The sequence below is a fragment of the Desulfothermus okinawensis JCM 13304 genome, from assembly GCF_054654515.1.
On the sequence record NZ_BAAIEW010000009.1, the window covers coordinates 1 to 87,859 of the forward strand.

The window sequence follows — 87,859 nt, forward strand, 5'->3', positions numbered from 1 at the left end:
GTCTACTCCTTATGGTTTGCGTTTTCCTTCAATTCCACTTATCCTTGCAGCGGTTATAAGAAAACCTTATCTAGATGGATGTTTAAACCTTAAAAAAGGAGTTCAATTTTTTAACACTATAACAGCTGATCTAATAGAAGATATTGTAAAAAATCCTGAATCATACCAACCTGTATATAAAGAATTAACTGCTAGTCGTAAGTCAGTTTTGCAAGGTATTGCAGATGTCTTTGGCGTGAATGAGTTAGATGTTAATAATTTAAAGGATACCATTGTTCGTTGGTGGCAGTCGCTACCAATACATTGCTCTATACATACAAATAAACATATTTCGCCTGAGGCACTCTCATTAAGAAAAGATGTCTTTGAGGCTTTAGTTAAACTTGAAAACGATCCTAATGAAATTTTGCTTGAAAAGCTCACAGAAAAATTAGGAATAAGTCTTGTAACAAAAAATGAAGAAATTAGAAAAAATGTATATGAAAAATTGAGTAATATAAAAAAAGAATATGAAGAGTGCTTAAACAAATTAAGTACAGAAATAAAAAATGTCTTACAACAAGTATTTCACGATATAAAAGCATGGTATAAAAAACTTCCTGAAGAAAATAGAATTTATAGATCATATCAGCCTCAGCAAGTTAATAAATTTTTAAATGTAATAAATGATTATGTTAATGGTAATATGTGCACTAATGATTTAATTAAAGAACTTCCTAAAGCAGTTTGTCTCCCTTTAGAAAATTGGAATGATGAAGAAATTGTTTCATTTCAAACTAAGATCAAAGATTATAAAGAAATAGTAGAAAAATATAATCCTTCAAGTTCTAAACCATATCCTTCTCAGGGTTTTTCTACATCAACCTCTTTTATGCCGTCTTTGCCTCCAGAAGAAGGGGAAATACTATTTCAAACAGGTAATGGTGAAGTAAAAAAAATACGATTTAAATTGCGCTCATTAGAAGAAATCAAAAAAGATCCAGTAAAAAAGAGTTATGTGCAGTGGGTTGAACAAAGTTTAAATAATCTTTTTGAGGCTAATTCTTATTTTAATGAAGATGAATTATATTCTGTAATTTATCAAATTTTATCGGGAAAAATTTAAGTATTATGTCTAAACTAACAATTATTATAGATGAACACAGAATTTACAAGGAAAAAGATTTATTTATTCGAAATTATTTTGATTTTTTAGACAAGTGGGAAGAAATTGTTCAGATGATATTTAAAAAGGAAAAGAAGATTATTGTCTCTCATCCAATTGTAAGTGGATATTTTAGAAACTTGAAATATGTTTTAGGAGATAGAATAGAAATTATAGAAAATAACCCCAGAGAGCAATTAGCTATATCTTTAGGGTTAGGTTCTAATGAACTTGATTTTTTGTCCAATAATGAAATTTTGGAAAATAAACTTTTGGAAAAGGCACCTCAAAGATCATTAAATAAACACGAAGATCCATATGTGTGGCTGTTAGAACAAATTACAGAAAATTATTTTTCAAAGACTAATATTTTAAATTACTTATTAAATTGTATTGCCTTTAATACTGAAAAAAAATCTTTAGTTGAAAAAATAGTATTAAAATTGATTCAGAAAAAAGCATTAGATAAATATTTTATCATTAAGTGGCTAAAAAAAGGAAATATGTGTTTGAGAGCCCAGATACTATTGTCTTATGTAGCATTAAAAAAAATACTTACAAAAGAAGAAATAGAAGTTTGTTTATTTCAAGATATAACTCAAAATTTCTATGAAATAGAGGAACTACCAGAAGAGGAACTAGAAAATATTTATCCTCTTTCCTCACTTGATAAAATCTTAGACAAGCGCATATTACTTCAAAAGCGTATTGAAGAAAAATTACAGAAGCTGCTCGAGCAAGAAGGATTAGACAAATTTTTGGAGGTGGTATCTGGCAAAATAGAAATAGAAAAAAAGATTTTAAAAAATTGGATTAAATCTAAACAAGTTAATTTCACTATCCAAGATTTAACTGTATTTCAAGAACAAACCATTCGTAATAAATTTGGTCATAATCTTTTTAAATCCCTTTTAGGCATGATCCCACCACTAAGACCTAAAGATTTAAACATAGATTTTTCAATAAAAGAGGTTTTAGATTGGTTAGAGAATGAATACTTTCCTTTTTTTAGATACTCCAGACAAATTGGTAAGTATGATCTTACAGAAATTTATGTCCGTCAATTTGAAGAGTGGTATTTGACACATTATGAAAAAATAATACAATCTGATTTTTCATCACTAATTTCCTTTCATATATTAAAAGAGCAAATAGAAAAATCAGAAAAAACGCTATTTTTGATTATAGATGGTTTGGGATATTGTTTCCTACAAGACTATCTGTCTAATTTAAAATTAGATTTCCTAAGATGTTGTTTTTGTTTTATTCCAAGCATTACAGCTACTAATAAACCTTCTTTATTAAGTGGAAGACTTCCTAACGAAATAAATGGTGATTATGTTAAATTAGCTCAGCAGTTAAACGCAATTGTTAGTAATGATACTCGCGAGACTATTAGTGCCTTTGCTCAAAAAAGATTTAATGTTGGTATATATTTTGTAAATAGCTTCGATGATATTTTACATAAACCTTATACATATGCTGTACTTATGAGAGAACTTAAAACTAAGTTAACACAGATTTTTGAAGAGATATCCAAACTAAATAATATGGGTATTATTATAACTGCTGATCATGGATTTACTGTTTTACCTAACAAAAAAGAAAATTTATTAAAATTAGAAAATATAGATGGAGAAATATCTCATAATAGGGTAGTTAAGTTAAATAGGGATGTAGAAGTAGATAATCATCTATGGATAAAAACAGGCAAATATTTACAAGATAATTATTGTGTCGCAAGAGGCTATAGATATATTGAAAATTTTCCAAAAGGGGCAACACATGGAGGAATTACACCAGAAGAAGTAGCTGTTCCTGTTATTTTAATAACTCCGTCTTTAGAAGAATTTGTTCCTCTGGATATTAAGATTTTCGGAGACATTTGGAAGCAGAAAATAAATTCTGTAGATGTGATAATAGAAAATCCTAATAAGGAAAGTATTATTGTAGAAGATTTATATATAGAGCATCTAAAGTTTTCTATTCCTCGTGTTTTAGATAAAAATTCAAACATTATTTCTGCTAAGTTCGATGCACGTGAGATAAAAACTTCAACTAAAAAGGTAAAAATCTATTATAAAGTTATATATAGAGGAGATGTATATGAACAAGAGTGTATCTTAGACATAAAACTAAAGGCATTAATGCAAACTGGCTGGGAGGATATATTTGATGAATGAGTTGGATAAAAAGATTTTAGAAAATTTCAAAGAAGTAGCTATTAAAAAGTCTTTGACCAGAAGAGTTGGTTTATCAGATAGATCCTTACCTTCATTTATTATAGACTGGCTTGTTGCACGTTATGTAAAGGAGGATGGAGCTTTAGATGTAAGAAAAATAAATAACTTTATACAAAAACATCTTCCAGACCGTACAAGAAAGCAAGTTATATATGATAAATTAATGAAGGGAGAAGAAATTAAGATTATTGATGCATATAAGGTAGAGATAGATTTAAAAAGGGGAGAGTATAAATTGATCATTCCTTGTTTAGATATTAATGATGGTTGTATTGCTCAAGGGATTTTAGAAAGTAACCCAAAACTTTTAATGGGGAATGTATGGGGAGTAGGAATCTTGCAATATACCTTAGAAGAGGGGCAAAAGGGAAAAGTGTGGATGATAGATTTTCGACCTATGGAAGCAATAAAAATAGACTTAAATTATTTTATCGAGGCGAGAAAAAAATTTGGTTTACAAGAATGGATGGATCTTTTCATTAGTGCAATGGGATATAATCCTAATTTCTATAAAGAAAAACAAAAAATATGGTTAATTACTAGGTTAATTCCTTTTGTTCATCCAAGAATTAATTTGATAGAATTAGCACCAAAAGGAACAGGAAAGTCATCAGTTTATTCTAGACTTTCTCGTTACTGTTGGCTTATTAGTGGAGGAATTGTTACAAGAGCCCAGTTATTTTACAATATGGCTGAAAAGAAAACAGGGATTATAGCTTTTTACGATACTATCGTGCTGGATGAAATCCAGACAATTAAGTTTCAACCACCTGAAGAAGTAGTGGGTGCATTAAAAGGCTATTTAGAAAGTGGTGAATTTAGAGTAATGGGATATCAAGGAAGGGCTGAGGCAGGACTGGTCCTATTAGCCAATATTCCTTTAGATGCAGAAGGAAAACCGAAAAATGTAAATCTTTTTGAGACATTGCCAAATTTTTTTCAGGAAACAGCTTTTTTAGATAGATTTCATGGTCTTTTACCTGGTTGGGAATTACCTAAAATTGAAAAAGGCATGCTAGAATATGATGGCTATGCATTAAGAACAGATTATTTAGGAGAAATTTTACACCAATTGAGGAATAGAAATGAATATTTAGAATTTGTGAAACAGTACGTAAGTTTCCCTTCTCAAACATATATAAGGGATGTTAGAGCAATAGAAAGCATTACAGCATCACTAGTTAAACTTTTATTTCCACATTTAGAAGTGTCAGCAGCGCTTTTTGAAGAATTTTGCTTAAAACCTGCCTTTTTATTAAGAAAGTATATAAAACAGCAAGTTAATTTGGTAGACTCGGAATATTCCCAAGAAGTAAAAAAATATTCCATAACAGGATTATCTTAAAAACTTATACCGTTTTTAATCTTAACATTTAATATGTCCCAAAAATCATACTGCTCCCAATTGAGTTAGACATGTTAAGAATGTAGAATTAGAATCAAAGAAAGGATTATGAAAGTTGTAACTTTAAATTTTAGAAATTATGTTGGTGTACTGTTTCAGACAAATCAACACTAAAAAGGTTTTAGTTTAGAGCTTGCAAACACTATCATAATTTTACATAAATTCCAATTTAGTCTGAAGCAGAACAATAGGAGGCTTATTTAACATTAAGTGGCTCAATTTTCATGCGAAAACTGGGTCAATTTACAATGAAAATTTTCAAATTCTTATTATGGTGAATATATAAAACAAGGCAAAAATTATCCTATTCATAAGGATTGGACTTCTGAGGAAGATCTAACTCAAACTTCTATCTCTATGAAATGAGACAAGTTCTATCCTGCCATATTGTGATAACTAAACTTCACATACCCCAAAAAATCTCTCTAAAATTCCTTGCCAAAACTAAACTTTACTTGAGAAAAAGAGGAGGGGACATTTTGATGGTACACTGGATGGTGCAATTATGGTGCACTGAAAAATAAAAAGAGCAATGATTTTACATGGATAGAAACTTGATTTTGGTGCAATTATGGTGCAATTTTATAAAAAAAGGAGTGAAAAAGTAACGAATTGAGGGGTTGTCTCTTTAAAAGGAGATTTCTAACTTAAAGGAATGATTAACTTTTTCATGCCCCCGGCAGGATTCGAACCTGCGGCGCCAGGATTAGGAATCCCTTCTATCTGTTTTCTACGATTTTCCTTGAAATTCTTTAACCCTTGATATATAAAGGATTTTGACGGGTTCAGAGTAAACAATTTTTCTCTGATTTTCCTTCATTTTTTGAATTTTGGTGACAAATAGGTGACAACTCGAGACCCACGGATTTTAAAAAGGAGGAATCCGGATGTCTAAACTTAAAAGCCTACAAAAATATCCAGGTGTCCAAGTTTATGAGAGTAAAGAGAGAAAATTTAATGGAAGACCTGATGTGTGTTATTACATTAGGTATAAGAACAGCCTGGGGAAGACTATTAGAGAAAAGATTGGATGGGCAAGCGAGGGTATCACTGCAGGATATGCGTCTCAGGTTAGGAGTGATAGGGTTAGGGCAATAAGGCTTGGAGATGAAGTTATACCTATCCAAAAAAGAAAAAAACAAAATGTTAGCTTTGATGAATTTATGGTTGAGAAGTATTTACCCTATTGCAAAGAAAATAAAGCACCTGTAAGTTTTAGTCGGGAAAACCAACTTTATCATGGTTGGATTAAGCCACTGATAGGGGATAAGCCCTTAAAAGAGATTTCTGCATGGGACATGGAACGATTAAAAAAGACCATGAAAGACGAAGGCAAGGCACCAAGAACCATTGAATATGCCCTTGCTGTTGTAAGACAGGCGTTTAATAAGGCTAGAGAGTGGGGTATATATGATGGTGATAACCCTGTGGCCAAAGTAAAAAAGCCCAAAGCAGACAATAAACGCATACGTTTTTTAACCCCTTCCGAAGCAAAAAGCTTACTTAAAGCATGTAAGCTAAGAAGCCCACAGTTATATGAGATATGTCTTTTGTCTCTTTATACAGGCATGAGAGCAGGAGAGATATTTAATCTCAGATGGTCAGACATAGACTTAGAAAACGGAATAATTCACATAAAAGACCCAAAGAATAGGACAAATAGAGTTGCTTATATGACCACTGAGATAAAAGAGTTATTTAAAACAAAATCCAAAGGAGAACCAAGTGAGCTTGTTTTTAAAGACAGAAAGGGTAACAAGATAAAGAAGATATCAAGAGCCTTTAGCAGAGCAGTAAATGAGCTTGGCTTAAATAATGGTGTTACAGACCCAAGGGACAAGGTTGTATTTCACACCCTTAGGCATACATTCGGGTCTTGGCTTGCCCAACAGGGAGTGCCTATATACACCATAAAAGAATTAATGGGACATAAGACATTGGCAATGACTGAGAGGTATAGTCACCTTATGCCTGATAATAAAAGGAATGCTGTTAACACATTGGCAGATGTATTAACTACAAAAGGTGGGGATAACGAGGGCAACGTTATTTCCTTAACTCCTCATAGATAAGCCGTGTTAGCCCTTCCCAGTGCTTTGGCTCCCATATCTCTGCCTCTCTACCTTTCTGTTTTAGCCTCTCGTTTTTCTCGTCTTTCTTTTTGCGAAGCTCCCTACTGAACTCTTCAAGGGAGATGTCGGGATGTTTTCTTATTATTGGCTTTGCCAGATTTTTTAACCTGTAAAACCGGGTCCTGCATTTATCATTATTGCAAATATCCAAACGCTGATTTTTTTGTCTGTAATTATATTCCTCACCACACATAAGACACACCTTCTTTTTAAACAATTCATCCAGTGCTTTCTTAATTTTTGAGAGGGGTTTTTTAGGCACAAACAACCAATAATATTCAAGTTTCCTCTTAATGCTGAGCCTATCCCAATATTTGGGTTTCCCTTTTAATAGTGGAAGCTTGATATATCCCTTCTTTTCTAACTTGGTGAACACTTCAAGTTGTTTTTCAGGTTTTAAAGGGGATAATGTTTTTTCTATATAGTTATGCGCCACCCATAGGTTAAGATGTCCGCTTGTGATTGCCTCTAACACACAAACTAAAAGAGGCATGTCTTTTGAAACTAGAGATTTGTAGTCTTTCCAACTAAACCTAATGTCTTTTTTATGTATTGTTTCATTGTTATGAACTTCAAAAACAGAAAAAACAAAATCTTTGGCAACCTTCTTTAGCTTGGGAACAATACTGCTGGCTAGCTTTTGATAGTGGTTAGAATCTCCTCTTATTGTCCTGTCTAAATATATTTCCATGCTTAAAGTAATGCTAACCAGTGCTTGTCCTTCCTCATATTCTTTTAAACCTACACTCACTCCATCCACCATACTGTCTAACATGTAAAGATTTCCAATAAGCTCACACTCCTTATCTTGATTCCTTATTTTAATTTTCTCCAGTAATTTGGATAAATCTTGGTTTTTAAGAAAAAATTTTTTCATCGTAACCCCCTGTATTTATTTATCTGACATAAACTTGAACAAGTTTTTTATGTGTCAGTATTGAGTTTATAGCAAACCCAAGGTAATGTGTCAATATTAAAGGGAAAGGGGGGATTAGTATGAATAGAAACAGGGAAGATGTAGGCATATATTTAACAGAAAAACAGGTTTCTCAACTGTTTGGTTTGAGTGTGAGTTGGTTGCAAAACCAGAGGTGGATGAAGCGGGGAATTCCTTATCTCAAGGTGGGACGCAAGGTCTTGTATAAAAAATCGGACGTGGAAGCCTGGCTTGAAAAGCATCGGGTCAAAGTGACTGAGCAATAAAAAAAGCGGAGCTCCGAACTCCGCCTAATAATATAAATTCCCTTTGAGGTGTTATTATGCATATAACACAAATTAAGCCTGCTTGTCAACTTGCCAAATCTATAGTTCAACAGGCGTATAAATGTCTCACACAAAAATTGTCTATTATTCCAGTAGATTGCAAAACAAAGAAGCCATTGATCCCTTGGAAAACATACCAACTCAGACTCCCAAGAAAAGATGAAATAATTAGTTGGCAACGGGAAAAAAAGTGGCAAGGTATAGCCCTGGTGTGTGGGCAGGTATCTGGAAACATTGAAGTTTTAGATTTTGATTGCAAGGGCGTAAAGTTTAGAGATTGGTGTGAAATTGTAGAAGCTGAAGAGCCTGGGCTCGTTAAAAAGCTAGTTGTCCAAAAGACCCAAAGTGATGGTTTTCATGTAATTTACAGATGTTCACAGACTGAGGGCAATCGCAAGTTATGTTATCTTCGTATTCCTGTGCCAGATAAAAAACCAGGAGAAACATGTAAATATTTAGGAAAAGATTATCCTGTTAAAATAGAAGGGAATAGACCTATCATTACGCCCTGCGCAATAGAGACCAGGGGGCAGGGCGGGTATATTCTAATCGCCCCTACTCCTGGTTATCAATTAATCCAGAATAGTTTTAGCAATATCCCCGAAATCACCCCAGAAGAACGCCGAATGCTCATCCAATCTGCCCTGGTCATTACAGAATATGTGGAGATTAAGGACTCTTCAGAAGCAAAGCGGTTTATCAGTAATCCAGACCTTCCAGGCTCCGTATTCAACTCACAAGGCACTGAAGTCGTTAGAGAATTGCTCAGAGAACACGGATGGGTGCCTGTCCGAACTGTTGGTGACAGGGAGTTATGGAGAAGACCCGGCAAAAATTCTGGCCATTCCGCTTCGCTATTACAAGGCACCATATTTTATAATTTTTCCAGTAATGCCAGCCCCTTTGAAGCTGGAAGAGCTTACTCGCTCTTTGCTGTATATGCCATTTTAAAGCACAATGGAAACTTTAAATCTGCCGCAAAAGACTTGGCAGAGCAGGGGTTTGGAGAGCTACCAGAGAACAAAAAGCGCAATAAGAAAGATACAAAGGCCCAACTATTAAGAAAAATTTTAGATTCATGTGAATTGTTCAAAGATGACTACGGTCTCACTCATACAAAAGTCAATATTAATAATCATATTGAGATCTTTCCTGTGAAAAGCGAACAATTCAAACAATGGCTTATGGGCACTTTTTATAAGATGACCAGGGAGGGAGTGTCCCGATCTTCTTTAGACGATGCCATCTCGTTGGCTGAGGGCAGAGCAATGGCAGAAGGCAAAACTAGAAAGGTTTTTCTCAGACTCGGTTACCACGAAGATAAAATTTACCTTGATTTATGCAACCAAAAGCGTGAAATAATTGAAATTTCTAAGCAAGGATGGAGAATTATTAGTGATTCGCCTATTTTGTTTAGACGATCCGTTGGCATGGCACCACTACCATATCCTGAAAAGGGTGGGGATCTTGATTTGCTTCGACCTTTTATTAACGTTCAAAATGAAGCTGATTGGCACTTAATCAAAGCCTGGCTTATCACTGCCTTCATGCCTGATATTCCACAAGGTATTCTTTACTTGTGTGGTGGAGAAGGTGCTTCCAAATCAACTACAGGTAATCTTTTAAGAAACTTAATTGATCCTAACTTGATCAGTAGCGTTGGGCTTCCCAGGAATAGATTTAACGACAAGGATCTTTTTATCTCTGCTTATAACAATTGGGTTATTTTTTTCGATAATATAAGTTATATTGACGATTATACCTCCGACATTTTGTGCCGATTTGCGACAGGTGCAGGCGTGCGTTTTCGCAAACTGTATACAGACCTCGATGAGATAGTTTTCACCATAAAAAGGCCACAGATTATGACAGGGATATCAAATGCCATTGCAAAGAACGACCTGTTGAGTCGAACGTTTATTGTTACCCTAAATCCCATCCCGGATACCCAACGAAAAACAGAGGAGGAGATTTATAACGAGTATGAAAAAATCAGGCCTAAGGTCTTGGGTGCTTTGCTTGATCATGTAGTGACATATCTTAACCATAAAGGGAAAATTAGGTTAAAAAAACGACCTCGGCTTGCAGATGTTTGTGAGCGAGCCATCACTGCGTTTGCTGATACCCCCAATGAGGCTAAAAAGATTTTACATGCTTTCTTTTTGAGTAAAGAGAAGAATATTAACGAAGTTATAGAAGGTGATATTTTTACCAAAATCTTAATGGATATATTGGAAGAAAAAAGACAAACCACGACAGAATGGCGCACCACACAGACCGAATTAAAAAATTTAATGAAAAATAGACTTAAAGAGTGTTATCCTGACGAAGCAGAAAGAATAATGAAGGATAAATATTTATGGCCTTGCCATGTCCGCTCTGTATCAACCAAACTCGATCGCACTCAATCGTTGCTTACATCGCTTGGCATTATGTTTAGAAAGGAAATGCCATCACATAAGGGGGTAATCAATTACATCTTTTCTTTTGAAAATTTTTTAAGTGCGGATAATTTGCCAAAAAATACGGATAGTTTAAATTTTTTATCCGTAGCACAACTTATTGATTTTATTGACTCTACGGATAATTCGGATAATTCGGATAAAAATTATTCTTTTTTTGAAAAAGAAAAAGAGGAGAAAAAGGAGATAGAAAAAAAAGAGAAAGCAAAAGATATAAAAAAATCATCCGTTTTATCCGCTTTTATCCGTGCAGACGAGAATAGGCAAAAAAAACAAGAGGTTATTGTTGCGGATAAAATTACGGATAATTTGCGGAGAAAAAGTAATTTTTCCCCATTGGCAGAGGAATTAGATAAAGAGATTGTTTTAAATGGTAAGCTCAGCTTAGACGAGGCAAAGCAACTTTGGCCTCACATTTCCGAGTGGCAACCTGTGCCAAATGTTTGCCCTAAGTGTGGAGGTCATGAGTTTTGGGTCGGGAACGCTGGATTTTGGCAGTGTTTGAAGTGTGAGCCACCAGCAGTACAAAAGGCTGTGCGTGGCCGTTTTAATGGAAAGCTGGAGCTTTGCACGATAAGTGGTGCAAAGTATGAACTAAACCCGGAATCTTTTAGTTTTGTGTTGCCTAAAAAAGAGACTTTAAGTCAAAAGAAGGAGCATGAATAAGGTTAGGCGATGCCCAAACCCTCAAGCCCTTGCCTGGGTGGAGGAGCACCTTGACGAGCTGTTAAGACTAGGCTGGACCGAGTGTGAGCTCTTTGACCATGGCAGGTTCAAATACCCTTATGGAGATTGGGGCTTAGTATTTAATAGCTGGCCTTGTGAACCTGAGCTCAGGGACGACGGAACGATTGTTTTTAAGATACCTGACTTGAGAAAGGGATATGTCGAACAAAAGATTTATCCCAAGATTTATTTTAGTAAGGCCAGCTAGTTAATTATATATTAAAATTTTAAATATAAACCATCACAAATTTGAATAGGAGAACCACCATGACCAAATACGAACAGGAAACAGTTATCAACTTCAATGAGCTGGACGGAGAGGCAGAGGTTTACACCTCGTCTCCCAGGGTGGCTAAGGTGCTTTTAAGCAGAGGTCTTAAACCTTACAAGACCGAATCTGTAAAAGGCAAAGATGTTGGCTGGTTCTTTAGGCTACCCAGGCACTCAGTTATTTTGAAACCGTCCAATAGAATAATTCGTGTTGGTGGGTATCCAAACTAGGCCTTTTAGGTCTCCAAATTAGGCCGTTTTAGGTCTCCGACACCCACAAGAGGGCGATGCCCAGAGGTATAAAAACAAAAATATGATGTTTTATATAGGGAAAGTTTTTTTAATGGCCTTAAAACGCAATTTTAAGCACAGGAGGAGCAAGCATGAAAATTCAAAAAGAACCAAAAATGTTAAAGGGTGAACAGTGTGAATTATTTAATGACCTACGTAAACAGCATATACTATCATTTATGGATGGTTTGATTTCACACCTGAAAGATATTGAACAACTTGATTGGAGAATTGCAGGAATAATTGAGGAACTACTTCCCTACTTGGACGAAAAAGATGCCCAGATGTTAGAGGGTTTTATATATACTGTCCTTGGCGTAAAGCCCAAAGCTCTGAGCTATGTCTGCTCATTAGCAAAAAAATTTCGTGATGAGCTACATAAACTTTTTGATTCTCAAGCAACCACTAAGGAGGATAAACCCAAAACTTTTTCTCCTGAAGAGATTGAAGAGATTTTTAATACGTAGCCCATATACGTATTATGTAAACTTTAACCCAAAATGCAGTTGCACTTAAAGGAGGGAAGCAAAGATGGCAACCAAGAAATATTATAGACGCCCATCCAATGAAACTATTATTGAAGCCTTAGAGAAAAACTGTGGTATCATAGCCCAGACAGCCAGGGCGTTGAAGGTTAGTAGGAATACTTTGGCATCTTGGATTAAAGAAGACCCTGAGTTGCAAGAAGCCCTGGAAAAAGCCAAAGAGCAAATGATAGACATTGCCGAATGTGCACTATTGAAAAACATCAAGGAAGGTAAAGAAACTTCTATTATCTTCTTTTTGAAGACCAGAGGGAAGAAGCGTGGTTATAGTGAAAAGATGGACCATAACTTAGAGGGCGATATTCAGATTAAAATAAAAAGAGACTAGTTCAAAAATTTTTACTGCAAAGTTCAAAAATTTGAACCACAGCTAACAGGATTGGGCTTTATAAAAAAGAAAAATCTTTAAGCACACACTTGGCAAGCTTACACTTGACAAGCCTACACTTGACACCTAAAACCTCCACCCTATTTTCGCAAAAGGTGACAAATAGGTGACAAATCTGAAAATCTAAAAGAAAAAGGCCACTCCGAGACTTTCTCTAAGTGGCCTTAATTATTTTGTTTTTTTTATGCCCCCGGCAGGATTCGAACCTGCGGCGCCAGGATTAGGAATCCTGTGCTCTATCCTACTGAGCTACGGGGGCATTCTCTGTAGAGACTTTGTGATTATTTTTTTTTTACGTAAGTGTCAAGCAAATTTTTCCAATTCACCAAAAGACGTTTTAATCTATCTTTTTTAACACAAATCCACATCTATTAGGGATATATAGGGATAGGTAATGGGATAGATGTGGTCCACTTTCATCTACTAAGGTAAAATGGATCTCGCCAATTTTAAGTCTTTCAAAACCTCCATATTTTTTTTCATCAGTGCAAAAAACAAGCTTATATTTCCCAGGGGGTGAATATATCCTGTAGTGTGTGAAAGAGTTTGTAGGGTGAAAGCTAAAGACAAATACATAATTACCCCTTTCAAATGCAAGGACCTTGTTCTCATTGTTATCATGGAGGTGTTTTGGAGGAATATCTGGTGAGAGTATATTTATTTGTTTAATAAACTTTATCATATCAATATCAAATGTTAGCAAATATTCATACCTCAGCAATGGATTTTCAGCAAGGGACCATTGTCTTCTGGCATATTTGTAAGACCAGTTATTGCCTTCCCTTGGAAAGTCTATCCATTCAGGGTGTCCAAATTCATTACCCATAAAATTTAAATAACCAGCACACGCAGTGGAGATGGTTATGAATCTGATCAATTTATGTAGTGCGATTCCCCTGTCTACCTTGAGATTTTCATCCCCTTTTCTCATAAAATAGTACATATCAGCGCCAATTAGCCTGAAAATTATGGTCTGATCACCAACCAGTGCCTGGTCATGAGACTCTGCATAACTTATTGTCTTTTCCTCTGGTCTGTGATTGGTGAGCTCATACCAGAGATGTCCCATGGGCCAATCTTCATCTCTCATATCCTTTAAGAGTTTTATCCAGTAGTCAGCAATGCCCATTGCAAAGCGATAGTCAAAACCAATTCCGCCTTTTTCTACTGGATAACATAGCCCTGGCATTCCGGATACGTCTTCTGCTATGGTGATTGCATGTTTTTTTATGGAGTGAACCAATTTGTTTGCAAGGGCCAAGTATGTGAGGGCATCTGTATCAACAGATTCATTAAAATAGTCATCATAGGAAACAAAATCATACCCAATGCCGTGGTGTGTATACAACATACTGGTTATACCATCAAATCTGAAACCATCAATATGGAATTCCTCCATCCAGTATCTTAAATTTGACAACAAAAATCTCAATACTTCTTTTTTGGAATAGTCAAAAAGCCTGGATCCCCAGAGGGGATGATACCCCCTTTTTCCTTTATGGAAATAGAGATCATATGATCCATCAAACCTTGATAACCCTTCAACTTCATTTGGGGCTGCGTGGGAATGGACTATATCTATTAACACATAAAGTCCCAAACTGTGGGCTGTGTCTATTAATTCCTTTAAATCATCAGGGGATCCGAACCTGGATGAAGGTGCAAAGTAACTTGAAACCTGATAGCCGAAGGAGCCATAATATGGATGCTCTAAAATTGCCATAAGCTGGATGGCATTGTAGCCCAATTTCTTTATCCATGGTAGTATGTTTTCAGTAAATTCCTTGTAAGTACCAATTCTTTCTTCTTCCTGGGCCATGCCCACATGTGCTTCATATATTAGCAGGGGTGCTGGATACTTTACATTTTTGTCGTATTTCCACTGAAATTTTTTTTCAGGACACCAAACTTTGGCTGAGAAGATTTTGGTGTTTTCATCCTGGACAACATAAGTTGCATGGGATGGGATCCGCTCTCCCTCTCCTCCTTCCCATCTAATTAGTAGCTTATATAAATCACCGTGAGAAATCATATTTTCTGGAAGACGTATTTCCCATATTCCTCCCTCTATTTTTTCCAGTCTGAATTTTCTACTTATCTGCCAGTTGGTCATGTCCCCAATGAGGTAGACCTCTTTTGCATTTGGAGCAAATTCCCTGAAAATCCATTCATGTTTAATTTTGTGGAGTCCAAAGTATTTGTGAGAAGATGCAAAATCAATGAGATTTTTATTTTTGCATAGGGATTTTTTTACTGCATTTATTTTTTTTATCCGATGTTCAAGGTGTTTTTCATATGGTTGAAGAAAAGGATCTATTTCCACAAGTTCTATTCTCCCCATCTATCTCTCCAGCTCCCCAGGATGTTATAGTTATAATGGACGGTCTAGCATTTTTTCATATAGTTCTACATATTTTTTTGCGCATTCCTTATGGTTAAATTTATCTTTGGCCTCTTTCATAATCCTCATTATATTTCTGGTCTTTATCTGTTTCGGGAGATTGTAAAATTCCATTGCCCTATCTATTGCCCAGAATAGTCCATTTGAATCAAAGTACTTAAATAAAAATCCATTTCCTGTGTTGTTTAGTGGATCTAAGTGAGTAATTGTATCGTGTATTCCTCCGGTATCGTGACAAACTGGTATGGATCCATATTGGGGAGCTATCATCTGGGGTAGTCCACAGGGCTCATAAGAAGAGGGCATAAGTATAAAGTCAGAAGCAGCAAATGCCTGTCTTGATAAGGACTCATCAAAATGACATACACATACTCTGTTAAAGATTTCATGAAACTTCACAATATCTTCAAAAACTCCAAAAAAGTCACCATCAGCAACAAAGACAATCTGCAGGTGTTTATCCCAGTACTTTGATATCACCTCGTATAATATGTCAGCTAAAAGTTGACATCCCTTTTGAACAGGATCAAGCCTGGATGGCCAGAAAAATAGGGGTGCCTTATTATCTATAAGTAATCCCAATTTTTTCTGCAACTTAAGCTTATTTTCTCTTTTTCCCGACACAACATTTCTTGGAGTATAATTTTTAAAGATTGCCTTGTCTATTTTTGGATCAAAAGATGCGTCTGGGGCGTTTAATATTCCAACAGCACACCCAGCATGGTATTTGTTTGTTAATTCCCCCCGAATGTGCCACGGGATAAAATCGTGGTATCCATTGACAATTTCTTTTAAAAAGGTGGGGCTTACAGTATTTACAAAATGAGATGCAAAGATACCTGATGCAAGAAAATCAACATCTACTCTGTTCCGAATTTCTTCATAAGAAGATGGATATTCCTTGAAATATAGACAATCCCAAAATTCCACAGCATCAATACCATTGTCTTCAATCTCAGCCAATGTAGCAGTGGCTGTGTGAATATTGTGTATTGTAAATAAAGACGGCACATTTCTCTTTCTAAGATATCCAGGGATAAGTCCTGTCATCCAGTCGTTTAGGTGTACCAGATCTGGTCTGACCATAGGGATTACATGGTTTATTGCCTCCCTTTGAAAGGCAAGGGAGACCTTTAGATTTTCTGATCTATAAAATGAATATATGCTGTTTCTGTGATAAAATGCCCTATCCTGGGCAAGATGCACCCTTTGATCACAGAGATTTTCCATATAGATCTTGAGTTGTTCGTTGTATAGTGTGGACAAAGAACCCACCTGGTTTTGAAAGATTTTTCTATAATCAGGTATGAGAACGTGTACATCTACACCCATGTCAAATAGTTCTTTAATCAGCATTGCCGATACATCTGCAAGTCCACCAGCCTTTGCAGACAAATAAGAAGATAGCACTCCAGAGTTTTCAGGCAGGTATGTGACCTCTGGTGTTATTATTAAAATTTTTGGTCTATATTTCTTCATGGTTAAAGACCTTTATACTTTAAGTGTTGAACCTTGAACCACGATTTTTTATGGTCCCCAGGTTATAAAGTGTGGGGTAAATTTTAAATAATCGTCTCCACTTGGAACTACCCTTACATTAAAGCCATATCTCCCAGAAGATTTACACTTAACCCTACATTTGTATATGTAGTTTCCTCCTTCATTTTCCTGAAAAACTTCCATCCTCTCAACCCCCACCATTTCCACCTGTTCTGTGCCCTTTATCTTTCCTAGATATACCTCTACCTCTACTTCTGAAGGTTTAATCTCTCCCAGATATACTTCAGCTATAATTTCGAATTCATCTCCAACTCTAAAGTGGGAAGGTCCAAGTTTCATTGGCTGATTCACCCGGATCTCACTCCATAAATTCTTCAATCTATCCCTCTGCCTTGAAAATTCCCTTGCTTTTTCACAGTTATTTTTAGTTAGTTCAAAAAAGTTTTTAGCTGCCTTTGAATAAAACCTATCTACATATTCCTTTACCATCCTGTGGGCTGAGAAATTTATAATTCCTATTTTCATGGATTCCTTCATCATATAGACCCATTCAAAGGGAATGGAACCCCTCCTGTTTTCATAAAAAACCGGTATAATTTCTTCTTCCAGGGTGTTGTAAATGTCATGTGCCTCTACTTCGTCTTGATAATTTGGATCCCTGTATTCCTTTCCTTCTCCAATTTCCCACCCCCTATCTTCTCTGTAACCTTCGCACCACCATCCGTCCAATACACTGAAATTTAATACTCCATTAACAGCAGCCTTCATGCCAGATGTCCCACATGCTTCATAAGGCCTTCTGGGGTTGTTTAGCCATATATCCACACCCTGGACCAGATGTCTTGCTATGTTTATGTCGTAATTTTCTAAAAAGATAAACCTGTGCCTTACTTCTGGATCCCTTGCAAAGGAGATTAGTTGCTGTATAATCCTTTTCCCCTCTTCGTCCTTTGGATGTGCTTTACCAGCAAATACAAATTGCACAGGGTATTTTTTGGAGGTTATTATCTTTTTGAGCCTTTCAGGATCCTTTAAGATCAAATTTGCCCTTTTGTATGCAGTAAATCTCCTTGCAAAACCTATTGTTAAGACATTTGGGTCTAAAACTGTCTCCATTTCATCTAAAACAGATTTAGGTGAATTTCTTCTCTCATACTGTTGTCTCATCTTATACCGACAAAACCTTATTAATCTGGCCCTGCTCAGTTCCCTTGCCCTCCAGAGTTCCTCCTCGTAGATGTTATCAATTCCACTGATTATGTCTTGCTCAGATTTTTTATACCACTGGGGAGATATGTATCTCTCAAGTAATAGGTGATTTTCAATTGAAATCCACGAAGTCACATGCACTCCATTGGTAACATACCCTATTGGTACTTCCTCAACAGGCCTGTCAGGCCACACATGGTGCCACATCTTTCTGGCAACATGGCCATGGAGTTCACTGACTCCATTACAGAATTGGGAAAATCTAAGTCCAAATGTAAACATGCAGAATTTATTGCCAGGATCATACCTCCATCCCCTCTGTCCCCAGGATATTATCTCTTCAACTGGCACATTAAAGATACTGGTGTATGGTTCTAAATATGGCCTTACCATATCAACAGGAAAGGTATCATAGCCTGCTGCCACAGGTGTATGAGTAGTAAACACATTGGCCCTTGGTAAAAGTTCCATTGCATCTTTTAGGTTTAAGTTAAACTTTCGCATTATTTGGGCTAAGCGCTCAATACACACAAATGAACAATGACCCTCGTTTAAATGGCAAACAGTGGGGAATTTATCCAGTATATCTAGAAGCTTCATTCCTCCAATGCCCAACAATATCTCCTGGGCGAGCCTTACATGTGGTTCTCCTGCATACAACCTGGATGTTATGTCCCTGATTTCAGGAGAATTGTCCTTTAAGTTTGTGTCCAGTAGATACAATTCAACCCGCCCTACATCCAGCTTCCACACCCTTGCCCTGATATTTCCCATTGGAGATGGGATATCAATGTATACTTTGTTTCCTTTCTGGTCTCTTACCCTCTGGATTGGCAGATAAAAAATATCTGTTTCTGGATATTCTTCCAGCTGCCAGCCATCGTGGTTTAGAAATTGTTTAAAATAACCGTATCTATAAAAAAGTCCTATTCCAACTAAAGGTATACAGTAATCAGATGCGGCCTTTAGGTGATCACCTGCAAGAATGCCAAGCCCACCTGAAAATATTGGAATGCTCTCATGTATACCATATTCCATTGAAAAGTATGCAACAGTGGAGTCCTTGGGCATTCCAATGTCTTCTGAAAATCTTTCTGAATATACCTCTTCTTCAAATTGTTCTTTTACCTCTTTTAGCTGCATTAGAAAATTCTCATTGTGAGCGAACCTATTTAATGCATCCTGGCTTAAATAGTCACTGAACATACGTAATGGATTTTGCTCGGCTTTTTTCCATTTTTCAGGATCAATCCTTCTTACAACTTCAATTGCTTCAAGCCTCCATGACCACCATAGGTTTTGTATTAATGTTTCAACGAATTTTAAATTTTTTGGGACTGATGGATATACATGGTAAGATTTAAAATTTTTCATGGCTTGACCCCATATTTTGTTTTATTTTTAAAATTTTATTAATAACCCTATAAAGTTCGCTTTCACCCCAGGCCTGTGCAAGACATCCCCTTTGCACATGGGGAATGTCTCCATCTAATATCTCTGGTATGTGTCCCACACATCCAGAGTTGAGATAAATAGATGAGGATCCCAGTATAGCTAAATAGGTGTCTATAAGACCTTCTCCAAAAGTGATCAACATGGCTTCCATATACGATGGAAAGATCCATGTCCAGGCAGTTCCATTGTGGTATGCAGGTTTTCTCGTGGTGTCTTCATCTCCAATATATCTCCCCTGGTATGGATGATTGGGATCTCTTATAGCATGTTTTGGAATTGAAAACAAAGGAAATTTAAAATAGTTATCTGCAAGGGACCTTATCCCGCCAGGGACAAGTAAACAAGAGGTTGCATCTAATATAGACCTCTGGATTTCTCTATCTTTAATCAATCCCAGGGTTATGCACAGTAATTGATTTGGCCTCAAATGATCATCAGGCTGTGCATTTTTGGCTTCCATGAACCCTGATGTATGGAGACAATCTGATAAATATCCAAGGGATCTGTCAAAGTATAAGTCGATTATATATTTCGCTACTTTTTCCTTAAGACCCTTCCATCCTTCATATGCAGGACAAAAAATTCCATTTTTGTCGATTTTTTCAAGTAGAGTGAGACACTTATACCACAGTGCCTGGATTTCTACTGGATACCCCTCTCTAGGAGTACAGGCAGGATGGTTTGTATCCATCCAGGTAAAATGTGGAGGGCTGAAAACAAGACCAGTTTGGATGTCTACTCTTATTCCATTGGGTGTGCCACTTACATAGTTTTTTCCAATGGATAGTAATATTTCCTTAAGGGTACGATTTTTGGTCTGTTTTTTTAAAACCTCAGAACCCAATTTTTCCACTAAATCACTTAGAACCACTCCAAACCATAGGGGAGCATCTGAAGTATCCCTATTTAACGGGGTATTCCCCTTAATCAAATTTGGCAGTGTGCCATTTTCTTCGTACTCCCCAAAATATTTTAATATGGAGATGGCCATATCTTCTCTATCATCTTCCACATATGCCCTGGAAAATATAAGAGAATCCCTCCCCCAATCTAAAAACCATGGAAAACCAGCAACAACTGTTTGTACATAGTGGTCTTCAGCAACTTTATTTTTAACTGCAAATTTGTTCAGTCCATGCCTTAACCCGTCAATATAACTGTAGTCTTCTCTTATTTCCTGTATTTCATTTGTTTCAACATGCCCAGGTTCTTTGTTTATAGAGGCTGTTAATGATGCAGTTTCACCAGGGAGTAGAGGGATTTCAAAATATCCAGGGCTAAAGAGATCAGTATGGGGATCAAGTCCCCTTTCTTGTTCCAATGGTAGATAAACCATGTACTTCCATTCAGGCTGGAGTATGAATTCTCCTTTGTCCACTTTTAAAAATAATTTTGCTTCTGGATTGGGATGGAATATAAAACCGTTTTTTTGTTTAGTAACACTTTCAGGGAATTTTTTTTCAGGCCCTAGATATGCCTTGGTAACCTCGTGGTGGGACCTTGATTCTAGATCTGGCCTGAGTATCAATTTTACTTCATTTGTTTCTTCGTTTAAATCTTTTGATTCATGTCTTTTAAATTGAATAGATACCTTATTATCATCGTCAGAAAGGCTAAGGAATATTGTTATATGTGTGTGTTTCCCAAGGCCAGTTGGCACATAAAAATCCCATTTCGCATGATTTTCATAGTCAAAGGTAAATTTCTGGATAAAATCTTTACTTATCTCCTCTGAATATCCTTGATGAACCAACCAAGCCCTTAGCCTTGTAAACATCACATATCTATCATCTAAATAATCTGGATTGAGGTTGCCAGAGAGGAGCGCATTGTATTTTGTCTCAAGTTGTCCCCACCATACAGGTACATAGGACAATGTACCCTTTTTGTTTGATGCAAGATAAGTAAAACACCTCTTTAATATTTCACTTCTTGTAAAAGTAGTTTTTATATTTATATTTGAAAAATCTGTTAAAAATAATATTGATGTCTTTCTTTCCAATATATTCTGAGAATAGGCACTATCACGGTTAGTTTCACTATTTTTATACACAGATATAAAAAGATCAAAAATTTTGTGGTTTTTTGTTTTTACATTGGGACAATATAATATAAAATAATTCCCTTTATTATCTCTTATGGATATATCGCTAAATATTATTTTTTTACCATCTTTTAATTTTAATCTAAAGGGATATTTGTTCCTAAATAAAACAACATGTTTTGGAGGTACCATTACCATTCTATTTATATCTTCAGGGAAAGTCCATTTGACCACCATGTTTTTGGGATTTGAATTATATTTTAAGTAGTTGTATGTATCATCTAAAAGCAATTGTAATTCCTTTTCCCCGTCTATATCTAGATGTTTTATACCTTTAAAATAAGAAATAAATCTATATAATTTCTCTTTAGCCTTTTGTCTTGTGCATATGTCAGGTGTAACCATATTTTTTGAGTAAAAATTATCCACTTCCATTAAGTCCATTTTATTTGGAGTTAGACATAAGACCTCTCCTGGTTGGAGCAATACTTCCCAAAATCCATCCCTGGATGAGAATTTGATTTCCTTTCCAGAGATCAAGTCGTAATGAAGGTCGTAAGATATGGACTCATCCATAAAAGATGCAATATTTTCTTTTTCACAGTTCAAATTTACCAATACAATTAAATAGGTTGATAAATCTTTTGTCCTCCTTATTGCCACAACAGACTCATCCCCTTTTTGTACGGGAAAGGAAATGGTTGTTCCAGGGAAAAAGGTCTTATTTATTTTTAAAATGGTATTTAATTTTTTTATAAATTTTACCTGATTTTCAGGACTACCCCAGTTTAAGGATGTTATTTCATGGACATTTATTTTTTCATCTGCAAACCATTCCACCCCACATGCAAATCCAAAACCTCCGCAGTGGGAGAGTAAGGCGCAAAGTCCAGTTCTCATCTTGGCATAAGTCTTTGAGATTGAGGCAAGTCTGTTATTGTCGTGGGTTTCGCAAAAATGTATCATAAGCCCTTCTTGTGAGGAGACTCTGTTTGAAAATTCAACATATGGAATTATTTGTTCTTTGGTGTAGTTTTGAAACAGTTCTGAATATGCCCAGTCATAAGTGGAGTTTAAAAGATTTAGAGTTATATTTATGTCTCCACCTAGCCCTTCTAAAAAGAATATGGTATCTGGAAACGACTCCCTTACCTTTGATATAATGTATTCCCATACTTCAAATGGGATCATATATCCAGCATCTCCCCTAAATCCATCTACACCCCTATCACACCATTTTAAGAACACATCTGCCATGTATTTCCACAAATCCTTGTTGCTGTAATCCAGCTTTGTTAAGTCTTCCCATCTAACACCCCATACTTCAGGGACTTCTATTTCTCCCCCTTGCTTTCTCTTTAACCATTCTGGATGTACGTCATGAATAACAGATCCCCATCCCGTATGGTTTATGGGAATATCCAATATTACATAAGCATCCCTTTTGTGTATTTCAGATGCCAGTTCAATAAATTGTTCAATGGGAGTCTTTTTGGGGTCAAACTGGGCCAGTTCAGGATCCACACTATAGAAATCTTGTACAGCATAAGGACTGCCAAAACGCCCCATCCTGCCAAAGGTGGTTGGTACAGGAAAGATTGGAAGCAATTGGATGTACCTACATCCAAGATCATACACAATGAAGTCCAACTCTTCTATTAAATCTCTGAAGGTTCCAGACGGAGGTATTACATGGAATCCAGCCCTATCTAAGGGAGTGAGGTCAAATTTTTCCATCCATTTGCTACTATGTTTGGATGGTCCAAAGAGCCTTACAAATGCATTATAGATTATATTGGCACCACATGAGATGGCTGGTTTCACATTTATGTGGGTATTTCCTCCAACTGGCCACATGGGACCCTTATTATTTTCAGGTAAAATATAGCATTTTGCCTCAAAGTGTCCAACTTCAAATAGGGGAAGTGTTACTTCAAATGTGTTTTTATCTATTTTTTTCATTTTTATGTCATACCAGTCCAGGTGGAATTTTACCTCATCTTTTTCAACTTTTTTGATTATTTCCCGATGCATTATCTTACTGTGTCCTAGATTGGTCCTAACATAGCCCTCACCAGTGATATCTCCCCTCACCTCAAGCCTAAATTTAACAGTATCTCCGGAAAATTTGCACAATTTTTGGTCTGGTGCTGGGGTTTGAATTAGATTTTCTGAAACAACCATATGGTATTTCCTTATATTATTTTTTATTATCCTAAGTTTATCCAAATTTGGGATAATGGTGTAATACTACACTTTTTTTTAACTTGTTTCAATAGTTGTGAATATTATTTTTACTTATATTGAATCAAAACATATGCTAAATAGATAAGGATCAAAAATCCCCCCTGCCACCTTGGAAAAGATTTTTTATGTTTGTTTATTGAAATAAATATTCTAAAAGAATAGAGGATGAGGATCATTGCAGGAAAGTGTAAGTGGAAAAAGTTCTGTGGGATACTCAAGGGAGTGGCCAGGGCAGAAGCCCCAATTACAAACAAACAATTTAGCACATCAGCGCCAACTATATTGCCAACCATAATTTCTGGGTGGCCTTTTTTGGCAGCAGTTATTGCTGTCATAAATTCTGGTAGTGATGTACCAAATGCAACCATCGTAGCAGCTATGACATCTTCTGGAACACCAAGTCGCCTTGCCAATTCTTGAGCTGAGATTATCAAAAGTTTTGAGCTGACGACCACAAAAAAAAGTCCAATTACTACCTTTAATGATGCCTTTATGTGCGATGTTGCATTTTCCTGTTTTGTTTGTATAAAACTACTTTTTTTTGACCATTTGTATGTAAGATAGAGGTAAAAGATGAGTAAGGCCATAAAAAGGACGCCCACCCACCTGTCTAATATAGGCCTGTGGAATACATATTTTTGTACAAGTGCTATTATTACAAGGAAAGTGGCAGAGAGTACCTGAACCCAGCCAGTTCTATTTAATATAAACCTATCAATTGGGACATTAAAAAACAGACAGGATCCCCCTAAAATAAGGCCTGTATCCACAATAATAGAGCCAACTCCATTTCCCAATGCAAGCCCTGGATTGTTAGACCAGGCAGCCATTACAGAAACAAATGCTTCAGGCAACGTAGTTCCAACAGATACCACAGTGGCACCAATAACAAGGGGGGAGAGATTCAGTGCCCTGGCAAGGTCCACTGCACCATCTATTGCAATGTCTGCCCCCTTTGTTAAGAAAAATATAAAAAGGGCCACTAAAAGTAATAGATAAACAGATGAAATTGAAGTTATAATGTGGATGTAAGATTCCATCAATTAGTTCTTCAGCTTCTTTATGCCAAGTAAAAACCTATAAGGACCTGGGACTCCCCTGGGAATTAGGCCAATCCTGTCACCTTTTTTCAGCTTGCTTGATATTGGTTTTACCTCTCCATTTATGAAAACCCCTTCAATATCATCTAGTTTAAGTCCCAGGGTGGAAATAACGTCCTTGACACTACTTTTATCAGGAATGTCCATGGAGAGATTCACAGCTGCTCCATGTAGTTTTTTTAGCTGAAAAAATAAATTACCAAAGCCACTTACAGTTATTTTCATGAATTTTCCCTGACAAATTCCAGGATTTCTTTTACAAGGTCCTTGATTGTATATGAATTGGGCATAATGTGGGATTTAAATCCATATCTTTTCAATGTCTTTGCCGTAATTGGTCCAATACATGCGAATTTTATTTTTTGTGCATATTGAGATACAACCTCAGGTGGAATCAATTTAAAAAAGTTATTTACAGTTGAAGAACTGGTAAATGTTATAAAGTCTATTTTATTATTTTTGATCTTTTCATAAATTGTTTCTGTATTTACATCCCCGACTACTGTTTTATATACTGGCACAACTACTACATTTGCTCCAGATTTTTTCAATTCATCTATAAGTACTTCCCTTGCTTCTTGTGCCCTTGGAATAAATATATTTTTCCCTTTTATATTGTATTTTTGTAGCTCAGATACTACACCTTCTGCAATATATTTTTCAGGCACTATATCTGCAATTAATCCAAAATCTCTTAGTCTTTTTGCAGTACCTGGTCCAATGGCCGCTATTTTTGCTTTGCATAGGGACCTTGAATCCATTTTTCTTTCAAATAATTTCTTAAAGAAGAAATCTACTCCATTTACAGATGTAAAAACAATGAAATCATAGTTGTGTAGTCTATCCAATTCACTGAATAGAGTGGAATAATCGTCTAATTCTTTTATTTTTATTGTTGGGAATTGGATACAACATGCTCCATATCCCCTGAGAAGACCACTTAGCTCACTGGCCTGGGCCCTGGATCTAGTTATAACTATGTTTTTTCCAAGAAGTGGCTTTTTTTCAAACCAGGAGAGTTTGTCCTTTAGGCTTACAACATCTCCTACAACAAGTAGGGCAGGTGGCTTTATATTTGCCTTTTTTGCATCCCTGGCGATGTTTTCAAGGGTTGATACAAGGCTTTTTTGTCTACATGTGGTTCCCCATCTAATTAGAGCTGCTTTAGTATGTTTGGGGAGTCCCGCATCAATTAAGTTTTTTGTTATATTGGGGAGATTTTTTACCCCCATAAAAAATACCAGAGTGGATGCTGAACGGGCAAGTTTGTCCCATTCTATGACTGAAGTTTCTTTGGTGTTTGCTTCATGTCCAGTGACAAAGGTCACAGATGAAGAAAAATTTCTGTGAGTTAGGGGAATCCCTGTATATGCTGTTGCAGCAATACCAGAAGTGACCCCTGGAACAACTTCAAAATTTATTCCCCTATCAACCAGGAACTCTGCTTCTTCCCCCCCCCGTCCAAACATATAAGGATCGCCTCCTTTGAGACGAACCACAATATCATATTTGCTGGCCAGTTCAACAAGGAGGCTATTTATTTCATCTTGAGATAAGGTGTGATCTCCACCTTTTTTCCCAGCATAAATAACTTTACATTCCTTATTTATCCACTCTAAAAATACTTCATTTGCCAAAAAGTCATAAACAATCACATCTGCTTTTGCTATTATTTCCCTGGCCTTAATGGTATAAAGCCCGGGATCTCCCGGGCCTGCTCCAACTAGATATACCTTTCCCATATATTTCCCTTACTTATTTAAAGTTCGATGTTAAAACACCATAGACTAGATAAAGGATTTGATTTTTTCTATCAAAGATTCAATTTTATTAAGTTCAACCATAAGATCATCTTTCTTCTTTTTTTCCTTCTCTACGATCTCTTTAGGTGCTTTTTCTAAAAAATTTTTATTGGCTAGTTTGTTTTCCACTTTGTTTAGTTCTTTTTTGATTTTTTCTTTATTTTTTACAAGGCGCTCCAGTTCTTTTTGAAAGTCTATTACACCTTCAAGTGGTACATAGAATTCACACCCCTCACACACAAAACTGGCACATCCCTTTGGGATGTGGGGCTCTTTGGAAATTTCAAATTGCTTGATCCTTGCAAGCTGTGATATCACCTCTTTGTTTTGTTCTAAAAATTCAATGTGTTCATCATCTACCTTGGCTATAACATCCACCTGCATCCCTGGATTGAGATCAAATTCTCCTTTTATATTTCTTACACCAACAACCACTCCCTGGAAAAATTCCATATCCCTATCAAGGGAACTATCTTCCCAGCCAGGCCTATATTCTGGGAATCTTACCTTGCTAAGGTCTTTTTCCCCTGTCCCTGGCAGGAGAGTATAAATATGCTGGGTAATAAATGGTATAAATGGATGCAAAAGTATAAGTAATTCTGAAAATACCTTAATGAGACAATTTCTGGCCCTTTTATTTGTGAGTTTATTATCTGAGTATAATTCTTTTTTAATCATCTCCAGATACCAGTCACAGAAGGTATGCCAGAAAAATTGATATAGGGCCTGGGCACTTTCATTGAAATAATAGCCTTCCAGTGTTCTTTCCACTTCCTTTTTTAGTCCTTCCAGGGCGTGGAGGATATATCTGTGGGCAAAGCTCAAATTTTTGGGATCAACATCATCTATGTCCACGGAATCATCAGCATTCATTAATACAAACCTTCCAGCATTCCATATTTTATTTATAAAATGTTTGTATCCTTCAATCCTGGCTTCTGAAAGCTTTATGTCACGGCCCATTGCAGCAAATGCAGTTAAAGTGAACCTAAGGGCATCAGCCCCATACTTTGCAATCATATCCAGGGGATCGATTACATTACCTGTGGATTTGGACATCTTCTTTCCATGCTCATCCCGAACCAGGGCATGGATATATACATGTCTAAATGGAACTTCATTCATAAAATGGATGCCCATCATCATCATCCTGGCAACCCAGAAAAATATTATATCAAATCCAGTAACAAGCAGGGATGTGGGATAGTATACCTCCAGCTCTTTTGTCTTATCTGGCCATCCAAGCGTGGAAAATGGCCAGAGTGCAGAGGAAAACCAGGTATCCAGTACATCTTCTTCCTGGACAATGTCCCTGGAGCCACATCCTGGACATGTTTTTAGATCTTCTGTTGATACACTCAGCTTTCCACATTGATTGCATGTCCAGGCAGGTATCCTGTGTCCCCACCATATTTGACGGGAGATACACCAATCCCTGATATTATCCAGCCACTCAAAATAAGTCTTTGTCCATGACTCAGGAAAGAACTTTGTGTTTCCCTCTAAAACCGCCTGTTTTGCTGGCCTGGCCAGGGGTTTTGTCTTAACAAACCACTGTTTTGATACAAGTGGCTCGATCACTGTCTTACACCTATAACAATGACCAACACTGTGGGTAATCTCTTCAATCTTTTCAAGTAGTCCCTGATTCTTTAACTCTTCAACTACCTTTTTTCTGCATTCAAACCTATCAAGCCCTTTAAACTTGTCTCCTGCATCCTCTGTCATATATCCATTTTCATCTATAACCCTGACAAGCTCAAGTCCATGTTTTCTTCCAAGCTCAAAGTCATTTGGATCGTGTCCTGGGGTCACCTTAAGACATCCTGTACCAAATTCCATATCAACATAACTGTCAGAAATTATAGGTATAATCCTGTCAGTTAAAGGGAGTTTTACCTTTTTGCCTATTAATTTTTTATATCTTTCATCCTGTGGGTTTACACATACAGCAGTATCACCAAGCATTGTCTCAGGACGGGTGGTGGCAACTACTACATTTCCTTCACCAGATTCCAGGGGATACTTAATATAATAGAGGTGTCCCTGTTTTTCTTCGTGTTCCACTTCTAGATCAGCAAGTGCAGTATGACATCTGGGGCACCAGTTTATCATATAGTCGCCTTTGTATATGAGTCCTTCATTGTAGAGTCTCACAAAGACCTCTCGAACGGCCTTTGACAGACCTTCATCCATTGTGAATCTCAGTCTACTCCAGTCAACTGAGGCGCCCAAGCACTTTATTTGATTTAAAATCTTACCACCATATTCTTCTTTCCACTGCCACACCCTTTCAATAAATTTTTCCCTGCCCAGGTCTTCTCTCGTTAGTCCTTCTCTGGCAATTGCCCGCTCAACCACATTTTGAGTGGCTATTCCAGCATGGTCTGTACCTGGCACCCAGAGAACATTGTATCCTTTTTGTCTTTTGTATCTACACATTATATCCTGAAGGGTGATATTGAGTGCATGACCCATGTGCAGGGTGCCTGTTACATTTGGAGGGGGAATAACTATTGAAAAAACATTTCCTTCTTTGTGTGGATCTGCCATATATGTGTTTTCTTTTTCCCACCTCTCTATCCATTCTTTCTCAATGGTATCTGGTTCATATCCTTTGTCTAATGGTTTCATTTGCATAGTTGTTGACTCCACTTTCTATTTTTTTGTTACTAGATTTTTTATAGACAAGTTACAATTATTTAATTAAAAAGCTCAGCATAAGCCATGTAAAATTTCTGGATTTTACTGTTGAAGATAGACTATAAATAACACCACATGGACTTTGTCAAGGGAGTTTAACATGATAATAGATGCCCATGTACACATATGTCCAGGAGAAGTGAGGGAAAACAGAGAGAAGTTCTTAGATGGTGAGCCAGAATTTGCTGCCATATACAAGGATCCAAAGGCCAAATTAGTTGGTGCAAGAGAACTTATAAAAAAAATGGATGAAGAGGGGGTGGACAAATCTGTTGTCTTTGGATTCCCTTGGAGAAAAGAAGAAAATTTTAAATTAAATAACGATTATGTGTTGGAGTGTGCAAATAAGTATCCAGATAGGTTGATTCCATTTTGCTGTTTTAGTTTGGATAATCCTCTTTTTGAAAAGGAGATAGACAGGTGTTTTAGCAGTGGTGCCAGGGGGATTGGTGAGATAGCATTCTATACCAGAGACATAGAAACAGAAGAAAGAAAAATTTTATCGACTGTGGCAGCAGCATGTGAAGAAAAAGATGCTCCTGTACTGCTCCACACAAATGAAGAAGTTGGACATTTCTATCTTGGAAAAAGTCCCATGACCTTAAAGAACCTTTATTTGCTCATAAAGGAAAATCCCAACACAAAGTGGATTTTAGCACATCTTGGCGGTGGACTTCCTTTTTTTGCTTATCTTAAAAAGGAAGTAAAAGAAGTCCTTAAAAATTGTTGGTTTGACACAGCAGCCATGGTATTTTTATATAGGCCTGAAGCGCTATATTGCATGATGAATGCTGTATCTTCGGACAAGATTATTTTAGGCTCTGATTTCCCACTTCTTCCCCCATCTAGATATATTAAAGAATTTGAAAAGATCCCCCTCGGGCCTGACACCAGAAAAAAGATTTTGGGGGAAAATTTTCTAAATCTCATTAATTGATGGAGTATAATCTTATGAAAAAGATAAAGATTGGAGATAAGAGTGTTAGTATGGTTCCTCCTGGCAACATGGTGGTATCAAAGGGATCACCCCAGATACTGGCAGCCACCCTGGGTTCATGTGTGGGTTTGGCTATGTTTGATAAGACTAATAAAATAGGTGGATTAATACACGTGGTCCTTCCGAGGTCTTTGTCTAAATCACAAGAAGTTGCTTCCCTTTGTGCTGAAAATGCAGTGGATCTTTTGCTCAATGAGATGGTGAGACAGGGGGCAAATAAAGAGTCCATTGTGGCAGGACTTTGTGGTGGATTTAATATGAATGTTCCAATGCTGGATGAGGCTGCTATAGAGTCCGTAAAGATAATAAAAAATAATTTAAAAGAAGAAGGAATTCCAATTACCTATCTTGAACCAATAGAACATTTAAGAAGGTCTTTTGTATTGGATTTAACCAAATGTACTTTTGCATGTAAGGACCTTATTTTTGATCAAATAAAGGATACTAAGGACAGTGTATTAGATGATAAAATAGAAGATATATTGTATAAGGTAAAGCCTATTCCAGCTGTTATATTAAAGGTCATTGATTTGATCTCAAGGGAAGTATATCAGGTTACAGAAATTGTTGAAGAACTAAAAAAAGATGAGGTGATGACCGCCAGGTTGTTAAAGTTTTGTAACTCTCCAATATTTTCTCCAGTAAAAAAAGTAGACTCAATAGAAAAGGCAGTTATATTTTTGGGAAGCAGGAACTTGCTTAATATAATTTTGTCAGTGTATATGGAAGATTTTTTCAGTGATTGTCCTGGATACAGCTTGAATCCAAAGGGCATGTACAATCATGTTCTAGCAGTTGCAATTATATCACAAAAAATATGTGAACTACTGGATCTTCCAAAAGATGTTGGATATACCTGTGGTCTTCTCCATGATATAGGTAAAAGGGTGCTGGAATTTTTTGTGTGTAATAACAAGAGAAGGTATTACAAAGAGCTTATGAAGGGAATCCCCTCTATAGTTGTAGAAAAGAACTTATTTGGGTATGATCACGTTGAAATTGGAACTATTCTGGGAGAAAAATGGAATTTTCCCAAAAATATTTTAGATACCATTAAATATCACCATGAAGTTACCCATGATATGAATCCCCTGATAAGGGTTATATATATAGCCAATATACTTGCACATCACCTGTTACCTGAATTTGTCATTGGAAATAGTTGTGTGAAAAATTTTGAAGAGATAATAAATAGTCTCAATCTAAATTATACCCATCTAAATGGTATAATTGAAACCATTCCATATAAGACCTTTACAGATGAATAAACATATTCAATTTTACCTTTTTATGATTTTTGTGTTGTTTGTTTCTGGTGTTTATTTTGTGTCTGCATCATGTGCACGTTCATTTGACCTGGAGCTACTCAAAAAGGGTGCAATGAAGGGTAGGGATGTTGACGAATATTTATACGGTAGAGAACTGGTGCTGGGTGAATATCCCGTGGAAAAAAAAATGGAAGGGATACGCTATTTAAAAAAATCAGCAATAAAGGGATATGCACCAGCAATAATCTTTCTAGCCCAGATGTATGAAAAGGGGATTGATGGTATAAAGAAAGATTTTGTAGAGTCATATAGGTGGTATAAAAAAGGGGAAGAAATAGGTCTGGAGGTAGCTAAAATAAAACTTGCTCCCCTACATAGATCAGAGGATAGTAATAAAGATTTTCGCCTTTTTGGAATTGTCTTAAAAGGTGCCAGGAGATTTGCCCTAAGTTATGTTTTGCAAAAAAATGGTGCTCAACCAATCAGAATAGACACAGGTTCCTTTTGCGATATTTTTAGCTCTGAGAAGTTGTTACAGGGCACTGATAAAATGCAGGTTTGTTACAGCCCTGATGGAGAATTTGCCTTACTTGAGTATAGATATCCCCCAAAAGGTGTTGGATATGATAGATTGTTAACTCTCTGGCTTGAAAAACTCAAAAAAAAATATGGTAATCCAAAAGAAATCAGGATAAACAATCTAATTGATAGATATGTCTGGGAAAAACAGGGGATTTTGATTTATTTTTGGATGGAACCAAAGACCAATACATGTTTTTTGAGGTATGTGGACCCCGCAAAGTACAAGGAGTTATATAAGTTATATCTCTCCAAAAAGATGAGAGAAAAACTTTCTACCATAGAATTTTTCTAACCATGAAAATAAATTTTAAATTATCACCCTATGCCTATCCCATTATATTTTTTGCCCTGGTAATCTTTATTGGGGCTTTTTTATTGCATATGGATTTTAGCGTAAGAAATGGCCATATTGCATGGATAGATGCCCTTTTTACTGCCACCTCTGCCACCTGTGTAACTGGACTTGTAGTTGTGGATACAGGTACTTTTTATACCAGGATAGGCCAGACCATAATTTTGAGTTTAATCCAGATAGGTGGCCTGGGCATCATGACCATAACTTCCCTTATTTTTTATCTTTGGAGTAGAAGGATTTCCCTAACAGACAGGATAGCTGTAGGACAGGGGCTGCTCCACGACCCAACATTTTCATTGGGTAGTTTTTTAATTAGAGTAGTTGTTATGACCTTTTCAATTGAAGGTATTGGTTCTGTTTTGTTGTATTTGCACCTTAAAGGGAAAATGGAGTACTTCTCAGCCCTTTTCCATTCAATCTCAGCCTTTTGCAATGCAGGTTTTTCCCTGTACTCAGATAGCCTTATGCAGTTTAAAGGCGACATTGGAGTGAATCTTGTTATAATGTCCTTAATCATATTGGGAGGCCTTGGTTTTTCTGTGCTCCAGGAACTCTATTCCTATATACCTATTAGACTTAAGGGGAAAAGGATGAGGCTTAGCTGGCATACAAGGGTTGTTATATCTACAACTATTTTTTTGATTTTTGGAGGTGCCCTGTTTATCTTTCTGGCAGAATATTTCAGTCACAATCTTCCTTCTTCCTATGTGGAGAGGATATTACTCCCGCTTTTTCAATCTGTCACCTGTAGGACTGCTGGATTTAACACAGCTGATATATCACACCTCACCAATGTCTCCCTATTTATAATGGTTATGCTCATGTTTATAGGTGGTGCACCTGGATCTTGTGCAGGTGGGATAAAGGTTACCACATTTAGAACAATTGCTGCCTATGCCAAATCTCAGATATTTATTAAAGGTAAGCAGGCAGTTATTGGGAATTTTGCAGTAAAAGAAGAAGACTTAAATAAGGCAATTGTTTTGTTTATATTTTCAACAGGCTTAATCTTAATAGCAGTTATGTTGCTAAATATATCAGAAGGGGGAGATGTGTCCCATGTTTATGCAAGGGGACTTTTTTTAGATGTTTTGTTTGAGGTGACTTCAGCATTTGGCACGGTGGGGCTTTCAACTGGCTTAACCTCTCATTTAAGTTTTTTAGGCAAGTTGATTATAATTTGCCTTATGTTTATTGGTCGATTAGGTCCAATTTTGTTTTTGTCATTTGTTCAACATATTCAAGACGAACCCAGATTTTCCTGGCCTGAAGAAAATCTATTAATAGGCTAAGGAGATGTTATGGCAAAGAATTTATTCATTGGAGTTATTGGACTTGGGAAATTTGGAATTGCCCTGGGCAAGACCCTGATTAATATGGGATATGATGTATTGGGAGTAGATAGGGATGAGGAAGCAGTTAAAAGGGCCCAATCTATCTTTACCCAGGTATATAGGGCAGATGTCCAGGACAAAAAGGTCCTTGAACAACTGGGTTTTAAAGATGTGACCCATGCAGTGGTAAGTGTTGGATCTTCCATATCCACTAGTACCATGGTGTCCTTTTATTTAAAAGAGATTGGGGTGGACCAGGTGTGGGTTAAGGCAATAAATGAAGATCATGAAAAGCTCCTAAAAAAAATTGGGGTAGATTATGTGGTGATCCCGGAGAGGGCTGCTGCCCAGGAACTGGCACTTAGAATGGCCCTACCAGGATTTCTGGAGATACTACCATTTGGTGAAAATGTTGTAATTCAGGAAAAAGTTGTGGATAAATGGGATGGAAAGACACTAAGGGACCTGGATCTTGCCAATAAATTCCATATTCAGGTAATAGCCATAAGGCAGGAGGAAAAGGGAAAATATAAGTTTGTACCAAAGGGTAGCGATATCTTGAAAAAAGGGGACACATTGGTGATTATTGGGGAGATGGAAAATTTACTTAAGGTAAATTCCTAACCCAGGTTTATTAAAATGAATTTTCCAGGAGCGGGATAGATGCTTAATTTTTTTAGAAACAAATCAAGAACAGGCCCTAGGGTAGATAAAGATATAAGGGAACACCTTGAGCGTGAAAATCCAGTGCTAAAGGAAGTTGTTGATGGCTTTTTTCAACTGGACTTCCTGCTCCACTCAATTGGATATTTGAAAAAATCAGAGAGTCTCACCAAAAAGATGTCTTGGTGGCCTGTTATCTCCATCTTGGGGACATACTCAGCCGGGAAGTCGTCCTTTATAAATTATTATCTGGACTATCCAATTCAGGAAACAGGGGTACAGGCTGTTGACGATAAGTTCACGGTGATTTGTTATTCAGCAGAAAAAGAGGTGAGGACTTTGCCGGGATTTGCACTGGATTCAGATCCAAGATTTCCATTTTATAAAATAAGCAAGGCAATTGATGAGGTCTCACCTGGAGAAGGTGCATATCTTGACTCTTATCTCCAGTTAAAGACCTGTCCAAGTGATAAGATAAAGGGAAAAATATTTATTGATTCCCCGGGGTTTGATGCAGACGAGAAAAGGGCTTCAATTCTAAGGATTACGGACCGTATAATCGACCTTTCTGATTTAGTATTAATATTTTTTGACGCAAGGCACCCTGAGCCAGGTTCCATGAAGGATACCCTGGAGCACCTTGTAAAAAACACAGTAAAGAGAAGGGATTCTAATAAATTTTTGTATATCTTAAATCAAATAGATGTCACAGCAAAAGAGGATAATTTAGAAGCAGTTTTTGCCTCATGGCAGAGGGCGCTTGTGAGATATGGGGTTAGTGCAGGAAGGTATTTTTGTATTTATAATCCAATTGCATGTAATGTAATAGAGGACCCTGAAACCAGGAAGAGATATGAGAGAAAAAGGGATCAGGATCTAAATCTTATTTCAAAACGCATTGAAGATGTAAAAATAGAGAGAACCTATCGATTAATAGGTCTTTTAAAAGACCATGTGAAGAAACTTCAGAATATAATTTTGCCCAATATATATACATTTAGGGAAAAGTTAAAAAAATATACACTGATTTTAGATTCTATTTCTTTTGGCATAATCATTTTAGCTATCCACATGGGACATTCAATATTTACAGAAACAGGATCCTTCCAGTTTTGGATAGGTATTATTAAGGGAATATTTACATCTCTTACTGGTTTTATAGGATTTTTATTTTTTTTGGTTGCATTATTTTGTGTCCACTCTGTCCTTAAAAAGAAAATTGGGGATGTCCTTGCAAAAAGATTAATAGAGGATTTTCCTGAAGAGGAAAGGGAAAGGTATTTGAACTGTTTTCTAAAAAATGGTAAATGGTATGCACCAATTTTTAGAAAATATCCCACTGGCTGGAGTGAAAGATTAGCCACTAGCCTCAAGAAATTAAATTCAGATGTAAATATTTTTATCCAGAAATTAAATCAAGAATACACAGATCCCTCTGGAAAAAATTTATAAATTATACATACACCTCGTATCTTGGGTCATACATTAGGGATTTTAAGTGGTTCCTAATTGACTTTGGTCTTGGCAATTTACATAGGTTCAGTTCATATGCGATCTCTGATACCTTACATGCGATTTCAAGGGAAACATCTCTAATTTTTGACAAAGAAGGGTAGACTCGCCCAACTTTTAAGTCGGTTTCTGTCACCTGGCTTGATAGTACTTTAGCTGCTTCAAGGAAAAACACGTCTGGTATCCTCTTTATCATGAATGCAACTGTTGCCAATCCAATTCCCGGGAAGATGTAAACATTGTTGCCCTGACCTGGCCGATATGTTTTTCCCATGTAATCTACTGGTGGAAACGGGCTTCCACTGGCAAAGATTGCCTTTCCTTTGGTACATGAGTAAGCTTCATAGGCAGTACATTCTGATTTTTCCGTTGGATTTGAGAGGGCAAATATTATAGGCCTTTCATTGATTTTGGCCATTGTGGTGAGTACTTTATCAGTAAATGCACCCTTTTGTCCACACACCCCAATTATTGCCGTGGGCTTTAGTTTTTCTATGGCTTCACTGAAGTCAGGTATTTGAGGATGTTCATGGGCAAATTCAGATTTTCTGGGATTTAGTCCCTCTCTTCCCTTTACTATAAGCCCCCTTGAGTCAAAGAACCAACACCTGAGCTTAGCCTCTTGTTCCTTTAAACCCTCTTGTTTTAATGCCTCCACTATAAGTTTTCCTATGCCCAGTCCTGCTTCTCCAGCGCCTAAGAACAGAAATTTTTGTTCCTTTAAGGGTTTTTTAATAATTCTAAGTGCTGCATAAATTCCCCCTAGGGCAACAGCAGCAGTGCCCTGAATGTCGTCATTGAATGTGCACATCTTATCCCTGTATCTTTCAAGTAAAACAAATGCATTTTCATTTCCAAAGTCTTCAAATTGAACCAATACATGGGGGTATTTATTTTTAACAGCGCACATGAATTCATCTATTAATTTATAATATTTTTCACCTCGCCATCTTCTGTGTTGCATTCCAATATATAATGGGTCTTTTAGTAGCTCATCGTTTTCAGTCCCAACGTCAATAACAACAGGAAGACAATAGGCTGGATGAATTCCACCACATACAGTGTATAGAGACAATTTACCTATGGGAATTCCCATGCCATTGGCACCTAAATCACCCAGTCCCAGAATCCTTTCTCCATCTGTTACTACTATTACCCTGACATCCTGATATGGCCAATTATCTAATATTTTTCTAAATTTTCCCTTATACTTAGTTGCAAAATAAAATCCCCTGGGACGTCTATATATGTGTGCATATTCTAAACACGCCTTTCCCACAGTAGGTGTATATATAATGGGAAGTAGTTCTTCTAGGTTTTCCATAACCAACCTTGTAAATAAGGCCTCGTTTCTATCTTGCAAGGATGTGAGGAAGATGTATTTTTCAATGTCTGATGTCTTTTTGTTTAGATTTTCTTTTACACGCATAAGCTGTATCTCTTGTGATACAACCCTTGGGGGTATAAGACCCTCTAAGCAAAATGCTTCTCTCTCTTCATCTGTAAATGCAGTGTCTTTGTTTAAAAGTGAATTTCTAAGCAGTGCGATTCCCTTTGGAAAGGCGCTGATGTCATATTTCATTTTAAATCTCCCTGGGTATTTAATATAGGAGGGCAGCCAATGCTGCCCCCTATTTATTAATCAGCAAGTTCCAATGCCTTTTTGATCCTATCTTTCCCAATTACATCATAAAATTCTGGATAGATTTTCCTCATGGCATCTTCCCATACCTTTCTTTCTTCTGGCGTCAAGTAATGTATTTTTACTTTACCAGATTCTTCAATCTTCTTTAGCTGTTCTTTTTCTAATTGAGCTGCTAATTCCCAATTCTTTTCTGTGGCATCATCTACACACTTTTTGACTATTTTTTTCAAATCCTTTGGTAAGCTGTTCCAGAAAATTTGGTTGGTGACCAGGAGATATCCAAGATATCCATGGTTTGAGATTGTCATATACTTTTGAACTTCATAGAATTTTTTGGTATAGATATTAGAAATAGTGTTTTCCTGACCATCAACAACCCCTTGCTGCAGTGCGCTGTATACTTCAGAAAATGGTAGCACCTGTGGGCTGGCGCCAACTGCTTTAAATTGAGCTTCCAATACCTTTGATGACATTATCCTGAATTTTTTACCTTTAATGTCTTGTGGAAGTCTTATTGGATGATCTTTTAGAGTTAGCTGTTTAAATCCATTGTCCCAAAAGGCCAGACCTACAAGGCCTATCTTTGACACGCTATTTAAGAGTTCTTGACCTACCTTGCTTTTCATAAATTTTTTTAAGTGCTTTCTATCCTTGAACAAGAATGGCAGGTCAAATATTTGGAGTTCTGGAACAAATCCAGTGAACTTGGAAAAGCTAGGACAGGCCATTTGGATGGCATTCATCTTAAGTGCCTCAACTGCTTCCCTATCTCCATAGAGTACTGCATTGGGATAAACCTGTACTTTAACTTTTCCTTTGGTGCGTTCTTCTACTATTTTTTTAAAATACTCAGCAGCCTGACCCTTTGGGGTATCAACAGCTACTACGTGTGAGAATTTGATCACATATGATCTGGCCATACCATAACCAGTCATAAGGCACAGTGCAACCAGGCACAAGGTTAGAGTTAGTAAAGTTTTTTTAATCATGTTACCATCCTCCTAATGTTTTGATGTTTATTATTAAAATATACTAGTTACCATATATCAAATGGGGCAAAAATAGGGATATCTGTGGAACATAAGTAACTATAATAAGGCCAATTAACAGGGCAAAAAACCAGGGCATTGAGGCCTTTATGGTCTCTTGGAGTGAAAGACCAGAAATACCGCTGGCCACAAAGAGATTGAGTCCCACAGGTGGAGTCAGCATTCCAATTTCCATATTTACTGTTATTACAACTCCAAGGTGGATTGGGTCAATTCCCAATTTAACGGCTATGGGAAAGATCAAAGGAGCAAGTATCATAATAAGGGAAGTGGGCTCCATGAAGTTCCCACCCAGTAGTAATAAGACATTAACAAACACCAAGAAATAGTATTTATTTAAATTTAAGCTAATTATCCAATTTGTCAAATCTTGAGGTATTTGTTGGGTAGTTAAAAAGTAAGCAAAGATCATGGCATTGGCAATTATGAACATGATCATTGCAGCAGTTGTAGCAGATGACTTTATTACCTGGGGAATATCTTTCCATGTTAGATCTTTATATATAAATGTTGATACAAAAAATGCATATACAGCAGATACAGCTGCGGCTTCAGTAGGGGTAAAAAGGCCTCCATATATCCCTCCAATCACTATAATTATTACCATAAGTCCCCAGATAGCTTCTTTAAATGAACTCCATATCTCCTTTAAAGGAGCCATTTTGGTCTTTCTCCTTCCACTTTTTCTGGCTGCAATGTATGTGACCAACATGAGCATTCCACCTAAGAATATAGCAGGAATAACCCCTGCCATAAATAGCTCCCCAATGGATTGATCCACAGTCACTCCATACACTATGAGTACAATTGACGGGGGCATTAATATTCCAAGGGAGCCTGCACATGCTATTGATCCCACAGAAAAGGGTTCACTATAACCGTCTTCTTTTATTGACCCCATCATAAGGGATCCTATTGCAGCAACTGTGGCTGGAGATGAGCCACTTACTGCAGCAAAAATAACACATGCAAAGATAGCTGACATTGGCAGTCCACCGGGGAGATGGCCAACCAATGAGCGTGCGAACCTTATTATCCTCTTTGCTGTCCCTCCATGTGACAAGAAATTTCCCATTAATACAAATAAGGGAATGGCCATAAGTGCATATTTGTCAATTGAGCCAAAGAGCTTTTGGGCAACTAACATTGGTGGGTCATAAGTAAATGCGAGTATGCAAATAATAGTGGACATTCCCAGGGCAACTGCAATAGGTATCCCAATTATAAGAAAGAAAAACAAAAGTCCAAAAAGTACAGCAGCTTCCATGGATTTTCTCCTTATTCTTCTTTCATTATTCTGTCATATTCAAATTCATGAACAGGGGTTTTAAGGGTTATAACTAATTTATATAAAACCTGATATGTGGAGATTATCAGGGAGATTGGTACACAGAGATAGATGATCCAAAAGGGGATTCTAAGATCAATATCTATTTGTTTTAAGTTGATACTAAATTTAATGAAATCAATTCCCCATTTGGTGAAACACGTTAAAAATATCAGAATAATCACGAGGTTGAAGCAGAGGAGCCATTTACCAAATTTGGGAGGAATACTCTGGATCAAAAATGTGACCCCAATGTGCATCCCGGTCCTAAAACCATAAGCTGCTCCAAATAGTGCTGACCATATAAAAAGATAAGAAGTGAGCGCCCCAGCCCAGGAAAGGGAAGCGCCAAAGGCATACCTTAAAATGACGTTGATAAAGGCTACAATAGTGGCAACAGACATACAAATGGTCATTACAGTGATGCTAAATACAGAAATAGCTTGGTCCAGTTTTTTAAACATTGTTATGCTCCTAAAACTTAACTATTTATATATATCGCTATTTTGGAGATAAACTACATTTTTTTGAGAAAAATGAAAGTGGAATATTTTGTATTTATCTGTAAGAAATTTTCTTACACAATGGATGGGTAGAGGTGGGTTATATTAGTTTGTGTTGCATTGCAAATCTGGATATATCGGCATTATTTCTTAGATTTAGTTTTTTCAGGATCCTGTGTCTATAGGTGTCTATTGTCTTGACACTTAGATTATAGGCCCTGGCAATTTCCTTGTTTGTTTGACCTTGGGCTATTCTCTTTAACACCTGAAGCTCTCTTGTGGATAAAATATCTAGTGGGGACGATCCCGTTCCCTTAGATATCTTCAATGCTATAATTTCTGCCACATCTCCAGGAAGGTACCTCTTTCCAGAATATATTCGTCTAATGGCAGATACCAACTCATCTGCAACACTTTTTTTAGTGAGATAGCCCATGGCCCCAGCCTCAATTGTCCTGAATATATACTGTTCTTCTTCGTGCATTGTAAGTACAAGTACTGAAATTTCAGGTGCTTGTTCCTTTAATATGTTTATTACTTCTAGACCATCATATCCTGGCATGGTTATATCCAATATCAATATATTGGGTTTTAGTTGTAAGGCCAATTCCACAGCCTTTTTCCCATCCAGTGCATGGCCTATAACCTCCATGTCATCACATTCATCTATAATCCTTTTTAATCCTTCGATGACTATTAGATGATCATCAGCTATAAGTATCTTTATCTTGTTGTCCATTTTTTCTTCACTTTTTTTACTAAAGATGTATCTTCTGTCAGTTTCTATAACAGTTTCTGTCCATCTGACACCTGGTTTTTATACTGGGAAAATTCCAATGACTTTTGTTCCCCAACTGGCCTTGGATTTTATTATTATTTCACCCCCAATAAGCTCAGCCCTCTCCTGCATTCCCATAAGTCCAAAGCTGGTTCCCTTTTCTCTTTTCTGGTTTATATCAAAACCAATCCCATCATCCCCAACTTTTAAAATTACATTGCCATTTTTGGCCTTTAATATTACTGAAATTTTATTAGCTCTTGCATGTCTCACTGCATTTGTAATGGCTTCTTGGGCTATCCTGTATATGGCAATGGCCTTAACACTATCTAAATGTGGAATGTGATTTTTTTTGTAAGTATAGATTATATTAGTTCTTTTTTCAAAGTCTGAAATGAGGGATTCAACGGACTCCTCTAAACCAAGATGGTCAATGGAACCAGGTCTAAGTTGAAAGGCAAGGCTCCTTACTTCATCTATGGTCTTGTTAATCAAATCCTGCATACCAGCTATTCTCTTTTTATACTCACTTTCTTCACCTAGTTTCCTCTTGAGCCATGAAACATCCATATTTAGCACAGTCAAGATCTGTCCCAATTCATCGTGTAATTCTTTTGATATCCTTTCCCTTTCCATTTCCTGGTTTTTAATTATGTTCCTTGATAGTTCTTTTAATTTTTTCTGGGTCCTTTCAAGTTCAGTAATATCCGTTGAGATGGCACATATCCCCTGAACTTGATTTCCCTCTGTAAATATGGGGAATCTCATTGTGAAAAATGTATAAGACTTGCCATCCTTTTCTATGATTTCTTTTGTTTTAAGGGGTTTTTTGGTTTCTAATACTTCTTTGTCTTTTGCTTCAAAGTCCATGAAAATTGGGTTGTCTGAAATAAGTGATCCCCTTATGCCCACTAGTTGGTTATTGGATGTATTGAAAAAGCGTTCAAATCCTGGGTTTACCAGCTTAAATTCCAGTTTTGAATTTTTTAGATAGATCATTGAAGGGGAATATTTTAAGATGGATGAAATCTCCTGGGTCCTTTGTCTTACCAGTTTTTCCAATTTCTTTGAATAGGCACTTAGTTTTTTCTTGGTCTCCCTTAGCTCCCGTTGTTCTTTAAGCCGTTCTGTAACATCAACAGATATTGCCAGTGTCTCAATCACTTTATTTTTATTATCTTTGATCCCGTAACACGAGAGCAATATATCCATTACTTCACCATTTTTCTTGACAAACTGATAGTGAATGTTTTTTGCCTTTCCAATTTTGAAAAAATTGGGGAGGATTTTCTCTTCTGCCAGCTTCCTGGACTCTTCTGTAAAAAAGGATGTGAGTTTTTTCCCAATTACCTCGTCTCTGGTGTATCCTGTTAAATCCAGCCAGTAGTCACTTACCCTAAGTAGTCTATATTCCCTATCAATTGAGTGGAGCATGGCAGGTGTATTGTTATAAATAGACCGGTATTTTTCTTCGCTTTCCCTGAGTTTTTTTTCAATATTTTCCCTTTCCCTGAGTTCCTTTTGGGCTACATGGGCAAGGACGTATACCAAAACAGCAATTATAATGAGTATCATAACAATAAAAGGTCCTGCCACCTGGAGGATTGGTTTGTGGACCATATTTAAGATCTGTCTTTCATCTAATAGATAGATAAGCCTCCATCCTGGGAAAAAGTCAGCGGCCCTCTCAAAGACCAGATATTTGTTGCCAGAGACATCAAAGGCTATGTCTTTTTTAAATCTAAATCCACTATAGAGCCAGGGTCCATTGCCCATTTGGCGAGTTTTTTTGATTTTATATATGGTGTTGTTGTCTAAGTAGTGGGTGGTAAAAAATATCCATTCTTTTTTGTTGGAAATAAATATGATTCCATCGGGATTAACGAAGAAAAAGATGCCAGGGAATTTTGACAAAAACCTTGATTCCAGAAAATCAACAGATGCCTTTATTATCACTACCCCAGATGGTTTTTTACCTCCATCAAGATACACTGGATATGAAAAATAGATTCCCCTTTTTTTGGATGTTGTTCCCAGGGCAGGGTAGGTTGTTGGATTGCCCAAAATTGCATTTTTAAAATATGGTCTAAAGGAAAAATTTTTACCAACAAAAGAACTTGGTGAATTTCTATTGCTAGAGGCAATGGTGATTCCCTTTTTGTCCATGATATAACAGACGTCTATGTTGAAATAGAGGGAAAATACATCCAATACCTTATTAACATTATTTAGATTGTTTTTTGTTGGACTTTTTACACAGTTTTTAATTTCACTTAGGTTTGCTAGGACTTGTGATGCATGTCTGTATTGGTTGAAAAAAAGAGAGATGTCTTTGTTTACATTATTTATTGCAGTAATACACTGATTTTTAACTTCTTTTATAAGGGAGGAGCGAAGTTTAAGGTAATATAGTCCACTTCCAATTATAGAGAGTAGTAAAGATAGCAAAGAAAGACTTATTATGATTATGCGTAGTTTTCGGTAATTGTATTTTTCTTTGGTTGAAAAAAATTTGTTTAAAATTTTCACAGGTCATCTTAACCTATATAGGGATTGAAATATCCAAATCTTATCCATGGACAATTTTTTTTCAACCTCTTTTTAAAGTTTAAAAGTCCCATGCTGGGAGATAGATCTTCTTGAATTGATAAATAGATATCAGGGTCTAGATTTAGGTTTCTCAACTGTATAAAATCGAGTTTGGTGTCTTCAATTAGGCCTAAAAGGAAATTTAGCTCAGACTCTGTATCTGTAACTCCAGGGAAATAGAGTAGGTTTATTGAAACAAAAAGGCCTAAAGATTTGGCCAACTTAATGGTGGATTTCACGTCTTTAAACCCAAACCCCCTTGGTCTATAGTATTTTTGGTACAGTGTTTCATTTGCGCTGTTTAGGCTCACCCTAATTGAGGAGAGCCCTGCCTTTTTTAGATATTCAATGGACTCTGTTATCGACCCATTGGTGTTAATATTTATAGTGCCCTTGCCTCCTTTTTTTCTGTACACGAAAATTGCCTTTTCTATTGTCTTCCATTGAGTCAAGGGCTCTCCCTCACATCCCTGTCCAAATGAAAAAATAGGTTGTTTTTCCCTTGATGCATGCTCTTCCATTACCTCACAAATTTCAGATGGAGTAGGGGTGAAGGTTATTCTCTCTTGCGTTGCAGGGATCTTAGATTCTTCTGGTTGTTTGGATATGCACCCAATACACCTTGCATTGCATGTTCTTGATGTAGGCAAAGGGGCTTCAAACCTTCCCAGTGCAAGATTCCTGGCAGCAGGGCAACAATAAGTAAGGGCACATTTTGTAAGGTGGGATATGAGCCTGTTATCTGGATATTTTTTAAGGAGTCTTTTGGCCCCAAGGCCTATTTTTTTTTGTGGAATGTTTTTAAAAACCTGTCTTTTGTCGTTATCTACTTTTTTTGCACAAACATAAAATCTTCCATTGCAAAAACCAACAGCACCATATGCAAATAAGGGAAGTGGCCATGCATCTTCTTGCTTTTTGTATGCACAAACTCCAGTTAAGGTGTATCCTGGACATACAAATGCAGACACAGCAAATCTGTCAGTTACCTCCACATCCCCTGTATCAGGGTCAAGACCCATAGCATATCTATCTGGGAGAAAAAATATATTTGATTCTGGGGGAAGGGGAATTAGTTCGTTTGGTCTTGGCAATGCCAATTCCACACCCCTTTTACATACCATTAAGAGATGTGGGTCATCATATATGTTGCCATTTGAGTCGGCATACAGAAGCCTTGGTTGGATTTTATTGTCCATTTTTGAAAATGTCTAATGGTGGCGGGAAAATATAAATAAAAGGGAGCCCCTGGACTCCCTTTTTTGAACATATAATTTTTCTGTACAAGAAAACAGCATTAACGTTTTGAAAACTGGAATTTTTTCCTGGCCTTTGGTTGACCGTATTTTTTTCTCTCTTTTACTCTGGCATCTCTAGTTATAAAGCCTGCTGATTTTAGAGGTCTTCTCAGCTCTGGATCATATTCCATCAATGCCCTGCTAATTCCATGTCTAATTGCCTCTGCCTGGCCAGATATTCCACCACCTATAACATTTACCTTTATATCAAATTTTCCTTCTAAATTTAAAAGCTTAAGTGGTTGATTGATTATCATTCTCAGGGTTTCCCTTGGAAAATACTCTTCAACTGGCCTTCCGTTGACCTCTATCTTTCCTGTGCCAGGATATAATCTTGTTCGAGCAATTGCTGTTTTCCTCTTCCCTGTACCATAGAAAAAGTCTTGGCTCATATGTCATTCTCCAATTTAATTGTTTTTAGTCCAATACAGTGGGATTTTGTGCTCCATGGGGATGATTTGGACCTGGATAAATCTTTAATTTTTTTAATTGCTTTCTCGCCAACCTGTTTTTTGGTAACATCCCTTTTACTGCATTGTAAATTACCCTTTCAGGCTTTTTTTGCAATAACTTTTGTAAGGTGATTTCTTTAATCCCCCCTGGATAACCAGAGTGGTGATAATATTTTTTTTGCTCTAGCTTTCTACCTGTGACCTTAACCTTGTCTGCGTTAATAACAATTATAAAGTCTCCATTGTCCACATGGGGGGTATAGTCTGGTTTATGTTTCCCCCTAAGCCTGACAGCTATCTTTGTTGCCAGTCTACCCAAAACCTGACCTGAAGCATCAATCACATACCACTTTCTTTGGTCTAGAGCTTTTTCCCTTGGAAGACTGTAGGTTTTAAATTGACTCATCTTGGGCTCCTCGTTTGATTTTCTATTCTATATTGTGTTGCTCTTGAACAGAAAAAGTATCTATAGCCCCATAGAAATTCCTTGTCAAGGGATAATTGAATTGACTTTTTTATGTTCAATTATTTATGTGTGTTAAAGAGAGATAATAAAAAAAATAAGGAGTAAGTGCATGTCTACTATAAGAAAAAGCCTTTTACAACTTATTTTTTCTGGATCATTTATGCGGAGGTGGAATGACAAATTAAGGCCATTTGAACTATGGGAAGTGGACAAACAGGCCCATAAAATGATTATTGCCTGGGTACTTTTTTGTTTAAATTCCAAAACTATGTCCAATGAGGAAAAGAGGGAATTGGCCCTTTTGGTAATTGAAGGCGGGATATTCGAATATCTATATAGGCTAATTATTACAGATATAAAGCCTCCAATATTTTATAAGATAAAGTCAAATCCAGTTCATTACAAACAACTTACAGATTGGGTGTTTGAAAACTTGGATCCAAAACTAAGACCCATTGGCGAAGATTTTTGGAATAAGTTTAAGTCTTATTTTCTGGAAGATAAAAAAACCCTTGCTAAAGATATTCTCTTAAGTGCACATCTTTGTGCCAGCCAATGGGAATTCAACCTACTTAAGGATTTAAATAAATGGGATGAGGAAATAGATGAGATAGATAAAAATTTTATTTCCCAATTAAAGGGTTTAGCACATGTCAATGGGGTGGATGAAATAATAGATGAGGGTCCATCGCCCTTAAAAAATTTTATATTCCAATGTGGACAACTCCGATTTCAAAAAAGGTGGTCTCAGACACCCAGGATACCTGAGACCTCAGTGCTGGGACACATGTTTATTGTGGCATGTTATGCCTATTTTTTTACACTCTCCATGGGTGGATGTAGGTCTATGGCCATAAATAATTTTTTTAGTGGGTTGTTTCATGATCTTCCAGAGCTTTTGACACGGGACATAATATCCCCTGTAAAGAGATCCGTTAGAAAAATTGGGGATTTTATTAAGGAATATGAAACAACAGAGTTGGAGAGACGAATATTTAAAGTTCTTGAGGGTGGTGGGTATAAATTTGTTGCAGAGGAGCTCAGGTATTTACTTGGAATTGAGGTAGGTTCAGAGTTTTTACCGGTAATTCGCATAAATAACGAGACCAAGGAAGTTACCTGGGACATGTTGTATGAAAGATATAACCACGATGTGTATGATCCAAAGGACGGTGAAACCTTAAAGGTATGTGATAATATGGCCGCATTTATAGAGGCATATACTGCCCTGAAAAATGGCATTGCCTCTGATCACCTGCAACAGGCTGTTTGGCGCATAAGGATGGATTTTAACCAGTATTCCCTGGGCAGTAGATTACATGTTGGGAGCCTTCTTGCGGATTTCGATTAAAATTAAAGCCTTACAATTATAGTGAGGAGTCCATTTACTAGTTTTGAGTCAAATTTTTCAGATTGCTGAGAGAGATATTGTACTATTTTCTTTATTGTGTCACTATTAATCTTTTTGAGGGAGCATAGAATTTCGTTGAAAGCAGAACCAATTGCTGCAATCCTGCCACCAAGACTGAGATCATTTCCAGATAGTCCCTGGGGAAAACCAGAACCATCTAGACGTTCACAATGCTCCAAGACACATTGGAGGGAAATTTTCTTTTTTATTCCATGGTTATTTAATATCTTTGCCCCAATTAAAGGGTATTGTTTGTATTGTATCTCTTCATCCCTGGAGAGATTTTTTTTATTTATTAAGTGGGGAGGTAACTTTGTTTTACCTATGTACACCATGGGTAGCCCTACAACAAGAGAATATAAAATTTTATCCTCAATTTCCCCTTCATAGCTTCTAAGATAAGCACCAAGACCTACAAATAACACATTTGTTGCCTGTATCCACAACTTATCTGAAGGCCTGACCCTACTAATTAGTCTCACCACCTTGTGAGGGTCATTTTTAAGGTACTGAGCAACCACCATTAAATTTGGTAATATGTTTTCAAGAATAAGTTTAACCGGCTGGAGATAAAAGAGTTTAAGGTTTTCAGGAATACCCCTCCATAGGATCTCTGCCACCTCTGGTTCACGTAAGTTTGTGTCCTGTAGAATTAGATCTAACTGTTTGCTAATGTGTTTAGAATATATTGGGAAGTCCGATCTTGCCACAAAGATATTCCCTCTTTTGCACAAGGTAAATAGCTCTTCCTGTTTTTCTTTTGAAAGCCTATCCCCTTTTTTTGCGTATAACTGGAGGTCATTAACTTTTTCATTAAAATAATATAGGTTAATAGGAGGTCTAAACTTAGGAAAACTTTCAAGCACAGGTACAGTCACTTGATAAAACTCTTCAGAAATTGTTTGATTGGGAAGAATTTTCATATCTTATCCAAGACATTTTAAATGATATAGTGGTTTTAAAATTTTTTAGTGAAACAATTTAACCACCTGTAAATGATAGTTGTACTCAAGGTCCCTTATTTCACATAAGTGTGGTCCAAGGCCTTCAAAAGAAGGTCTCCTTTTTTCAGAGACTTCCTTTAATAAGTATGCCAACTCACGCCACTTATTTCCGATTTTTGCCATTAATTTGGGCAATCCTTTTTCTTTTATTTCGGGAAAATAAGAAGATACCTCATCTAAAAATTCAGAATACATAAGCCTAAATGCTCCACCACCTGTGCCTCTTTTCTCTATAATTTGATAGGTAAATCTTGCACACCACCTCCAGTCTTCATAGTCTGCCCACTCCTTATATTCTTGGATCCAGGTATCAAGGGCACTTATACCACTGTATGGTGATTTGTTGTTAAGTATTTCATAACTATTATTATACATGGAATTTTTTATTGCTTCTTTTATATCCTCTCCAATAACAATTTGTTCTGGGCCAAATTGGTTTCCCTTACCATTGAAAAAGCCTTTAAAAAACATTGCATGTTGAAGGTCTTTAAAGCCCACTTTAAGTAAATCCTTTTTTTCTGTATCTGATAAGAAAAATATCATTTCGCTATCATCATATCCCCACACAACCACTGCGTGCCCTGGAAAATGTGTTGATGAATTAAAATAGGGAAGATAATAGATGTCAGTTTGAATCAAAATTGGCACGTTTTTGTCTATTTTTTTTATAAGTGCCTTGGTGGAATCCTGGGGGTGTTCAAATTGTTCCCAGGCAAATGGAATTTTAAGGTTTTTAAAAAAATTAGACTCAATTGAGTAACATCTACCGTGGAATAAAACAGTAGGAGCATCTGGAATGTCTTTTAAATACCAGATACCCAAACCTTGACCAATACCAAAGCACATGGGCTCACTTAGACATACCCCGTGAAATTCCATCAGGTCTCTCAGGGCACTGCTGCCACAATGTCTCCCTGGTCTATGACAGAACCTTACTATCTTCTCCATCTTAGTTTTTCAGGATTTTTGGCCTAATAAAGATTAATAACTCCCTTTTTTCATGACTCTTATATCTATTTTTAAATATATTTCCAATTATAGGAATTTTTGACAAACCAGGCACACGATCTTGTTCTCTAGACTCGCTTACCCTCTGCACCCCGCCAATTACGATTGTCTCCCCATCCTTGACCATGAGTTTTGTCTTTGCGGACTTAGTCTCGATGTCTTCTCCTCCGCCAACAGGACTGTCGTCAGATATGGTTATATCTAAAATTAGATTATTGTCAGGCGTAATTTGAGGTAGTACCGAGAGTTTGAGGACTGCGTCTTGATATTGTGTGGTTGTACCACCACTTTCTGATTCGGTCTTTGTGGCAATTTTAGTTCCTTGCATAACTTCTGCCTGGTGGTTATTTAAAGTAATTATTCTTGGGGATGAGATGGTATTCACCTTCCCCTCACTTTCTCCAAGGGATAATTGGGCGTCCAGGGTAAAGAAATCAGAGCCTGCGATTTTGGAGATGTATCCTCCAATTCCCAGGGTAGTTCCAGCAATATTGGGGAGATTAATTGCAAAACCGCTAGGCGATACTGCTGAAGAGGCAGTAGTGTCACCTTCCGTGCCATAAATACCTAGGTCAAATTTTGGACTTGTTGCCCCTGATTTTTTAAAACCTCCTCCCCACTTGATACCAAGTCCCCTTTGAAAGGACTCTGTTGCATATACCACCCTGGCCTCTATTAGGACCTGTCTCTCAGGTCGATCTAATTTCTTGAGCACCCTTTGAACCTTGTCCACAGCCTCTTTTGTATCTGATATAATCAATTGATTTGTGCGAGTGTCGTAGCTTATTGTTCCCCGTTTTGTTAGAAATTTTTCCAATTTTGGAGAGACCTCTGCTGCGGTTGTGTAATTTACCTTTAAATAACGGGTAATAAGTGGCTCTAATTGCTTTTTTTGCTCCATGGTTCTTCTGGCGATTTCCTGTTCTTGCTGTATTTTTGATATGGGTGCAATTCTAATGATGTTTCCCTGTTTTACCATACCAAGATTTTTTTGCAGTAGCACTAAATCCAACACCTGATCCCACGGCACATTTTTTAGTTGTAATGTAATAGTTCCTTTTACCTTTTCATCAAAAATTATATTAAATCCACCAACACTAGCAAGTAATCTTAGGACATGTTTTATATCTGCATCCTGCAGATCTATTGATATTAGATGTCCAGTATATTTTTTTTTCATTCCAGGAAGTAAGGTGGAATTTTCTTCTTCAGTGGTACTATTTTGAAATGTATTATTTTGTTTGTTTTGCTTAACTTCTGCATATGCTGTTTTTAGTGGCGGTACGACTATTTGAAAATATTCTGTAGTAGTTGAAATGTTTAGTGGCTGTCTATGGAAAAAGGTCAGATGGATAACTCCTCCATTTGGTGTATTTTCTACAAATATGTTTTTAACACTGGATTTAAATTCTACTAAGTCGTATATCTTTACCATAGACTGGGGGATCCAGGTCGTTGGCAGCAATATATCTAATGAATTATTATCTTTCGTTTCTAGTGTATAATTTACCTTTCCATGGAATTTTAATTTAATATATAGATTATTTTCTTCATCTTTAGTAAATTTTATATCTTGAAGGATAATTTTTTTGTTTTCAATCTTCTTTTTTACAAAAAGTAAATTCAATATACCCTTATCCCTTGAAACGAGATATTGGATTTTGTCCTTTAAATAAAGGTTTATGGATTTAATTTGCCCATCTGTATGAATAAAGTCTATCTTTTTAATTACGCTATTTTCAGGGATATTGGGCTTATTTATTTCTTTCAATCCAGGTGTCAGTGTTATTTTAAATAGAGGATATTTGTACTGGATATCAAAAGTTTGGTTATCTAATAGGGTAATATTTATCCTGTCCTGCCCGCTATTGCTGGTAATATTAAAGGTTTTTGCGTTGGCATAGGGCGAAGTTAATAAGATAAGGACAACTATTTGAATTAAGATTTTTTTCATTTCTACTCTCCCTCTTTCTTATGTAATTTCAATACGATTTTTTTATTTTTTGTCCCATATATATCGGTAATAGGCTCAAATATAATAACTTGATTTTTCAAAATACTTTCCACATATGCTCCGTTTTGTCCCACATATGTACCTACCTTTAAAATATATCCCTTTTTATCTGGCAACTCCACAAGGGCCATAGGGGGAATTTTTTTGTCCTTTGAATAGAGTATACCAATTAGCCTTAATTGAGTTGGATCTATCTTTTGTAGTGGACCAAGATTTTTGACTCCCTTATTTTTGAGGGATTGCCCAGTTTTTTTTGCCTTGATAAAAGGCACAAAGGGATCAGGAAGGTTTTTTGAGTCGTATTTAAAAGGTTTTGGATATATCCAATCTGGTATTTGTTCTTCATCTTTAGTGGAATTTCCCTGTACTGATGCTTCTAATTGTCCAAGAAAAAATGGTGTAATAAATATCATTAATAATATGGTGATAAGGCCCTTTTTAAACATTACCTTTTCCTTCTTTTTCTCTTATTTTTTTGTCTTGCCTGGAGTTCTTTTTCAGTCAAAGATCTGTATATATAGAGTTTACAGTTTGCAGTAACCATCTGGTTTCTTTGAGGTCTAAAGGAAACTGAATCAAGGGTTACAAGTCTATTTAGATTGGATATGTGGGAAAAGAACAACATGAGATTTGGGAAATATCCCATAATCTTCAAAGTCAATCGTCTTTTTGCATAAAAGTCTGCAACTACCTCTTGACCAGGTTGAAACAATAAAAATTCAACTCCAACATCGTTTCCAAGGGTTTCTATATTTGCTAACAAATTTTCTATTTCCACAGTGGAATCTGGAAGCAGCTTTTTTGCATAATAAAATATCCTCTGCTTGTCTTTTACCTCCACTTCAAGCTTTTTGAGTCTGGAGATTTTTTTACGATTTATGACTATTAGACGGTTCAAATTTTCTATATCCCTCATGAGATAGTTTATTTGTTCATTTTTTGGCTTAAAAACAAAATACCAATAACTTGTTAGCATAATGGCAATTAAAACAAAAAATGCAATTATTCTGTATTTTCTTGGATACTTCTCTATTTTTTCAATTAGCTCTTTTGTTTTCATTTGGGTCTTTCATCCATATTTTTTTGAGTTTGAATTCGAAAACTAAATGACACTAAATCATAACCCATTATTTTTTTCTTTGCTGATTTCTTGAGGTAAACTTCTTTTGTGTATTTTGAACTTCTCAATCTTTTAATGTATTGGGCCAGGACCTGGTTATCCAATGCAACTCCTGATATATCTATATTTCCACTGGAAGATAGATTTAAAGAAGTAAACCACAATTTGTCTTTGATAAAATTCCTCACCAATTCATTTAAGTATATAACAGGCATGTTTTGATTTTTTCTTATTTCCTTTATTACTCTTATTTTATGACTTAATAATTTTAATTGATTTTTGTAATTATTTACTATTTTTACTTTTCTGATCAATATCCTGTGTAAACTTTGTTTTTGAGCTTTTATCTTGGTCAATTCATCTATGTGAGCATTAATATTAGTATTTATAAAAAACAATAAAATGGCTACTAACAGTAATACAAAAATATAGATGCCAAATTCAAGTTCAATAGAGAATTCCCGTCTTCTCTTTTTATAAGGGTATAAATTTATTTTTATCATTTATATCCTGCCTTATATTTTCCCTTTATATGAAATTCCTAATGGCCAGGCCAGTGGCAACGGCAAATTGTGGACCAATTGATTTTACGTATTCTAGATCAAAATTTGCAATAGGTATGTCCATTTTTTTAAATGGATTTAAAAAGTTAACATTTTTTCCCAGGTGTTCTTCTATTACTTCTGTTAATCTTGGTGCTAAAGATCCCCCCCCTGACAGATAGATATTTTGAACATCTTTATCTTCTGGATAATTTGAAAGATGAAAATATATCATTTTCTGGATTTCATCGATCCAAGTTAGGTATAAATCTTCCATCTTTTGATATACCAAGATTTTTTCTTTTGGATCTAGTCCACTAAATCTATTTATTTTAATCTTTTCACATTCGTAAAAATTCTTATTTGTCACCTGCTTTACTATATCTGTTAATTGGTCTCCACCCAAACTCACGTCCCTGATAAGTAGCGGAGCGCCATTTGAATAAACGCAAAATATCGTGTTTACTCCTCCAATGTCCAGTAAATATGTTGTATCAGAAATAAACTCAGGATAGTTGTATTCAAAACAATTGCACAGGGCAAATCCTTCAACATCTATTCCTTCTATTACGAAATTTGAACCCTCTATAAAGTCCTTTAATTCATTTACTACATTTTTTTTACTGGCAACTAAAAAGTAATCTTTATTTCTATCATTACTCTCTGAATTATTTATTATAAAATAATCCATATATACATTTTCTATATCAAAGGGGATGTGTTCTTTTGCATGTTTCTTTATTGTTTGTTCAATCTCGTCTTCTTTTTTTTCCTCTATTTTGGGCAGGTTTAGTCTTTTAATAATTACAGAGTGCCCGGCCAGGGAGAGACTTACCTCTTTATCCTTGAGGGACAGGGAATTTAAAAGGGTTTTAATTTTTGCCCTTAATTTATTTTTGTCTTCTTGTTCCTCTTTCTTTAAAAATGCCCTTCCAAATCTATCCAGTTCTAATTTTTGTCCCTTTTTTTCGAGCCTCACAGTCTTTATCCACTTGCTGCCAATATCCAGACCCAGCCCCACCTTTTTTTTTGATAACTGGAAAAAGCCCATGAAATTTGCCCCTAGACTATTTATTTTTAGGTCTAATAGTTAATACTGGAATATTTGAACTTTTTACTACCTTTTCAGCTACAGATCCAAAGAGAATCCTATCTATCCCCTTTCTCCCATGGGTTCCCATAACAATTAGATCTATATTATTTTCTTTTGAGTAATTAATTATTTCTTCTGCAGCATAACCAGTTATTACCTTCCCAGAAACTTTAGGGTTGTCAGCAAAATTCTCTTTAATGAATTTTTCCATGGTCTCTTCTGCGCCCTGAATTATCTCCCCCACAAAATTTTCAATTGAGCTGGGTGATATTTGAAACCCTACATATTGGGATAGGGTAGGAGCAACGTATATAATATCTAAGTCTGCATCAAAGGCTTGCTGTAGTGTTACGGCATAACTGACTAATTCCTTTGAATATTCAGCAAAATCTACTGCACATAATATTCTTTTTATCTCTTTTTTTTCCATAAATCCCCCTTTTTGACCAATTTTTAATTCTTGCAATATCTATTAATTATACGTTGTATAATTTTGCTTGTGGAATATCCCGACAAAAAATGAGCGCTTATTACTTTCCCACCATAGGTTGTAACAATGTCGTACCCAACAATTTCACTTTCTTTCCAATCGCCACCCTTTATTAATACATGAGGCCTTATACATTTTATAAGGTCATAAGGGGTTTCTTCATTGAAGAGGATAACATAATTTACAGATTCTAAAGCTGCTAGACAAATTGCCCTATCCATTTCACTGTTAATGGGCCTGTTTTCCCCCTTTAATTTTTTAACCGAATCATCACTATTTAGTCCCACAACCAGGATGTCTCCAAATGTTTTTGCAAGCTGTAGGTATTCAATGTGCCCCCTATGCAATATGTCAAAACATCCATTGGTGAATACAACACGTTTGTTTTGTAAAGAGCTTTTTTTTATTTCCATAAATTCTTTCAACGACCTTATTTTGGATATTAAGGGATTTAACTTGTTCATGTCAATATATGATCCTCTTTTTCGCAATATTTTGATTCATTGTCTATAAAATTTTGCCTTGTAGGTAGTGTTCTCAGGATTGTCTGAACTAACATGTCCAGATTTTCTTTTTCAATGGCAGAGATAAAAACGCCATGTGGGAACATATTTTGTAATCTTACTTTTTTCTCATAATCTATTTTGTCTATTTTGTTTAATACAAGTATTTCTGGAATATCTATTAAATTCATTTCCATTAATATTTCTCTTACAGCCATTATTTGCTCTTCAACATTTTCATGGGATGCATCTGCTACATGGAGAATTATATCTGCCATATGAAGTTCTTCTAGGGTGGCCATGAATGCTTCTTTGAGTTTTTGGGGCATGTACCGCACAAATCCAACAGTATCTGTTATGATGACTTCCCGTTCATTTGGAAAACGAATCCTTCTAGATGTTGGGTCCAATGTGGCAAACAATTTATCAGCAGTATATATGTCACTCTTGGTAAGGACATTTAAAAGTGTTGACTTCCCAACATTTGTATAGCCAACCAAAGAAACAATTGGGAGCCCTGCCTTTTGTCTCCTAAGCCTCTTGTGGGCCCTTTGGCTCTTTATTTTTTCCAGTTCCTTTTTTAACTTGGTCTTTTTCTCCCGGATCCTTCTCCTATCCATCTCAAGTTTGGTCTCCCCAGGTCCTCTTCCTCCAATTCCACCGGTAAGTCTGCTCATGGCCCTATTTTTACCAACCAACCTGGGTAAAGTGTATTCTAATTGTGCCAGCTCCACCTGAAATTTACCGGCTTTGCTCTTTGCGTGTTGTGCAAAGATGTCCAGGATAAGTTGAGTCCTGTCTATTATCTTTCTGTCAGTTAATTTAGCCAGATTATTAATCTGTGATGGGGTTAGTTCCCTATCAAATATTAATACATTGGCATCTGTTTGAAGACATAATACCTCAAGCTCAGCCAGTTTTCCCTTACCAAGAATATACTGGGGATTAATGGAGTTAACACGTTGTATTAGATGTCCACAAATCTCCACACCAGCTGTTTTTGCCAGCTCAGACAATTCTTTTAAGGATTTTTCCTGGATATCTTTGGGGGATGTGTCTACACTAACCAAAAGGGCCCTTTCCCTTTTTTTTGAAGAAATTCCATTAGCTATGTTTCTTGAGAGCTCTTCTTCTATTGCCTGTATGGTGCTCTTGAGATTAATTTTATCAGTATCCCATGGTAGGATTTGAGACAAATAATAAGGTTTGTTTTCCTTTTTAGCTGGAACTATATGGGCCCACTGAAATTTTTCTGGGCCACCATGTTCCCCAACCATTAAAACACCTATGCTGTCTAATTTCAAAAAAATGAGGTCCATTAAATCGTCTTGGGTGAGGGGGGTCCTTCCCCTGTGGGTATGAAGTAGCCTTATACCTTTAAGTCTTCCTGTTTTTGTCCTGATTCTTCCCAATTCTGGTATTACAATTTTATCACTATCCCCAACTATAACCTTTAGTACTAAGCCCCTTCTGTCAATCAAAAGACCAATCTGTCTTTTGGTCTCAAAGGTGAGTTCTGCAAGCTCCCAGGCCTGTTCCTTTGTGTAGGGAAGGTCCTGTGGATATTTCCTTTGATAGAGCTTTTCCAGTCTTTTTATTAAGCTTTTTGGAAGTCCTGTGTCATTTCCATAAATTTTAAATCCTATGGTTCCACCTCCTAAATATGTTTTTTGGGGAAAATCCCCCGTGGTTATTGTCCTGACAGGGTCTCACAGATCATTTTGTCGTAGTTGGCAGTTATGCAAAAAGTCCTGGCAGCCATTTTTCTTCTTAAAGATAGTGAAACAGAAAAGTCTTTATCCTTTAATTCCTTGATTATCTCTTTATAAAAAGATGGATCAGGGACAACTGCTATGCTGTGATAATTTTTGGCTGCCGCACGAAGCAGGGTAGGACCACCAATATCTATCTGCTCAATTAAATCCTTGTCCTTGAGCCCTTGTTTTAGGGCACCTTCAAAATTGTATAAATTTACACATATTAAATCAAAGGGTTTTATGTTTAAGTTATTCAATGTTTCAATATGCTCCTTGTTGTCCTTATCTGCCAACACCCCAGCATGGATGTGGGGATGAAGGGTTTTTACCCTCCCATTTAATATTTCAGGAAATTTTGTAACATCGCTAACAGATGTTATCTTAAGCCCTGCTTGTTCCAATTTTTTTTTGGTCCCTCCAGTGGATACAATTTCCACTCCTCCCTTTATTAAAAAACTTGCAAACTCCACTAAATTAGATTTGTCAGTTACGCTAATAAGTGCCCTTTTAATTTTTAAAAGGTCCATGATGTTCTCCTTTTGTTTGAGAATTTTTATTGGTCTTTTATTTTGTCAAATCATTTATTTCTTAGCAACTATAAATTTTTTACCACTTAATTTTTTGGAATATAAGTTGCATTTTTTATAAAAACTTCCTTCAAAGGAGAACATCATGAAGGGATTATTTGAAGAACCCATTGATCTAATAAAAAAAGTAATGGATCTCAGGCTGATTCGTCAAAATATTGTCGCCAGTAATTTGGCCAACATAGAAAATCCCCATTACAAAGCCAGGCGGATAAAGTTTGAAGAAAAGCTCCAAGAGGTGTTAAATTTAAAAGACACAGCCCAATTGGCAAAATCAAATCCCAATCACTTTCCCAATAATATAACAGCTGAGCCAGATTTCTACAAAGAATTGGAGATAAGGGTTGTTGAAGGAGAAGATGCAGTTAATTTAGACAAAGAGATGGCAATTGAGGCCAAGAATGTCCTTGCCTACAATACACTTACTACCGTAATGAGAAAAGAATTTGAAATGCTCCAACAGGTAATATCAGAAGGAGGTAAATAATGTCACTTAATTTCATGACAGCATTAGATATTGCAGCTTCAGGGCTAAGCGCCCAGAGGACCAATCTAAATGTCATTTCCATGAACCTTGCTAATATTAATACCACCAGGACTCCTGAAGGAGGCCCTTATAAGAAGAAGACTGTAATTTTTCAAGCTGCCCCAATTAAATGGCCTTTTGATAATCTTATGGCATCAAGGATAGAAAGGGAAGTTAAAGGGGTTAAGGTAAATAGGATCGTAGAGGATAATAAATCTTTTAAAAAGGTTTATGATCCAAACCATCCAGATGCAGATAAGGATGGTTATGTGTTGTATCCAGATATAAATCCTGTAGAGGAAATGGCCAAAATGCTTACTTCCCTGAGAAGTTATGAGGCAAATCTTTCCACCATTAGTTCCATTAAGACCATGTTAAATAGGGCCCTTGATATAGGCAGGTAACAAAATTTTTAAGGGGGGATTAAAATGGCAATAAATTCAATTGCCCAGGCCGCTTATTTATCCAATCTCAGGGATAAGGATTTAATTGAGCAGGGATCTAGGAATGTTGGTTCATCTAATTCATTTAAGAGTACTGTGGAAGAATCCCTGAAAAAAGTTAATGAATTACAGTTAGAAAAGGACAAGATGATAGAAGAATTTGCTGTTGGTAAAAATGAAAATGTCCACGAGGTGATGATTGCCCTGCAAAAGGCAGATGTTGCAATTAAGCTCACATCTGCTGTACGGAATAAGGTTATAGAGGCATATAAGCAACTTATAAACATGCCCTTATAGTTTGAATTTTTATAGGAGGCCAACATAGATGGCGAATTTGTTGACTAGCTGGAGTGAAAAAATAAAAGACTTATGGGAAAAGGGGACCCTCCCTCAAAGGGTGTTGGCAATTGGGGTAGTTATATCCCTCACTATTGTATTTATAATGCTACTATATTTCTTAAATAGGGAAGAATATGGGGTCTTGTATTCCAATCTTAAGCAAGAGGATTCTGCAGCAGTTGTGGAATTTTTGAAAAACAAGAAGGTCAAATATAAGTTAAAGGATGGTGGTTCCACTATTTTAGTCCCTAAAGATATGGTCTATGATTTAAGACTGGAAATAGCAGGCCAGGGGGTTTTGAGCAAAGGTACTGTGGGGTTTGAGATCTTTGCAAAATCTTCCCTTGGACAGACAGACTTTATACAGCGGATAAATTATCAGAGGGCCCTTCAGGGAGAGTTAGAGAGGACCATTCTATCCATACCTGAAATTCAAGGTTGTAGGGTTCACCTGGTATTACCTTCAAGGTCTCTGTTTGTTGAAGAACAATCTCCTGCCTCTGCATCTATTTTAGTTCAATTAAAAAGGGGGCGGGAACTCTCAAAAGAACAGGTAAAGAGTATTGTAAATCTTGTGTCAACAGCAGTGTCTGGACTGAAGCCAGAAAATATTACCTTAATAGATTCAAGGGGTGAGCTATTAAATAGACCATCCATTGCAGGAGAAAATAGTGGTTTAACCAGTACTCAGATGGAATATAAACTGAATTTAGAAAGGACCTTGGCAAATAGGGTCAGGAATTTGCTTCTTCCTGTTGTTGGTCCTGGAAAGGTAATAGCCCAGGTAAATGTTGACCTTGATTTAAGCGAGCAGAATATTTATAAAGAATCTTATGATCCAGATACAACAGTGGTTCGCAGTGAACAAAAGGTAAAAGAATCTTCAAAAGGTGTTACCCAGGCCGAGTCTTCAAAGGCCGGTGTTCAATACCAAAAGACTGGAGGCGGGACCGCAACCAGTGAAGAATCCCAGAGGTCACAACAGACCATAAATTATGAGATAAACAAGGAAGAAAGAAAGATATTCATACCAAAAGGCCAGATTGCGCATTTGACTGTGGCAGTTTTGGTTGATGGCCTGTATAAAACAGGAAAAGACGGGAAAAAGATTTTTGTCCCAAGGCCTAAGGAAGAGTTGGATAAGATAAAGGAGTTGGTGAAAAACGCAGTAGGCATAAACCCAAAAAGGGGAGATAGTGTAGAGGTAGTATCCATGCAATTTACTCCACTGGAAATTGGTGGGCCAAGCTTTTGGCAGGTGTTACTTGATTATCTTGCTAAGTTTTTGACTCCGATTTTAAATAGTGTAGTGATTCTGCTTTTCCTCCTCCTTGTAGTAAGACCTGTTGTCCTGTCAATCATAAAACCCAAGGTAGAAGAAGAAACTGCTGAATTAGAAGAGCTGCCTGAGGCAGAAGAGGAAAAAACGCCACAGCTTACAGAAGAAGAGCTAGCAGCATTGGAAGCCAAAAAGCCCTTTGATGAACTAAAACAAAAGGCTGCCACTATATTGGATAAACACTCAGATGAGGCAGTTTTTATAATAAAGAATTGGATGCGCGATGAGGTGAGGAGATAGATAGATATGGAAGAGATCAAGGATCCAAAAGACCTAACAGGGGTTCAAAAGACAGCAATTCTCCTTTTAGCACTAGGGGATGAATATGTGCAAAAGATATTTAAAGAACTTGAAAGGGAGGAGATCGTAAAGGTTTCAAGGGCAATGGTTGAATTAGAAACAGTTCCCCAGGAAATAGTGGAGGCGGTGTTATCAGAATTCAATGAGGCCTTTTTATCGGGCAAGAGGATGCTAGTTGGAGGTCCATCGCAAGCAAAAAGGATTTTATCTAAGGCCCTGGACGGAGAAAGTGTTGAAGACATAATGAAGAGATTGGAATATGACTACAAGCCACCTCCTTTTAGGGGACTGGAAAACTACAGTCCTAGTATAATGGCCCAGATTTTATCCAATGAACATCCCCAGACATTGGCACTAATACTTGGTCATCTTCCTCCCCATCAAGCAGCAGAAGTATTGAAAAATTTGCCTGCTGGGGTCAGGCCAGAGGTGCTGCTGAGACTGGCAAAATTGGAAACTGTTCCCCTGGAGATGCTCTATGAAGTTGACTCTGTGCTAAGGGAACAATTGGAGGCAATGGGTGGCGAAGGTCAAAAAGTTGGCGGAGTTCAGGCAGTGGCAGAGATACTAAACGCCACAGAGCGTTCCATAGAAGAGGAAGTGCTTTCAGAGATAGAAACTGAATCACCTCAGATGGCCGAGGAAATCAGAGAACTCATGTTTGTCTTTGAAGACATTAAAAACCTAGATGATCGTTCCATTAGAGAGCTATTAAAGGAGATTTCCAATGAAGATCTTACAATGGCACTAAAAGGAGCCTCTGATGAACTAAAAGAGAAGTTCTTCTCCAATCTATCTGAACGTGCAGCAACAATGATAAAAGAAGACCTGGAGATTATGGGTCCTGTGAGACTATCAGACGTGGAACAGGCCCAGAGGAATATTGTGCGCATTGTAAGACAATTGGAAGCTGAAGGTAGAATAGTACTGGCAGGCAAGGGAGGAGATGATGTCCTCATCTAAGGGGAGAATAATAATTGGCAAAACTGGTCTTGTGATAGATGAAGTGGAATTTTCAAAAAAACACAAAGAGATAGACCTGTGGGACGAAAATACTGAAAAAATATTCCTTGAAAAAATTAAACAAAAGGCTTCCTTTAAGGCATCTAAGATAATAAAGAATGCCCAAGATGATGCAAAAAAAATTAAACAACAAGCTTATGATGAAGGTTATAGAGAAGGGCTGAAAAAGGCAAAAGAGGAGATTGATAGTCTAAAAGTGCAGATGAGAGATAAGTTTCTCTCAATATTGAATTCCATAGAAAGGGAAAAAGAAAATATACTAAAATCCCATATGGATGATATTTTGAATCTAATCTTTGTATCTGTTAATAAAATAACAGGTATTGCATATGTGGAGCACAGAAAGGAAATTTTAGAAGAGCTTCTTAATTCGTGTTTAAATGAAATAAAAGAGTCAAAGACAGTAAAAGTATATGTGTCTAAGGAAGATCTTCCCATGGTGGAAGAGTTAATAGAGCCTTTAAAAGGAAAATATGTTGATATAAAAAATTGGCATCTTTTAACAAGAGACAATATAAAGGCTGGAGAAGTTGTTTTAGATACAGGAGTTGCCAAAGTAACAGATTCTTTTGATAAGAGATATGATATGGTGAAGAAGATTCTACAGGATGTTGAGATAACCGGTTAATATTATGAATATAAAAGAGGCTATTTCTAATATCTCCTCCCTTAAGACTACTGATAGCTTTGGAAAGATAAGTAAAGTTATTGGTCTTGTGATTGAAGGCAAGGGGCTAAACACCTCCATTGGGTCAGTCTGTGAAGTAATTATTGAAAATGGTCAGAGTTTTCCTGCAGAGGTGGTTGGTTTTAGAAATTCCACTGTACTCCTTATGCCCTATGGGGAACTCAGGGGAATAAAACCTGGATCATATATAAAAAATTCCAACACTTCTCCATATATTGGAGTAGGTCATGGACTCTTGGGAAGGGTAGTTGATTCTTTTTTAAATCCCCTGGATGGGAAGGGAAAGATAAAAGTCGATAATTTATACCCATTATATGCTGATCCCTTAAATCCAATTTCTAGAAGGCGCATAGATACACCCCTGGATGTTGGGGTAAGGGCCATAAACGGACTTATTACAATAGGAAAAGGCCAGAGAATTGCCATTATGGCAGGTTCTGGCGTGGGAAAGTCCACATTACTAGGTATGATTGCGAGATACACAAATGCCGATGTAAATGTTATCTGTCTTGTGGGGGAACGTGGAAGGGAAGTGAATGAATTTATTGAGGATTCTTTGGGGGAAGAGGGACTAAAAAAATCAGTAGTAGTGGTTGCCACATCAGACTTATCACCTCTGGTGAGGATGAGAGCAGTATATACTGCCCAGACCATAGCTGAATATTTCAGGGATATGTCAAAGGATGTTTTATTTATGATGGATTCTATAACTCGTTTTGCCATGGCCTCCAGGGAGGTTGGGCTCTCAGTTGGAGAACCACCTACCACCAAAGGATATACTCCTTCTGTGTTTTCCCAGCTACCCAGGCTACTTGAGAGGGCTGGCACATCTGATAAAGGGACCATAACTGGGATTTATACAGTTTTAGTGGAAGGAGATGATTTTACAGAGCCAATAGCAGATGCTGTTCGCTCAATAGTAGATGGGCACATTGTCTTAACAAGGGAACTGGCAGATCAAGGGCATTATCCTGCAATTGATGTGTTAAAGAGTATCAGTAGGTTGAGGTCTCAGATAATAGATAAGGAGTTGTATAAACTGGGAAATAAACTATTGTCCACCCTGGCCACATATCAAAGGGTGGAGGATATGATAAATATTGGAGCATACTCCAAAGGATCTAATAAAGACATTGATTATGCAATTGAGAAAATTGATAAAATAAATGATTTTTTGGTTCAGGATGTAGAAGAAAAATCCTCCCTTGAAGATTCTTTTTCAAGACTTAAATTAATTGTACAGGATTGATACTAAGCCTTCTTAAATGCCTTGACCATCCAGCCCCTATAAAATAAATTAATAATATGCCTATTTCTCTAACTCCACTTATTGATTGGGTTATGGATCAAGTAATTAGTGATTAGTGAAAGGTAGAAGGGTGAAGGATGAAGGTAGAAGGGCGAAGAAGACCTAAAACCTTGAACATTGAACCTTCTAAATTTTTTACTTATGTTATGGGTGAGAGATTAAAATGGCCATTGAGAGAGAGGTTAAATTTTTAGTAAAAAATGGGTTTGATAATATCAGGATGCGCTTAAAAGATTTGGGGGCAGTTTTTATAGACAAATATTTTGAAGAAAATATTGTGTTTGATTATCCCAATAAAAAATTAAAAGAAAAAGGGATACTTTTAAGACTAAGGAGTAAAAACAAAAAAAATATCTTGTGTCTTAAAAATCCCATTCCAGGCCGGGATCATGGAAATGAAAAAGTGCTTGAAGAATTTGAGAGTGCTTTTGAAAATAAGGAAAATCTCATAATTATTTTGACCAAGATTGGACTTGAAATATCTTTTAAATATGAGAAAATAAGGGAAAAGTGGCAGTTTGGTGAAACAGATGTGTGTCTGGACACCCTCCCATTTGGTGATTATCTGGAAATAGAGGGAAAGGGAGATCTAAAAAAAGTTGCAAGGGAGCTAGGACTTAACTATGAGGATGCTTTAACTATGACTTATCACGAAATAAACGCTAACATCCGGAAAAAATTGGGGCTTTTACCAAAGGAAAGTTTTGTTTTTAAAGATTGGACTAAACACAAAAAATTTAATAAAGGGGTTTTGGATTATGACAATGGAAAATAGGCCAGAACTCCACGAAGATACCTTAATAGAAGAAGAGCTCAAAGAGCCACCCAAATATAAGGTGTTGCTCCACAACGACGATTACACCACCATGGATTTTGTGGTGGAAGTACTTATGAAGGTATTTCATAAGACCAAAGAGGAGGCAGTTGCTATTATGTTGAATGTACACAAAAAGGGTATTGGTGTTTGTGGAGTATACCCAGCAGAGATAGCAGAGACAAAGGTTGCACTAGTACACAAAATGGCAAGAAAGGAAGGATTTCCTTTAAAATGTACCATGGAAGAGGTTTGAATTATGTTAAGTAAAGATTTAGAAAAGGTATTTGCCCTTGCAATTAGAGAAGTAAGGGTTAGGCACCACGAGTTTTTGACCTTGGAACACGTGCTTTATGCCTATCTACTTATCCCACAGGGAAAAAATCTCCTAAAAGATTGTGGAGTAAATGTAAATAGGTTGAAGGGACAGTTGGAAAGGTATTTTATTGACAATTTGGATGTATATCCTGAGTCCCAGGGAAGGGAAGTAATACAAACCCTGGCTGTACAAAGGGTCTTACAAAGGGCAATTTTTCATGTCCAGTCTGCTGAAAAACCCCGGGTTGAGCTGGGAGATTTTCTTGCCTCAGTAATGGAAGAGGAAGACTCGTACGCCACATATTTTTTAAAGAGTCATGGTCTGGATAGGTTGGATCTATTAGAATACATATCCCACGGACAGCCAAGGGAGGAAAAGGATAATCCAAGGGGTCAATCATTTTTAGAAAGATATACCCAGGACCTTGTTTTAAGAGCCCAGATGGGACTCATAGATCCCCTAATTGGTCGTGAAGAGGAAATCGAGCGCACAATTCAGATTCTTTCTCGTAGGAGAAAAAACAACCCATTATATGTTGGTGAGCCAGGGGTTGGAAAGACAGCCCTTGCAGAGGGCCTTGCCCTTAAAATCGCCAAAGGGGAGGTCCCAAATAAATTTAAAGATACAAAAATATATGCCCTTGATATGGGGTCTTTAATTGCTGGAACCAAGTTCAGGGGAGATTTTGAGGCCAGGTTAAAAGGCATAATCAATGAGTTAAAAAAGGGAAAAGAAAACGTAATCCTGTTTATTGATGAAATACATACAATTGTAGGGGCTGGCGCTACAAGTGGAGGTTCACTTGATGCTTCAAATATATTAAAACCTGTTTTGGCCTCTGGAGAAATAAGGTGTATAGGCTCAACAACTTATGAAGAATACAAGAACCTGTTTGAAAAGGATAGGGCACTGTCCAGACGCTTTCAGAAGATTGATATCTTAGAGCCAAGCAGGGATGAGAGCATTGAAATATTAAAAGGCCTGAAAAAATATTACGAACAGCACCACAGCATCAGGTATTCAAAAAAGGCCATAGAGGCCGCAGTGGACCTTACAATTAAATATTTGCCAGATAGATTTTTGCCAGACAAGGCAATTGATGTAATAGACGAGTGTGGTGCACATTTTTCTCTAAAAGATAGGAAAAAAAAGGTTATATCTGTTAAAGATATAGAGAATGTGGTGGCAAAAATCGCCAGGGTACCCATTAAGAGTGTGACCACATCAGATAGAGATAGGCTTAGAAACCTTGAGGTAGAGCTAAAAGAGGTAGTTTTTGGACAGGATGAGGCAATTAAACAAGTTGTTCGTGCAATAAAGAGATCAAGGGCAGGACTCAGGGAGCCAAATAAGCCAGTTGGAAGCTTTCTATTTGTTGGCCCAACGGGGGTTGGGAAGACTGAGCTTGCAAAGCAACTTGCAAATATTCTGGGCATTAACTTTTTGAGATTTGATATGAGTGAGTATATGGAACAACATTCAGTGGCCCGTCTAATCGGTGCTCCTCCTGGATACATTGGGTTTGATCAGGGAGGACTTTTAACTGACAATATCAGAAAACATCCCCACAGTGTACTTTTATTGGATGAAATAGAAAAGGCACATCCAGATCTATTTAATATCTTACTACAGGTAATGGACTATGCCACTTTAACTGATAATACAGGAAGAAAAGCAGATTTTAGACATGTAATACTACTTATGACATCCAATGTAGGTGCAAGGGATATGTCCTCTACTTCCATTGGTTTTGCAAAGGAAGAGGTTGAAGATAAATCACATATGGGTGTTAAGGCAGCAGAAAAATATTTTTCACCAGAGTTTAGAAATAGATTAGATGGTATTGTTCCCTTTAGACCGCTTAATAAAGACCTTATGAAGATGATAGTTGATAAATTTATAAAGGAACTAAATGAGCAACTAAAGGACAAAAAAGTTAAGGTTGTACTGGATGAAAGTGCCAGAGAATTTTTAGCCCAAAAGGGATTTGATCCAGACTATGGTGCAAGACCAATGAGAAGAGTTGTACAAAAGGAAATCGCAGATCCACTTACCGATGAAATCCTCTTTGGTAAACTCAGTGGGGGAGGAAAAGTACTTGTTATAGCTAAAGATACAGGGAAAGGAAAAGAGATTGAATTTAAATTTGAAAACTAAAACATATCCCTCCTTTTTAATAGTAGGCCTGAACCATTGTTCAGGCCTACTTCATAAATGGAACAAACTTATCTTTGTCTTTAAATAGCGCCCCTTATTTTGTCTGTAAGTTATTGTGATTTCAATACGATTTTTACCCTTTCTGTTATTTTTCCCAATAATTTTGGGTTCTTTCTTGAAAAATGAGAAAAAATATGAAACAAATATTTAACCCGAGTTTATTATTTTGATAAACTTGGGTTAATATATTGGTTTTCTTATGGGGTAGTTTATGAGAATAAAAATAGAATTAGTATCAAATAATAATATTTATCTTAAGAAGGGTTTTTTAAGGAGCCTGCAGGGGCTAATTTACAATCTTTTAAATGCCCCTCATGCAACCTGGCTTCATAATAATGGATTTCAGTACGAAAAAAGAAAATTTAAGCTTTTTACCTTTTCTTCCATATTGGAAAAGGGGAGATTAGATAAGAGAAATGGAGTTTTTTCTTTTCCCAAAAAGGTTAGTTTTTATATTTCTTCCCCAGTGGATTGGATTCTGGAGCAGGTGGCAATGAATTTTGTAACAGGAGATGAATTTTTTTTGGGAGAAAATAAAGTATTTTTAAACTCCATATCAATTTTATCTCCAAAAGATTTTGCCTCTAAAATTAAAATCAAATCCTTAAACCCCATAGCCATGCGATCTACAGCAGATGATGGGACCTATAAACTGTACAATCCAGGGGAAAGATTTTCTTATGCAATTAATAAAAATTTACAAAAGAAATGGGTTGCTTTTAAAGGTGAGGACTGTCCATATGAACTAAAAATTCAGCCCATTCACATCAAAAAGGCTGCCACCTGGTATGGAACCAGAGAAAAAGGAGCGGTAATCGAAGGCTGGCAGGGAATATTTGAGTTATCAGGCGATCCAGAATTTTTGAAATTTGCCTATGATGCAGGACTAGGAGAACGTACTTCCATGGGGTTTGGGATTTGGAGAGAGATAGGTGAAGATAAAAAAAATGTTAATAAGTTACATATATATTAATTTATTATCTGAATTGGAGGTAGAATGTTAAAAGAGATAATTAACTTTACGGATTTACTGGAAGAAAATAAAATTCTTGATAAAGGACGGGAAAAGAAACAAAACGAACAAGATGAAAAAAAGATTAAAGTAATAGAGGTTAAATTAAATGCAGATAAGAAGGAATGGAAGTTGAAAAAGATTCATGATGAGAATAAAAAGAAACAATATATTAAATTTTTTAATTTGTATGGACTTCCTGTAGGAAGTATCAATAATAAGAGTATAGCCGGAAGCCAAGGGCTTTATACAGCTTCTTTTTTCATGTTTAAGTATAACTGGTCTTATCAAAATAAAGAAGCACCGAATAATAACGACGAAAAGGAATGGAAAGAATTCCTAAAGAGTGTTCTTTTAAAAAAATTCAATACTACCTATAAAGAAGAAAATTATAAGAAATATAAAATTGACAAAGACATTAAAGACTATTTTAAGATTCTGGAAAGTCAAGAGAATGAGACTGATAAAAATTATCTTAATATAGTCAGCGAGTTAGTTGATGCAGTCTGGGATGCCACCAAAGAACCACCAAAGAATCAAGATCCTTTTATTATTATATTTATGATGGAAAATGATGTAGATGATTTTGAAAATAAAATAAAGAAACAACACGAGACATATCTTGATTTGAAAGTTTTTAACAAAGAAAAAAAGATTACAGGAGATAACATATATATATGTCCCGTATGTAGCCAAAAAACATCTGTTATTGCTTTACCTGCAATATTTCAAAATAGTTCAGATAAAAAGCCTTTTGTTTTTCATATAGACAGAGAATTCAATAATGGAAATAACATAGCGGTCTGTCGCCAATGTGCGTTAAAATTGGTTAATTTTAAGACCTACTTTCTCGATGCCTTTGGAGTCAATTTTTTCCCATTATTTATTACCCTTGATGGAAAAGTAGAGAATGATTTCAATAGAGAGAATATTACTCTTTTTAAAGAAAAGAATGGAGAGCTACAAAAGATTTCCTTTAGAGATATTATGAAGAAGGTTTACGAAAACTATAACGATGCAATTTATGATTTTTATCTGGTGATGTATAACGGCAAATCAGGATTTATAGATGTCGATTATGTTACTGGATATCGATATAAGTATAGAAATATGAGTGTATTTGAGATAGAAAATTTATTTAGTTCACAGCTAATTATTGGATATACTATTGATAGAAAAGATAAAAAGAAAGTAAAGATAAAAAATAATTCACTAGCTAAGAATTATTTTTCAGAGGAGGTTGACACAGGCGACAAGATTCTTGATGGATTATTATACGAATATAGGTCTAGAATATTTGAATTTGTTTATCGTGCAAAATATAGTACATTACATAAAAAAGACTTCCAAAATATCTATCTCAGAGTGTTACATAACCTGTTGAAGGCTGCTTATCGGGTAGAGATTGAAGAAAATGTATATAAAAAATTATGTAATGCTTTTCTTAGGCTTGATGAAGAATTTTGCGGAGATTTTAACCGAAAATTAGGTGAAATTAGAGAAGACCCTTGTTTCTCAGAAGAAGCATTAATGTATAAACTGGGTAGTCAGGTGCGCTTTTTGTACAAAAAAACCAAAAGAGATGAAAATAAAATAAATCCCTCTGATGTAGAACCATATTTTTATTATTCTCGTATAAGTCAATACATGGAGATGTTTATAAACCTTTTTTATAGAGTAAAAAACGAGCTGCCTTTTGAAAATATTTCTCTAAAAAAAGAACTGGCAGAAATTTTCAAAATGTTTGGAAAGTTTTTAAACAGCGAAGTTACCGATAAATTAAAAACTTTTTTTTATCTGGGATATTTCAGAGTGGGAGAATACAATGAATATTAAGGACGACAAAGAACTTGGGATTGCTATGGGAAAGCTGGCACGCTTAATAAGTCTTGCAAAGAAGGAAAATAGAAATTTATCAATTGGGGCATACACACAACTTGTTAATATATTGGTAATGATTGATATATTCAGAAAGTCGATTTGTGCGTTGGAGTTGAAAAAAACAGATATACAGGAAATAATTGTTGTGTTTAACGAAGTGTGCGAATATTTACATAACGCTAAAACAAGGCTCGTTAATGAAAATATCAAAAAGGGATTTTATATAGGATATTTCCGTGAAAAGGAGGAAAATAATGAGTGATTATAAAGAAAAAGATCCAAACTATGATTTTGGTTATCAGACCGGTCAATTGGTGTATTACTTGCTTTATCAATCCGAAGCTGAGGATAAAACACATGGGATGTTGGAACCTTTTAGGGATATTCGCGATGTGAAAACACTTTTTAAAAAACTTGAAGAACTTTTTCAAAACTATAAGCACAAGATATGGTTGGGAAACAGAGAATTTAACAGCATGTTTGCAAAGGTAGCCGAGTACGTAGCCTCTAACGAGAACCAGTTGTTTGATAATAAAATAAAAGCCGGTTTTTATGCAGGCTATTTTGATGATAATAAATTGTTTTCAAAAAATACAGAAAAAGGAGATAAAGATGAGTATTAATCAAAGTAAAGTGGCTCAAAAAAATAGCGATCAAAATAATAATCAGGCAACACAGCCCGGTAGTGGTAATAACAATGAATTTACAAAACTAGTCTACGGCCTTGTAATTATTAAAAGTGAGCTTAGCAATTGGAACGCGGATTTTACAGGATATCCAAGGCGGTTGCCCGATGAGGAGGCAACCATCTACGCTACGGATAAGGCTTTAAAGTATGCAATTCGCAAATACTGGGTAGATCATGGAAAAAAAGTTTTCGTATGGAGATCAAGATTAGGTGATGGAACTTTAAGGACAAGAGACCAAAGAATGGAATACATGAAATCTATTATTTTACCTAATGAATTTAGTAAGCAAATTGAAAAAATTATAAATGATAAATCCTTTAAAAAAGGTCTATATACTAAAAATAAGGATAAAGATGAAAATGAAGTAGATGACTTATTTAAAAGTGAGGGTGGAAAATATCTGTTAAATAAGTTAAAAGAAGTAAAAGATGATTATAAAGATGATAAAGAGCTAAAGAATACTGCTAAAGAAATTCTTTCTTTGTATAAATTTGAGAATCACCTTAAAATATTTGCATCCTGTATTGATACAAAACTATTTGGAATAACTTTTACAGGAGAAACTCCAATTGATTTAACTGGTCCTGTTCAAATAAGCTATGGCATTAATAGATTAGTCAATAATACTGTGTTTATGAGTGATATTTTAAGTCCATACCCCACAGGAGATGACTCTACTCAGGGAGGTTCTATAGGTAAAGAAAATAAAGCCCTTGAATCCTATTATGTATATGATTTTTCAGTCAACCCCAAAAACCTCACTACCCATTACGAAGATAATGACGATTTAAAATCCATATTAGAAATAACACAGGACGATATTAATGACCTTAAAGAAGCATTAAAAAAAGCCGCTACTAACCTTAATACAACATCAAAACAGGGATCGGATAATGTGCTGCTTTTATGGGTTGAGGTAGAAGATGACAAGGTTTTGCCAAGCATGAAAAGCCTTGTAAAAATCACTAAAGGCAGCAATGGTAAAGCCATAGTAGATTTATCTAGAGTGAGGGAAGTTTTGGAAAGAAAGGGAGTAAAAAATAAGGCAGAGGTCTATGCGGAAAAATCGTTGATAGATGTTGTAGGAGTTGAAGAAAAAGATGTAGAGGATCTGTAAAATGAAAGCTTTTTCTATTGATCTAGTAGGTGATATGGCTTTTTTTAAGAAAAATGATACCAATGATATGATCTTTATGAGCTATAATTTTATTCATCGTCCTGTGATACTCGGTATTTTGGGAGCAATAATGGGATATAAGGGATACGCGCAGTCTAGAGGAGATTTTCCAGAATATTATAACAAATTAAAGCATCTAAAAATAGCCATACAGCCTCATTACAACAAACCTTTAAAGAAAGTAATCACTGTCTTTAACAATGCCTCAGGGATGGGGTCTGATGAAAAAGGAGCATGGCAGATAAGAGAACAAATTCTCGTAGGAGAGCCTTACATTCGCTACACTGTTTATGTACTTTATGATGAAAATGATAAAGAATGCCAGAGATTAAAGAAAAATCTTGAAGAGGAAAAAGCAGTGTATCTTCCCTATTTTGGGAAAAACGAATTCCCTGCTTATTTTGAAAACTTTATTTGCTACAAAAATGTGTGGAAAATAGAAGAAGATAACTACCTATCTTTTAGTTCTATTGTGCTTGCTGACACTGTAGAAAAAAAAGAATTATTGTGGGAGGACTTGAATTTTTTCAGTGAAAAAAACGAGGACTTTGCTATTTATGAAAATCTGCCCGTGGATTTTGATAAAAATGGCTATTATCGTAAAGAACTGGCTGTCTGGACAAGCATAAAATTAAAGCCCAAAAACATTATAGAAAAGCCTGTCCTATTTTATTGTGTAGATGATAAAAATCTGCAATTTGTAGGGAGGTAAAGTTGATTCTTTTTAATGAAAAAAAAGCAAATTTAAATGAGTACTCCGCTCATTCCAGTAAGGAAAAAGAAAAAGAGCCTTTTGTAGAGCACGCAGAAAGGACATTTAAATATTGGGATAAAATTAACCAACTATGGGAAACAAAATATATTTTCCGATCATTGGTCAAAGACTTATTACGAGAAGAAAAGGTAGATTCCATTGTTGAAACATTGGGAGAAATTGTCAGGTGGCATGATTTGGGAAAACTTACTTTTGATTTTCAAAAAAAGCTTGATGGAGAAGAAAACAATACAACTCACAGTGATAAGAGTTTTGTCACCTTATTATACTTGCTTGCTTTAAAATTGGGCAACCAAGAATTGAGCCAAAAAAGTTTTGGTCTTTTAACTATTCTTTTGTATTCGGTATATAAACATCACGGGCGATTAAATAATGTTTTGGTTGATTTTAAAGAAATACAATTAAAAGAAGATAAGTCTCAGATAAAACATATTCTCAATGTATTAGGCGTTGAAATTGCAGAAGGAGATTCAATATTCGAGGCATTTTTTAACGGGATTTTCTGGAAAAATCTCAGCGGGTCATTTGAAAAACTGATTTCAAAAGACTTTTTAAACAATTTTAATATGTACACTTTACTCAAGCTTTTTCATTCCACATTAATCAGTGCAGATTATTTTGCTACTATGGAGTATCACCGTGGAGAGGAGCTTGATTTTAGAGTGATAGATAAAAAGCTTTTTGATGATGCTTGGAAATCTTTTCATTCACTAGAGAAAATAAATGGGAAACACAACTTTAACCCAGCCATAAAGAAAGAATATGATAATTTGAAAAATACAGAAATTGAAGATATTAAAATAAATAATAATAAATCAGAAGCCTTAAACAAAGTCCGTTCCTGGCTCAATGTGCAGGCAGAAGAAAGCCTATCTCAAATTTTAAAAAATGGTCAAAGCAATGTTTATTTCCTAAACATCCCAACTGGCGGAGGAAAGACCAATATTTCCTTAAGGCTTGCGTTGAGGATTATAAAAGAAAAACAAAACATTAAGAAACTGTTTTATGTGTTTCCTTTTATAAATCTTATTGATCAGTCTTATGATTATATTGCCAGATTTTGGGGGCAGGATAATGTGGCAAGACTGGATTCTCAGTTTATACCTCCAAACAACAACGAAAATGATGATTATAATTTTGTTTATGCAAGATATATTGATCAACTGTTTTTTAATAAGCCTGTGATTTTTTTAAGTCACGTAAAATTCTTTGATTTGTTTTTAAGAAATGCAAAAGAACCCAACTACAATTTTTATCAACTTGCCAACAGTGTGGTAATTATTGATGAGATTCAGGCCTACAATGATAAAGTATGGACAGAAGTCATAACACTCTTAAACGAAGTTGGAAAAAGGCTTAACACCTATTTTATAGTTATGAGCGCCACCTTGCCCCAGTTGGAAAACTTGCTGGAAAGTGAAGAAGCAAGCAAAAATATTGTTTATCTTTTTGATAATGATTTAAGAGAACAAATATTTAACCATGAGGTTTTTAAGAGAACCAGAATAAAGGTCAATATTAATAAGTTTAAAAAAGAAAATTTGCTAAAAAAAATGGAGAATTCCATAAAAGAAGATCAAAACATAAAAAAGATTCTCGTTGTATTTAACACCGTAAAGGATTCTAGAAAGTTTTTTGAGGAAATTGAGAAAGATAAGAAAAAAATTTTTAAGGGGTTTCAGAAAATGCTTTTAAATTCTACTATTTTGAAAAAACAGCGAGAAAGCATTATAAAAGAATCAAAAAAAGAAGAGGCAAAGATGATCCTTGTATCGACTCAGTCTGTAGAAGCTGGTGTGGATATTGACTTTGACCTAGGATTTAGAGAATATGCTCCTTTAGATTCTATCATGCAGGTAGCGGGAAGAATAAACAGAAATAACAAAAAAGATATATGTGACTTGTATGTGTTTAATGATGAGAGAGAAAAGGATTTATATACTTCAACAATGGTTTATCGCGGAGGAAAAAAAGGAGAAATAACAAAAAAGATAAGAGAATATTGGAAAAATAGTGAAGATATTGAAATATCAGAAAATTCTGTGGAAGAATATTTTGAAAACATCGTAGGAAAAATAAAAGAACAAAATGCAAATATCTTTGTGGAAAGTTCTGCAGAGAATATCAAAGATATAAAGACCCTTTATTTTAAAAATATTGATGGAAAAATAAGGCTGATAGAAGGAGATAATATTTCTCTTTTTATCCCTTATGATGAAAAAGGGGAAAATCTGTGGAATGAATATATCCGACTCTTTGAAGAGAACGAGTGTGATCCTATGAGAAAAATCATCGAAATAAAAAACAAGCAAAGAAAACTCATTCCTTATGTGGTCAATATTTTTAATTCTTGGATTAATGGAAAAATTAAAATGGGAGATTTATTAAAATCCGAAATTCAATACGGGTTTTATTATTGCAATGATTGGAGAAAATATTACGATATTGAAAAAGGGCTGGATTTAGAAGGATTCAAAGAACAAAAAATCGGAAGAGAATTTGAGATTATATGAAAAATGAACTAGAAATCACTTCTTCTATTGTAGAAGCCTATATTTTTTGTAAAAAACAAGCCTGGTTAATGTCGCGTCAGATTACAGGAGATCAATATAATGATTTCCTGGCTATAGGTAGATTAATTTCAGAAGAAAGTTATAAGAGAGATAAAAAAGAAATTTTAATTGATGGAGGAAAAATTGATTTTATACGGAATGATAGGGGGATTCTTACATTGGTAGAAGTTAAGAAAAGTGAAAAATTTTTAGAGGCTGCTAAAATGCAGTTGTTATATTATCTTTTTCGATTAAAAAATAAAGGATATAGTGTAAAAGGTGAGATACATATCCCAAAATCAAAGAAGGTCTTTTTGATAGAGCTAAATGAGGAAAATGAATTAAATTTAAAAAAGATATTAAAAGAAATAGAAGAGTTATTAAATAGAGAAAGATTACCTGATGTAAAATTTTCCTCTAAATGTAAAAATTGTTCTTATTTTGAATTTTGTTGGAGTTAATAACGTGTTAGAAACTCTTTATATATTCACCAGTGGATATCTTAAAAGAAAGGATAATACTCTCTTTTTTGAAACTGAAGAAGGTAAAAAGAAATTTATTCCTGTAGAGAATACTAAAGAAATTTTTGTATTCGGAGAAGTTACTTTTAATACAAAACTTTTAAATTTTCTAACTCAAAAAGAAATAATTCTTCATTATTTTAATTATTATGGATACTATTCTGGAAGTTTTTATCCTAGAGAACACTATAATTCTGGTTTTATGATCTTAAATCAGGCAAGAGCATATGATGATATTGATAAACGTTTGTATTTATCAAAAAGGTTTGTGGAGGGAGCAATCAAAAACAGTTTAAGGGTACTTAAGTACTATAAAAGAAGGGAATATGATTTAGATAAAGAGGTTACTTTATTGGAAGATGTTCTTCTAAATATTGATAGATGTTCTAGTATTGACGAACTTATGAGCTTTGAAGGTAAAGCCAAAGGTATTTACTATAATAGCTTTAATAAAATACTTGATAATGAAGATTTTTATTTTGAAAAAAGAACTCGTCGTCCCCCAAAAGACTATTTAAATGCTCTTATTAGTTTTATTAATAGTTTGATATATACTTATGTTTTAAGTGAAATATACCAGACCCATCTTGATCCTAGAATCGGGTTTTTACACTCCACTAATTTTAGAAGATTTTCTCTTAACTTAGATATAGCTGAAATATTTAAGGTAGTTATTGGAGATAGACTTTTGATTTCTCTTATAAAGCACGGAATAATATCCAAAAAGGATTTTGATAAAAGTGTTGGGAGATTGATATTGTCAGACAAAGGAAAAAAGAAAATTTTAGAAAAAATGGAAGAATTTTTGTCCAGGACTATAACTTATAGAAAGATAAATAAAAAAGTGAGTTATAGAAGACTGATAAGACTTGAGCTTTATAAATTGGAAAAATATCTTATTGGTGATGAAGACTATAAACCTTTTGTAATGGAATGGTAGGATGTTTGTTATTTTATATTATGACGTTAATCAAAAAAGATGTGGAAAGATGTTAAAATTGTGCAGAAGGTACCTGGAATGGGTCCAAAACTCTGTATTTGAAGGAGAAATCACTAAATCCAGGTTGGAAAAATTGAAAACCGAAATAAAAGACATACTGGTGGAAGAAGATGGTGATTCAGTGATAATTTATTCTTTTAGAAGTTTACTTTATAGTAGGCGGGAAGTGGTTGGAAACGATAAAAAGGAAGACTCTAAATTTTTGTAAAATTCTGTCGCTTGGAGATAGTGTAAAAAAGCTATCAGTGTGACAGAAAAAAAGAGGAGTAACTAGTTCTGAGAGGAGACAAAAAAATAATTTCTTGAAAAATCAAAAAATTTTTTTAATTATTTCATTGGTTGTTACATTACCTATGAGGAATTGAAACAGATAGGAGAAACAGATCAAGCGGAGGGTTGTGATTGTTGTTACATTACCTATGAGGAATTGAAACACAATATACGATGCTAGCCCATTAGAGGGAGCAGTTGGTTGTTACATTACCTATGAGGAATTGAAACAGAAAATTCCACAAGTTCCTCTCCTGAAGCTTGCGGGTTGTTACATTACCTATGAGGAATTGAAACAGGTCTTCTTCTGTTAATTGGGGAATTTTTGTAGTTCGTTGTTACATTACCTATGAGGAATTGAAACTGAAAATAACAATTTGAAATTTCAATATTATGAGAAGTTGTTACATTACCTATGAGGAATTGAAACGGATATACAGCTTCAATTTTAGGACTTCCACTAACGTTGTTACATTACCTATGAGGAATTGAAACAATAAACGTTTCTGTTGCTCTTGCTGGTTAATTAAAGTTGTTACATTACCTATGAGGAATTGAAACGGGACCCGTACCTTATCTTTCCACCCATCCCTTACAAGTTGTTACATTACCTATGAGGAATTGAAACCTTCCTACATATGAAAGAGATTTTATTGGTTATCTTAGTTGTTACATTACCTATGAGGAATTGAAACTCTCCAACAATAAAAGAGTCTGAATATGTTTTACTGCGTTGTTACATTACCTATGAGGAATTGAAACCGGACAACCTCTTAAAAGACCTGCAAATAGATTTTAAGTTGTTACATTACCTATGAGGAATTGAAACCTCTTCACACCAGCCTTTAAAACGGCTTCCTGTGTTTGTTGTTACATTACCTATGAGGAATTGAAACTCTCTTGGCTAACACTGTTAGGTCGTCCCCACCCCGTTGTTACATTACCTATGAGGAATTGAAACGCGAAATATTTATAGTCTTGCTTGTGTGTATTTGGGGTTGTTACATTACCTATGAGGAATTGAAACTATAGACAAAATATACCATAGACGATGTCACGACTGGTTGTTACATTACCTATGAGGAATTGAAACAACTATTATTTTAGGAGAAAACGGTTCAGGCAAGAGTTGTTACATTACCTATGAGGAATTGAAACACATAATGCCTCCTTATTAGCCCTTTTTTATAGTTAGTTGTTACATTACCTATGAGGAATTGAAACCAATATTCTAGATATTTTTTATAAAGGTCCTTAGTTGGTTGTTACATTACCTATGAGGAATTGAAACCTGAAATCAAAAAAGAACTCGCAGACGGAGGCCACGCGTTGTTACATTACCTATGAGGAATTGAAACTTCTTGTTCTTTAATAGATTATCCAGAAAAAATATCGTTGTTACATTACCTATGAGGAATTGAAACTAAGCTTGAAAATAACTTAAATATTGATTTGCACCTGGTTGTTACATTACCTATGAGGAATTGAAACTCCAATATAGAATGGAGAATTTATTTAAAATAGCAAGTTGTTACATTACCTATGAGGAATTGAAACAAAATTCAAAAAAAAATTATTAGTAAATTGAAATTTGTTGTTACATTACCTATGAGGAATTGAAACCCACCTGCATCCCAGGCAGCCTGGACCGCATCATTAAGTTGTTACATTACCTATGAGGAATTGAAACAAATCTTGACCAACTATATTGTCTTGATCATCGTATGGTTGTTACATTACCTATGAGGAATTGAAACGAAGATTGCCCCTCCTGGGTTGTCTCCTGGGGTTCTTGTTGTTACATTACCTATGAGGAATTGAAACTCAACTGGGCCAACATTGCTTCTACTGCATCGGCTAGTTGTTACATTACCTATGAGGAATTGAAACTGGTAAGTACCAGTTGCCTTCTCTTTTCCAAACATGGTTGTTACATTACCTATGAGGAATTGAAACACATTTGTATTTGTGGGTGTGCTTTTTTGTGCATACGGGTTGTTACATTACCTATGAGGAATTGAAACCAAGATGTATAAGGAGTCCAATATGGAAAAGTTAAAGTTGTTACATTACCTATGAGGAATTGAAACACTTTTTTTAAATTTACCTGCATATAACAATCCAAGTTGTTACATTACCTATGAGGAATTGAAACACAGATATTTCATCATGTGGTATCATTTTGAAAAACTGGTTGTTACATTACCTATGAGGAATTGAAACTCTTGTTTACGCTGTTCCGAAAGGGACAAGGTTGCCTGTTGTTACATTACCTATGAGGAATTGAAACGGTAATTTTTTTATTCCTATTTCTTTATAAATAGGAGTTGTTACATTACCTATGAGGAATTGAAACGAGCTTTAAATAGTTATGCTGACTCAGCAACAGATTTGTTGTTACATTACCTATGAGGAATTGAAACTAATCTGGGCCTGCTATGGTTTTAATAGCCCTGGTATGTTGTTACATTACCTATGAGGAATTGAAACAGACATAAGATCAAAAAAAAATTATTTTGATCTTGGGTTGTTACATTACCTATGAGGAATTGAAACTAATATTATAATATTCTCCCCACAATCCTCTTCTTTCGTTGTTACATTACCTATGAGGAATTGAAACATCGTTGACTATATATTGGAGCCAATAGAGTTTTTCGTTGTTACATTACCTATGAGGAATTGAAACTACATCTTTCTTTAGATATAAAGGATTATGACTCTGTTGTTACATTACCTATGAGGAATTGAAACTACTTTTCTAGTTCTAAGATTTCTTTTATTGCTTTAGTTGTTACATTACCTATGAGGAATTGAAACTCCAGTAATTGCTCACCCACCCAATTTTTGGAATTAGTTGTTACATTACCTATGAGGAATTGAAACAAATGTAAATGGTAGGCAACAAGTCAGAGTGCTTAGTTGTTACATTACCTATGAGGAATTGAAACAGTAGTGTTGCATCCATCTTTTGGCAGGCTGGGGGGTTGTTACATTACCTATGAGGAATTGAAACAAAGACTTCAAAGACAGCTTTCGAGGAAACAGAAAAGTTGTTACATTACCTATGAGGAATTGAAACTGTTAGGCTTTCTGAATTAGCTACATTTTGCCCTAGGTTGTTACATTACCTATGAGGAATTGAAACTGTAATACTACTTGGTAATCTTTTTCATTTCCTTTTGTTGTTACATTACCTATGAGGAATTGAAACAAAGTTCTGAGACTATTGCCCACTTACCTTGTGTTAAGTTGTTACATTACCTATGAGGAATTGAAACTCTCTCAATATGCATCCAAAGGGGCTAAGGTTTTGGGTTGTTACATTACCTATGAGGAATTGAAACAGGGTTAATCCTCTATCTCTTAAATATCTAATCTGCGTTGTTACATTACCTATGAGGAATTGAAACAGATATACCTTTTACGCCTGCACCAGATTTGAGTGAGTTGTTACATTACCTATGAGGAATTGAAACTAATCAATGGCGTGTGCTAATAGTCTTACTCCAGCGTTGTTACATTACCTATGAGGAATTGAAACTAAACCAATACTTTGGTGCCCCCAGTTAAACAAGGGGTTGTTACATTACCTATGAGGAATTGAAACGTTTTACTAAAAAGGAGGTGTAATATGACACATAAAGGTTGTTACATTACCTATGAGGAATTGAAACGATGTTACAAACAATTTAAAACCCAGAGTAGCCACTGTTGTTACATTACCTATGAGGAATTGAAACATTTTCAGATATTCTTAGCATAGAAGAGAGATACGTGTTGTTACATTACCTATGAGGAATTGAAACTTTGATAATTTTTCTAAGCAAGAGAAAGTATTAGTAGGTTGTTACATTACCTATGAGGAATTGAAACACGAGATGTTGGCTATCTTGTTGAAACAGAGTATCCTGTTGTTACATTACCTATGAGGAATTGAAACGTATCAAAAGAATTAGCGACTAGCGTAGATATTGCAGTTGTTACATTACCTATGAGGAATTGAAACTAAAGATGAGAATTATATTAAGCACTGGTTTATCTTGTTGTTACATTACCTATGAGGAATTGAAACAAAGAAGATTCTATATTAAAGGTAAACCAAGCACAAAGTTGTTACATTACCTATGAGGAATTGAAACCTGTTAAGTGCGGCTTTTTCTTTTTTAAGTTGTTCAAGTTGTTACATTACCTATGAGGAATTGAAACCAGATGGTATATGATTTACTTGAACAAGGCAAGACAGTTGTTACATTACCTATGAGGAATTGAAACCAGCATTGTTAGTACGGTGGGGCTGTAAGATTTTTCAGTTGTTACATTACCTATGAGGAATTGAAACTATCATAAATAGGAAAAATTAGCCCCTTTTTCCAAAGTTGTTACATTACCTATGAGGAATTGAAACACTTATTTAGAACAGAAAGAATATGATAGATTTATAGTTGTTACATTACCTATGAGGAATTGAAACAGTGCAAGCTAACATACCTCTTCATAAAACTGTTCTGTTGTTACATTACCTATGAGGAATTGAAACGCACTTTTTAGGTTAACTAGGACAGACTTATTATAGTTGTTACATTACCTATGAGGAATTGAAACAAATTTATACCAGTTCTAAAAGCCTGCTCTCTTATCCGTTGTTACATTACCTATGAGGAATTGAAACTTTTTTAACTAATTGTAAATACTTTGACGCATAGATTGTTGTTACATTACCTATGAGGAATTGAAACTGGTAATGCTAAAATTAGAGATTATGCTACTATCTGTGTTGTTACATTACCTATGAGGAATTGAAACGAAGAATTTAAGAATCATTGGGGTTTGGTAGTATTTGTTGTTACATTACCTATGAGGAATTGAAACATTTTATGTTATGCTGTGTCTAAAGAGCAAAACATAGGTTGTTACATTACCTATGAGGAATTGAAACAAAAAATATGAACTATTAAAAGATAATTATATTGTAGGTTGTTACATTACCTATGAGGAATTGAAACTTGGATTAAGGGAATATCTAAAAATGGTATAGAAAGCGTTGTTACATTACCTATGAGGAATTGAAACGTTTTTTTTAGTTCTTGGTTAACACTTTGCTTAACTGTTGTTACATTACCTATGAGGAATTGAAACTCATAAGTTAAATTTCTACTTTCTAAAAATTCTTTTGTTGTTACATTACCTATGAGGAATTGAAACTCAATTATTTTAGGTAGTTGGGGGATATCCAATGATGTTGTTACATTACCTATGAGGAATTGAAACACATAAGACTAACAGAAGATGACATATAAAAAGGGGGTTGTTACATTACCTATGAGGAATTGAAACGAAGAAGGCAATTTAATTTTAGATCCTTTTTTAGGCTGTTGTTACATTACCTATGAGGAATTGAAACCAATTAATGCTGATGATTTAATAATTTCTGATAATCTGTTGTTACATTACCTATGAGGAATTGAAACATAGAATTCAAACAAAAAGGTTGTTCTAAGGAATAAGTTGTTACATTACCTATGAGGAATTGAAACTTCTAATTGTAGGATACCCTGCATCATCTAAAGCCAGTTGTTACATTACCTATGAGGAATTGAAACTCTACTTTAGCATTAACTGGAATTATATCTAAAGCCCGTTGTTACATTACCTATGAGGAATTGAAACGCTAATTGCTTTCTAACTTTAGTGCTGTGCATTCCTGTTGTTACATTACCTATGAGGAATTGAAACTTCCTAATCTGCTAAAGGACAGGATCTTTAAAATCCTGTTGTTACATTACCTATGAGGAATTGAAACAGTCTAAAGGATTGACACCAACAACAGAACTACTTAGTTGTTACATTACCTATGAGGAATTGAAACTTATATTTACAGAAGAATACTAAGAGACCAGTAACAGTTGTTACATTACCTATGAGGAATTGAAACTGGCAACAAAAATGACTGACGATTACAAAAAATGGTGTTGTTACATTACCTATGAGGAATTGAAACCAGCAAAATATGTCTTACCAGAGCCAGGAACGCCAGGTTGTTACATTACCTATGAGGAATTGAAACTTCTTAGTTCTTATGCTTTTATTTGCTTGTCCTGTTGTTGTTACATTACCTATGAGGAATTGAAACACATTAAGGATAGCAGTGTTGGTTCCTGAAAATGCTTGTTGTTACATTACCTATGAGGAATTGAAACATAAAATACTGAAAAATTTTGCCTTTATATTTTTTTGTTGTTACATTACCTATGAGGAATTGAAACTATATTTCTTTTACCCCCGTGCATCTTGGTCTCCGGTTGTTACATTACCTATGAGGAATTGAAACCACCATAATCTAACTCTGCATAATTTTTTAAAGTAGGTTGTTACATTACCTATGAGGAATTGAAACTTATTTTTCCATCTAACTTCTATTTGTTTTAGTGGAGTTGTTACATTACCTATGAGGAATTGAAACCCGCATTGCCTTGTATATAGTATATAATCATTACTCAGTTGTTACATTACCTATGAGGAATTGAAACTAGTTTTCCTGATTAGAATATTTATGATTTACTTCTTTAGTTGTTACATTACCTATGAGGAATTGAAACGATTGCCACAAGCCCAACACTTCCAATAACCATAAAGTTGTTACATTACCTATGAGGAATTGAAACATCGTTGACTATATATTGGAGCCAATAGAGTTTTTCCCGTTGTTACATTACCTATGAGGAATTGAAACTAGATTGTAATTCCGTGAAATTCAGCAGAGCCATCTTTGTTGTTACATTACCTATGAGGAATTGAAACAGCTTATTTATAAATTTATACAACATCTTAAAAATTGTTGTTACATTACCTATGAGGAATTGAAACATTTATGTAATTCTCTACACTCAAATGCTTTTTTTATGTTGTTACATTACCTATGAGGAATTGAAACTTGTCCAGAATGCCATCTTTTAGAAAAGCTTCCAAGTTGTTACATTACCTATGAGGAATTGAAACGTAGTCATAATAGGTAAGCCATTTGGGTCGTAGATTGTTGTTACATTACCTATGAGGAATTGAAACTAAACTAAAATATGATAATGTGGCGCTCCCCGCATGTTGTTACATTACCTATGAGGAATTGAAACTATTTTAGTTTATGATGTTTTTTTATCTTCTAAAAAGTTGTTACATTACCTATGAGGAATTGAAACGCAGAAGGGCTATATCGACGCTTATAAAAATTCCATAGTTGTTACATTACCTATGAGGAATTGAAACAGTATAAATGTGATGTTCTTGGAATTTCCTATATTAGTTGTTACATTACCTATGAGGAATTGAAACGCCTTTCCTGTATTTATCGAAACCCCACATGCAATGGTTGTTACATTACCTATGAGGAATTGAAACTATTTTAGCTACTTTATGTTCCTATTCCAAAACTTAGTTGTTACATTACCTATGAGGAATTGAAACAAATTACGTATCAATATAACAAAGGCAAAAAATCTTGGTTGTTACATTACCTATGAGGAATTGAAACTGACTATAAAATTGAAAGCGGAGCCGAGTGTGGGAAGTTGTTACATTACCTATGAGGAATTGAAACAAAGTTATAACAAAACGCCAAACTCTTTTAATCACTTGTTGTTACATTACCTATGAGGAATTGAAACCCTACTACTAAGTCTATTGTTAAAACTTCTGTTAAGAGTTGTTACATTACCTATGAGGAATTGAAACAAGTTACATTCTGGCCAATTATCTCCAGGCTATTATGTTGTTACATTACCTATGAGGAATTGAAACTCTTCTTCTGATTCTTCTTTCTCTTCTGATTCTAATGTTGTTACATTACCTATGAGGAATTGAAACGATTTTACAGCATCCCATCTTTGATAACAACCCCAGTTGTTACATTACCTATGAGGAATTGAAACGCATTAAGTTGTTTTATTGCCTCTTCTGAAGAGACAGTTGTTACATTACCTATGAGGAATTGAAACTAGCCTGGTCAGATCCAACGCCACCAGGTGCTTTTAGTTGTTACATTACCTATGAGGAATTGAAACTTGCTTGCTTCTATAATTAGTGTACTGTCATAGTCTCGTTGTTACATTACCTATGAGGAATTGAAACATGTATATCCCCCCTAAAGCAATAGAAAAAGTCGACAGTTGTTACATTACCTATGAGGAATTGAAACTTATCAAATGTTATTTTGGCCCCTGCCGCTTCAAGTAGTTGTTACATTACCTATGAGGAATTGAAACGCATCAGATAACCCTTTATCCTCCAGATTACGCCCGGTTGTTACATTACCTATGAGGAATTGAAACCAAATAAATAAATTTTTAGCATTTATTCCCTTATAAGTTGTTACATTACCTATGAGGAATTGAAACATATTAAAAACTCTTTTATATATAAGACCAAACGCAAAAGTTGTTACATTACCTATGAGGAATTGAAACAAATATCTAATAATTCGCCAACTGTTACCTTGCCAGTTGTTACATTACCTATGAGGAATTGAAACTATTTTAATTTATGATGTTTTTTTATCTTCTAAAAAGGTTGTTACATTACCTATGAGGAATTGAAACGCAGTGTTGACAGAAATACCGGTAAAATCCATAAAACAGTTGTTACATTACCTATGAGGAATTGAAACATATTAAAAACTCTTTTATATATAAGACCAAACGCAAAAGTTGTTACATTACCTATGAGGAATTGAAACTTAGAAGGGTGGCTCGTCTTGTTCATTTTGGATTTCGTTGTTACATTACCTATGAGGAATTGAAACATTGCTCATTGTAATATTCTTCCAACAATATTTTGTGTTGTTACATTACCTATGAGGAATTGAAACAAGATCTCATTTGCCCTTTTCTTGGCCTCTTGCATCCGTTGTTACATTACCTATGAGGAATTGAAACAAGAATTAATTAAAAACAAGCAAAGGGGGTTTAAGAGTTGTTACATTACCTATGAGGAATTGAAACTAAATTCGCCATTGGCCACACTGGCCTTAAAATCCAGTTGTTACATTACCTATGAGGAATTGAAACACATGATGATAATTAACGTGATGGGCAAATTTTTTCGTTGTTACATTACCTATGAGGAATTGAAACTCATTTATGCGGATCATGGTCCCGCCACCATCTATGGTTGTTACATTACCTATGAGGAATTGAAACTTGATCATAAAGAGCTTACTAAAGAGGAAAGGGCAAGTTGTTACATTACCTATGAGGAATTGAAACAGATATCTGCCTCATCTGGGACCTCACCCCTGGCTCGTTGTTACATTACCTATGAGGAATTGAAACTCTTTATATAACTTCATATAATCTAAAGTTTGCAACGTTGTTACATTACCTATGAGGAATTGAAACAAATCCAAATCTATATGTTTATTTTTATAATCAGAAGTTGTTACATTACCTATGAGGAATTGAAACAATAATGCAGAAGTGCCAGCCACAGAGATCTACAACGTTGTTACATTACCTATGAGGAATTGAAACTGATTTAAGTGAATTTGATGAATCCTTAATTGATCAGTTGTTACATTACCTATGAGGAATTGAAACTTTAAATCGTTAACAAGCTCACTTTCACTAATACTAGTTGTTACATTACCTATGAGGAATTGAAACACTAACTTTGTAATCTGTTTTGTAGGATGTTTTCTCGTTGTTACATTACCTATGAGGAATTGAAACCAAAATTTACCACACCTGAAGAGCTCTTTGGATCTTAGTTGTTACATTACCTATGAGGAATTGAAACCACTATGTGTGGGGAAGTGATGGGAGCGACGTCCTTTGTTGTTACATTACCTATGAGGAATTGAAACATAATTGCTCCTGATAAGACACAGTAAAAAAATCTGTTGTTACATTACCTATGAGGAATTGAAACTATAAAAGCCCTGTCTTCAGAATCCAAATCTATATGGTTGTTACATTACCTATGAGGAATTGAAACATAATAGGAAGAGCCAAAGTCTTTATAGATTGGGTTAGTTGTTACATTACCTATGAGGAATTGAAACAATTAATATCTACTTCATCACCTAAAGCATAAGGTCTGTTGTTACATTACCTATGAGGAATTGAAACAGTCGCTTCCGCTTATAAATACTCCGTAGGCGGGTTGTTGTTACATTACCTATGAGGAATTGAAACTAGGATGATAATGGGTGTATTTGATTTAGCAAAGAAGTTGTTACATTACCTATGAGGAATTGAAACTCAGATAACCAGAACCGTAATAAGTAACATTTACACGTTGTTACATTACCTATGAGGAATTGAAACACCTCTTCACCTATAGCAAAACCCTTCTTTGCCAAGTTGTTACATTACCTATGAGGAATTGAAACTCTTTTGTAAAAGCCATCCCTTTAAGCCTCCTTTAAGTTGTTACATTACCTATGAGGAATTGAAACTCTTTTTTCTTTTCTCCTATTAGTTTTATTAATTCTGTTGTTACATTACCTATGAGGAATTGAAACACGCTCGTATCAAAATTTTGTTGGGTTAAAGCCTGTGTTGTTACATTACCTATGAGGAATTGAAACTACTTTCGCAACTGCGTATATCTAACACCCCAAAGGTTGTTACATTACCTATGAGGAATTGAAACTTAGAAACATTAGACTGAGATTGAATTGGTAAAGAGGTTGTTACATTACCTATGAGGAATTGAAACACGCTCGTATCAAAATTTTGTTGGGTTAAAGCCTGGTTGTTACATTACCTATGAGGAATTGAAACACACTATCTGCCGTGGAAGGTTGGATCCGTTTTTTTAGTTGTTACATTACCTATGAGGAATTGAAACTTTGTGTAACATATCCCCTGCCTGTTTGCGGAATCGTTGTTACATTACCTATGAGGAATTGAAACATACTAATAGCAATCCTTGTTTTAGTCTTTTTTACCGGTTGTTACATTACCTATGAGGAATTGAAACATCCTTTAGACTTG

66 protein-coding genes, 1 tRNA gene and 1 CRISPR repeat array are annotated in these 87,859 nt (G+C 35.6%); of the genes, 37 read left to right on the forward strand and 30 right to left on the reverse strand.

The genetic code is table 11. From position 1 onward, the window contains the following. The 4 genes from ACYQ0O_RS04795 to ACYQ0O_RS04810 form a co-directional block, all read left to right on the forward strand. Positions 1 to 1,105, forward strand: a 1,105-nt coding sequence (locus ACYQ0O_RS04795) for a hypothetical protein (RefSeq protein WP_459891143.1), incomplete at its 5' end; no start/stop codon positions are given. 5 nt (positions 1,106 to 1,110) lie between these two features. Then, on the forward strand, positions 1,111 to 3,327 hold the full coding sequence (locus ACYQ0O_RS04800) for a PglZ domain-containing protein (RefSeq protein ID WP_459891145.1): 2,217 nt from the start codon (positions 1,111 to 1,113) through the stop codon (positions 3,325 to 3,327). Beyond that, a complete protein-coding gene (brxL, locus tag ACYQ0O_RS04805) occupies positions 3,320 to 4,732 on the forward strand; it encodes a BREX system Lon protease-like protein BrxL (protein ID WP_459891147.1) in 1,413 nt (470 codons plus the stop codon). Before ACYQ0O_RS04800 ends, brxL begins: the two co-directional genes overlap by 8 nt. Positions 4,733 to 5,679: 947 nt before the next feature. Beyond that, on the forward strand, positions 5,680 to 6,864 hold the full coding sequence (locus tag ACYQ0O_RS04810) for a tyrosine-type recombinase/integrase (RefSeq protein WP_459891149.1): 1,185 nt from the start codon (positions 5,680 to 5,682) through the stop codon (positions 6,862 to 6,864). Here ACYQ0O_RS04810 and ACYQ0O_RS04815 read toward each other — a convergent pair. Continuing rightward, positions 6,839 to 7,801: a hypothetical protein gene (locus ACYQ0O_RS04815; protein WP_459891151.1), complete on the reverse strand. Its 963-nt coding sequence runs from the start codon at positions 7,799 to 7,801 to the stop codon at positions 6,839 to 6,841. The genes ACYQ0O_RS04810 and ACYQ0O_RS04815 overlap by 26 nt on opposite strands. Before the next feature lie 119 nt (positions 7,802 to 7,920). Between ACYQ0O_RS04815 and ACYQ0O_RS04820 the strand changes: the two genes are divergently transcribed. From ACYQ0O_RS04820 to ACYQ0O_RS04845, 6 genes are all read left to right on the forward strand, one after another. Continuing rightward, positions 7,921 to 8,127 (forward strand): helix-turn-helix domain-containing protein, encoded by a 207-nt coding sequence (locus tag ACYQ0O_RS04820; RefSeq protein WP_459891153.1) that lies wholly within the window; start codon positions 7,921 to 7,923, stop codon positions 8,125 to 8,127. 56 nt (positions 8,128 to 8,183) lie between these two features. After that, positions 8,184 to 11,315, forward strand: coding sequence for a bifunctional DNA primase/polymerase (locus ACYQ0O_RS04825; RefSeq protein ID WP_459891155.1), 3,132 nt, complete (start codon positions 8,184 to 8,186; stop codon positions 11,313 to 11,315). Beyond that, complete coding sequence (locus tag ACYQ0O_RS04830; protein WP_459891156.1) at positions 11,308 to 11,583, forward strand: hypothetical protein; 276 nt, start codon at positions 11,308 to 11,310, stop codon at positions 11,581 to 11,583. Before ACYQ0O_RS04825 ends, ACYQ0O_RS04830 begins: the two co-directional genes overlap by 8 nt. A gap of 59 nt (positions 11,584 to 11,642) precedes the next feature. Then, positions 11,643 to 11,876, forward strand: coding sequence for a hypothetical protein (locus ACYQ0O_RS04835; protein WP_075068340.1), 234 nt, complete (start codon positions 11,643 to 11,645; stop codon positions 11,874 to 11,876). A 152-nt stretch (positions 11,877 to 12,028) separates the two neighbouring features. Next, positions 12,029 to 12,403, forward strand: coding sequence for a hypothetical protein (locus tag ACYQ0O_RS04840; protein WP_459891158.1), 375 nt, complete (start codon positions 12,029 to 12,031; stop codon positions 12,401 to 12,403). A 64-nt stretch (positions 12,404 to 12,467) separates the two neighbouring features. Next, the gene (locus ACYQ0O_RS04845; protein WP_075068338.1) at positions 12,468 to 12,809 is read left to right on the forward strand and encodes a helix-turn-helix domain-containing protein; all 342 of its coding nucleotides are present in this window, start codon (positions 12,468 to 12,470) and stop codon (positions 12,807 to 12,809) included. A 245-nt stretch (positions 12,810 to 13,054) separates the two neighbouring features. On the opposite strand, the gene ACYQ0O_RS04850 is transcribed toward ACYQ0O_RS04845, so the two are convergent. The 9 genes from ACYQ0O_RS04850 to ACYQ0O_RS04890 form a co-directional block, all read right to left on the reverse strand. Beyond that, positions 13,055 to 13,128: transfer RNA gene (locus ACYQ0O_RS04850), tRNA-Arg, on the reverse strand. A gap of 78 nt (positions 13,129 to 13,206) precedes the next feature. Beyond that, complete coding sequence (locus ACYQ0O_RS04855) at positions 13,207 to 15,210, reverse strand: alpha amylase C-terminal domain-containing protein (RefSeq protein ID WP_459891160.1); 2,004 nt, start codon at positions 15,208 to 15,210, stop codon at positions 13,207 to 13,209. Between the two features lie 30 nt (positions 15,211 to 15,240). Beyond that, positions 15,241 to 16,749: a glycogen synthase gene (locus tag ACYQ0O_RS04860; RefSeq protein ID WP_459891162.1), complete on the reverse strand. Its 1,509-nt coding sequence runs from the start codon at positions 16,747 to 16,749 to the stop codon at positions 15,241 to 15,243. A gap of 48 nt (positions 16,750 to 16,797) precedes the next feature. Beyond that, complete coding sequence (gene glgP / locus ACYQ0O_RS04865; protein WP_459891164.1) at positions 16,798 to 19,353, reverse strand: alpha-glucan family phosphorylase; 2,556 nt, start codon at positions 19,351 to 19,353, stop codon at positions 16,798 to 16,800. Continuing rightward, complete coding sequence (locus tag ACYQ0O_RS04870; RefSeq protein ID WP_459891166.1) at positions 19,340 to 23,662, reverse strand: amylo-alpha-1,6-glucosidase; 4,323 nt, start codon at positions 23,660 to 23,662, stop codon at positions 19,340 to 19,342. The genes glgP and ACYQ0O_RS04870 overlap by 14 nt, the downstream gene beginning before the upstream one ends. Before the next feature lie 110 nt (positions 23,663 to 23,772). Next, a complete protein-coding gene (locus tag ACYQ0O_RS04875) occupies positions 23,773 to 24,765 on the reverse strand; it encodes a calcium/sodium antiporter (protein ID WP_459891168.1) in 993 nt (330 codons plus the stop codon). A gap of 3 nt (positions 24,766 to 24,768) precedes the next feature. Then, positions 24,769 to 25,050, reverse strand: a complete 282-nt coding sequence (locus tag ACYQ0O_RS04880; RefSeq protein WP_459891170.1) for a MoaD/ThiS family protein — start codon at positions 25,048 to 25,050, stop codon at positions 24,769 to 24,771. Further along, on the reverse strand, positions 25,047 to 26,567 hold the full coding sequence (cobA, locus tag ACYQ0O_RS04885) for a uroporphyrinogen-III C-methyltransferase (RefSeq protein ID WP_459891172.1): 1,521 nt from the start codon (positions 26,565 to 26,567) through the stop codon (positions 25,047 to 25,049). The genes ACYQ0O_RS04880 and cobA overlap by 4 nt, the downstream gene beginning before the upstream one ends. Positions 26,568 to 26,612: 45 nt before the next feature. Further along, the gene (locus ACYQ0O_RS04890; protein WP_459891174.1) at positions 26,613 to 29,267 is read right to left on the reverse strand and encodes a valine--tRNA ligase; all 2,655 of its coding nucleotides are present in this window, start codon (positions 29,265 to 29,267) and stop codon (positions 26,613 to 26,615) included. A 163-nt stretch (positions 29,268 to 29,430) separates the two neighbouring features. Between ACYQ0O_RS04890 and ACYQ0O_RS04895 the strand changes: the two genes are divergently transcribed. From ACYQ0O_RS04895 to ACYQ0O_RS04920, 6 genes are read left to right on the forward strand one after another with little or no spacing between them, the layout of a single operon-like run. Then, positions 29,431 to 30,267, forward strand: a complete 837-nt coding sequence (locus tag ACYQ0O_RS04895; RefSeq protein WP_459891176.1) for an amidohydrolase family protein — start codon at positions 29,431 to 29,433, stop codon at positions 30,265 to 30,267. Positions 30,268 to 30,281: 14 nt separating this feature from the next. Then, positions 30,282 to 31,595 (forward strand): HDOD domain-containing protein, encoded by a 1,314-nt coding sequence (locus ACYQ0O_RS04900; RefSeq protein WP_459891177.1) that lies wholly within the window; start codon positions 30,282 to 30,284, stop codon positions 31,593 to 31,595. Continuing rightward, entirely contained in the window at positions 31,588 to 32,469 is an 882-nt protein-coding gene (locus ACYQ0O_RS04905) for a tetratricopeptide repeat protein (RefSeq protein ID WP_459891179.1), read from the forward strand. Before ACYQ0O_RS04900 ends, ACYQ0O_RS04905 begins: the two co-directional genes overlap by 8 nt. Before the next feature lie 2 nt (positions 32,470 to 32,471). Continuing rightward, positions 32,472 to 33,824, forward strand: coding sequence for a TrkH family potassium uptake protein (locus tag ACYQ0O_RS04910; RefSeq protein WP_459891181.1), 1,353 nt, complete (start codon positions 32,472 to 32,474; stop codon positions 33,822 to 33,824). A gap of 9 nt (positions 33,825 to 33,833) precedes the next feature. Beyond that, entirely contained in the window at positions 33,834 to 34,490 is a 657-nt protein-coding gene (locus tag ACYQ0O_RS04915) for a potassium channel family protein (RefSeq protein WP_459891183.1), read from the forward strand. Between the two features lie 39 nt (positions 34,491 to 34,529). Continuing rightward, the gene (locus ACYQ0O_RS04920; protein WP_459891185.1) at positions 34,530 to 35,981 is read left to right on the forward strand and encodes a dynamin family protein; all 1,452 of its coding nucleotides are present in this window, start codon (positions 34,530 to 34,532) and stop codon (positions 35,979 to 35,981) included. 1 nt (position 35,982) lies between these two features. On the opposite strand, the gene maeA is transcribed toward ACYQ0O_RS04920, so the two are convergent. The 9 genes from maeA to rplM form a co-directional block, all read right to left on the reverse strand. After that, positions 35,983 to 37,623 (reverse strand): NAD-dependent malic enzyme, encoded by a 1,641-nt coding sequence (gene maeA / locus ACYQ0O_RS04925; protein WP_459891187.1) that lies wholly within the window; start codon positions 37,621 to 37,623, stop codon positions 35,983 to 35,985. A gap of 56 nt (positions 37,624 to 37,679) precedes the next feature. After that, positions 37,680 to 38,675 carry a TRAP transporter substrate-binding protein gene (locus tag ACYQ0O_RS04930; protein ID WP_459891189.1) on the reverse strand — a complete coding sequence of 332 codons (996 nt, stop codon included), beginning with the start codon at positions 38,673 to 38,675 and terminating at the stop codon, positions 37,680 to 37,682. Positions 38,676 to 38,718: 43 nt separating this feature from the next. Continuing rightward, positions 38,719 to 40,002, reverse strand: a complete 1,284-nt coding sequence (locus ACYQ0O_RS04935; protein ID WP_459891191.1) for a TRAP transporter large permease — start codon at positions 40,000 to 40,002, stop codon at positions 38,719 to 38,721. An 11-nt stretch (positions 40,003 to 40,013) separates the two neighbouring features. Next, complete coding sequence (locus ACYQ0O_RS04940; RefSeq protein WP_459891193.1) at positions 40,014 to 40,526, reverse strand: TRAP transporter small permease; 513 nt, start codon at positions 40,524 to 40,526, stop codon at positions 40,014 to 40,016. Between the two features lie 139 nt (positions 40,527 to 40,665). After that, positions 40,666 to 41,304, reverse strand: a complete 639-nt coding sequence (locus ACYQ0O_RS04945; RefSeq protein WP_459891195.1) for a response regulator — start codon at positions 41,302 to 41,304, stop codon at positions 40,666 to 40,668. A gap of 78 nt (positions 41,305 to 41,382) precedes the next feature. Further along, positions 41,383 to 43,791, reverse strand: a complete 2,409-nt coding sequence (locus ACYQ0O_RS04950) for a PAS domain S-box protein (protein WP_459891197.1) — start codon at positions 43,789 to 43,791, stop codon at positions 41,383 to 41,385. A gap of 89 nt (positions 43,792 to 43,880) precedes the next feature. Further along, complete coding sequence (locus ACYQ0O_RS04955) at positions 43,881 to 45,131, reverse strand: radical SAM family protein (protein ID WP_459891199.1); 1,251 nt, start codon at positions 45,129 to 45,131, stop codon at positions 43,881 to 43,883. 98 nt (positions 45,132 to 45,229) lie between these two features. Next, on the reverse strand, positions 45,230 to 45,622 hold the full coding sequence (gene rpsI / locus ACYQ0O_RS04960; protein WP_459891201.1) for a 30S ribosomal protein S9: 393 nt from the start codon (positions 45,620 to 45,622) through the stop codon (positions 45,230 to 45,232). Between the two features lie 25 nt (positions 45,623 to 45,647). Beyond that, entirely contained in the window at positions 45,648 to 46,088 is a 441-nt protein-coding gene (gene rplM / locus ACYQ0O_RS04965) for a 50S ribosomal protein L13 (RefSeq protein ID WP_459891203.1), read from the reverse strand. 169 nt (positions 46,089 to 46,257) lie between these two features. Between rplM and ACYQ0O_RS04970 the strand changes: the two genes are divergently transcribed. Then, positions 46,258 to 47,499: an HD domain-containing protein gene (locus tag ACYQ0O_RS04970; protein WP_459891205.1), complete on the forward strand. Its 1,242-nt coding sequence runs from the start codon at positions 46,258 to 46,260 to the stop codon at positions 47,497 to 47,499. A 2-nt stretch (positions 47,500 to 47,501) separates the two neighbouring features. Here the strand turns inward: ACYQ0O_RS04970 and ACYQ0O_RS04975 are convergent, their stop codons facing one another. The 11 genes from ACYQ0O_RS04975 to ACYQ0O_RS05025 all read right to left on the reverse strand — a co-directional run bounded on the left by ACYQ0O_RS04975 (position 47,502) and on the right by ACYQ0O_RS05025 (position 57,617). Further along, positions 47,502 to 48,482, reverse strand: a complete 981-nt coding sequence (locus ACYQ0O_RS04975; protein WP_459891207.1) for an HD-GYP domain-containing protein — start codon at positions 48,480 to 48,482, stop codon at positions 47,502 to 47,504. Positions 48,483 to 48,527: 45 nt separating this feature from the next. Continuing rightward, on the reverse strand, positions 48,528 to 49,511 hold the full coding sequence (locus ACYQ0O_RS04980) for a BtrH N-terminal domain-containing protein (RefSeq protein ID WP_459891209.1): 984 nt from the start codon (positions 49,509 to 49,511) through the stop codon (positions 48,528 to 48,530). Position 49,512: 1 nt separating this feature from the next. Continuing rightward, entirely contained in the window at positions 49,513 to 51,525 is a 2,013-nt protein-coding gene (locus ACYQ0O_RS04985) for a type IV pilus secretin PilQ (RefSeq protein ID WP_459891210.1), read from the reverse strand. 2 nt (positions 51,526 to 51,527) lie between these two features. Then, on the reverse strand, positions 51,528 to 52,031 hold the full coding sequence (locus ACYQ0O_RS04990) for a pilus assembly protein PilP (RefSeq protein ID WP_459891212.1): 504 nt from the start codon (positions 52,029 to 52,031) through the stop codon (positions 51,528 to 51,530). Next, positions 52,031 to 52,645, reverse strand: a complete 615-nt coding sequence (locus ACYQ0O_RS04995; RefSeq protein WP_459891214.1) for a type IV pilus inner membrane component PilO — start codon at positions 52,643 to 52,645, stop codon at positions 52,031 to 52,033. Before ACYQ0O_RS04995 ends, ACYQ0O_RS04990 begins: the two co-directional genes overlap by 1 nt. Continuing rightward, complete coding sequence (locus ACYQ0O_RS05000) at positions 52,642 to 53,208, reverse strand: PilN domain-containing protein (RefSeq protein WP_459891216.1); 567 nt, start codon at positions 53,206 to 53,208, stop codon at positions 52,642 to 52,644. The genes ACYQ0O_RS04995 and ACYQ0O_RS05000 overlap by 4 nt, the downstream gene beginning before the upstream one ends. 25 nt (positions 53,209 to 53,233) lie before the next feature. Then, entirely contained in the window at positions 53,234 to 54,298 is a 1,065-nt protein-coding gene (gene pilM / locus ACYQ0O_RS05005) for a type IV pilus assembly protein PilM (protein ID WP_459891218.1), read from the reverse strand. Between the two features lie 16 nt (positions 54,299 to 54,314). Further along, positions 54,315 to 54,770 (reverse strand): universal stress protein, encoded by a 456-nt coding sequence (locus ACYQ0O_RS05010; protein WP_075068357.1) that lies wholly within the window; start codon positions 54,768 to 54,770, stop codon positions 54,315 to 54,317. Positions 54,771 to 54,793: 23 nt separating this feature from the next. After that, positions 54,794 to 55,294 carry a D-glycero-beta-D-manno-heptose 1-phosphate adenylyltransferase gene (gene rfaE2, locus ACYQ0O_RS05015; RefSeq protein WP_459891220.1) on the reverse strand — a complete coding sequence of 167 codons (501 nt, stop codon included), beginning with the start codon at positions 55,292 to 55,294 and terminating at the stop codon, positions 54,794 to 54,796. Beyond that, complete coding sequence (hflX, locus tag ACYQ0O_RS05020) at positions 55,291 to 56,814, reverse strand: GTPase HflX (RefSeq protein WP_459891222.1); 1,524 nt, start codon at positions 56,812 to 56,814, stop codon at positions 55,291 to 55,293. Before hflX ends, rfaE2 begins: the two co-directional genes overlap by 4 nt. Before the next feature lie 209 nt (positions 56,815 to 57,023). Then, positions 57,024 to 57,617, reverse strand: a complete 594-nt coding sequence (locus ACYQ0O_RS05025) for an IMP cyclohydrolase (protein ID WP_459891224.1) — start codon at positions 57,615 to 57,617, stop codon at positions 57,024 to 57,026. Between the two features lie 145 nt (positions 57,618 to 57,762). On the opposite strand from ACYQ0O_RS05025, the gene flgB reads away from it, so the two are divergent. From flgB to cas2, 20 genes are all read left to right on the forward strand, one after another. Further along, complete coding sequence (gene flgB, locus ACYQ0O_RS05030) at positions 57,763 to 58,164, forward strand: flagellar basal body rod protein FlgB (protein WP_459891226.1); 402 nt, start codon at positions 57,763 to 57,765, stop codon at positions 58,162 to 58,164. Further along, the gene (flgC, locus tag ACYQ0O_RS05035) at positions 58,164 to 58,607 is read left to right on the forward strand and encodes a flagellar basal body rod protein FlgC (RefSeq protein ID WP_075068291.1); all 444 of its coding nucleotides are present in this window, start codon (positions 58,164 to 58,166) and stop codon (positions 58,605 to 58,607) included. Before flgB ends, flgC begins: the two co-directional genes overlap by 1 nt. A gap of 24 nt (positions 58,608 to 58,631) precedes the next feature. Next, positions 58,632 to 58,943: a flagellar hook-basal body complex protein FliE gene (gene fliE / locus ACYQ0O_RS05040; RefSeq protein ID WP_459891228.1), complete on the forward strand. Its 312-nt coding sequence runs from the start codon at positions 58,632 to 58,634 to the stop codon at positions 58,941 to 58,943. Between the two features lie 28 nt (positions 58,944 to 58,971). Then, positions 58,972 to 60,564 (forward strand): flagellar basal-body MS-ring/collar protein FliF, encoded by a 1,593-nt coding sequence (gene fliF / locus ACYQ0O_RS05045; protein ID WP_459891230.1) that lies wholly within the window; start codon positions 58,972 to 58,974, stop codon positions 60,562 to 60,564. Between the two features lie 6 nt (positions 60,565 to 60,570). Next, entirely contained in the window at positions 60,571 to 61,587 is a 1,017-nt protein-coding gene (fliG, locus tag ACYQ0O_RS05050) for a flagellar motor switch protein FliG (protein ID WP_075068290.1), read from the forward strand. After that, on the forward strand, positions 61,574 to 62,275 hold the full coding sequence (locus ACYQ0O_RS05055; RefSeq protein ID WP_459891232.1) for a FliH/SctL family protein: 702 nt from the start codon (positions 61,574 to 61,576) through the stop codon (positions 62,273 to 62,275). The genes fliG and ACYQ0O_RS05055 overlap by 14 nt, the downstream gene beginning before the upstream one ends. A 4-nt stretch (positions 62,276 to 62,279) precedes the next feature. Then, on the forward strand, positions 62,280 to 63,584 hold the full coding sequence (locus ACYQ0O_RS05060; RefSeq protein WP_459891234.1) for a FliI/YscN family ATPase: 1,305 nt from the start codon (positions 62,280 to 62,282) through the stop codon (positions 63,582 to 63,584). Positions 63,585 to 63,807: 223 nt separating this feature from the next. Continuing rightward, positions 63,808 to 64,419, forward strand: coding sequence for a class IV adenylate cyclase (locus ACYQ0O_RS05065; protein ID WP_459891236.1), 612 nt, complete (start codon positions 63,808 to 63,810; stop codon positions 64,417 to 64,419). Further along, on the forward strand, positions 64,403 to 64,714 hold the full coding sequence (gene clpS, locus ACYQ0O_RS05070; RefSeq protein ID WP_075068287.1) for an ATP-dependent Clp protease adapter ClpS: 312 nt from the start codon (positions 64,403 to 64,405) through the stop codon (positions 64,712 to 64,714). Before ACYQ0O_RS05065 ends, clpS begins: the two co-directional genes overlap by 17 nt. A gap of 3 nt (positions 64,715 to 64,717) precedes the next feature. Beyond that, the gene (clpA, locus tag ACYQ0O_RS05075) at positions 64,718 to 66,934 is read left to right on the forward strand and encodes an ATP-dependent Clp protease ATP-binding subunit ClpA (protein ID WP_459891238.1); all 2,217 of its coding nucleotides are present in this window, start codon (positions 64,718 to 64,720) and stop codon (positions 66,932 to 66,934) included. 271 nt (positions 66,935 to 67,205) lie between these two features. Then, a complete protein-coding gene (cas6, locus tag ACYQ0O_RS05080; protein WP_459891240.1) occupies positions 67,206 to 67,967 on the forward strand; it encodes a CRISPR-associated endoribonuclease Cas6 in 762 nt (253 codons plus the stop codon). A gap of 24 nt (positions 67,968 to 67,991) precedes the next feature. Beyond that, entirely contained in the window at positions 67,992 to 69,842 is a 1,851-nt protein-coding gene (locus ACYQ0O_RS05085; protein WP_459891242.1) for a hypothetical protein, read from the forward strand. Next, on the forward strand, positions 69,832 to 70,149 hold the full coding sequence (locus ACYQ0O_RS05090; protein WP_459891244.1) for a hypothetical protein: 318 nt from the start codon (positions 69,832 to 69,834) through the stop codon (positions 70,147 to 70,149). Before ACYQ0O_RS05085 ends, ACYQ0O_RS05090 begins: the two co-directional genes overlap by 11 nt. Beyond that, positions 70,142 to 70,510 (forward strand): hypothetical protein, encoded by a 369-nt coding sequence (locus ACYQ0O_RS05095; protein WP_459891246.1) that lies wholly within the window; start codon positions 70,142 to 70,144, stop codon positions 70,508 to 70,510. Before ACYQ0O_RS05090 ends, ACYQ0O_RS05095 begins: the two co-directional genes overlap by 8 nt. Further along, positions 70,500 to 71,693 carry a type I CRISPR-associated protein Cas7 gene (locus tag ACYQ0O_RS05100; protein ID WP_459891248.1) on the forward strand — a complete coding sequence of 398 codons (1,194 nt, stop codon included), beginning with the start codon at positions 70,500 to 70,502 and terminating at the stop codon, positions 71,691 to 71,693. Before ACYQ0O_RS05095 ends, ACYQ0O_RS05100 begins: the two co-directional genes overlap by 11 nt. Before the next feature lies 1 nt (position 71,694). Then, complete coding sequence (locus ACYQ0O_RS05105; protein ID WP_459891250.1) at positions 71,695 to 72,465, forward strand: Cas5 family CRISPR-associated protein; 771 nt, start codon at positions 71,695 to 71,697, stop codon at positions 72,463 to 72,465. Positions 72,466 to 72,467: 2 nt separating this feature from the next. Further along, positions 72,468 to 75,041: a CRISPR-associated helicase Cas3' gene (cas3, locus tag ACYQ0O_RS05110; RefSeq protein WP_459891252.1), complete on the forward strand. Its 2,574-nt coding sequence runs from the start codon at positions 72,468 to 72,470 to the stop codon at positions 75,039 to 75,041. Beyond that, the gene (gene cas4 / locus ACYQ0O_RS05115) at positions 75,038 to 75,541 is read left to right on the forward strand and encodes a CRISPR-associated protein Cas4 (protein ID WP_459891254.1); all 504 of its coding nucleotides are present in this window, start codon (positions 75,038 to 75,040) and stop codon (positions 75,539 to 75,541) included. The genes cas3 and cas4 overlap by 4 nt, the downstream gene beginning before the upstream one ends. Before the next feature lie 4 nt (positions 75,542 to 75,545). Next, on the forward strand, positions 75,546 to 76,541 hold the full coding sequence (gene cas1b, locus ACYQ0O_RS05120; RefSeq protein WP_459891256.1) for a type I-B CRISPR-associated endonuclease Cas1b: 996 nt from the start codon (positions 75,546 to 75,548) through the stop codon (positions 76,539 to 76,541). A 1-nt stretch (position 76,542) separates the two neighbouring features. Then, positions 76,543 to 76,809 carry a CRISPR-associated endonuclease Cas2 gene (gene cas2, locus ACYQ0O_RS05125; RefSeq protein WP_459891258.1) on the forward strand — a complete coding sequence of 89 codons (267 nt, stop codon included), beginning with the start codon at positions 76,543 to 76,545 and terminating at the stop codon, positions 76,807 to 76,809. A 130-nt stretch (positions 76,810 to 76,939) separates the two neighbouring features. Further along, a CRISPR array of direct repeats spans positions 76,940 to 87,845; the repeat unit is 30 nt; unit sequence GTTGTTACATTACCTATGAGGAATTGAAAC. The last annotated feature ends 14 nt before the right edge of the window (positions 87,846 to 87,859 follow it).

Excerpts from the sequence above, each read along its gene's own strand:
- ACYQ0O_RS04800 (WP_459891145.1), top strand. The coding sequence starts at position 1,111 with ATGTCTAAACTAACAATTATTATAGATGAACACAGAATTTACAAGGAA.
- brxL (WP_459891147.1), top strand. The coding sequence starts at position 3,320 with ATGAATGAGTTGGATAAAAAGATTTTAGAAAATTTCAAAGAAGTAGCT.
- ACYQ0O_RS04810 (WP_459891149.1), top strand. The coding sequence starts at position 5,680 with ATGTCTAAACTTAAAAGCCTACAAAAATATCCAGGTGTCCAAGTTTAT.
- ACYQ0O_RS04815 (WP_459891151.1), bottom strand. The coding sequence starts at position 7,801 with ATGAAAAAATTTTTTCTTAAAAACCAAGATTTATCCAAATTACTGGAG.
- ACYQ0O_RS04820 (WP_459891153.1), top strand. The coding sequence starts at position 7,921 with ATGAATAGAAACAGGGAAGATGTAGGCATATATTTAACAGAAAAACAG.
- ACYQ0O_RS04825 (WP_459891155.1), top strand. The coding sequence starts at position 8,184 with ATGCATATAACACAAATTAAGCCTGCTTGTCAACTTGCCAAATCTATA.
- ACYQ0O_RS04830 (WP_459891156.1), top strand. The coding sequence starts at position 11,308 with ATGAATAAGGTTAGGCGATGCCCAAACCCTCAAGCCCTTGCCTGGGTG.
- ACYQ0O_RS04835 (WP_075068340.1), top strand. The coding sequence starts at position 11,643 with ATGACCAAATACGAACAGGAAACAGTTATCAACTTCAATGAGCTGGAC.
- ACYQ0O_RS04840 (WP_459891158.1), top strand. The coding sequence starts at position 12,029 with ATGAAAATTCAAAAAGAACCAAAAATGTTAAAGGGTGAACAGTGTGAA.
- ACYQ0O_RS04845 (WP_075068338.1), top strand. The coding sequence starts at position 12,468 with ATGGCAACCAAGAAATATTATAGACGCCCATCCAATGAAACTATTATT.
- ACYQ0O_RS04855 (WP_459891160.1), bottom strand. The coding sequence starts at position 15,210 with ATGGGGAGAATAGAACTTGTGGAAATAGATCCTTTTCTTCAACCATAT.
- ACYQ0O_RS04860 (WP_459891162.1), bottom strand. The coding sequence starts at position 16,749 with ATGAAGAAATATAGACCAAAAATTTTAATAATAACACCAGAGGTCACA.
- glgP (WP_459891164.1), bottom strand. The coding sequence starts at position 19,353 with ATGAAAAATTTTAAATCTTACCATGTATATCCATCAGTCCCAAAAAAT.
- ACYQ0O_RS04870 (WP_459891166.1), bottom strand. The coding sequence starts at position 23,662 with ATGGTTGTTTCAGAAAATCTAATTCAAACCCCAGCACCAGACCAAAAA.
- ACYQ0O_RS04875 (WP_459891168.1), bottom strand. The coding sequence starts at position 24,765 with ATGGAATCTTACATCCACATTATAACTTCAATTTCATCTGTTTATCTA.
- ACYQ0O_RS04880 (WP_459891170.1), bottom strand. The coding sequence starts at position 25,050 with ATGAAAATAACTGTAAGTGGCTTTGGTAATTTATTTTTTCAGCTAAAA.
- cobA (WP_459891172.1), bottom strand. The coding sequence starts at position 26,567 with ATGGGAAAGGTATATCTAGTTGGAGCAGGCCCGGGAGATCCCGGGCTT.
- ACYQ0O_RS04890 (WP_459891174.1), bottom strand. The coding sequence starts at position 29,267 with ATGCAAATGAAACCATTAGACAAAGGATATGAACCAGATACCATTGAG.
- ACYQ0O_RS04895 (WP_459891176.1), top strand. The coding sequence starts at position 29,431 with ATGATAATAGATGCCCATGTACACATATGTCCAGGAGAAGTGAGGGAA.
- ACYQ0O_RS04900 (WP_459891177.1), top strand. The coding sequence starts at position 30,282 with ATGAAAAAGATAAAGATTGGAGATAAGAGTGTTAGTATGGTTCCTCCT.
- ACYQ0O_RS04905 (WP_459891179.1), top strand. The coding sequence starts at position 31,588 with ATGAATAAACATATTCAATTTTACCTTTTTATGATTTTTGTGTTGTTT.
- ACYQ0O_RS04910 (WP_459891181.1), top strand. The coding sequence starts at position 32,472 with ATGAAAATAAATTTTAAATTATCACCCTATGCCTATCCCATTATATTT.
- ACYQ0O_RS04915 (WP_459891183.1), top strand. The coding sequence starts at position 33,834 with ATGGCAAAGAATTTATTCATTGGAGTTATTGGACTTGGGAAATTTGGA.
- ACYQ0O_RS04920 (WP_459891185.1), top strand. The coding sequence starts at position 34,530 with ATGCTTAATTTTTTTAGAAACAAATCAAGAACAGGCCCTAGGGTAGAT.
- maeA (WP_459891187.1), bottom strand. The coding sequence starts at position 37,623 with ATGAAATATGACATCAGCGCCTTTCCAAAGGGAATCGCACTGCTTAGA.
- ACYQ0O_RS04930 (WP_459891189.1), bottom strand. The coding sequence starts at position 38,675 with ATGATTAAAAAAACTTTACTAACTCTAACCTTGTGCCTGGTTGCACTG.
- ACYQ0O_RS04935 (WP_459891191.1), bottom strand. The coding sequence starts at position 40,002 with ATGGAAGCTGCTGTACTTTTTGGACTTTTGTTTTTCTTTCTTATAATT.
- ACYQ0O_RS04940 (WP_459891193.1), bottom strand. The coding sequence starts at position 40,526 with ATGTTTAAAAAACTGGACCAAGCTATTTCTGTATTTAGCATCACTGTA.
- ACYQ0O_RS04945 (WP_459891195.1), bottom strand. The coding sequence starts at position 41,304 with ATGGACAACAAGATAAAGATACTTATAGCTGATGATCATCTAATAGTC.
- ACYQ0O_RS04955 (WP_459891199.1), bottom strand. The coding sequence starts at position 45,131 with ATGGACAATAAAATCCAACCAAGGCTTCTGTATGCCGACTCAAATGGC.
- rpsI (WP_459891201.1), bottom strand. The coding sequence starts at position 45,622 with ATGAGCCAAGACTTTTTCTATGGTACAGGGAAGAGGAAAACAGCAATT.
- rplM (WP_459891203.1), bottom strand. The coding sequence starts at position 46,088 with ATGAGTCAATTTAAAACCTACAGTCTTCCAAGGGAAAAAGCTCTAGAC.
- ACYQ0O_RS04970 (WP_459891205.1), top strand. The coding sequence starts at position 46,258 with ATGTCTACTATAAGAAAAAGCCTTTTACAACTTATTTTTTCTGGATCA.
- ACYQ0O_RS04975 (WP_459891207.1), bottom strand. The coding sequence starts at position 48,482 with ATGAAAATTCTTCCCAATCAAACAATTTCTGAAGAGTTTTATCAAGTG.
- ACYQ0O_RS04980 (WP_459891209.1), bottom strand. The coding sequence starts at position 49,511 with ATGGAGAAGATAGTAAGGTTCTGTCATAGACCAGGGAGACATTGTGGC.
- ACYQ0O_RS04985 (WP_459891210.1), bottom strand. The coding sequence starts at position 51,525 with ATGAAAAAAATCTTAATTCAAATAGTTGTCCTTATCTTATTAACTTCG.
- ACYQ0O_RS04990 (WP_459891212.1), bottom strand. The coding sequence starts at position 52,031 with ATGTTTAAAAAGGGCCTTATCACCATATTATTAATGATATTTATTACA.
- ACYQ0O_RS04995 (WP_459891214.1), bottom strand. The coding sequence starts at position 52,645 with ATGAAAACAAAAGAGCTAATTGAAAAAATAGAGAAGTATCCAAGAAAA.
- ACYQ0O_RS05000 (WP_459891216.1), bottom strand. The coding sequence starts at position 53,208 with ATGATAAAAATAAATTTATACCCTTATAAAAAGAGAAGACGGGAATTC.
- pilM (WP_459891218.1), bottom strand. The coding sequence starts at position 54,298 with ATGGGCTTTTTCCAGTTATCAAAAAAAAAGGTGGGGCTGGGTCTGGAT.
- ACYQ0O_RS05010 (WP_075068357.1), bottom strand. The coding sequence starts at position 54,770 with ATGGAAAAAAAAGAGATAAAAAGAATATTATGTGCAGTAGATTTTGCT.
- rfaE2 (WP_459891220.1), bottom strand. The coding sequence starts at position 55,294 with ATGAACAAGTTAAATCCCTTAATATCCAAAATAAGGTCGTTGAAAGAA.
- ACYQ0O_RS05025 (WP_459891224.1), bottom strand. The coding sequence starts at position 57,617 with ATGGACCTTTTAAAAATTAAAAGGGCACTTATTAGCGTAACTGACAAA.
- flgB (WP_459891226.1), top strand. The coding sequence starts at position 57,763 with ATGAAGGGATTATTTGAAGAACCCATTGATCTAATAAAAAAAGTAATG.
- flgC (WP_075068291.1), top strand. The coding sequence starts at position 58,164 with ATGTCACTTAATTTCATGACAGCATTAGATATTGCAGCTTCAGGGCTA.
- fliE (WP_459891228.1), top strand. The coding sequence starts at position 58,632 with ATGGCAATAAATTCAATTGCCCAGGCCGCTTATTTATCCAATCTCAGG.
- fliF (WP_459891230.1), top strand. The coding sequence starts at position 58,972 with ATGGCGAATTTGTTGACTAGCTGGAGTGAAAAAATAAAAGACTTATGG.
- fliG (WP_075068290.1), top strand. The coding sequence starts at position 60,571 with ATGGAAGAGATCAAGGATCCAAAAGACCTAACAGGGGTTCAAAAGACA.
- ACYQ0O_RS05055 (WP_459891232.1), top strand. The coding sequence starts at position 61,574 with ATGTCCTCATCTAAGGGGAGAATAATAATTGGCAAAACTGGTCTTGTG.
- ACYQ0O_RS05060 (WP_459891234.1), top strand. The coding sequence starts at position 62,280 with ATGAATATAAAAGAGGCTATTTCTAATATCTCCTCCCTTAAGACTACT.
- ACYQ0O_RS05065 (WP_459891236.1), top strand. The coding sequence starts at position 63,808 with ATGGCCATTGAGAGAGAGGTTAAATTTTTAGTAAAAAATGGGTTTGAT.
- clpS (WP_075068287.1), top strand. The coding sequence starts at position 64,403 with ATGACAATGGAAAATAGGCCAGAACTCCACGAAGATACCTTAATAGAA.
- clpA (WP_459891238.1), top strand. The coding sequence starts at position 64,718 with ATGTTAAGTAAAGATTTAGAAAAGGTATTTGCCCTTGCAATTAGAGAA.
- cas6 (WP_459891240.1), top strand. The coding sequence starts at position 67,206 with ATGAGAATAAAAATAGAATTAGTATCAAATAATAATATTTATCTTAAG.
- ACYQ0O_RS05085 (WP_459891242.1), top strand. The coding sequence starts at position 67,992 with ATGTTAAAAGAGATAATTAACTTTACGGATTTACTGGAAGAAAATAAA.
- ACYQ0O_RS05090 (WP_459891244.1), top strand. The coding sequence starts at position 69,832 with ATGAATATTAAGGACGACAAAGAACTTGGGATTGCTATGGGAAAGCTG.
- ACYQ0O_RS05095 (WP_459891246.1), top strand. The coding sequence starts at position 70,142 with ATGAGTGATTATAAAGAAAAAGATCCAAACTATGATTTTGGTTATCAG.
- ACYQ0O_RS05100 (WP_459891248.1), top strand. The coding sequence starts at position 70,500 with ATGAGTATTAATCAAAGTAAAGTGGCTCAAAAAAATAGCGATCAAAAT.
- ACYQ0O_RS05105 (WP_459891250.1), top strand. The coding sequence starts at position 71,695 with ATGAAAGCTTTTTCTATTGATCTAGTAGGTGATATGGCTTTTTTTAAG.
- cas4 (WP_459891254.1), top strand. The coding sequence starts at position 75,038 with ATGAAAAATGAACTAGAAATCACTTCTTCTATTGTAGAAGCCTATATT.
- cas2 (WP_459891258.1), top strand. The coding sequence starts at position 76,543 with ATGTTTGTTATTTTATATTATGACGTTAATCAAAAAAGATGTGGAAAG.